At 69.6% G+C, this 100,184-nt stretch carries 83 protein-coding genes and 13 pseudogenes; 46 read left to right on the top strand and 50 right to left on the bottom strand.

Translation table 11 applies throughout. The features are described from left to right. Positions 1 to 161: 161 nt before the first annotated feature. Together AB0L21_RS13195 and AB0L21_RS13190 are read right to left on the bottom strand one after the other, a co-directional pair. Positions 162 to 896: a sigma factor gene (locus tag AB0L21_RS13195; protein WP_365783942.1), complete on the bottom strand. Its 735-nt coding sequence runs from the start codon at positions 894 to 896 to the stop codon at positions 162 to 164. Between the two features lie 144 nt (positions 897 to 1,040). After that, positions 1,041 to 3,848: an AAA family ATPase gene (locus AB0L21_RS13190; protein ID WP_365783940.1), complete on the bottom strand. Its 2,808-nt coding sequence runs from the start codon at positions 3,846 to 3,848 to the stop codon at positions 1,041 to 1,043. Between the two features lie 216 nt (positions 3,849 to 4,064). On the opposite strand from AB0L21_RS13190, the gene AB0L21_RS13185 reads away from it, so the two are divergent. Further along, the gene (locus AB0L21_RS13185) at positions 4,065 to 5,759 is read left to right on the top strand and encodes an FAD-binding protein (protein WP_365783938.1); all 1,695 of its coding nucleotides are present in this window, start codon (positions 4,065 to 4,067) and stop codon (positions 5,757 to 5,759) included. Between the two features lie 76 nt (positions 5,760 to 5,835). On the opposite strand, the gene AB0L21_RS13180 is transcribed toward AB0L21_RS13185, so the two are convergent. Together AB0L21_RS13180 and AB0L21_RS13175 are read right to left on the bottom strand one after the other, a co-directional pair. Beyond that, complete coding sequence (locus AB0L21_RS13180; RefSeq protein WP_365783936.1) at positions 5,836 to 6,696, bottom strand: helix-turn-helix transcriptional regulator; 861 nt, start codon at positions 6,694 to 6,696, stop codon at positions 5,836 to 5,838. A 303-nt stretch (positions 6,697 to 6,999) separates the two neighbouring features. Continuing rightward, positions 7,000 to 8,433, bottom strand: coding sequence for an aldehyde dehydrogenase family protein (locus AB0L21_RS13175; protein WP_365783934.1), 1,434 nt, complete (start codon positions 8,431 to 8,433; stop codon positions 7,000 to 7,002). A 397-nt stretch (positions 8,434 to 8,830) separates the two neighbouring features. Between AB0L21_RS13175 and AB0L21_RS13170 the strand changes: the two genes are divergently transcribed. Continuing rightward, complete coding sequence (locus AB0L21_RS13170) at positions 8,831 to 8,953, top strand: hypothetical protein (RefSeq protein ID WP_365709238.1); 123 nt, start codon at positions 8,831 to 8,833, stop codon at positions 8,951 to 8,953. 653 nt (positions 8,954 to 9,606) lie between these two features. Here AB0L21_RS13170 and AB0L21_RS13165 read toward each other — a convergent pair. Further along, positions 9,607 to 9,999 (bottom strand): hypothetical protein, encoded by a 393-nt coding sequence (locus AB0L21_RS13165; protein WP_365783932.1) that lies wholly within the window; start codon positions 9,997 to 9,999, stop codon positions 9,607 to 9,609. Positions 10,000 to 10,331: 332 nt separating this feature from the next. On the opposite strand from AB0L21_RS13165, the gene AB0L21_RS13160 reads away from it, so the two are divergent. Both AB0L21_RS13160 and AB0L21_RS13155 read left to right on the top strand, forming a co-directional pair. Next, a complete protein-coding gene (locus tag AB0L21_RS13160; RefSeq protein WP_365783930.1) occupies positions 10,332 to 10,928 on the top strand; it encodes a sigma factor-like helix-turn-helix DNA-binding protein in 597 nt (198 codons plus the stop codon). A gap of 203 nt (positions 10,929 to 11,131) precedes the next feature. Beyond that, positions 11,132 to 13,860 (top strand): annotated as a pseudogene (locus AB0L21_RS13155) (AAA family ATPase). A gap of 143 nt (positions 13,861 to 14,003) precedes the next feature. On the opposite strand, the gene AB0L21_RS13150 reads toward AB0L21_RS13155, so the two are convergent. Further along, complete coding sequence (locus AB0L21_RS13150) at positions 14,004 to 14,762, bottom strand: NAD(P)H-binding protein (RefSeq protein ID WP_365783928.1); 759 nt, start codon at positions 14,760 to 14,762, stop codon at positions 14,004 to 14,006. Between the two features lie 943 nt (positions 14,763 to 15,705). On the opposite strand from AB0L21_RS13150, the gene AB0L21_RS13145 reads away from it, so the two are divergent. After that, complete coding sequence (locus AB0L21_RS13145; protein ID WP_365783926.1) at positions 15,706 to 16,113, top strand: OsmC family protein; 408 nt, start codon at positions 15,706 to 15,708, stop codon at positions 16,111 to 16,113. Between the two features lie 37 nt (positions 16,114 to 16,150). Here the strand turns inward: AB0L21_RS13145 and AB0L21_RS13140 are convergent, their stop codons facing one another. From AB0L21_RS13140 to AB0L21_RS13120, 5 genes are all read right to left on the bottom strand, one after another. Then, positions 16,151 to 18,922, bottom strand: a complete 2,772-nt coding sequence (locus AB0L21_RS13140) for an AAA family ATPase (RefSeq protein WP_365783924.1) — start codon at positions 18,920 to 18,922, stop codon at positions 16,151 to 16,153. 88 nt (positions 18,923 to 19,010) lie between these two features. Further along, entirely contained in the window at positions 19,011 to 19,352 is a 342-nt protein-coding gene (locus AB0L21_RS13135) for a hypothetical protein (RefSeq protein WP_365709248.1), read from the bottom strand. Between the two features lie 53 nt (positions 19,353 to 19,405). Next, a complete protein-coding gene (locus tag AB0L21_RS13130) occupies positions 19,406 to 20,125 on the bottom strand; it encodes an alpha/beta hydrolase (RefSeq protein WP_365709250.1) in 720 nt (239 codons plus the stop codon). Between the two features lie 137 nt (positions 20,126 to 20,262). Next, positions 20,263 to 21,213, bottom strand: coding sequence for an alpha/beta hydrolase (locus AB0L21_RS13125; protein ID WP_365783922.1), 951 nt, complete (start codon positions 21,211 to 21,213; stop codon positions 20,263 to 20,265). Between the two features lie 165 nt (positions 21,214 to 21,378). Continuing rightward, positions 21,379 to 22,167: a DUF427 domain-containing protein gene (locus AB0L21_RS13120; protein WP_365783920.1), complete on the bottom strand. Its 789-nt coding sequence runs from the start codon at positions 22,165 to 22,167 to the stop codon at positions 21,379 to 21,381. A 242-nt stretch (positions 22,168 to 22,409) separates the two neighbouring features. Between AB0L21_RS13120 and AB0L21_RS13115 the strand changes: the two genes are divergently transcribed. The 4 genes from AB0L21_RS13115 to AB0L21_RS13100 all read left to right on the top strand — a co-directional run bounded on the left by AB0L21_RS13115 (position 22,410) and on the right by AB0L21_RS13100 (position 26,160). Beyond that, on the top strand, positions 22,410 to 22,880 hold the full coding sequence (locus AB0L21_RS13115) for a carboxymuconolactone decarboxylase family protein (RefSeq protein ID WP_365709256.1): 471 nt from the start codon (positions 22,410 to 22,412) through the stop codon (positions 22,878 to 22,880). Positions 22,881 to 23,039: 159 nt separating this feature from the next. Further along, the gene (locus AB0L21_RS13110) at positions 23,040 to 24,002 is read left to right on the top strand and encodes an alpha/beta hydrolase (protein WP_365783918.1); all 963 of its coding nucleotides are present in this window, start codon (positions 23,040 to 23,042) and stop codon (positions 24,000 to 24,002) included. Continuing rightward, positions 23,999 to 25,534, top strand: coding sequence for an MFS transporter (locus AB0L21_RS13105; protein WP_365783916.1), 1,536 nt, complete (start codon positions 23,999 to 24,001; stop codon positions 25,532 to 25,534). Before AB0L21_RS13110 ends, AB0L21_RS13105 begins: the two co-directional genes overlap by 4 nt. A 125-nt stretch (positions 25,535 to 25,659) precedes the next feature. Continuing rightward, positions 25,660 to 26,160, top strand: a complete 501-nt coding sequence (locus tag AB0L21_RS13100; RefSeq protein ID WP_365709262.1) for a cupin domain-containing protein — start codon at positions 25,660 to 25,662, stop codon at positions 26,158 to 26,160. A 195-nt stretch (positions 26,161 to 26,355) separates the two neighbouring features. Here the strand turns inward: AB0L21_RS13100 and AB0L21_RS13095 are convergent, their stop codons facing one another. Next, entirely contained in the window at positions 26,356 to 26,823 is a 468-nt protein-coding gene (locus AB0L21_RS13095) for a cupin domain-containing protein (RefSeq protein WP_365709264.1), read from the bottom strand. Between the two features lie 280 nt (positions 26,824 to 27,103). Here AB0L21_RS13095 and AB0L21_RS13090 point away from each other — a divergent pair, with 280 nt between their 5' ends. The 3 genes from AB0L21_RS13090 to AB0L21_RS13080 all read left to right on the top strand — a co-directional run bounded on the left by AB0L21_RS13090 (position 27,104) and on the right by AB0L21_RS13080 (position 31,949). Next, a complete protein-coding gene (locus tag AB0L21_RS13090) occupies positions 27,104 to 27,844 on the top strand; it encodes an NAD(P)H-binding protein (RefSeq protein WP_365709266.1) in 741 nt (246 codons plus the stop codon). A 112-nt stretch (positions 27,845 to 27,956) separates the two neighbouring features. Then, complete coding sequence (gene aceE / locus AB0L21_RS13085; protein ID WP_365783914.1) at positions 27,957 to 30,644, top strand: pyruvate dehydrogenase (acetyl-transferring), homodimeric type; 2,688 nt, start codon at positions 27,957 to 27,959, stop codon at positions 30,642 to 30,644. Between the two features lie 99 nt (positions 30,645 to 30,743). Beyond that, positions 30,744 to 31,949 (top strand): 2-oxo acid dehydrogenase subunit E2, encoded by a 1,206-nt coding sequence (locus AB0L21_RS13080; protein WP_365783912.1) that lies wholly within the window; start codon positions 30,744 to 30,746, stop codon positions 31,947 to 31,949. A 122-nt stretch (positions 31,950 to 32,071) separates the two neighbouring features. Here AB0L21_RS13080 and AB0L21_RS13075 read toward each other — a convergent pair whose 3' ends face one another. The 3 genes from AB0L21_RS13075 to AB0L21_RS13065 all read right to left on the bottom strand — a co-directional run bounded on the left by AB0L21_RS13075 (position 32,072) and on the right by AB0L21_RS13065 (position 35,520). Then, positions 32,072 to 32,590: a GNAT family N-acetyltransferase gene (locus AB0L21_RS13075; RefSeq protein ID WP_365709707.1), complete on the bottom strand. Its 519-nt coding sequence runs from the start codon at positions 32,588 to 32,590 to the stop codon at positions 32,072 to 32,074. Positions 32,591 to 32,745: 155 nt separating this feature from the next. After that, positions 32,746 to 33,588: an alpha/beta hydrolase gene (locus AB0L21_RS13070; protein WP_365783910.1), complete on the bottom strand. Its 843-nt coding sequence runs from the start codon at positions 33,586 to 33,588 to the stop codon at positions 32,746 to 32,748. 312 nt (positions 33,589 to 33,900) lie between these two features. Next, complete coding sequence (locus AB0L21_RS13065; RefSeq protein ID WP_365783908.1) at positions 33,901 to 35,520, bottom strand: ubiquinol-cytochrome c reductase cytochrome b subunit; 1,620 nt, start codon at positions 35,518 to 35,520, stop codon at positions 33,901 to 33,903. 393 nt (positions 35,521 to 35,913) lie between these two features. On the opposite strand from AB0L21_RS13065, the gene AB0L21_RS13060 reads away from it, so the two are divergent. The 5 genes from AB0L21_RS13060 to AB0L21_RS13040 all read left to right on the top strand — a co-directional run bounded on the left by AB0L21_RS13060 (position 35,914) and on the right by AB0L21_RS13040 (position 41,499). Further along, positions 35,914 to 36,678, top strand: coding sequence for a class I SAM-dependent methyltransferase (locus AB0L21_RS13060; protein ID WP_365709701.1), 765 nt, complete (start codon positions 35,914 to 35,916; stop codon positions 36,676 to 36,678). Positions 36,679 to 36,847: 169 nt separating this feature from the next. Next, complete coding sequence (locus AB0L21_RS13055; protein ID WP_365709699.1) at positions 36,848 to 38,086, top strand: FAD-dependent oxidoreductase; 1,239 nt, start codon at positions 36,848 to 36,850, stop codon at positions 38,084 to 38,086. A gap of 101 nt (positions 38,087 to 38,187) precedes the next feature. After that, on the top strand, positions 38,188 to 38,931 hold the full coding sequence (locus AB0L21_RS13050; RefSeq protein ID WP_365709697.1) for a PIG-L deacetylase family protein: 744 nt from the start codon (positions 38,188 to 38,190) through the stop codon (positions 38,929 to 38,931). Positions 38,932 to 39,007: 76 nt separating this feature from the next. Beyond that, the gene (locus AB0L21_RS13045; protein ID WP_365783906.1) at positions 39,008 to 40,108 is read left to right on the top strand and encodes a phenazine antibiotic biosynthesis protein; all 1,101 of its coding nucleotides are present in this window, start codon (positions 39,008 to 39,010) and stop codon (positions 40,106 to 40,108) included. Beyond that, positions 40,108 to 41,499: an aldehyde dehydrogenase family protein gene (locus AB0L21_RS13040; RefSeq protein ID WP_365783903.1), complete on the top strand. Its 1,392-nt coding sequence runs from the start codon at positions 40,108 to 40,110 to the stop codon at positions 41,497 to 41,499. The genes AB0L21_RS13045 and AB0L21_RS13040 overlap by 1 nt, the downstream gene beginning before the upstream one ends. Before the next feature lie 7 nt (positions 41,500 to 41,506). Here AB0L21_RS13040 and AB0L21_RS13035 read toward each other — a convergent pair whose 3' ends face one another. Further along, a complete protein-coding gene (locus AB0L21_RS13035; RefSeq protein ID WP_365709690.1) occupies positions 41,507 to 42,139 on the bottom strand; it encodes a DUF5134 domain-containing protein in 633 nt (210 codons plus the stop codon). A gap of 258 nt (positions 42,140 to 42,397) precedes the next feature. Between AB0L21_RS13035 and AB0L21_RS13030 the strand changes: the two genes are divergently transcribed. Both AB0L21_RS13030 and AB0L21_RS13025 read left to right on the top strand, forming a co-directional pair. Continuing rightward, positions 42,398 to 43,294 carry an RNA polymerase sigma-70 factor gene (locus tag AB0L21_RS13030; protein ID WP_365783901.1) on the top strand — a complete coding sequence of 299 codons (897 nt, stop codon included), beginning with the start codon at positions 42,398 to 42,400 and terminating at the stop codon, positions 43,292 to 43,294. Between the two features lie 260 nt (positions 43,295 to 43,554). Then, positions 43,555 to 44,052 (top strand): Ohr family peroxiredoxin, encoded by a 498-nt coding sequence (locus tag AB0L21_RS13025; RefSeq protein ID WP_365783898.1) that lies wholly within the window; start codon positions 43,555 to 43,557, stop codon positions 44,050 to 44,052. Positions 44,053 to 44,140: 88 nt separating this feature from the next. On the opposite strand, the gene fdxA is transcribed toward AB0L21_RS13025, so the two are convergent. Next, entirely contained in the window at positions 44,141 to 44,527 is a 387-nt protein-coding gene (fdxA, locus tag AB0L21_RS13020; RefSeq protein WP_365709684.1) for a ferredoxin, read from the bottom strand. Between the two features lie 233 nt (positions 44,528 to 44,760). Between fdxA and AB0L21_RS13015 the strand changes: the two genes are divergently transcribed. From AB0L21_RS13015 to AB0L21_RS13005, 3 genes are all read left to right on the top strand, one after another. After that, positions 44,761 to 46,461 (top strand): FAD-binding protein, encoded by a 1,701-nt coding sequence (locus AB0L21_RS13015; RefSeq protein WP_365709711.1) that lies wholly within the window; start codon positions 44,761 to 44,763, stop codon positions 46,459 to 46,461. A 114-nt stretch (positions 46,462 to 46,575) separates the two neighbouring features. Next, the gene (locus AB0L21_RS13010; protein WP_365709682.1) at positions 46,576 to 47,322 is read left to right on the top strand and encodes an SDR family oxidoreductase; all 747 of its coding nucleotides are present in this window, start codon (positions 46,576 to 46,578) and stop codon (positions 47,320 to 47,322) included. Positions 47,323 to 47,487: 165 nt separating this feature from the next. Then, positions 47,488 to 48,084: a YceI family protein gene (locus AB0L21_RS13005; RefSeq protein WP_365709709.1), complete on the top strand. Its 597-nt coding sequence runs from the start codon at positions 47,488 to 47,490 to the stop codon at positions 48,082 to 48,084. A 123-nt stretch (positions 48,085 to 48,207) separates the two neighbouring features. Here AB0L21_RS13005 and AB0L21_RS13000 read toward each other — a convergent pair whose 3' ends face one another. Beyond that, complete coding sequence (locus AB0L21_RS13000) at positions 48,208 to 48,474, bottom strand: WhiB family transcriptional regulator (RefSeq protein ID WP_365709680.1); 267 nt, start codon at positions 48,472 to 48,474, stop codon at positions 48,208 to 48,210. 367 nt (positions 48,475 to 48,841) lie between these two features. Beyond that, entirely contained in the window at positions 48,842 to 49,585 is a 744-nt protein-coding gene (locus AB0L21_RS12995) for an RNA polymerase subunit sigma (protein ID WP_365783896.1), read from the bottom strand. 383 nt (positions 49,586 to 49,968) lie between these two features. Between AB0L21_RS12995 and AB0L21_RS12990 the strand changes: the two genes are divergently transcribed. Next, positions 49,969 to 50,154 carry a hypothetical protein gene (locus tag AB0L21_RS12990; protein WP_365783894.1) on the top strand — a complete coding sequence of 62 codons (186 nt, stop codon included), beginning with the start codon at positions 49,969 to 49,971 and terminating at the stop codon, positions 50,152 to 50,154. A gap of 182 nt (positions 50,155 to 50,336) precedes the next feature. Then, positions 50,337 to 50,864, top strand: coding sequence for a hypothetical protein (locus tag AB0L21_RS12985; protein WP_365709674.1), 528 nt, complete (start codon positions 50,337 to 50,339; stop codon positions 50,862 to 50,864). Between the two features lie 103 nt (positions 50,865 to 50,967). On the opposite strand, the gene AB0L21_RS12980 is transcribed toward AB0L21_RS12985, so the two are convergent. Both AB0L21_RS12980 and AB0L21_RS12975 read right to left on the bottom strand, forming a co-directional pair. After that, positions 50,968 to 52,317, bottom strand: coding sequence for an NAD(P)/FAD-dependent oxidoreductase (locus AB0L21_RS12980; RefSeq protein WP_365783892.1), 1,350 nt, complete (start codon positions 52,315 to 52,317; stop codon positions 50,968 to 50,970). 375 nt (positions 52,318 to 52,692) lie between these two features. Further along, entirely contained in the window at positions 52,693 to 53,427 is a 735-nt protein-coding gene (locus tag AB0L21_RS12975; RefSeq protein WP_365783890.1) for an alpha/beta hydrolase, read from the bottom strand. Between the two features lie 325 nt (positions 53,428 to 53,752). Here AB0L21_RS12975 and AB0L21_RS12970 point away from each other — a divergent pair, with 325 nt between their 5' ends. The 4 genes and pseudogenes from AB0L21_RS12970 (at position 53,753) to AB0L21_RS12955 (ending at position 57,708) form a co-directional block, all read left to right on the top strand. Further along, positions 53,753 to 54,655 carry an RNA polymerase subunit sigma gene (locus AB0L21_RS12970; RefSeq protein ID WP_365783888.1) on the top strand — a complete coding sequence of 301 codons (903 nt, stop codon included), beginning with the start codon at positions 53,753 to 53,755 and terminating at the stop codon, positions 54,653 to 54,655. A gap of 269 nt (positions 54,656 to 54,924) precedes the next feature. Beyond that, a pseudogene (locus AB0L21_RS12965) lies at positions 54,925 to 55,521 on the top strand (sigma-70 family RNA polymerase sigma factor); the annotation flags it as partial. Positions 55,522 to 55,909: 388 nt separating this feature from the next. Next, positions 55,910 to 56,485, top strand: coding sequence for a hypothetical protein (locus tag AB0L21_RS12960; RefSeq protein WP_365783886.1), 576 nt, complete (start codon positions 55,910 to 55,912; stop codon positions 56,483 to 56,485). Positions 56,486 to 56,790: 305 nt separating this feature from the next. Then, entirely contained in the window at positions 56,791 to 57,708 is a 918-nt protein-coding gene (locus AB0L21_RS12955; protein WP_365709664.1) for an alpha/beta hydrolase, read from the top strand. 302 nt (positions 57,709 to 58,010) lie between these two features. Here the strand turns inward: AB0L21_RS12955 and AB0L21_RS12950 are convergent, their stop codons facing one another. The 3 genes from AB0L21_RS12950 to AB0L21_RS12940 are packed head-to-tail and all read right to left on the bottom strand — an operon-like array spanning position 58,011 to position 59,922. After that, positions 58,011 to 58,337, bottom strand: a complete 327-nt coding sequence (locus AB0L21_RS12950; protein WP_365783884.1) for an FtsX-like permease family protein — start codon at positions 58,335 to 58,337, stop codon at positions 58,011 to 58,013. Between the two features lie 11 nt (positions 58,338 to 58,348). Continuing rightward, entirely contained in the window at positions 58,349 to 58,708 is a 360-nt protein-coding gene (locus AB0L21_RS12945) for a hypothetical protein (RefSeq protein WP_365783882.1), read from the bottom strand. After that, the gene (locus tag AB0L21_RS12940; RefSeq protein WP_365783880.1) at positions 58,705 to 59,922 is read right to left on the bottom strand and encodes an FtsX-like permease family protein; all 1,218 of its coding nucleotides are present in this window, start codon (positions 59,920 to 59,922) and stop codon (positions 58,705 to 58,707) included. The genes AB0L21_RS12945 and AB0L21_RS12940 overlap by 4 nt, the downstream gene beginning before the upstream one ends. A gap of 149 nt (positions 59,923 to 60,071) precedes the next feature. On the opposite strand from AB0L21_RS12940, the gene AB0L21_RS12935 reads away from it, so the two are divergent. Both AB0L21_RS12935 and AB0L21_RS12930 read left to right on the top strand, forming a co-directional pair. Then, positions 60,072 to 60,353, top strand: a complete 282-nt coding sequence (locus AB0L21_RS12935; RefSeq protein ID WP_365783878.1) for a hypothetical protein — start codon at positions 60,072 to 60,074, stop codon at positions 60,351 to 60,353. 364 nt (positions 60,354 to 60,717) lie between these two features. Further along, a complete protein-coding gene (locus tag AB0L21_RS12930) occupies positions 60,718 to 61,212 on the top strand; it encodes a hypothetical protein (RefSeq protein WP_365783876.1) in 495 nt (164 codons plus the stop codon). 7 nt (positions 61,213 to 61,219) lie between these two features. Here the strand turns inward: AB0L21_RS12930 and AB0L21_RS12925 are convergent, their stop codons facing one another. From AB0L21_RS12925 to AB0L21_RS12915, 3 genes are all read right to left on the bottom strand, one after another. Beyond that, positions 61,220 to 61,936, bottom strand: coding sequence for a hypothetical protein (locus AB0L21_RS12925; RefSeq protein WP_365709662.1), 717 nt, complete (start codon positions 61,934 to 61,936; stop codon positions 61,220 to 61,222). Positions 61,937 to 62,799: 863 nt separating this feature from the next. Continuing rightward, positions 62,800 to 62,967, bottom strand: coding sequence for a hypothetical protein (locus tag AB0L21_RS12920; protein ID WP_171159365.1), 168 nt, complete (start codon positions 62,965 to 62,967; stop codon positions 62,800 to 62,802). 134 nt (positions 62,968 to 63,101) lie between these two features. Then, entirely contained in the window at positions 63,102 to 63,395 is a 294-nt protein-coding gene (locus AB0L21_RS12915) for a hypothetical protein (RefSeq protein WP_365709658.1), read from the bottom strand. A gap of 857 nt (positions 63,396 to 64,252) precedes the next feature. On the opposite strand from AB0L21_RS12915, the gene AB0L21_RS12910 reads away from it, so the two are divergent. Further along, on the top strand, positions 64,253 to 64,804 hold the full coding sequence (locus tag AB0L21_RS12910) for a DUF4142 domain-containing protein (protein ID WP_365783874.1): 552 nt from the start codon (positions 64,253 to 64,255) through the stop codon (positions 64,802 to 64,804). 392 nt (positions 64,805 to 65,196) lie between these two features. Here AB0L21_RS12910 and AB0L21_RS12905 read toward each other — a convergent pair whose 3' ends face one another. The 3 genes and pseudogenes from AB0L21_RS12905 to AB0L21_RS12895 all read right to left on the bottom strand — a co-directional run bounded on the left by AB0L21_RS12905 (position 65,197) and on the right by AB0L21_RS12895 (position 69,621). Beyond that, a complete protein-coding gene (locus tag AB0L21_RS12905; RefSeq protein ID WP_365783872.1) occupies positions 65,197 to 65,763 on the bottom strand; it encodes a hypothetical protein in 567 nt (188 codons plus the stop codon). 75 nt (positions 65,764 to 65,838) lie between these two features. Further along, positions 65,839 to 67,995 carry a hypothetical protein gene (locus AB0L21_RS12900; RefSeq protein ID WP_365783870.1) on the bottom strand — a complete coding sequence of 719 codons (2,157 nt, stop codon included), beginning with the start codon at positions 67,993 to 67,995 and terminating at the stop codon, positions 65,839 to 65,841. An 802-nt stretch (positions 67,996 to 68,797) separates the two neighbouring features. Continuing rightward, positions 68,798 to 69,621 (bottom strand): annotated as a pseudogene (locus AB0L21_RS12895) (IS5 family transposase). 451 nt (positions 69,622 to 70,072) lie between these two features. Here AB0L21_RS12895 and AB0L21_RS12890 point away from each other — a divergent pair. After that, positions 70,073 to 70,429, top strand: a pseudogene (locus AB0L21_RS12890) (transposase); the annotation flags it as partial. Between the two features lie 37 nt (positions 70,430 to 70,466). Further along, a pseudogene (locus AB0L21_RS12885) lies at positions 70,467 to 70,805 on the top strand (transposase); the annotation flags it as partial. A gap of 311 nt (positions 70,806 to 71,116) precedes the next feature. Here AB0L21_RS12885 and AB0L21_RS12880 read toward each other — a convergent pair. From AB0L21_RS12880 to AB0L21_RS12820, 13 genes and pseudogenes are all read right to left on the bottom strand, one after another. Continuing rightward, the gene (locus AB0L21_RS12880; protein WP_365709649.1) at positions 71,117 to 71,518 is read right to left on the bottom strand and encodes a tautomerase family protein; all 402 of its coding nucleotides are present in this window, start codon (positions 71,516 to 71,518) and stop codon (positions 71,117 to 71,119) included. A 141-nt stretch (positions 71,519 to 71,659) separates the two neighbouring features. Further along, positions 71,660 to 72,091 carry a nuclear transport factor 2 family protein gene (locus AB0L21_RS12875; protein WP_365783869.1) on the bottom strand — a complete coding sequence of 144 codons (432 nt, stop codon included), beginning with the start codon at positions 72,089 to 72,091 and terminating at the stop codon, positions 71,660 to 71,662. Positions 72,092 to 72,298: 207 nt separating this feature from the next. Further along, on the bottom strand, positions 72,299 to 73,087 hold the full coding sequence (locus AB0L21_RS12870) for an enoyl-CoA hydratase/isomerase family protein (RefSeq protein ID WP_365709645.1): 789 nt from the start codon (positions 73,085 to 73,087) through the stop codon (positions 72,299 to 72,301). 66 nt (positions 73,088 to 73,153) lie between these two features. Then, positions 73,154 to 74,047, bottom strand: coding sequence for an alpha/beta fold hydrolase (locus tag AB0L21_RS12865; RefSeq protein ID WP_365709643.1), 894 nt, complete (start codon positions 74,045 to 74,047; stop codon positions 73,154 to 73,156). Positions 74,048 to 74,075: 28 nt separating this feature from the next. Continuing rightward, entirely contained in the window at positions 74,076 to 75,284 is a 1,209-nt protein-coding gene (locus AB0L21_RS12860) for an alpha/beta hydrolase (protein WP_365783867.1), read from the bottom strand. A 2-nt stretch (positions 75,285 to 75,286) separates the two neighbouring features. Next, on the bottom strand, positions 75,287 to 76,009 hold the full coding sequence (locus tag AB0L21_RS12855; protein ID WP_365709639.1) for a flavin reductase family protein: 723 nt from the start codon (positions 76,007 to 76,009) through the stop codon (positions 75,287 to 75,289). Between the two features lie 358 nt (positions 76,010 to 76,367). Further along, entirely contained in the window at positions 76,368 to 76,562 is a 195-nt protein-coding gene (locus AB0L21_RS12850; protein WP_365783949.1) for a hypothetical protein, read from the bottom strand. Between the two features lie 92 nt (positions 76,563 to 76,654). Next, positions 76,655 to 76,878: pseudogene (locus AB0L21_RS12845) on the bottom strand (aminotransferase); the annotation flags it as partial. A gap of 27 nt (positions 76,879 to 76,905) precedes the next feature. Beyond that, the gene (locus AB0L21_RS12840) at positions 76,906 to 77,127 is read right to left on the bottom strand and encodes a transposase (protein WP_365783865.1); all 222 of its coding nucleotides are present in this window, start codon (positions 77,125 to 77,127) and stop codon (positions 76,906 to 76,908) included. Positions 77,128 to 77,672: 545 nt separating this feature from the next. Next, the gene (locus AB0L21_RS12835; RefSeq protein WP_365783863.1) at positions 77,673 to 80,300 is read right to left on the bottom strand and encodes an alpha-L-rhamnosidase C-terminal domain-containing protein; all 2,628 of its coding nucleotides are present in this window, start codon (positions 80,298 to 80,300) and stop codon (positions 77,673 to 77,675) included. 96 nt (positions 80,301 to 80,396) lie between these two features. Then, positions 80,397 to 80,612, bottom strand: a complete 216-nt coding sequence (locus AB0L21_RS12830; protein WP_365710010.1) for a hypothetical protein — start codon at positions 80,610 to 80,612, stop codon at positions 80,397 to 80,399. Between the two features lie 498 nt (positions 80,613 to 81,110). Next, a complete protein-coding gene (locus AB0L21_RS12825; RefSeq protein WP_365709968.1) occupies positions 81,111 to 81,653 on the bottom strand; it encodes a GNAT family N-acetyltransferase in 543 nt (180 codons plus the stop codon). A gap of 79 nt (positions 81,654 to 81,732) precedes the next feature. Further along, positions 81,733 to 82,197 (bottom strand): annotated as a pseudogene (locus AB0L21_RS12820) (IS5 family transposase); the annotation flags it as partial. 24 nt (positions 82,198 to 82,221) lie between these two features. On the opposite strand from AB0L21_RS12820, the pseudogene AB0L21_RS12815 reads away from it, so the two are divergent. The 4 genes and pseudogenes from AB0L21_RS12815 to AB0L21_RS12800 form a co-directional block, all read left to right on the top strand. Further along, a pseudogene (locus AB0L21_RS12815) lies at positions 82,222 to 82,498 on the top strand (oxidoreductase C-terminal domain-containing protein); the annotation flags it as partial. Between the two features lie 171 nt (positions 82,499 to 82,669). Then, complete coding sequence (locus AB0L21_RS12810; RefSeq protein WP_365709966.1) at positions 82,670 to 83,416, top strand: SDR family oxidoreductase; 747 nt, start codon at positions 82,670 to 82,672, stop codon at positions 83,414 to 83,416. Positions 83,417 to 83,491: 75 nt separating this feature from the next. After that, positions 83,492 to 84,082 carry a YceI family protein gene (locus tag AB0L21_RS12805; RefSeq protein WP_365783861.1) on the top strand — a complete coding sequence of 197 codons (591 nt, stop codon included), beginning with the start codon at positions 83,492 to 83,494 and terminating at the stop codon, positions 84,080 to 84,082. After that, positions 84,082 to 84,252 (top strand): hypothetical protein, encoded by a 171-nt coding sequence (locus tag AB0L21_RS12800; RefSeq protein WP_365710008.1) that lies wholly within the window; start codon positions 84,082 to 84,084, stop codon positions 84,250 to 84,252. The genes AB0L21_RS12805 and AB0L21_RS12800 overlap by 1 nt, the downstream gene beginning before the upstream one ends. 261 nt (positions 84,253 to 84,513) lie before the next feature. Here AB0L21_RS12800 and AB0L21_RS12795 read toward each other — a convergent pair. Further along, positions 84,514 to 84,647: pseudogene (locus AB0L21_RS12795) on the bottom strand (alpha/beta hydrolase fold domain-containing protein); the annotation flags it as partial. Positions 84,648 to 84,968: 321 nt separating this feature from the next. On the opposite strand from AB0L21_RS12795, the gene AB0L21_RS12790 reads away from it, so the two are divergent. The 5 genes from AB0L21_RS12790 (at position 84,969) to AB0L21_RS12770 (ending at position 91,328) form a co-directional block, all read left to right on the top strand. Continuing rightward, positions 84,969 to 85,877: a sigma factor gene (locus AB0L21_RS12790; protein ID WP_365783859.1), complete on the top strand. Its 909-nt coding sequence runs from the start codon at positions 84,969 to 84,971 to the stop codon at positions 85,875 to 85,877. A gap of 241 nt (positions 85,878 to 86,118) precedes the next feature. After that, positions 86,119 to 86,553 (top strand): cupin domain-containing protein, encoded by a 435-nt coding sequence (locus tag AB0L21_RS12785; protein ID WP_365783856.1) that lies wholly within the window; start codon positions 86,119 to 86,121, stop codon positions 86,551 to 86,553. Positions 86,554 to 86,986: 433 nt separating this feature from the next. After that, positions 86,987 to 87,244 carry a hypothetical protein gene (locus tag AB0L21_RS12780; protein WP_365709958.1) on the top strand — a complete coding sequence of 86 codons (258 nt, stop codon included), beginning with the start codon at positions 86,987 to 86,989 and terminating at the stop codon, positions 87,242 to 87,244. Positions 87,245 to 87,531: 287 nt separating this feature from the next. After that, positions 87,532 to 89,886 carry an FtsX-like permease family protein gene (locus AB0L21_RS12775; protein ID WP_365783854.1) on the top strand — a complete coding sequence of 785 codons (2,355 nt, stop codon included), beginning with the start codon at positions 87,532 to 87,534 and terminating at the stop codon, positions 89,884 to 89,886. Positions 89,887 to 90,938: 1,052 nt separating this feature from the next. After that, complete coding sequence (locus AB0L21_RS12770; RefSeq protein WP_365783852.1) at positions 90,939 to 91,328, top strand: hypothetical protein; 390 nt, start codon at positions 90,939 to 90,941, stop codon at positions 91,326 to 91,328. A 472-nt stretch (positions 91,329 to 91,800) separates the two neighbouring features. Here AB0L21_RS12770 and AB0L21_RS12765 read toward each other — a convergent pair whose 3' ends face one another. Further along, the gene (locus AB0L21_RS12765) at positions 91,801 to 93,183 is read right to left on the bottom strand and encodes a carboxypeptidase regulatory-like domain-containing protein (RefSeq protein WP_365783851.1); all 1,383 of its coding nucleotides are present in this window, start codon (positions 93,181 to 93,183) and stop codon (positions 91,801 to 91,803) included. A gap of 237 nt (positions 93,184 to 93,420) precedes the next feature. On the opposite strand from AB0L21_RS12765, the gene AB0L21_RS12760 reads away from it, so the two are divergent. Then, positions 93,421 to 93,990 carry a TetR/AcrR family transcriptional regulator gene (locus tag AB0L21_RS12760; RefSeq protein WP_365709949.1) on the top strand — a complete coding sequence of 190 codons (570 nt, stop codon included), beginning with the start codon at positions 93,421 to 93,423 and terminating at the stop codon, positions 93,988 to 93,990. 658 nt (positions 93,991 to 94,648) lie between these two features. On the opposite strand, the gene AB0L21_RS12755 is transcribed toward AB0L21_RS12760, so the two are convergent. Further along, on the bottom strand, positions 94,649 to 95,002 hold the full coding sequence (locus tag AB0L21_RS12755) for an SDR family oxidoreductase (RefSeq protein ID WP_365783849.1): 354 nt from the start codon (positions 95,000 to 95,002) through the stop codon (positions 94,649 to 94,651). Positions 95,003 to 95,772: 770 nt separating this feature from the next. Between AB0L21_RS12755 and AB0L21_RS12750 the strand changes: the two genes are divergently transcribed. Continuing rightward, the gene (locus AB0L21_RS12750; RefSeq protein WP_365783847.1) at positions 95,773 to 95,943 is read left to right on the top strand and encodes a hypothetical protein; all 171 of its coding nucleotides are present in this window, start codon (positions 95,773 to 95,775) and stop codon (positions 95,941 to 95,943) included. Here the strand turns inward: AB0L21_RS12750 and AB0L21_RS12745 are convergent, their stop codons facing one another. Further along, complete coding sequence (locus tag AB0L21_RS12745) at positions 95,944 to 97,224, bottom strand: Tat pathway signal protein (protein WP_365783845.1); 1,281 nt, start codon at positions 97,222 to 97,224, stop codon at positions 95,944 to 95,946. Between the two features lie 229 nt (positions 97,225 to 97,453). Between AB0L21_RS12745 and AB0L21_RS12740 the strand changes: the two are divergent. Continuing rightward, positions 97,454 to 97,815 (top strand): annotated as a pseudogene (locus AB0L21_RS12740) (transposase); the annotation flags it as partial. Between the two features lie 49 nt (positions 97,816 to 97,864). Beyond that, positions 97,865 to 97,972: pseudogene (locus AB0L21_RS12735) on the top strand (IS5/IS1182 family transposase); the annotation flags it as partial. A gap of 447 nt (positions 97,973 to 98,419) precedes the next feature. Here the strand turns inward: AB0L21_RS12735 and AB0L21_RS12730 are convergent. The 3 genes and pseudogenes from AB0L21_RS12730 to AB0L21_RS12720 all read right to left on the bottom strand — a co-directional run. Beyond that, positions 98,420 to 98,821, bottom strand: coding sequence for an SMI1/KNR4 family protein (locus AB0L21_RS12730; protein ID WP_365783843.1), 402 nt, complete (start codon positions 98,819 to 98,821; stop codon positions 98,420 to 98,422). 12 nt (positions 98,822 to 98,833) lie between these two features. After that, a pseudogene (locus tag AB0L21_RS12725) lies at positions 98,834 to 99,117 on the bottom strand (transposase). Between the two features lie 604 nt (positions 99,118 to 99,721). Beyond that, a pseudogene (locus tag AB0L21_RS12720) lies at positions 99,722 to 99,847 on the bottom strand (hypothetical protein); the annotation flags it as partial. Between the last annotated feature and the right edge of the window lie 337 nt (positions 99,848 to 100,184).

Below are 100,184 nucleotides of genomic sequence, written 5' to 3'. Positions count from 1 at the left end.
ACGAGGGCCCGGGCCCGGCACGCCGAGAGCACGCACCTGACGCCGCGCGGCCCGCCCTCCGGGCGGACGACGGGAGTTTGACGACAGGACCTAGCTGCCGTGCCGTGCATCTCAGTCCGCACGCTCACCGGGCCAACACGCCGTATACGCCGCGTCTCCTCTCACGCAGCGTGTCGGGTGATCGGTGGCCCGGGACGAGGCGCTACAGGGGCCGGCGACAGCAGACAGTGCGCTTGGCTGTCGGGGACGAGCAACCGGATGAGGCCTTCCAGGTCACCGGTGCCGGCCGCGGTCCGGAACGCGGACACGAGACGACGGTGCGACTCGGCGGGAACCGGCCGCCGGCGGTCGCACCCGAGGCGGGCCTGGGCTCGGTGGACCACCACTCGTGCGTTCTGGACGCTGATCCGGAGCAGCCCCGCCAGATCGGCATAGGCGTAGTCGAAGCCCTTCCGCAGGACGTAAGCAGCCAGCCGGTCCGGGGTCAGCCTCGCCATGAGCAAGGCCAGGGCCGCCTCCACCTCCGCGGTTCGCTCGGCACACAACACGGGATCCTGGGCCGCCCGGTCGCCGAGGTCGGCCAACTGCGGCTCGGCCGGAGTCTCGTGACGGTGCCGCGCAGACTGGACGATGTTGATCGCCAGACGGGTCGTGGCAGTGGTCAGGAACGCGGCCGGATTGTTGATGTCCGGGCGATGGGTGAGCTGCCAGCGCAGCCACACCTCCTGCATCACGTCTTCGGCTGCCGGGACGTCACGGAGGATCTGGTAGGCGATGCGGAACAGCCGTGTCCGCTGGGCGAGGAAGATGTCGAGGGCGATGTCCAGGTCCTCCTCCCCCTGCCGGGCGACCGGGTATGCGGTCGGCGTCGTCGTCTCCGGGCTGGGCGCGGACATTCGGTGACCTCTCTTTGCGGGCGGGCGCCCTTCGAGGGCGTTGTCTTCCACCCTCGGCCCGAGGCACCGCTCACCGCGCCCTTGGTACCCGTGGTCGAGTCCGTAGGGACCCCATGGGGTCACCCGGGGGCCCTGCCCAGGCCCTCAGTCGGGTGGCACCTCGTTCGTGGTGTCCACGGCCCGGGTGTTCGCGAGAGCACCCGGCAGTGCGCGACGCGATTTGATGCCGAGCTTCGTGTACACCTTCCGCAGGTGCCACTCCACGGTGTGCGGACTGATGAACAGTTCCGCGCCGATCCTCGCGTTCGTCATGCCGTCGGCGGCGAGCGTCGCGACCTGCGACTCCTGGGGGGTGAGGGCGCTCGTCGGGTTGCTCTCCCGCACCCTGACGTGCTCGCCGGTGGCGAGCAGTTCGCGGCGGGCCCGCTCGGCGAACGCGTGCGCCCGCATCCCGTCGAACATCTCGTGAGCCCTACGAAGGTGCTCCCGGGCCGGCGAACGACGGTTGCCGCGGCGCAGCCACTCGCCGTACAGCAGGTGGGTGCGTGCCACCTCCACCGCCACACTGCCGCGGCCGAACTCCTCGATCGCGACCCGGTACAGCCGGTCGGCCTCGTCACCGTCGGTGAGGAGAGCCTGGCTGCGGGCGCCGGCACCACGGGCCCATCCGGAATCCGCGGCACGGGTGAGTTCGAGCAGCCGCGCCAGTGAGGCGCGGGCCTCGTCGAGCCGGCCGGACCGGGTGGCGGCCTCGACGTGTTCGACCAGCGACAGGCCGGTGAAGTTGAAACCGTCGTGCTCGATGCCCGTGCGAGCGGCCTCCAGGGCCTCCTCGTAGCGTGCCAGACCGTTGAACAGCACGCCTTGGATGTACCCCATGGCGCCCAGCAGGCCCACCTCGCCGCGCTGTTCGGCCCTCTGCCGGGCTTCTTCGATGATGCCGGCGGCTACGTCCGCCTCGCCTCGCCACGCGGCCAGGACGAGTGTCGCGTACTTGTGCGGGGCGTGGCCGGTCGCGGCGGCGATCGCATCGGCTTCGTCGATCATCCGGGCTGCCTCGGCGAAATCACCGTAGTGAATGTGCACACCGCTGGCGTAGATGAGGGCCGGTGGCAGCACGCCGAGCGCTCCGGTGTCGCGGGCCAGACGCACCGCGCGACTCGACAGCGTATGCCATGCGTGCAGGTCCCAGGCATAGTGGATGAAGGATTCCAGCGCGACCGGGGCCAGCAGAAGCCAGCGAACGGTCGCCTCCCTGGTGCCGAGATCCTCGTGCTCGAGCAACTCCAGCGCGTCGTACAGTGCCGGGACACCGGTCTCACAACCGTCCGCAAGGAGCGCGGCCACACCGTCCAGGAGCAGGTCGGCGGCCTTGGAGCCCGAGGAGGGCGCGCCGGACGCGCGGGCCGCGATCGCGGCGGCGCGGGCACCCGTCGGACCGTGGACCCGGCCCGCGAAGATGGTCGCGCTGATCGCCTCCAGGTACGTCTCCCGCGCGAGTGGCGATCCGGCGGCGGTGAACTGCGCGGCGGCCTTCAGCAACAGAGGTGCCGCCTCGTCGCTGCGGCTGCGGGCGAACAGGATCCTGGCCCGCAGGCGCGCCAGGCGGGCACGGTCCAGAGCGCTCAGCGGACACAGTTCGGCCACCGTGGCGAGCTCCGTCGCCCGATCGGGTGCGGCGGCGGAGAAGTGGGCCTCGGCGGCCGCGATGGCTCGGCGCCCGCGCGGCCACGGGTCCGGCGTCACCTCGGCCGCGCGCTCCAGCAGGACCGCCTCGGCCGCGATGCCGCCACGCTGCCGCGCGCGGTCGGCGGCCTGCTCCAGGCCTGCCGCGACCTCTTCGTCCGGCCCGTTGGCGGCCTGGGCGGCATGCCAGGCGCGCCGGTCGGGGTCGAGAACCGGGTCCGTCGCCTCCGCCAAGGCCCGGTGCACCGCTCGGCGTTCTTCGGGTTCGGCTCCGTGATAGACCGCCGAACGGACCAGCGGGTGCCGGAACCGTACGGACTCACCGAACTCGATCAGGCCGGCCGCCTTGGCCGGTGCGGCATTGGGAGTGATGTTCAAAGAGGCGGCCGCACGGACCAGCAGGCGCGCGTCACCGACCGGTTCCGCCGCGGCGATCAGCAGCAGTGTCCGGGTCGCCGGCGGCAGCGAACCGAGCCGGCTGGCGAAATCCCGTTCGACTCGGCTCGCGACCGGCCCCTGGACGCTCCGGAGTGTCGACGAGTCCAGGCCGTACGCCAGCTCGGCGGCGCCGCGACCGCGGGAGAACTCGAGCAGCGCGAGAGGGTTGCCGTGCATCTCGGCCACGAACCGGTCCCGGACCCGTTTCTCCAGCCGCCCGCCGACGGCGGCCTCGAGGAGCTGTCCGGCCGCCACGGAGTCGAGACCGCCGAGTCGCAGTGCCGGCAGGCCCTTGAGGGTCTCCTGTCCCTCGGGGTCGCGTACCGCGAACGCCATCGCGACGGCCTCGGCGAGCAGTCGCCGGGCCACGAACTCCAGGGTCTGCAACGACACCCGGTCAAGCCACTGAGCGTCGTCGACCACGACGAGGACCGGTCGGCTCTCCGAGGCTCGGGTGAGCAGAGTGAGCACGGCGAGGCCGACCAGGAAGCGGTCGGGCGGGTCTCCGGCCGCCATCCCGAACGCCACGCGTAGGGCGTCGCGCTGCGGTTCCGGCAGCTCGTCGAGCTTGTCCAGGAACGGCGCACACAGTTGGTGCAGGCTGGCGTAGGGCAGCTCCATGTCGGCCTCGATGCCGTGCGCCCAGGTCACCTTCACCCGTGACGCCTGTGCGGCCACGTACTCCAGAAGTACCGACTTGCCGATTCCGGCCTCGCCACGGACTACCAGTACACGGGACCCGCCTTCACGCAGCCCGGCCAGCAGGTCGTCGAGCGCCGCGCACTCGCGATGCCGACCGACCAGGTCGGGAAGCGGGCTGGCGATCATGCGACGCGGCTCCTCGTGGGCATCCAGGGGTGTCATCGCCCCCACAACGGTTGTCGTAGCGCTCTTCACAACGATACCTAGGACAATCCCACACCTTGTGTCGAATTGTTGTGATGGACTCCACTCCGAAAGTTGCTCCGACACTGTCACACACGACGCCGCTGTCCGGTCGAGCACTGCCCATGTTCGCGCCAGCCCGCTGCCGCAGGAGGTCCCATGTCTTCGCTCGAACACCGGCTCGCCACGTCTGTTCTCGTGGTGGGAACCGGTGGGTCAGGCCTCAGAGCGGCCATCGAAATCGCCGAGGCCCGAGTCGCGGTCATCGCGGTGGCCACACGCACGTCCGGCGATGTCCGCACCGTCATGACATCGGGGTGCCCGACCGGAGAGCCCTCCCTCTGGCCCGAAGACACGTCGGAACAGCACGCGGTCGGCACACTGCGGGAAGGGTACTTGCCGGCCGACCCACGCACCGCGCAGATCGTGGCCCGCTGCGCCGCGCAGGCCGACCGGCAGGGCTGCGGTGGGACCGCCCGGCGCCGCTTCGGCGATTACAGGTACCGACGTACCGCGTTCGCCGACGAGCGCACCGGCCTGGAGGTGCTGCGAGCTCTCCGTGAACGCGCCGAGCAGCTCGCGGTTCCCGTCCTGCCGAACCTGTACGTCACCCGGCTGCTGGTCGACGACGGGGCGGTGTTCGGTGCCTACGGGTTCGACCTCGTCGACGGCTCGCGCTACGTCGTTCACGCCGACTCCGTGATCCTCGCGACCGGAGGACACACGCGCATCTGGCGGCGTACGTCGTCACGTCGAGGTGAGAACACCGGGGACGCCTTCCGCCTCGCCGTCGAGGCCGGCGCCCGGTTGCGTGACCCCGAGCTGGTGCAGTTCCACCCCTTCGGGCTCATCAGGCCGGAGAACGCGGCGGGCACGCTGGTCAGCGAGGCGGCAGGCGGTGCGGGCGGGGTCCTGCTCAACAACCTCGGTGAGCGGTTCATGACGCGCTACGACCCCGCGCGCATGGAGCTCTGCGGCCCGGACAGGATCGCGCTGGCGTCCTACACGGAGATCAAGGAGGGCCGCGGCACCCGGGCCGGCGGCGTGTGGCTCGACCTGTCCCACCTTCCGCCTGAAACACTCCTGACGCGGCTGCCGCAGGTGCACCAGACCCTGCTGAACCTGCAGACGCTCGACATCACCCATGACCCGATCGAGGTCACGCCGACCGCCCAGTACTCCCTGGGCGGTGTCTGGGTACGGCCCGAGGACCACAGCACCGATGTCGACGGGCTGTTCGTGACCGGGGAGGCAGCCAGTGGTCTGCACGGTGCGAACCGGCTGCAGGAGAGCCCGCTGATCGAAACACTCGTCTACGGCCGGATCGCCGGCCGGGCCGCAGCGGAGTACTCGGCCAGGCTCACCTCCCGGCATCGGTCGCCGGCGGCGGTTCGCGCCGCGGAGGCTGACGTGAACCGGCTCGGGGCCGCCGACGGCGACCAGAACGCCCGCACGCTGCAGCGGTCGGTGCGCCACCTGATGACGGAGCGCGCCGGTGTCGCCCGGGACGAGGCCGGGCTCGCCGCCGGGCTGGCCGAACTGGACACGATCGAGGCCCGCATGGCGTACGTGGGCGTGCACGTCGACATCGGCGGCTTCCAGGACCTCGCATACGCCTTCGACCTCAGGTCCGCCGTTCTCGCCGCTCGTGCGACCCTTCTGTGCGCGTTGGAGCGGCGGGAGACACGGGGCTGTCACAACCGGTCCGACCACCCCGATGTCGACCCCGACCTGCACGTCAATCTGGTGTGGTCCCCGGCGACCGGGGTGCGTCGAGAACCCGTCCCGCCCATCCCCGCTCACATCGCCGCGTTGACGCACGGCGTCCCGGCCGACGCGCAGTCGCTCGAGTAGGAGTCCCGGGAGCCGACGGGTCGGCGTCGCAGCCTTCTGCCGGCGCCCACAACGCCGGCAACGCCCGCCACGCGCCTCACGGTCCGCCCTGAACGTACGCCCCCCCCCCGGCGCTCGGCAGGAGGGCCAGCAGGCGCAGTTTGGTGTGGCTCTCGGTGCCCGGTGTCGCGGTGTAGACCACGAGCCGCTGGGACTGGTCGGGGTCGACCAGCGTCTGGCAGTGCAGTTCCAGCGTCCCGACCTGGGGGTGCAGGAAGCGTTTGGAGGCGCAGTAGGGCCCCAGTACGGGGCGCTCGCGCCAGATCCCGGCGAACTCGGGACTCTCCCTGTTCAGCGCGTCCACGAGTTCGGCGGCACGGGAGTCGCCGCCGTCGCGGATGTAGGCGCCGTGGAGGTCCGCGACCATCAGACGGCTGTGCTCGGTGTGGTCGTCCTCGGGGTGGACCAGGCGGGCGACCGGGTCGGTGAACCAGCGGTAGTGCGCACTGCGCGCCAGTCCGGTGTGGGCCGTCTCGTCACCGAGGAGCGCCACCGCCGGGCGCGTCTGTCTCAGTGTCTCGCCCAGGTGGTTCATCACCTGGGCAGGAGTGTCCTCCAGCCGGTCCAGGATGCGCATCATCCCCGGGTTGATGTGGTCGCCGCGCCGCACCCGGTGAGGCCGGGCGTGACCGGCGAGCTGGAAGAGAAGATCACGCTCCTCCAGTGACAGGTGCAGTCCACGGGCCATCGCGGCGAGCATCTGTTCCGAGGGGTGCGGACCCCGTGGCTGTTCGAGCCGGCTGTAGTAGTCCACCGACATGTCGCAGAGTGCCGCGACCTCCTCGCGGCGCAGCCCTCCGGTACGCCTGCGGCGCCCGCGGGACAGTCCGACGTCCTCCGGCTGGAGGGCCTCTCGGCGCGCCCGTAGGAAGGCGGCCAGTGCTGCCCGATCTGCCATGGCTTTCCTTTCTCAGGGGACGGTGTCGTCCTGGACGGGTGCGCCGGTCCGTGGTTGCCCTGACGGGGCTTGCGGGAGGGGCCGCCGCGTCGACCGCGCCCTGCACGGTGTGCTCCGGTCACCTGAGCAACGGGGCCAGGATCCCCGCAACAGTGTGCCGTCCCGCACCCTCGTGAGCGCGGAGACGGCATTCTCGACGGCGTCGGCGGCCGAGTGCGGGGGTGTCCCTCCACGGCCGCGCGGCCCCGGAAGGAGCGTCGGCGTCCCCGGATCGCCTTCCCGGGGTGCTGACGACGCGGTGTGTCAGCGGGTGATCGCCTTGGTCTCGAGGAACTCCTCGAGACCGGCACGGCCCATCTCCCGGCCGTTGCCGGACTGCTTGTACCCGCCGAACGGTGCCTGGAAGTTGTGCGGTCCACCGTTGACATCGACCTGGCCGACGCGCAGGCGCCGGGCGATCGCCATGGCGTGGTCCTCGTCACCGGTCACGGCACCGTTGAGGCCGTAGATCGTGCCGTTGGCGATCTCGACGGCGTGGTCGTCGTCGACGTAGGGGATGACGACGAGGACAGGGCCGAAGATCTCCTCCTGGGCGATGACGGACTCGGGGTCGACGTCGGAGAAGATCGTGGGCCTGACGTAGGCACCGGTCCCGAAGCCCTCCGGACGGCCGGGGCCGCCGACCACGAGCGTGGCACCGTCGGCGATGCCACGCCGGATGTACTCGTCGACGCGCCGGCGCTGGGTCTCCGAGGCGAGCGGGCCGATCCGTGCGCCCTCGTCGGCGGGGTCACCGACGACGTACTCCTCGGCCGCGTCCCGCAGCTTCTCGACCACGGTCTCCTGAAGGCCTTCGGGCACCAGCATGCGCGTGTAGGCGCCGCAGGCCTGACCGCCATTGGCCCAGGCGTAAGCCAGACCGCGATGGACCGCGAAGTCGAGGTCGGCCTCGGGAAGGACGATGTGGGCCGCCTTGCCGCCCAGTTCCAGTGCGACGCGTTTGACCGTGCCGGAGGCCGCGACGGAGACACTTCTGCCGGCACGCGTGGACCCGGTGAAGGAGATCATGTCGATCTGCGGGTGGCGGGAGAGTGCCTCGCCGACGACCGCACCGGTGCCCTGCACCACGTTGAACACCCCGTCCGGCAGACCCGCCTCGGTGGCGATCTCAGCGAACATACGAGCGCTCAGCGGACTGTTCTCCGAGGGCTTGAGGACGACGGTGTTGCCCGCCAGCATCGCGGGGACGACCTTGGTCACCAGTTGCTGCAGCGGGAAGTTCCACGGGGTGATGGCCCCCACCACGCCGATGGGTTCGCGGATGACGAGCGAGTTCTCGACCACCTCCGTCCACTCGAACCGCTCGGCCGTCGCGATCGCGGCCGAGGTCGACGCGATCGGGAACCCCACCTGCGCCTGCCGGGAGAACCCGATCGGAGCGCCCATCTCCAGGGTGATGGTGGCGGCCAGTTCCTCGGAATGCCGCTGAAGGCCCTCGGCCAGGCGCCGCATGAAGACCGCTCGGTGCTGCGGGGACGTCGACGCCCATCCCGGGAAGGCGGCGCGCGCGGCGCCCACCGCCCTGTCCACGTCTTCGGCGGTGCCCTCGGGCACCGCGGCGATCACCGACTCGTCGGCGGGATTCACCACGTCGATCAACGGTCCGGAGCCCCGGAGGGGGCGGCCGTCGATCCAGTGGGACGGTGCGGGGAAGGGAACTGCGGTGTTTTCGTTCATGCCGCCAAGAGAACACCGGCCTTCATGAGGCATCCATGCCTTCCCGTGCCCATGATCCGCGTCACTTGCACACCGTGCCGGGCCCGTTCCAGCCGGGAAGGCCGGGCACAGCGCCGTCCTGGTGCTGCGGGGCGAGGCCGGCATCGGCAAGTCCGCATTCTGGATGGTCTCGCGCGGCTTGCTCACGGCCACGGAAGCTCCATCTCGGACTCGACCCCCATCCCGCAGGCGACGCGGCAGGGCGAGGCCCTGGCCTCCGTCGATACAGGAGTCGGTCGGCGACCTCACGCCCTACGGCGCGCCGGCGCCGGCGGCCTGGCAGGGCGCCGAATCCCGTGCGGAGGAACTGATCCGGGCCGGCACGGACGACTCCGCGGCCCGTGGTGAAGGGATCGGAGTGACCATCGCACCATGGGCGAGAGCGGCGCTGTGCAACGGTGCGGGCGCGTACGGACCGGCGCGCGAGGCGGCCGGCCTGGCTGCCGCGCACGCGCAGGACCTGGCCGCCGCCAGCTGGTGACTGTCCGAGCTGGTCGAGGCCGCCGTGCGCGGTGACGAGCGAGGCACAACCGCCGTCGCACTGGACCGGCTGACCGAGACGACCGGTGCCGCCCGCACGGGCGCTGCTCGCCGAGGGCGACGCGGCGGAGTCGTTCTACCGCGAGGCGATCGAGCGACTCGGTCGCCTCCGCATCCGCATGGAGCCGGCCCGGACGCATCCGCGGAACGGGGAATGGCTGCGCCGCGAGAACCGTCGCGACGACGCGCGTACCCAACTGCGCGAGGCTCACGAGACATTCGCCCGGTTCGGCGCCGGTGCCTTCGCCCAGCGCACCGGCCGCGAACTGCGTCCATCGGTGAGACGGCAACCAGGCGCGTCATCACCGCTTCCGCTGAACTCACCGCTCAGGAAGCACAGATCGCGGGTCTGGCCCGGGACGGGCTCACCAATCCGGAGACGAGGCCCAGCTGTTCATCAGCCCTCGCACCGTCGAGTGCCACCTGCGCAAGGTCTTCGGCAAACTCGGTATCACCTCCCGCAGGCAGCTCCGCACCGCCCTCACCGACCGTCCCACGGCCACGCCGGCCCAGTCAGGCGGGGAGCGCCGTCGGCCACCCCACCTGGGTTCCTCGCCGGCCTGCGACCACATCGACCAGGAAGGCGCCACCAGATCAGCGGCAGCCGTCCAGGCTGATGCGCCCCAGGGCGTCCAGCAGGAGCCTCCGCACCTCGATGTGCTCGTACTCCACTCGCATACCGCCTCGCGCGCGCCGCTCCTGAGGGCTGTTGGCGCGTTCCATGGCGACGTGCACGGCGCCGGCGACGTCCAGATCCTCGTCGACCAGGTAGTACATCCGGATCACACGGGTCCCGCCGGGCCGGAACGGCACGCCGATCAGCCATTTCACAGGGTGCGTGAGCACAGAACTCAGGGATGTCCGAGGGGCGCGCGCGGACTGGTCGCCCTCGCGGAGAGCGGGGCCGGCGGCCAGGGCGCCGCTCCCTGCGGTGAGCCCCGCACAGTCGGCTTCCGCAATGCTGGGGTTGTCCCTCTCGAGCAGCATGTGACCTCCTCTCCGCGTCCGATGTCACGCCGGTCGATCCCCAGCCGGAACATCAGCGCGGATGCCCGAAGATGCAGTTCGTACCTGTTTGACCGAACAGGGCCAGCCCGTGTGACAAGCCGACCCGGACAGTGGGTAGCGGCCGGTCGAGGTCGCGATGCGCTCGTCCACGGAGCGTCCGAGCGTGATCCGTCACTGATCCATCACGGGTCCACCTCGGACCACTACGAACCCGCCTACGGCCTCCGCGGGGTGCGATCGGTCATACCCGGGTGTGACCTTGGGTCTGCCGTCCTTCGGGGCGCCATCCCGTCGAGCGAAGGAGCCGGTCCGTGAAGACGTATCCGACCAGAGCCAAGCCGGGCCGGGACATCCCGGGCATGGTGGCCCGCCCGGCCACGGACGAACTCGGTGAGGCCGTGTCGGTGTTCGTCCGGGCCCGGCCCGGGCTGCTCAGGATCGTCCACCGCATCACCAGCGACGCGGTCGAGGCCGAGGACGTCCTCCAGGAGGCATGGGTGCGGTGGCAGGGAACCGACCGCACGGTCGTGCTCGACCCGCCGGCGCTGCTCAGGACGACGACGATCCGGCTCGCCGTCAATGTCGTCCAGTCCGCCCGCAGACGCCGGGAAACCTGCGCCGGCGCCTGGCTGCCGGACTCGACGGACCACCAGGCCGGTCCGGACGCGGTGGCCGAGTTGCAGGACGCCGTCGAACGAGCCGTCCTGCTGCTGATGGAGACGCTGAGCCCAAGCCAACGCGCGGTGTACGTCCTTCGGGAGGGATTCGGCTACCCGTACTCCCGTATCTCCCAGATCCTGCACGTCAGCGTCACCAATGCCCGACAGCAGGTCTTCGTGCACAAGAGCGTCTCGCCGGCAGCCGGCGGCTCCGGCCGGTGGACCCGGACGCACACCGACGGCTCGTGAGGGCTTTCCGGGCGGCGGCCCGGTCGGGTGATCTCGTGCCCTTGGAGAGAGTGCTCGCCGCCGACGGCGCCTCCACTGCCGTGCGCGGCGAGCGAGTGGAGACGCGCCTTTGAGAAGCGGGGAAGACGGCCGGTTCCTCCCCCCGCCACGACCAGCTGAGCCGCTCATGGCGTTGTTATGCTCCCCCGCGTGCAGGGGTCAGGATGAGTGGGGACGATCCGGCGCGGCTGCGTGGTCGGCGCCGCGAGTGTGATGCGCTCGGACATCTGGTCTCGCAGGTGGAGGCGGGACACAGCGCGGTGCTGGTCCTGCGCGGTGACGCCGGAATCGGGAAGTCGGCTCTGCTGGATCACCTGGCGGCACGCGTCGTCGGACACCGCGTCGCCCGTGTGGCGGCCGCCGAGTCGGAGATGGAACTGCCGTTCGCGGGGCTGCACCAGTTGTGCGCCCCGTTCCTCGGCCGCATCGGCTCCCTTCCGCCCCCGCAGAGAGAAGCGCTGGCCACAGCGTTCGGACTCAGCACGGGGCCGCCTCCGGACCGGTTCCTGGTCGGTCTGGCCGTACTCGGACTGCTGACCGAGGTGGCCGCCGAGCAGCCGCTGTTCTGCCTCGTGGACAACGCCCAGTGGCTGGACCGGGTCTCCGCGCCCACGCTCGCGTTCGTAGCGCGGCGGATCTACGCCGAGCCGCTGGCACTGATCTTCGCCTCCCGTGAACAACGAGGACGCGACGAGTGGGCCGGCCTGCCCGAGCTGAGACTCGACGGCCTCGACGACACGGACGCCCGCGCGCTCCTGGACGCGTCGGCCGACGGCCCGATGGACGAACGGATCCGTGACCGCGTCCTCGCCGAAGCACGCGGCAATCCTCTCGCCCTGCTGGAACTCCCCCGCGGCCGCATCGAGACCGACGGACTCGACCTGCCCGATCCCGGACCGGTGACCAGCCGTATCGAGGGAAGCTACCTCACGCGGGTCCGCTCGTTGCCGGCCGCGACGCAGCGCCTGCTGCTTCTCGCCGCCGAGCCGGTCGGTGACGCGGCGCTGCTCAGGCGTGCCGCCGAGCGACTGGACATCGACTCCGACGCGGCCCGCCCGGCAGTGACGGCGGGGCTGCTCGACATCGGGGCTCTGGTGCGTTTCAGGCATCCGCTCCTGCGCTCCGCGATCTACCGGTCGGCCGGGCTGACGGAGCTGCGGGAGACCCACCGCGTCCTCGCGGAGGCGACCGATCCCGACCTCGACCCGAACCGCCGCGCGTGGCACCTGGCGCGGGCGACGGTGAGGCCGGACGAGGCGGTCGCCGCCGAGCTGGAGTCGTCGGCCGGGCGGGCGCTGACCCGAGGTGGCACCGCCGCCGCGGCGGCGTTCCTCGCACACGCGGCCGTACTGACGCCTGACCCGTGGCGCAAGGCGACGCGCGCCCTCGCCGCGGCTCAGGCGAAACTCCGCGCCGGCGCGCCCGTCGCGGCGCGGGATCTGCTGGCGCTGGCCGGGAGCGGCGTCCTGGACGCACTTGGCGCGCCCGCGTGGATCTCCTCCAGGCCCGGATCGCCTTCGCCTCCAGCCGGGACAAAGAGGCGCTCCCCCTCATGCTGGCCACCGCGCGGCGCCTCGTGCCACTCGATGCGGGCCTGGCTCGCGAAACCTTCCTGGACGCCCTGTCGGCCGCCATCTTCGCCGGACGCCTCGCCTCCGGCACGCACGTACGCGAGGTGGCGGCGACCGCGCGGAAGACGTTGCCGCCCGTCACGAGACCGCCGCGCACCGCCGATCTGCTTCTGGACGCCTTGGCCCTCCGCTTCACCGTCGGATACCGCGAGGCGGTCGCCGCCTCGCGCGAAGCGGTACGGGCGCTGCGCCGTGAGACCGACCCGGAGGAGATCCTGCGCTTGTCGTGGCCGGCTTCGGCACTGGCGGCCGAGATGTGGGACGACGAAAGCTGGACGGAGCTGGTGACACGTCAGGTCCGGACCGCACGGGCCGTCGGTGCGCTGGCCGAGCTGCCCCTCGCACTCAACTCGCGGGTCGTCCTCCACACGTGCGCCGGTGAACTGGACGCGGCGGGACTGCTCCTCGCGGAGATCGCCCGGGTGCAGGAGGCGACCGGCACCAGCTTCGCGCCGTACGGCACGATGACGCTCGCCGCCTGGCAGGGCCGCGAACGCGAGGCCGCTCCGCTGATCGAGGCGGGCACCGAGGAGGCCGTACACCGCGGTGAGGGCCTCGGCGTGGCCATCGGACTACGGGCGGCGGCCGTGCTCAACAACGGCCTGGGCAGATACGAGGAGGCCTTCGACGCGGCCCGTCTGGCGACCGCGCACCAGCAGGAGCTGATCGCGGCCAACTGGGGACTGGTCGAACTGGTGGAAGCCGCAGCGCGCAGCGGTCGCCGCGACGCGACCGAGGCGGCACTGGACCGGCTGACCCGGGCCACGGACGCAGCCGCCACGAACTGGGCGCTGGGTGTCCAGGCGCGCTCCCGGGCGCTGCTCGGTCGAGGCCATGCGGCCGAAGAGCTGTACCGCGAGGCGATCGAACGACTCGGACGCACCCGGACCGCGGTGGAGTTGGCCCGGGCCCATCTGCTCTACGGGGAGTGGCTGCGGCGGGAGAGCCGTCGCGTGGACGCCCGGAAACATCTGCGTGAGGCGCACGCCCTCTTCAGCCGCCTCGGTGCGGGCGCGTTCGCCGAACGCGCCGTCCGCGAGTTGCGGGCCACCGGTGAGACGGTGACCCGGCGCGACGGTGTCGCCGCGCAGACACTGACCGCCCAGGAGACCCAGATCGCACTGCTGGCCCGGGACGGTCTGACCAACTCGGAGATCGGCGCGCAGCTGTTCCTCAGTCCGCACACCGTGGAATGGCACCTGCGGAAGGTGTACGCCAAGCTCGGCATCCCCTCCCGGCGACACCTGCACACGGCGCTGTGACCCGGCGTCCCTACGCTGGAAGCGCCGGCGTGGCGGCCCCGCGGAACGACCGGTCGGAGGCCGGCTCGCCGACGGCGGACGACGGGTCCCGCGCCCACGCACGACGGCGGTCGCGAAGCCATGGGATCCACCCCCGTCGCCGGTCACCGACCGGTGGTCATGGCCTGCCCCAAGTTGGCGAGGTGTTCGTCGAACGTCCGGCGGCACTGGACGTACTCCCCACGCGGCAGCAGACCGCCTCCTGTCATGGCGTTGCCCACCTTGCCGGGAAGTGTCACCGGCACGACGAGGCGCCGCCGGCCCCGGGAGCGCAGAATACGACGCGTCATCTCGACCATGTCCAGCCGGGCGGGCCCCGCGATCTCCCGTGCCATACCGGAAGGGCCCTGCACCGCGTGCTCGACGAGCTTCTCGGCGACGTCCTGGGCGGCGACGGGCTGGGTGAGCATCCTGGGCATCATGACCACCGGTGACCGGTTGTCCAGCAGCGGCTCGGGGAACTCGAAGATCTGGGTGGCACGGAGCACCGTCCACGGCACGCCTCCGTCACGGACCAGTGCTTCCTGGACGCGCTTGCCGAAGTAGTACCCGAAATCCACCTCGTCGCTGCCGACGATCGACAAGGTGACCAGATGCCCGATCCCGTTCGACCGGGCGGCGGCAAGCAGGTTGCCGGTGGCCCGGGAGAAGAAGTCGACCGCGGTCTTCCTCCTCGTCGTGACGATGTTGGTCACATCGATCACCGCGTCACTGCCGGACAGCCCCTCTGCCAGGCCCACGCCGGTGGCCAGGTCCACACCGTGTGAACGGGCGAGAATCACAGGCCGGTGTCCCGCGGCCCGCAGCTCCGCGACGACGAACTTCCCCACCATGCCGGTTCCTCCGGCCACGGCCACCTGCATGTGATCGCCTCCTCGTAACGACGACGGTTCCCGGCTCCGCCCTACTGACAAGGCAGGTGCTCCCGCTGTGACACGTCGGGGTGGGGACGGCCGCTCTCACGCCGTCGGGGCGGGCGGCCACTCGGTGAGCACGGTGCGCAGTCGCCGGCGGAAGGTGATGCCGGCCGCAGAGCTGGTGGAGTCCGGTGAACGGCAGCTCCATCTCGACCACGAGCTGACACCGAACGACTGTCCCAACCGTTCGCGGGCCTGCCGAGCGGGGCGCTCACGGGTTAACCCGACGTGGCTTAGGAAAACCTTCTCGAGACGGGCCAGGTCACCCCAGCTGTGCGGCCGCTAGCAACGCCTGCACCAGCCGGCGTTGCGCTACGACATCCACGGGCTGCCGTCGCCACGGCGCGTCGAGACGCCGCTGTGCACGGGTGACCTGCCGCTCGCTCCACGGCGTCCTGCCGCTCGGCGACCACGTCGGGGGTGGCATCGGGGTCCGGCGGATCCGGAAGCCACGGGGTGGCGCACCACTCCCGCCGTCTGCGAACCGACTGGAGCACGTTGATCGCCACCCGGACGGTGATCGTCCGCAGCAGCGCCGGAGGGCTGTGCACGGTGGTGCGGTCGGTACGCTGCAGCCGCGGCCATACCTATGCTGTGTCCGTGTTCCTGCGGGCCCGGCCCTCATTGATCACCGTCGCCTATCGGATTGTCGGCAACGTGAGCGAGGCCGAAGACGTGATGCAGGACGCGCCATTGAGAACCCGTGGGAGGCTGCGTGGTGGTGCCCTGGTGATGTCGTGGTGGGGTCGCGGCCACGCACCGCGGCAGGGGACTCGTGACGGCACCGCGCCGTTCCCGGGCCGGCTTGTCACACGCGCGCGCGCCGCCCGGTCTCTGCGGAAGAGGGATGAGCTACCCGGTCCCCGCACCTCGGTCGAGAGGAAGACCCATGACCACGCGCATCGTGTCCATTGCCGAAGGCAGACGGCTCACCCGTTCCATCGCGGTCGGCCCCCACACCCTGACGGCCGACGAACCCGAGCCCATCAGCACCGACGCGGGGCCCACGCCGGGTGAGCTGCTCCTGGCAGCGCTGGGGTCCTGCACTTCCATGGCCGTGCGGGCGATGGCCGACCGGCACGGCTGGGCACTCGACCGCATCGACGTGGCCGTACGGTTCGGTGATCAAGGGCGCATCGTCAAGAACGTCGGGCTGACCGGCGACTTGGAGCCTGCGCAGCGCGAGCAGTTGCTGGCGGCCGCCGGGCGCTGTCCCATTCACCGCCTGTTGACCAGGGAGATCAAGATCGTCACCGTCCCCACGTTGCTGGCGGAACCGGACGTGTCCCCCGCCTAGCCCCCCGTGGCCGGGCCCCGCCCGGCAACCGGGCGGGTCAGGATGTCGCCGGCATCCCTTCGAGTTGCACGGAGCCGATCTCCTTACGGGAGGAGATGCCCAGCTTCGCGAAGATCTTCCGCAGATGCCATTCAACCGTGTGCGGGCTGAGGAACAGCCGGGCGCCGATCTCCGGGTTCGTGAAGCCGCCCCGGGCGAGTCGCGCGATCTCGACTTCTTTCGCTGTGAGGACCACCGGCGTCGCCGAGGCGCGTTTGCGCACTTTCACGCCCACGGCCTGCAACTCGCGTCGCGCACGCTCCGCGAATGCCTCGGCCCCGGCTTCGCCCAGCATCGTGTGCGCCTCGCTCAGCTGGGAACGGGCCTCGGCCCGTCGCTGTTCCAGGCGCAGCCACTCACCGTAGCGAAGTCGTGCCCGCGCGCCGTCCATCCGGGCCTGTGCCGTGTCGAGCCGTTCGATCGCCTCCCGGTGCAGGACGTCGGCATCGTGCCCCTCGCTCACCAGGGCACGGGTGGCGGCCGAGATGCCGAGCACCCAGTCGGTTCCGCTGACCTGGGCCATCTCCTCGATCGTCCGCACAGCCTCGGCCACCTGCGCGGTCCGTCCCAGTCGTGCGGCCGCTTCGACGAGTTCGACCCGGGACTGGAGGGACAGTCCGAGTTCCTGCGGGTTCCCGCATCCACGCTCGGCGGAGGCGAAGGCCTCCTCGTAGCGGCCCAGGCCGTTGTAGAGGACCGCCGCCGCCCACTGGGTCGCCGTCGTCACCTTGCCCTCGTCCTGCAGGAGACGGTCGTGCGTGAGTGTTTCGATCGCCTGCCGGGTCGTGGACTCCCGTCCCTTGAAGGGCTCCACGACGAGTGCTCCGTAGTGCGCGAAGAAGCTGCTGCCCGTGGCTTCACCGATCGCGTTCGCTTCCACCGCCAGGGAGTCGGCGTCGCGCAGGTCGCCGGCGAACACCCGGTTCGACAGGCGCAGGAGGAGGGCCGAGGGCAGGACGGCGAGTGCTCCGTTGCCGCGGGCGAAGTCGACCAGCCGTGCCGAGAGCTCGGACCAGGCGGCGAAGTCCCAGGTGCTGTGGGCCATGCGGCACACGAGCGGAAGCCATCCCAGGTCCTCCTCCTGGGAGAGTCCTCCCGTGCGGAACGCGTCGACGGCCTCCCGGAGGATCGGTGCGCCCGAGGAGTATCCCTCGGTGATCACCCGTGCGAGACCGGTCAGGAGAAGACCTTCACGGCTCTCGGTGTCGACGCGGCCCGGCGCACTCAGCACCGCCTCGGCGACGTCGCGGACGCCGCCCGTGGCCAGCCGGCCCGCGGTCAGGGCCGCGTAGATCGCGTCCCGGTATGTCTTACCGGCGAGTACGGCGTCGTACGGCTGGAGCCGTTTGGCCGCTTCGAGCAACAACGGCAGGCCGGCGCCGGCGCTCTCGGCCGCGGACATGATCTGTCCCCGGAGCAAGGTCGCCTGTGCGGCTCCGACCTCGTCGAGATGGCTCAGTTCCGCGGCGTCGACCAGTTCCCGTGCCACGTCGAAGGCGCCCGCCTGGTATTCGGCCTGCGCCGCGGCCAACGCCCTGGCTCCACGGCGTAGGGGATCCGGAGTCAGTTCGGTGGCCCGGTGCAGGAAGGCTGCCGCCGCCGCGACCCCGCCGCGCGCGTACGCCCGCCCGGCGGATCCCTCCAGTTCGGCGGCCACGGTCTCGTCCGGTCCCGTCGCCGCGCCGGCCAGGTGCCATACGCGGCGTTCGGGATAGACACTCGCGTCGATCGAGTCGGCCAGAGCCGCGTGCACGCGCCGGCGTTCCTCCAAGCCGACGGCACGGTACGCCGCGGAGCGGACCAGCGGGTGGCGGAAGCGCACCCATGTGCCGAGCGTCATCAGTCCCGACGCCTCGGCGTCGGCCACGGCGGTGTCCACGGAGATTCCCAGGCGCTCTGCGGCATCCCGCAGCAGGGCCACGTCACCGACCGGCTCGGTGGCGGCGATGAGCAGCAGTTGTTGCGCCTCCGGGGGAAGCGACTGGATCCTGCGGAGGAAGCCCGCCTCGATCTGGCTGGACAGGGGCCGGGCGCCGGGCCCTGCGAAACCTCCGGCCAGCTCGACGGCGGTCAGGCCTCGTGGCAGTTCCAGGAGGGCCAGCGGGTTGCCGCCCGTCTCGGCGATGATGCGGTCGCGCACACGCTGGTCGAGCGGCCCGGTGACGACGGAGTCGAGGAGTCTGCGGGACTCGCGCTCGTTCAGTCCACGCACAGCAAGTTCCGGCAGGTCGGCGAGGATCTCGCGGGAACCGGACTCGCGGACGGCCAGCACGAGCAGAACCGATTCAGCAAGCAGCCGGCGAGCGACGAATTCCAGAATCTGGGCCGACACACGGTCCAGCCACTGCGCGTCGTCGACCAGGCAGAGCAACGGCTCGTCACCGACGGCCCCGGCGAGCAGACTCAAGGTGGCCAGACCGACAAGGAACCGGTCGGGCGCGTCAGCGGCCCGCATCCCGAACGCGGTGCGCAGTGCGTTGCGTTGCGGCTCGGGAAGGTCGTCCAGACGGGACAGCAGCGGGGCGCAGAGCTGATGCAGCCCGGCGTAGGAAAGCTCCATCTCGGACTGCACTCCGGCCGCCCTGACGACGCGGCATCCGGTGGCTCGGTCGCGCAGATGGTTCAGCAGCTCGGTCTTCCCGATGCCCGCCTCACCGCGCAGCACCAGAACCCCGCTTCGCCCGGCCCTGGCCTGCACGAGGAGGTCATCGAGAACCTTGCACTCGTCCCGCCGTCCGAAGAGTCCGGTCCGTGCTCCGTCCCTCGCCATGACAGCCTCCCCGCTGCCACGATACCTTGGCGTTCAAGGACCTCGAGCCCGTCCCGGACATGCCGCTCCCCGTTCTCACGAGCGGGGATCAGCCCACCGATCCCACGACGACGGCCGTGCACACGAACGTCAGCATGGTGATCACGGCCATGGCGATCAGCGTTCCGCGCAGCCATCGCCCGAACCGGATGTTGTTCGCCGTCTCGGCCGCGCCGACGTGGTCGGCGACGTACTTCGTCACCATGCGGGCCACGTACTTCTGCTCCTCGAGATACCACAGCTCGATATCCCTCTTCTGTTCGTGGGTCAGCCCGTCCATCCTCGCGGTGAAGGCCGTCACACGCCGGCGAGCAGTACTGAGATGAGCCTCCCGGTACAGATAGGCCTCTATGTCGACCAGTCCACGAGCTGCCTGTTTGTTCATGTTCATGATCCGTTCCCAGAGTGGGTGGCCCGGCGCTCGGCACACGGGGAGCCGGCGGTTCAGCCGGTCGCCTGCGCCGCCTCGTTGATCAGGCGCGCGACGTCACCGGGACGCGAGACGCTGACCGCGTGGGAGGCGGTGACGCTCACCATGGTGGCCTTCGCGCGCTCGGCCATGAAGATCTGCGCCTGGGCCGGGATGTTCCGGTCCTCGGTGGCCACGAGAACCCACGACGGAATGTCCGTCCACGACGGCGCGGAGGCACCCTCCGACAGCGCGACGTCGGCCACGGGCCGCTGGGTCGCGGCCATGACCGCCGTGGTCTCCTCCGGAACGTCGGCGGCGAACTGCTGGTGGAACTTGCTCTTCTCGATGTACAGATCCATGACCTGACTGCCGTCCGGCAGGGTGACCGGTACCGGATGGAGCGCCTCTCCCAGGGTGCTGCCCGGGAACTTGCCGGAGAGGGTGACCGCACTCTCGCCCTCGTCCGGCAGGAAGGCCGCGACGAAGACGAGTGCCTTGACGTTGTCGAGGCTGCCGGCGGCGTTGCTGATCACCGAGCCGCCGTAGGAGTGGCCAGCAAGGACCACCGGGCCGTCGATGGAGGCCACGAGTTGTCTGACGTACTCGCTGTCTCCGGCCAGTCCACGTAGCGGATTGCTCGCGGCCACCACCGGGTAGCCGTGCGACTGGAGCTTTTCGACGACACCGTTCCAACTGGAAGAATCCGCGAATGCGCCGTGGACGAGGACGATGGTCGGCTTCTGTGCACTCATGAGAGTGACCTTTCGTTTTGCCAGTGAAGTACACCGGTGAATCGCCGATGAAATGCGCGCCCGTCTGGGCGTACGACCGTGCTGTTCCGCGGTACGTCCGGTGTCAGGAATTCGTCCGCGAAATACCGCGCGGCTGATCAGTCGGTGCCCAGGGCCTTGCGCAGGACGTGGACGGCCTGCTCGATCGCCGCGGTCGAGGCCTGAGTGCCGCGGACCGGGTTCAGCATCATGAAGTCGTGCAGGCTGGCGTTGTAGCGGATGCTGGCCGTCGGCACGCCGGCCTGGATCAGCTTGCGGGCGTACGCCTCGCCCTCGTCGCGCAGTACGTCGTTCTCGTCGACCACGACGAACGCCGGCGGCAGCCCCTGGAGGTCCTCCAGGGTCGCGCGCAGGGGGGAGGCCGTGATCTGGTTCCGCTCGGCCGGGTCGGTGGTGTAGGCGTTCCAGAACCACTCCATGGCCTTCGCCGTCAGGTGCGGACCGTGGGCGAAGAGCCGGTAGCTCTCGGTGTTCTGCCCGGCGTCGGTGACGGGGTAGTACAGCGACTGGTGCAGGAAGGTGACGTCGCCGCGCCGCTTGGCCAGGTGCGTCAGGGCGGCGCTCATGTTGCCGCCGACGGAGTCACCGGCGACGACCATGCGGGAGCCGTCCAGACCCTCTTCGGCGCCCTTGGCGGTGACCCACTGGGCGGTGGCGTACGCCTGCTCGACGGCGACGGGGTACTTCGCCTCCGGTGAGCGGTCGTACTCGACGAAGACCAGGGCCGCCTCCGCGCCCACGGCCAGTTCACGCACCAGGCGGTCGTGGGTGCCGGCGTTGCCGAGGATCCAGCCGCCGCCGTGCACGTAGAGGATCACGGGCAGGACGCCGGTGCTGCCGACGGGCTTGATGATGCGCACCCGCACGTCACCGACCTCGGCGGGGACAGTGATCCACTTCTCGTCCACGTCGAGCATTTCGACCGGCCCGGACTGGACGTCGTCGAGCAGCTTGCGGGCACCCTCGACACCGAGTTCGTACAGCAGCGGCGGCTTGGCGGCCGCGTCGGCGAATTCCTGGGCGGCGGGCTCGAGAATGATGTCGCTCACGACATACTCCCTGTGAGGTGGTGGGTTTCGAAGACTTTCCACCTCATGAGACCGGGCCGGGAGTCGATGTGTGACGCTTCGGCGAAGACAGCGCGTAAATCGCTCACCGGCCACGGCCTGTCTCAAGGGTTTCTGTGCGGGCCCGAGCCGACAGGTCCGGCTTCGTCAGTCAGAAGCCGGCCGTGTGGGGTCGGTGGGCTTCGGCAGCAGGAAGCCGTCGACGTACAGGTCGACGTGCTCGTTGTAGAACGCGGTCAGTCCGGCGATGCGGTTGGCGTGGATGGTCGGGAAGTCGTACATCCAGGCGATGTCCTCGTGGGAGGCGGTGTCGCTGTCGAACGACCAGTAGCTGCTCGTCGTTCCCTTGTAGGGGCATCGGGTCACCGTGTCGGAGCGCCGCAACCTGGTCCAGTCGATGGTCGCACGGTCGAGGTAGTAGCGGGTCGGCAGGCCGGTCTCGAACAACTTCACGCAGTTGGGGGCTTCCGCCAGCACCACGCCGTCCACCTCGACCCTGACGCTGCTGCCGGAGCGCAGGGCGTCCACGCGGGAGTACGGGCTCCGGGGATGCACGAAGACCGGCTCGTCCTCCTCGAACCAGGAGTCCAGCGCCTCCCACTCGAAACGCACGGTGTTGTGCAGGGGCCCCGGGGCGCCCTCGCCCCACACCCACGCCGCCCCCGGCCGGACCTCCGAGCCGACCCGCAGGGTGTGACGGTGTGCCGGGCCGGCACCGAGGTGCTCCATGTGCTTGTCGTCGTCGAGGACACCGTCCACCAGGTCCTCGACCGGGATGCTGAACTGGGGGTAGGCCTGCCACTCCCAGACGTAGAGCGCGCGGCGGGTGTCGAAGGCGACACGTCCGCCGATCATTCCCCGGATGCGGCGAGGTACGGGCTCGACATGCCCGACCGGGACGATGAGGCTCGGGTGCAGGACACTCTCGGTTGCCATGGTGATCACCTTGAATTCGCTGAATGGTGCGCTCGCCGTGCCCGGTGTCCGCGGTCCCAGGATGACCGCCCTCGGGCCGACCAGCTTCACCTACTTGTCGTCACACGGTGTTACGGATCGTGTTGCACCGATCCGGACCGGGTCCTGGTCCGCCGGGAGTGACTCGATGACCGACGATGTCACAGATCGATGGAGCTCCCGGTCAGTGAGCTGTAACTGTCCCACACCTGAGGAGATCCGTCATGGACGCGCGTATCAACTACTTCGGCAACGCCCTGGCCGGCAAGGTCATGAAGCACCTGAACTCGGCCGGCGCAGCGGTGCACTCGGCTCTCCCGGTCGCCACCCAGGAGCTGGTGAAGATTCGTGCCAGCCAGATCAACGGCTGCGGCTTCTGCACCGACATGCACACCAAGGACGCCGCCGCCGCGGGTGAGGAGCAGCAGCGTCTGAACCTGGTGGCCGTGTGGCGCGAGGCCACCGTCTTCACGGACGCCGAGCGCGCCGCGCTCGAGCTGGCCGAGCAGGGCACGCGCATCGCGGACGGCGCGGAAGGCGTGTCGGACGAGGCATGGGCGAACGCCACGAAGCACTACGACGAGGACCAGCTCGTCGCGCTGATGTCGCTGATCGCCGTCATCAACGCCTACAACCGCATCAACGTCATCAACCGGCAGCCCGCCGGCGACTACAAGCCCGGCATGTTCGGCTGAGTCGGCCGCTGCGGCCCTGCCGGCCGCAGGACCGTCCCTCGCCTGGTCGCCCCGGCCCTCGACCAGGCGACGGACGTCTCCCAGCCGGGTCGGTCGAAGACCGCCCGGCGGCACGGAGCCCGGAGCGACCGCCGCGAGCCCTGAACCCGAAGGACCCTCATGTCTGAACGCCACGCACTCGCCCCTCTCCGGCGAGTCCGTACCGACGTACTCGAAGTCGCCTACCACGAGACGGGTTCGGGGGACGACACCGTGCTGCTCCTGCACGGTTTTCCCTACGACATCCACAGCTACGAGGACGTCGCCCCGCTGCTCGCCGAGAACGGGTTCAGGGTCCTCGTCCCTTATCTGCGGGGCCATGGGCCCACCAGGTTCCTGTCCGAGTCGACTCCGCGCTCGGGTCAGCAGGCCGCTCTGGGGGCTGACGTCGTCGCCTTCCTGGACGCCCTGGGCGTGGAGCGGGCCTACCTCGCCGGATACGACTGGGGCGGGCGCGCCGCCAACGTCGCCGCGGCCCTGTGGCCCGAGCGCGTTCTGGGCCTTGTCTCGGTCAACAGCTACCTCATCCAGGACATCGGCGCGGCGATGGAACCCGTCGCACCCGAACGGGAGGCCGGTTTCTGGTACTTCTACTACTTCCTCACCGAGCGGGGCCGGGCCGGTCTGGCCGCCGACCCGCAGGGGGTCGCCCGGGTCATCTGGAAGCGGAACTCGCCCAAGTGGCCGTTCCGCGAGGAGGATCTGGAGCGGACGGCGAGAGCCTTCGCCAATCCCGACTACACCGACATCGTGATCCACTCGTACCGGCACCGGCTCGGTTTCGCGCCGGGTGCCGAGACGTACGCAAGCCTCGAGGCACGTCTCGCCGAGCTTCCCGCGATCTCGGTTCCCGCCGTCACCCTCGACGGCCTGGCCGACGGCAACTTCCCCGCGACGGACGGTTCCTCGACCGCTCGTCACTTCACCGGCCCCCGGCTCCACCGCAAGGTGGCGGACGCCGGCCACAATCTTCCGCAGGAGAGCCCCGAGGCGTTCGCTGCCGCCGTGCGCGACGTGCGCGCCCTGCGGCAGGAGTACGTCGGCCGTGACGGCTTCGCCGGACGGAACCAGGACACGACATGACGCACTCCCCCGCTCCGGACGCCTCCGCCCCGCTCCGCCTCGCCAGTGCCCAGGGACGGTGGACCCTGCTGGCCACCGTTCTGGGATCCGGCGTGGTATTGCTCGGCTCGACCGTCACCAACGTCGCTCTGCCGCGCATCGGTGACGACTTCGACGCCGACCTCGCCGTGCTCCAGTGGACGGTGAACGCCTACATGCTGACCCTGGCGGGTCTGATCCTGCTGGGCGGCTCCCTGGGCGACCGTTTCGGGCGGCGCCGCATCTTCGTCCTGGGCCTGGTGTGGTTCGCGGTGGCCTCCCTGCTGTGCGGGCTGGCTCCGGACACCACCACGCTGATCGCCGCCCGAGCCCTGCAGGGCGTCGGCGGTGCCTTGCTCACGCCCGGCTCGTTGGCGATCATCGAGGCCTCCTTCCACCCGGACGACCGGCCGCGCGCGATCGGTCTGTGGTCGGGCTTCGGTGGTGTCGGCGCGGCCCTCGGGCCGTTCGTGGGCGGGTGGCTCGTGGACGGTCCCGGCTGGCGCTGGACCTTCCTGCTCAGCATCGTCCCGGCGCTGCTGTGCGTGCCCGTCGCACTGCGCCACGTCCCGGAGTCCGTCGGCACGCCCCGCACGGCCGGAGTGCGCACGGCCGGCACGGGGAGCCGGCGGGGCGTCGGTTTCGACATCCCCGGCGCCGTCCTGGGCGCTCTGGCACTCGCCCTGATCACCTACGCGCTGACCGAGGCCCGGGACGGCGGACCGGTGGCTGTCGCCGCGTCCGTCGCCGGCGTCGCGGCGGGTGCCGCGTTCCTCCGCGTGGAGCGGCGCAGCAGCGACCCGATGATGCCGTTGTCCGTCTTCTCGTCCCAGCAGTTCACCGCCGTCAATCTGATCACCCTGTGCGTCTACGCGGGCACGGGCGGATTCTTCTTCGTGACCGCTCTGCAACTGCAGATCGTCGTCGGCTACTCGGCGCTGGCAGCGGGTGCGGCCATGCTTCCCCACACAGCGCTGATGCTGCTGTTCTCGTCCCGGTCCGGGATGCTCGCCCGGCGGCTGGGGCCGCGGATACCGCTCACCGTCGGCCCGCTGGTGTGCGCGGCGGGCATGTTGATGATGCTGCGGGTCGGTCCAGGCGCGTCCTATCTTCACGACGTCCTGCCCGCCCTGCTGGTGATGGGAGCCGGCATGGTCGTCATGGTCGCTCCGCTGACCCTGACCCTGCTGTCCTCGGTGGACTCCGCGAACGCCGGGCTGGCCAGTGGCATCAACAACGCCGCGGCCCGGGCGGCCGGGCTGGTGTCCGTGGCCGCGTTGCCCCTCCTGGTCGGGATGGGACCGGAGGCCTACCGTTCGGCCGCGGCCTTCGACACGTCGTTCAGCCGGGCGATGCCGCTGTGCGCGGGCCTGCTGGCCGTCGGCGCGTCGGTGGCCTTCGGCACGCTGCGGCAGACCGCCGCGGCTTCTCGCGCGGTGCACGGGCGGACACACAGCTGGCTGATGGAGCCGCCGCTGGTGTCCCGCTTCATCCACCACCAGGTCGCCGAATGACAGCGGCGGGACCCGCCGCTGTCACACCGGCGGACGCCCGCCGGTCTCGTTGTAGAGAGGACCGCTGGTCAGCGGTTCGCGCGTAGGCGCGTCCTCACATGCCCACCGCAGGAAAGGAACCAGTCATGTCGTACCCGTACCCGTACCCGGAGCAGAAGTACTGGGAAGAGGACGGTGAGGTCAGTGCCGTCTTCCGGCCGGCCACCACACCGCCTGCCATCGGTGAGAGCGGTACCGGGAAGGACGCCACCCACTATCTGGCGACCACTGGTACCACGCGGGGTGAGTTCGGGCTGTACCGGGTGGAGATGCGGCCCAGGGCGGGCGGTCCCAAGACGCATTTCCACAAGCGCATCTCGGAGTCCTTCTACATCCTGGACGGCACGGTGCGCGTGTTCGACGGTGTGCAGTGGGTCGATGCGCGCAAGGGAGACTTCCTGCACGTGCCCCAGGGCGGGCTGCACGCCTTCCGGAACGACTCCGACGCTCCGGCCGACATGTTGCTCCTGTTCACCCCGGGAGCCCCGCGCGAGGAGTACTTCGAGCAGGTGTCGCAGCTGGCGCACGCCTCGGAGGAGGAGCGTGCCGCGTTCTTCGACAAGCACGACTCGTACTTCGTGGAGTAGGAGACACACGACAGGCGGGGCCCCGCGCCCGTGTCACCCCGGCGTTAGCCGGTGTCACGGGCGTGGGGCCCCGCCTGTCGTACGGGCGGCTGGTACGTCGTGTCACGGAGCGCGGTGATCCGGCACCTGGCACACAGCGCGGATATGCCGCCGTCCGCCGCCGTCGGGCAGCGGACGGCGGCCGGACCTCCGGGGTCAGGCGGTGGGCCGCGGTGCGCGCAGGTGGGCGCGCTCCTTGAGCTCCTGCTCGTCGACCAGTTCCAGCATGGGCTTGCCGGGGGCGCACATCATGGTGACGACGAACTCGGTCCGCTCGTCGGTGAGGGCGTTGCCGTCCTGGTAGTGGATGGCGTCGCCACCCGGCTCCCAGAAGGTGCCGCCGGCCTCGATGACGCGCTCGGGCTCGCCCTCGAGTTCGAAGCGGACCGCGCCCTTGAGGACGTAGCCGAACGCCGGACCGGAGTGGCGGTGCGGCGGGGTACCGGGGTCACCGGGCTCCCACTGCACGTGAATGGTCATCGCCGAGGCACCCTCGGGGATGGTGATGGGCGAGGCGTCCTGAAGCATCTTCGCCGCTCGGGTCCAGCTCGGGCCGTCCTCGCCGCCAGTTCCGTGCCCGTGCCCGTCGTGGCCGTGGTGGGCGTGCTGTGAGTTCTCCGACACTGAGTCGCACCTTCCGTGGTTCCACCGTGTCCGGGCGGCACATCCTCCGCCGTGCACGTGGTCATGTCCGGTCGTGAAGACCGCTCCTCCTGCTGACCGGGTGCCCGGCGGATCTGTGACACGGGGCTGCGGCGGCAGCCGGTCCCGCACCGGGGCACGGTGTCACAACAGCCGGACCCGTCCTGTCTAGGTGTGGTGAGCACGGTGACGCGCCGACGTCCGCCACCGCCTTCGACGCATAACCAGCGGGGTCATCGGCCCCTGGACGGAAGAGACCCAGATGAGAGTCGTCGTTGCAGGCGCCACCGGTCTGATCGGTTCCAGAACCGTGGCGAGGCTTCGGGACCACGGAGTGGAGGCCGTGCCGGTGTCCCGCGCGGCAGGGGTCGACGTCAGCACCGGACAGGGCCTCGATCAGGCGCTGCGCGCCGCCGAGGTGGTGGTCGACGTCACCGACGCGCCCTCACGGAGGCAGGAAACCAGCACGGCGTTCTTCACCACCGCGACGGGCAACCTCCTCAAGGCCGCCGCCGCGGCGGGCGTCGAGCACTACGTGGCGCTGTCCGTGGTCGGCGCCGACCGGGTCGGCTCGGGCTACTTCCGGGCCAAGGCGGCGCAGGAGGACCTGGTGCGGCACACCACCGTTCCGTACTCCGTGGTGCGCGCCACGCCGTTCCACGAATCGGTGGCGGCCGCAGTGACCGCCGGTACCCGCCCCGACGGAGTGCACGTGCCCTCGTTGCTGCTGCGTCCGGTCTCGACGGACGATGTCGCCGCGGCGGTCGCCCATGTCGCGGTGGGTCTGCCGCGGTTCGGGGTGCTGGAGATCGCCGGCCCGGATGAACTCCGGTTCGAGGACGTCACCGCCGAGCTGCTCACCTCCCTGGGCCGGCCCGGCCCGGTGATCGCCGACGCACAGGCCCCGTTCTTCGGCGCGGTGCTCGAGGAGCGGGCACTCCTTCCCGGGCCGGCCGCCCATGCGGGCCACCAGACCTTCACCCAGTGGCTCAAGAACCGCTGAGTGCGCCGCGCGACGACGCGTCGTCGCCCGTGATACCCACCGAACGCCCTGCGGCGCCCACCGCGTCCGCGGCCGGCGTCGCCGGCACCCACGCAGTGACAGGAAGGCTGCCATGAGTGATCCGTCCCGGCCCACCACGACCTCTGTGATCAGTGAGCTCGACCAGCTACCCGACCGAGACCGCGAGGAGACCGCCGAATGGCAGGCCTCCCTCGAGGCCGTCGTGCGGAACGCCGGGCCGGAGCGGGCGGCCTACCTGATGCGGCGGGTGCACGAGTTCGCCGCGGCGTCGGGGACGCCCCTGCCCGGGCTGCTGTCCACGGACTACATCAACACCATTCCGGCCGCCGCACAGCCGGAGTTCGACGGCGACCTGGAGATGGAGAACAGGATCACCGCGCTCAACCGGTGGAACGCCGCGGCCATGGTCACCCGGGGTTCCCGGCTCGGACTCGGCGGCCACATCTCCACCTACGCGTCGGCGGCCTGGCTCTACGAGATCGGGTTCAACCACTTCTTCCGGGGCAAGGACGGTGACGGCTCGGGCGACCAGCTGTTCCTCCAGGGGCACGCCTCCCCTGGCATCTACGCCCGGCTGTTCCTCGAAGGGCGGCTGAGCAGGGAGCAACTGGACGCCTTCCGGCGGGAGGCGGGCGGTCACGGCCTGCCGTCGTACCCGCACCCGCGGCGGCTGCCGTGGCTGTGGGAGTTTCCGACGGTGTCCATGGGGCTGGGCCCGCTCGGCGCCATCTACCAGGCCCGCTTCAACCGCTATCTGCAGGCTCGCGGCATCAAGGACACGTCCGCCTCGCGGGTGTGGGCGTTCCTGGGGGACGGGGAGACGGACGAGCCGGAGTCGATGGCCGCCCTGACCCTGGCCTCCCGCGAGGGCCTGGACAACCTGACGTTCGTCATCAACTGCAACCTCCAGCGCCTGGACGGGCCGGTGCGGTCCAACTCGAAGATCGTCCAGGAGCTCGAGGCGCGGTTCCGCGGCGCGGGCTGGAACGTGGTCAAGACCCTGTGGGGCGAGGCCTGGGACCCGCTGCTGGGACAGGACACCACCGGCGAGCTCGTACGGCGCCTGGGCGAGGTGCCCGACGCGCAGCTGCAGACGCTGGCCGCACGGGACGCGGCGTACATACGCAAGAACTTCTTCAGCGGTGACGCCCTGTCCGCCGTCTCCGCCGCCCTGAGCGACGCACAGGTGGTCGACCTGTTCGAGAACTCCCGCGGCGGACACGAGCCGTTGAAGGTGTACGCCGCCTACCGGGCCGCGGTGGAGCACCGGGGCGCGCCGACGGTGGTCCTCGCCCAGACGGTGAAGGGTCACACCCTGGGTTCGGCGTTCGAGTCCCGCAACGCCAACCACCAGATGAAGAAGCTCACGATGGAGCAGTTCCGCGAGATGCGTGACCTGTTGGGGCTTCCCATTCCCGACAGCGCGCTCGCCGGTGACCAGGTCCCGTTCTGGCACCCGGGGGAGAACTCACCGGAGGTGCGGTACCTGCGCGAGCGCCGGGCCGCGCTGGGTGGTCCCGCCCCTCTGCGCCGGGTGATCGCCAAGCCGCTGCCGGAGCCGCCCGCCAAGCCCTTCGAGGCATTGGAGAAAGGTTTCGGCCACCAGGAGGTCGCCACCACGATGGCGCTGGTCCGGCTGGTCAAGGACCTGATGCGCGACGAGCGGAGCGGGGCGCGCTGGGTGCCGATCATCCCCGACGAGGCCCGTACGTTCGGCATGGAGTCGATGTTCCCCACGGCCGGCATCTACTCGCCGCTGGGCCAGAACTACGATCCGGTCGACGCCGACCAGTTGCTCCACTACAAGGAGAGCACGACAGGCCAACTGCTCATCGAGGGCATCACGGAGGCCGGTTCCGTGGCCGAGTTCGCCGCCGCGGCGACCTCCTACGCCACGCACGGCGAGCCGATGATCCCGTTCTACATCTTCTACGCCATGTTCGGCTTCCAGCGCACCGGCGACCAGTTCTGGGCGCTCGGCGACCAGATGGGCCGCGGCTTCGTCGTCGGCGGCACCGCGGGGCGCACGACCATGACCGGCGAGGGACTGCAGCACGGGGACGGGCACTCGCACCTGCTGGCCGCCACCAATCCGGCGGCGATCGGTTACGACCCTGCTTTCGCCTACGAGATCGCGGTGATCGTCCGGGACGGTCTGCGCCGGATGTACGGCGAGCGGCCGGAAGACGTCTTCTACTACCTGACCGTGTACAACGAGCCGAAGCACCAGCCGGCCATGCCCGCGCTGCCGGGTATCGAGGAGGGCATCGTCCGGGGCATCTACCGGTACCGGCCCGCCGAACCCGCCGCGGCGGGACCCCGGCTCCAGTTGCTGTCTTCCGGTACGGCCGTCCACTGGGCGCTGCGAGCGCAGGAACTCCTCGCCTCCGACTGGAACGTACACGCCGACGTGTGGTCGGTGACGTCGTGGACGCAACTGCGCCGCGACGCGATGCGCGCCGACGACGCCCGGATGCGCGGTGAGGATCGCACTCCGTTCGTCACCCGGGCACTGGCCGGTGCGCCGGGGCCGGTGCTGGCCGTCAGCGACTGGATGCGGCAGGTGCCCGACCAGATCAGCCAGTGGATCGAGCAGGACTACTACTCCCTGGGCACCGACGGTTTCGGTCTGTCCGACACCCGCGAGGACGTGCGCCGCTACTTCCGCGTGGACGCCGAGTCGATCGTGGTCACCGCGCTGGACAGGCTGGCCCGGGCCGGGCAGATCCCCCTGGCGACCGTCGCGCAGGCCCGCGCCCGCTACGGCTGGGACCGGTGACCGGCGCGGAAGCGCGACCGACCCCCATGACGCAGGTCATTGACGACAGGACCGGAAGGCCGTTGCGCCCGGCCGGTCCGTGAGGAGCTGAACGACATCATGACGGTTACCGTGACCCTGCCGGCCCTCGGCGAGTCCGTCACCGAGGGCACCGTGACCCGCTGGCTGAAACAGATCGGCGAACACGTCGAGGCCGACGAACCCTTGCTGGAGGTCTCCACCGACAAGGTCGACACCGAGATCCCCTCCCCCGTGGCCGGCGTTCTGCTGAGCATTGCCGTCGCCGAGGACGAGACCGCCGAGGTCGGCGCCGAACTCGCCGTCATCGGTTCTGCGGACGCTGTCCCGGCAGCCCCGCCCGCGCCCCCGGCCGAGGCCCCTCAAGCCGCTCCGGCGCCGTCTGCCACCCCTGCGCCTGCGCCGGCGACGGTCACGCCGCCTCCTGCCGTACCCGTCGCCCCGTCGCCGGCCCCCGCATCCGAACCCACGGCGGCACCGCCGGTGCCGGCGCCGGTCGCGCCGGTGTCACCCGCGCCCGCTGTGCCGGCCACCCCGGCGGCGCAGGAGTCGGTGCTGCGCGGCCGGACGGTCCCGATGACCCGCATACGCCGAGCCATCGGGGACAACCTGAAAAAGGCCCTGCTGGAGCAGGCGCAACTGACCAGCACGGTCGAGGCCGACGTCACGCGGCTCATGCGGCTGCGAAACCGGGCGAAGGACGGTTTCCTCGCCCGCGAGGGCCTCAAGCTGTCCCCGATGCCGTTCTTCGTCAAGGCCGCGGCCCAGGCGTTGAAGGCGCATCCGGTCGTCAACGCCAGGATCAACGAGGGCGAGGGGACGATCACCTACTTCGACACCGAGAACGTCGGCATCGCGGTCGACACCGAGAACGGGCTGATGACCCCGGTGATCAAGGCCGCCGGCGACCTGACCGTCGCCGGGATCGCCCGGGCCGTCCACGACCTGGCCGACCGGGCCCGCCGTGGCCACCTCACCCCCGACGACGTGTCGGGCGCGACCTTCACGATCTCCAACACCGGTTCGCGCGGCTCCCTGTTCGACACCGTCATCGTGCCGCCGCGCCAGGCCGCGATCCTGGGCGTGGGCGCGACGGTCAGGAGGCCCGGGGTCGTGCGCAGCGCCGGCGAGGAGGTCATCGGCATCCGGGACCTGGTACACCTGTCCTTGTCGTACGACCACAGGCTGGTGGACGGGGCGGATGCGGCGCGCTACCTGACCACGGTCAGGGAGATTCTGGAGTCCGCGGCGTTCGGGGACGACCTGTACCCCGACGCCGGGACGTGAGGCGTGCCGGCGCCCTTGTGAAGCTGCTGATGAAAAGGCCGATGCGGAACATGATGTTCCGCATCGGCCTTTTCATCAGCAGCCCGGAACCCGGTCCGGGTGACCCGGAAGACGGCCGGTGATCACCGGCGCCCGGCGCGGTGGAAGCGACTCCGCCGGTGGCCGGGCAGACCGGCCGCCAGGTCACGTGCCTGGACCCAAGCGGTGACGGTGCCGCCCTCCTCGCTGCGGTGCACAGCGACGGGCACGTGGTACAGGAGGGCGTCCATCCGTTCGTCGCCGGCCAGGGCGAGGCCGTAGAGCGTCGCCCAACCGCCGCTGAGCGCGTGGTGGCCCAGGTGGTGCAGCAGGCGGGTACCCAGCCCCTGTCCCTGCCAGGAGTCCTCGACAAGAAGAGCGGCCTCGACGGCCGAGTGGTCCGGCATCAGATGGCCCACGGCGACGATGCGGCCGGTGGTGTCCCGTGCGGCCAGGTGGACCGAGCCGGGGCGGGCCAGCAGAGCGGGCAGATAGGTCTGAGGGTCGGCCATGGCCCGGTGGTAGCGGCTCCACAGGGTGTGCGAGGAGCAGCGACGGTGCATCGCCACGATGGGAGCGAGGTCGCCGGGGCCTATGGGAGTGATCCGCGGTTCGCGGGGCATGGGCTTGTCCTTGCGCGGCCGGCCCGGTGCGGGATGCGCACGGGCGGACCGGCGGTCGGGGGAACGGAGTTCGCGCATGTGGAAGCGTGGAACGCCCACGGGACCGACGTGGACCGAACGGTCCGGGTCAGTCCCGTGGGCCTTGCGCGGAAGGGTCAGCGCGCCGAGCGCGCGGCGTCCTCGATGACGTCGGTGACCTTGCCGGGCTGCGACACGCTCACCGCGTGGGAGGCTCGGACCTCCGTGGTGTGGGCACCGGCCCGCTCGGCCATGAACTCCTGAGCCTTCGGCGGGATGTTGAGGTCCTGCGTGGCGACCAGGTCCCAGGACGGGATGGTCTTCCAGGCGGGCTCCGCCGCACCCTCGGCCAGGGCGGCGTTGGTGACCGGTCGCTGGGTGACGGCCATCAGGTCGGTCTCGTCACGGGGCACGTCCGCCGCGAACTGGTGCCGGAACTTGTCGTTCTGAATGTAGAGGTCGGTGCCTTGAGAACCGTCGACGTTCGTGAACGGCACCGGGCGCAGCGTGTCGCCGAGGGTGCTGCCGGGGAACTTCCCCGACAGGTCGACCGCGCTCTCGCCCTTCTCCGGGAGGAAGGCGGCGAGGTAGACCAGCGCCTTGACGTTCTTGTTGCCGGTGGCGGCATTGCTGATGACCGAGCCGCCGTAGGAGTGACCGGCCAGGACGATGGGACCGTCGATGCCGGCCAGGACGTCCTTGAGGTAGGCGGAGTCCCCGCTCAGGGAACGCAGCGGGTTGGCGACCGCGACCACGGGATAACCGTCGTGCCGCAGTCTCTTGACGACGCCGTTCCAGCTCGTGGAGTCGGCGAAGGCGCCGTGGACCAGGACGACGGTGGGCTTGGGCTTCCGCGAGGGGGCGCCCTTGTCGGCGGAGGCCGGAGCGATCGTGGTGGCGAGCAGGCCCGCGGCGATGGTGGCGCCGGCCAGAACGGTGAGCGAGGTACGGGCCCGGCGTGTGCGGGAGGTACGGGTCATGTCGGATGCCTTTCGGACAGGTTGGGGGCAGCGGCTTGCGGAGGAGGAGCGGGCTGGTGCTGAGGTCGATGCCCCTGCGCGGCCCGCTGCCGCAGTGCGGGTGTGGATCCGCTGTGGCTGCGAGGACAGCTCCGAGGCTTCCGCTCGGAGGTCGGCGGTCGGGCCGGCGAGGCGGAGGCGCCGCGGCGAACAGCCCTGTGCGGCGGGCCGATTGGCCCGGCACTTCCTTGCGCCGCCTTTCACTCATATGACCGGAAACACGGCGGATGTGTGACACGTCGTGACGACAGGGCCTGGAGTGTGGGTCGGCGATCAGGAGTGGCGGTGGCCGCTGATCTCCCTGTACTCGGCCGCCGTGGGCTTGGGAACCTGCGTACCCGAGCCGTAGAGGGCATGGCTGAGCCTGACGCGCAGACGCTGGGCACGGTCGGGTGCGGTGCCGTCCGCGTCCCTCACGGGTGCGACCTCAAGGGGCCGGTACTGCGTGTGGGCGGTCAGGACGTGCAGTTGCTCCTGGGTGAGCGGCTCGTGCACCTCGACGTACTCGCCGTGCGGAAGCCGTTTGATGATGCCGCTCTCACGGCCGTGCAGCACCTTGTCGCGGTCCTGCCGTTGGAGACCCAGTGCCACACGTTTGGTGACGAAGAAGGCCAGGACCGGGACGACGAACAGGCCGATGCGCACGGTCCAGGTGACTGATTCGACGGAAACACGCAGATGAGTCGCTATCAGGTCGTTGGCGGCACCGACGAGAGCCACCGAGTAGACGCTGAGCCAGGCCACGCCCAGAGCGGTCCGCACCGGGCGGTTGCGGGGGCGGTCCAGCAGGTGCTGTTCGCGGTCGTCGTCCGTGACCCAGGACTCGATGAAGGGATAGGCGCCCATGGCGAGGAAGAGCAGCACGCCGATCAGCAGGGGCAGGAGGTTGTCCAGGGCCAGGGTGTGGCCCCAGAACGAGATCTCCCAGCCGGGCATGACGCGCAGGAAGCCGTCGGCGACGCCCATGTACCAGTCGGGCTGGGAACCGGCGGAGACCTGGTCGGGGCGGAAGGGCCCGTAGTTCCACACCGGATTGATCTGCGCGACGGCGGCCATGAAGAAGATCACGCCGGACACGAGGAAGAAGTAGCCGCCGGCCTTGACGGCGTACACCCGGAACGGGATGCCGACGACGTTGGTGTGGGTGCGGCCGGGCCCGGGGTACTGAGCGTGCCGTTGGCGTACGGCCAAGGCCAGGTGGCCGACGAGCAGGGCGACCATCAGTCCGGGGATGACCAGGACGTGGAGGGTGTTGAAACGGGCGATCAGATCCTCGCCGGGGAACTCGCCGCCGAAGAGGAAGAACGACACGTACGTCCCGACGACCGGGATCGAGAGGACCGTGCCGTTCACGACCTGCAGGCCGGTTCCGGACAGCAGGTCGTCGGGCAGGTCGTAGCCCGTCAGGCCCCCGAACATGGCCAGGATGAGCAGCAGGAATCCGAATACCCAGTTCAGCTCGCGTGGCTTGCGGAACGCGCCGGTGAAGAAGACTCGCAGCATGTGCACGAACACGGCGGCGACGAAGACCAGCGCCGCCCAGTGGTGGGCCTGTCGGACCAGGAGACCGCCGCGGACGTCGAAGGATATGTGCAGGGTCGAGTCGAACGCCTCCGACACCAGCCGGCCCCGCAGGGGGGCGTAGCTGCCCTGGTAGACCACGGGGCCGGAGGAGGGGTGGAAGTAGAAGCTCAGGTAGGCGCCGGTGAGCAGCAGGATGACGAAACTGTAGAGTGCGATCTCGCCGAGCATGAACGACCAGTGGTCGGGGAAGACCAGGCGCCGGGCGGAGTGGGCCGGACGGCGGTAGCCGAGCCGGCCCTCCGCCCACTGGGCGAGCCTCTCCCCCGTGCGCTCCTGCCCCGGCTCGGCCGGCCGGCTTTCGTTGCCCATCTCTTCACCATTCATTTCTGCATCACCCGAAGCTCGCTGCGTCTGATGGCGCCGCCGTCCCGGGCACTGCCGTGGGTCCGCGGCATTGGCGTGGCGCGCGTGCTCCCCGTCGCCGTGCGGCCGTGGCTGTCCGTGCCGTGTGGGTTCCCCGGCCCGTACACGGACCGGGGAACCCACACGCGGCGCCTCGGAGCCGACTCGTCCATGGCTGTGCTGTTCGGGCATGGTTCGTGAACTGCTGTCCCAGTCATGACCGGTGAGAGAGCCCGGATGTGACACGAGGAGCCGGGTGCCGCCGCGCTCCTCGATGTCCGTGGCCGAGCCCGCACGGGCCGGCACCCCGCCCGCCGCCATCGCTGTCACAGCCACTGCCCCGGTGCTGTCTTGCTGGATATGCACCCTGTCATAGCGAGAGCACCGACCTTCCGGCCGCAAACGGATTCCTACGCCGTCACCGCGGAGTTCTACGACATCCTCCAGGCCGAAGCGGACGAGAGACGGGTCCGTGACCTCTACAGTCGCGAAGTCGCGAAGGCCCGTGTCGGCGTCCTGGACATCGGTGCCGGTACCGGCCGGGTCACGCTGATGAGCCTGGCCGAGTCCCGAGCCGACGTGTATGCGGTCGAGCCCGCGCGGGCCATGCGCACGTCTCTGATGACCCGCCTCGCCGCCCTGCCCGCACGGGAGAGGGCGCGGGTGACAGTACATCCGCACGCCCTGGACGAGGCGGCTCTGTACGCGGTGGCGGACGTGGCCGTATGCCACAACACGGTCGCGTGCCTCTCGCCGAGCGCGCGGCACGCGCTCTGGCATGCCATCGCTGAGGCCCTCGTCCCCGGCGGTTCGCTGTTCTTGCAGCTCCCGCCTGCCCAGCTTCCGGCCCGGGCCATCCTGCGCGTCCTGCCCGAACAGCGGGTCGGCGAGCACACGTACGGCGGACGCATGGCGATGTCGACCGCCGGGAACCGCATCCACACACGCGCCGACTACTGGGTCCGCAGTACGGAAGGTGTGCTCCGGGAGCACACCGAGACGTTCTGGATGTGGCCCGCCTCGCGCGCCCAGGTGATCGACGACCTGGAACAGCACGGATTCGTCCCGCTGCCGGGACACGATGATCCGGCCGTCCTGGCGGTGACGCTCCGCTCTCCCTGGTGAGACGACGGATCACCCATCCGGTGCGCGCGAGGACGGCCGGGACCGCCGACGGCGGCCGCCGCGGCACGCTGACGCGGCGGTGTCACAACCCGTGTCGTCGCCCGGTCTCATGAATGACCGCACCACACGACGCGCTGTGTGCGCCGCACAACCTGAGACGGAAGTCATCATGTCGCCTGGTAACACCTTCGTGATCGTCGGAGGCGGCCTGGCCGCCGGCAAGGCCGCGGAAGAGCTGCGTGCGCACGGTCACGACGGCCCGCTCCTCCTCATCGGGGACGAGCGGGAGCGGCCGTACATTCGACCGCCGCTGTCCAAGGGCTATCTGCTGGGCAAGGAGGACCGCGAGTCGATCCACGTGCACCCCGAGGGCTGGTACCGGGAACACGGGGTCGATCTGCTTCTGGGCACGAGCGTGACGTCGGTCGACGGGCAGGCCAAGGAGGTGACGCTGGACGACGGTCGTCGCGTGCCCTACACCAAGCTGCTCCTGGCGACCGGTTCCTCACCACGCCGACTGTCGGTGCCGGGGGCGGACCTGGACAACGTGCTGTATCTGCGGCGCGTGGGCGACAGCGAGCGCCTCAGGTCCGCCTTCACCGAGGGTGCGCGGATCGTGGTGGTCGGCGGCGGTTGGATCGGTCTGGAGACGGCGGCCGCGGCCCGGACGGCCGGGGCGGAGGTGACCGTGCTCGAGCACGCCGAGCTGCCCCTGCTCAAGGTCCTGGGGCGGGAGGCGGCCGAGGTCTTCGCCGGCCTGCACCGGGACCACGGCGTCGACCTGCGTCCCCACGCCGGGATAGAACGCGTTACCGGAACCGGCGGCCGCGTGAACGGGGTCGTGCTCGCCGACGGCAGTCACCTGCCCGCGGACGCCGTGGTGGTGGGAGTGGGCATCACACCCAACGTCCGCCTCGCCGAGGACGCGGGCCTGGACGTGCGCAACGGCATCGTCACGGACGAGCACCTGCGGACCTCGGCGGCCGGCATCTACGCCGCCGGCGACGTCGCCAACGCCTACCACCCACGGCTCGGCCGGCACCTGCGCGTGGAGCACTGGGCCAACGCGCTGCACCAGCCGCGCACCGCCGCGCTGAGCATGCTGGGCAAGGACGCGGTCTACGACCGGCTGCCGTACTTCTACACCGACCAGTACGACCTCGGGATGGAGTACACCGGTTATGCCGAGCCGGGCGGCTACGACCGTGTCGTCTTCCGCGGGGCACCGGACGAGCGGCGGTTCATCGCCTTCTGGATGTCCGGGGGCCGGATCGTGGCGGGAATGAGCGTCAACGTGTGGGACGTCATCGACACGGTCCGTTCCCTGATCGAATCCGGCGTGGAGACGGACGACGCCGTCCTCGCCGATCCCGACGTCCCCCTGGAGAGCCTCCTTCCGCGCGTCTGAACCACTTCGGCGACACGGTCGGCTCCGAGGTGCCCGCGCGCATCGACTCGGGGCCCGCGCCGGCCGCCGCCCCACCACGCGACATCGACGAGAGCAGACACATGACCGACAGCCCCCCTCCGCCACTTCGCCCGATGCCTGACGACTGGCGCCGGGCACTCGCCGTGGTCGCCCATCCCGACGATCTCGAGTACGGATGCTCGGCCGCCGTGGCCTCCTGGGTGGCCGACGGCCGGCAGGTCACCTATCTTCTCGCCACCCGTGGTGAGGCCGGTATCGACGGCCTGGCCCCCGACCGCGCCCGGTCGCTGCGCGAGGCGGAGCAGCGTGCCGCCGCCGAGGCCGTGGGTGTTTCCACGGTGGAATTCCTCGACCACCAGGACGGTGTGATCGAGTACGGCGTGCCCCTGCGGCGCGCTATCGCCGCGGCCGTCCGCCGCCACCGGCCCGAGCTGGTGATCACGCTGAACCACCGGGACACCTGGGCCCATGGTGCCTGGAACACACCGGACCACGTGGCAGTGGGGCGCGCGGTGCTGGACGCGTCGGCGGACGCGGGCAACCGCTGGATCTTCCCGGAGCTCACCGCACAAGGCCTGCAACCCTGGAACGGCGTCCGGTGGGTGGCCGTCGCCAACTCGCCCGCACCGACTCACGCGGTGTCCGCCGAGCCGGGCTTCGAGCAGGGGGTGCTGTCCTTGCTGCGGCACCGCACCTACATCGAGGCATTGACCGAGGAGGACCCCGAGACGTATGCGCGCCGCTTCCTGGCCGACAGCACCAGCGCCCACGGCTCGCGGTTCGACGGCCGACGCGCCGTCGCCTTCGAGCTGTTCAGCCGGTGACCGAACGCGCCCAGATCTCACACGCCCCGCGGAACCTCGCTCACACGCACGAGACCGCGCCGAGGAAGGACCATCCATGACGTACGAGTCCCCCACCGTTCTGGACGCCGGACCGTCCGACGACGTCGACCCGGACGAGTTCGTCCGAGCGGCCATGCGCTGGCACTTCGACCCGGCGACAGGCTCCCGCTACTGGCTCGACCGGGCCGATCGGCTCGCCTTCGACCCGCGGGTGGACGTCGAGGGCGTGGACGACCTGATGCTCTTCCCCGACATGACCGACGAACTGCGGGACGTCCCGGTGGCCGACCTGATCCCCCGGGGCTACGGAAACGACGCCCGGCTGCTCAACGTCTTCGACAGCGGCGGAACGACCGGTGCGCCCAAGCGAGTCGTCCAGCTCGACGACTGGATGCGGCACAGCACGGAGCAGGTCGACAAGCGCCTCCGGGACCACGGCGTGCCCGTCGGAGCCCACTGGCTGACGGTGGCGCCGACGGGTCCTCATCTGGTGGGTGACGTGCTGCAGCGGGCCGCACGGTCCCTCGGCGGCCCGGGACTGAGCATCGACATGGACCCCCGCTGGGTGAAGAAGCTGGTCGCCGCCGGCCGGAGCGACGAGGTCGAGTCCTACACCGACCATCTCGTCGAGCAGTGCCGGCGGATCCTGCTGACCCAGGACATCGGGGTGCTCGCCGCCACCACCCCGCTGCTGGAGCGCTTCGCCCGCGAGGACGACCTTCTGGAGCGGATCAACGGCTCCGCCCAGGCGATCATCTGGGGTGGCACGCACATGGACCCCGACACCCGCCACCTGCTGGGCACGGAGGTGTTTCCCGACGTACCCCTCATCGGCATGTACGGCAACACCATGATGCTCACCGCGCTGCTCGAACGGACAGGTCTCAGGGCTTCGGAGCCCTGTGTGTTCGACCCTGTGTCGCCGTACGTGTTCCTGTCGGTCGTGGACCCCGACACCGGGGATGCGGTCGATGTCGGTGAACGGGGGCAGGTGATCGTCAGCCACGTCAGCAAGTCCATGCTCATCCCCAACAACGCGGAGCGGGACACGGCCGTGCGCATGCGGCCGGCCGACGGCCTGGCGGGTGACGCCGTCGCGGACGTCGCGCCGGTGCCCACCGTGAAGGGCGAGGCCGTGATCGAGGGCGTGTACTGATGACGGACACCGTGGTCAGCGGGCCGGTGTACCTGGACGCGCTGGGTCCCCGCGGTCCGTACCGGACGCGGGTGCCGAGCGCGGTGACGGATGTGTCCGGTACCGAGGTGGCACGGCTGAGCCTGGTGCCGCCGGTGTTCGTCGGCCGGGCGCTGGCCACGCTGCGCAAGGCCGAGGCGGTGCCGGCGGCCGGCCTCGACGCACTGCTGGAGGCGGCCGGTGAGGAGTTCGCCACCGGCACCGTCGGCGGACTGGACGTACGCGAGTACGAACACCTCGTCAGCCGTACCTCCGGTACTCCTCTGACGGTGGTGCGCGCCGCCACACGGGGCACGGCCCGATACGTCAGCCGGGCCCGTTCCTCCGCCGAACAGGGAAGACCACGCGGGGCGGTGTCCGACCGCCGCGACCCGTCCCTGGCGGCCGGCCACGCCGTCTGGGCCCGCCGGGGACACGTGTTCGCCGTCAACGCCTCCGGCAACCATCCCGGTGTCCACCGGCCGTGGCTCGAGGCACTGGCCCTGGGCTACCGCGTCGCCGTGCGTCCGTCGCGACGGGAACCTTTCACCCCGCACCGGCTGGTCGGAGCGCTGCACCGGGCAGGTGTCCGGCAGGACCAGCTGGTGTTGCTGCCCACGGACCACCGGACCGCCGACGCGCTGATCCGCGGGGCCGACCGCGCGGTCGTGTACGGCGGCGACGAGGTGGTCGCCCGGTACGCCCACGATCCGCGCGTGCTGCCCCAGGGGCCGGGCAGGACCAAGATCCTCATCACCGCGGACACCGACTGGCGGGAGCACCTCGACACGATCGCCGGCTCCGTCGCCGACGAGGGGGGCACCGCGTGCGTCAACGCCACCGCCGTCTTCGTCGAGGGTGACCCCGCGCCGCTCGCCGAGGCCGTCGCGGCCCGTCTGTCCCGGCTGCCCGTTCTGCCGCCGCAGGACGTGCGGGCAGTACTCCCGGTGTGTCCGCTGGACCGGGCAAGGGCCCTCGACTCCCACCTGCGGTCGGTGGCGGCGGGAACCCGTGCCTGGCTCGGTGGTGAGGGCATCGTCGGCGACCTCGGTGACGGAAGCGCCGTCCTGCGTCCCGCCGTCCACCAGGTCGCCGGCTGCAGCGCCGCGCAGCTGCGGACCGAACTCTCCTTCCCCTGCGTATGGGTGGCGCCCTGGAACCGCGCGGACGGAATCGCTCCGCTGCGGGACACACTCGTGCTCTCGGCGCTCACCCGTGACGACGCGTTGCTCGACACTCTGCTGGCCGAACCCACCATCGCCAATGTGTACGTCGGTGACCACCCGACCTACTGGATGGCTCCCGGCGTGCCCCACGACAGTTATCTGTCGGACTTCCTGATGCGCAGCAAGGCCCTGGTCGGCACCCCCTGACAGACGGTCAGTGGGGCATGAGCAGCATCAGGGCCGTCCCCAGCGCCATCGCCCCGTCGCGGACGTGACCGTACGGGTCCGTCGCGGCGGCGCGGTGCGCGGCGTCCGGGGCGGACCGAAGCGAGGGCATGGGGCGGGTCAACGACCACACGGTGCAGGCCAGGAGATACACCGTCAGCAACCCGGTGACCCAGGCAGCCTGCCCTGGTGCGCCGGTGGCATGGCCGTGAGCCGCGGTGTCGTGCGCGGCCGGGACGCCTCCGGCCAGGATCTCGTGGGACGGTACCGCCCGGCCGTGGTGTGTGCGCAGCATCCAGGCCATCGCGGCCATGCCGGCCGCGGACGGCAGCCGGCCGGCGATCTTCCTCACTCTGTTCGCCGTGTGGCCGCGGAGGGCGGTCAGCGGGAACCACAGTGCGGCGAGCGTGAAGAGAACCGTCGTGGCCCGGCCGGACAGCGATCGGCCGAGACTCCAGGGCATGGCCGCCATGGCCACGGACATGGCGGCGTGCAGGAGGTGGTCCACCCGGTCACGGCGTCCCGCCCCCGGCGACCGGACACCGTGCCACAGTGCGTGCACGGCCGCGAAGGCGAACAGCACCGTCAGCATGAAGCGCACGACGTCGGAGGGAGTGTCCATGGGACGCGTGCACCTTTCCTGGTCCATGACCTTTCACCGTCTTGACCGGGCGTGCAGTTGTTATGTGACAGTGCTCGCTCGCCACCGGAAGCGGGCAGGTCGCGGACCAGTGTCGGGCCCTGCATGTGATGCCTTGTACTCACCCAGTGCCACGGTGTGCACGCCGGACGGCGCCCGGGACGGTCGTGTCAATGCCCCCGACGCGACCCTCCACAGCCGCTTGTAACATGGTGCGCACGAAGCCAGAAGGGAAGATCCATGCACGCTGGCGCCCACCCCGACACCCTCGATCAAGCGACGAAGGACTTCCTTTCGGCGCGCCCGCGACTCTTCGGCATCGCCTACCGCGTCCTGGGCAGTACGGCGGAGGCCGAAGACGTCGTGCAGGAAACCTGGCTGCGGTGGCAGAACACGGACCGTACGAAGGTCCTCGAACCGGCCGCCTTCCTCACCACGGTGGCCACCCGGCTGGCGATCAATCTAGCCCAGTCCGCACGGGTGCGCCGGGAGTCCTATGTCGGCCCCTGGCTTCCCGAGCCCGTCGACACCACGGAGGATCCGCAGCTGGGCGCGGAGCGGGCCGAGGCCCTGGAGATGGCGGTTCTGCTGCTCCTGGAGAAGCTGAATCCCGTGGAGCGCACCGCCTACGTGCTGCGGGAGGCGTTCGACTACCCCTACGGGCGGGTCTCCGAGATCCTGGAGACGAGCGAGGCCAACGCCCGTCAGCTGGTGAGCAGGGCACGCAGGCACCTGGCCGCCGAGCGCAGGGAGCGCGTCACGCCGGCGGCCCATCGGCGGCTGCTGGAGGTGTTCCTCTCCGCGGCGCGGACGGGCGATCTGTCGGTACTGGAGGACGTGCTCACCGCCGACGTCGTCAGCTACTCGGACGGTGGCGGGATCCGCGGCGCGTCCAAGATCCCGGTGATCGGACGACCCCATGTCTCGCGGTACCTCGTGGCGTTCGCCCCGCGCTTCTGGCCGCAGGCGGACATCCGGTGGGTCGAGGCGAACGGCCTGCCGGCCGTGCTGGTCTCGTCCGGTGGCGAGGCTGTCGCCCTGCTGTCCGTCGACATCTCGACGGAGGGCATCGACCGGCTCATGTGGGTGATGAACCCGGCCAAGCTGGGGCCCTACGTGGCCTCCCTGCGCGACTGACCCGCCGACAGCCGTCTGCGGGCAGGCGTCACAGGAACGGTTACTTGTCGGTCAACCAGTGGTCCGGACCCCGGACGCCCCGACCCCAGGACGGACGACGTGACGTGTGGTGTGTGCGGTGCGGTGTCGCCCGCGAGAGCGGGTGCCCCGGCCTGCCCGGCGCACCCGCACGTCACCGCCTTCCGTGCCTCCGGGCCCCTGAGTACGCGCTCCCGGACGTCCGCCGGAACGCCGTACCACGACCACATCGGAGTCATGCCGTGACCGAGCGTATCCAGCCGCCCAGCCTGTCGACCGAGAAGGACTACGGCGGGAACGAGTTCTCGCCCATCTACACGACCACCGTGACCGTCCACGGGGGCGTGGCCGCGCACGGGCGGGCCTCCGGCCGGGCACGCTCGTCCGACGGCGCCCTGGACCTCGACCTGCGCATGCCCGCCGAGCTGGGCGGCGACGGCCGGGGCACCAACCCCGAGCAGCTCTTCGCGGCCGGCTTCGGGGCGTGCTTCCACGGCGCGCTGAGCCTCCTGGCACGGCAGGAGGGGCTCGACCCCGCGGCCATCTCGGTCGTGGCGACCGTCGCCTTCGGACGGGATCCGGAGGACGGTGGCTATCTGCTGCGCGTCGATCTGGTGGTGCAGTGGCCCGGTGTCGCTCGCGAGACGGCAACGGATCTGATGGGGAAGGCCGACGCGCTGTGTCCCTACGCGCGCATGGCCTGGAGGGGTACGCCGACCACCATCACGCTCGCCTCCTGACCGGCACGTCCGGCATGCGTCGGCCGTCGCCCCGGGCGGCGGCCGCTCGCCGCCGGCACACCAGGGTCTTTCGACGAGAGGCCCTGGGTCAGGACGGGAACCACAGGTCCGCGTCGGCGGCTTCCTCCTTGCGGACGGCGAAGACGGAGATCTCCTTCTTGTGCAGGCCCTGCCGGGGCAGGGCCGCGACCAGCGGGTGGTCTCCGTCCGCGCCGCCGCGATGATCCTGCATAGGGGTCGCGGCTACGAAGAACTCCGCGTTGACGGACCGGTAGTGCGCCCAGTGCCGTGGCAGGTCGTCCTCGTAGAAGATGGCCTCCACGGGGCAGACGGGTTCACAGGCGTGGCAGTCGACGCACTCCGCGGGGTTGATGTAGAGCGTGCGTGAACCCTCGTAGATGCAGTCCACGGGGCATTCCGTGACACACGCCCGGTCCTTGATGTCGACGCAGGGCTGCGCGATGACGTACGTCATCCCTCTCCTCCTCCTCGCCGTCGAACACGCCACAGGGCCGGCTCGGGCGGCCGTCGGACTCATCGATACGACCGGGGGCACCGTCTCGCTGTGACACGCGCGCTCTCCCCGGTGTCACTCGTCCCGGAGCCGGAGGCGCCCGTGTCACAAAGCTCCGCCTGGCCTGGTCGTAGTCAGTGACACCCACAGCGACGGGAGCAATCGTGGCCATCACCGAACAACGACTGTCGACCATGGTCCTCGTGATCGGTACCGGCGGAGCCGGCCTGCGGGCGGCGATCGAGCTGGCCGAGGCCGGCGTCGATGTCGTCGCCGTCGGCAAACGCCCCAAGGAGGACACCCACACCTCCCTGGCCGCCGGCGGGATCAACGCGGCCCTGGCCACGATGGACCCCGAGGACAGCTGGCAGCAGCATGCCGCGGACACCCTCAAGGAAAGTTACCTGCTCGGCGACCCCCGCACTGCGGAGATCGTCACCCAGGGCGCGGCGCTGGGCATCGACGACCTGGAGCGCTACGGCATGGCCTTCGCCCGCGAAGGGGACGGCCGCATCTCGCAGCGCTTCTTCGGCGCGCACAAGTACCGCCGCACCGCCTTCGCCGGCGACTACACCGGCCTGGAGATCCAGCGCACGCTGATCCGGCGCGCGAGCCAGCTGGACATAGCCATGCTCGACACCGTCTACATCACCCGTCTCCTGGTCCACGACGGTGCCGTCTTCGGGGCCTACGGCTTCGACCTCAACAACGGCACCCGTTACCTCATCCACGCGGACGCCGTCATCCTCGCGGCCGGCGGGCACACCCGCATCTGGCGGCGCACCTCCTCGCGACGGGACGAGAACACCGGCGACTCCTTCCGCCTGGCGGTCGAGGCCGGGGCCCGCCTGCGCGACCCCGAACTGGTCCAGTTCCACCCCTCCGGCATCATCGAACCGGAGAACGCCGCCGGCACCCTCGTCAGTGAGGCGGCCCGCGGTGAGGGCGGCATTCTGCGCAACGCCCTCGGCGAGCGGTACATGAGCCGCTACGACCCGCAGCGGATGGAACTGTCCACCCGTGACCGGGTGGCCCTCGCCTCCTACACCGAGATCAAGGAAGGCCGCGGCACCCCCAACGGCGGGGTCTGGCTCGACGTCTCCCACCTCCCCCGCCAGACGATCATGAACCGGCTGCCCAGGGTCTACCAGACGCTCCTCGATCTGCAGATGCTCGACATCACCCGCGAACCCATCGAGGTCGCCCCCACAGCGCACTACTCGATGGGCGGCGTGTGGGTCCGCCCGGAGGATCACAGCACCGACGTCGGCGGCCTGTACGCCATCGGCGAGGCCTCCAGCGGCCTCCACGGCGCCAACCGTCTCGGCGGCAACAGTCTCATAGAACTGCTCGTCTACGGCCGCATCACCGGCCAGGCCGCAGCCGCCTACTCGGAGTCACTCACCGCGCAGCCCCGCTCCGCGGCCGCGGTGGCCCAGGCCCGCGCCGAAGTCGACGAACTCCTCGCCGCCGACGGACCTGAGAACGTCCGCGCCCTCCAGCGTGCCATCCGCAACACCATGACCGAGCACGCCGGCGTCGTCCGTGACGAAGAGGGTCTGCGCACGGGCCTGGCGGAGCTGGACACGATCGAGAAGCGCATGGAGAACATCGGGGTCCACCCCGACATCGCCGGCTTCCAGGACCTCGCCCACGCCTTCGACCTCAAGTCGGCCGCCCTGGCGGCCCGCGCCACGCTCGAAGCGGCGCTGGAACGCCGGGAGACCCGCGGTTGTCACAATCGCAGCGACTTCCCTGACATGGATCCCGCCTTCCGCGTCAATCTCGTCTGGTCCCCGACGACCGGAATCACCCGTGAGAGCATTCCGCCCATTCCCGGCGAGATCGCATCCCTCATGGAGGACGTCTCCACCGACGGAAAGCTCGTCGAATAGCTGTCCGTCATCCCCGCATCCCTGCTTCCCGTTCTTCGTCTTGTCACAGAAATCGTGCGCAGCCGGTCTTTTCTGATGAAGACCGACGTCACACATCACTGAAAGGATTCCACTATGAAGGTCGTAGTGATCGGCGGTACCGGACTGATCGGCTCGAAGCTGGTCGCCAAGCTCGAGGAGCACGGTCACGAGGCCGTACCGGCGGCCCCCAACACCGGCGTCAACACGCTCACGGGTGAGGGCCTGGCCGAGGTCCTCGACGGTGCCTCGGTCGTGGTGGACGTCTCCAACTCGCCGTCCTTCGCGGACGACGCCGTCATGGAGTTCTTCCGTACCTCGACCACCAACCTTCTCAAGGCGGAGGCGGACGCCGGGGTGACCCACCACGTGGCCCTCTCCGTGGTCGGTACGGAACGGCTCCAGGAAAGCGGCTACTTCCGTGCCAAGCAGGCGCAGGAGGCGCTGATCAAGGACTCGGGTATTCCGTACTCCATCGTGCACGCCACGCAGTTCTTCGAGTTCATGAAGGGCATCGCCGACTCGGCGACCGACGGCGACACGGTCCGCCTGGCCCCGATCAAGATCCGGCCCGTCTACTCCGACGACGTGGCCGCCGCCGTCGGCCGCACCGCCGTCGGTACTCCGGTCAACGGGGTGGTGGAGGTCGCCGGCCCCGAGGTGTTCCAGCTGGACGAGCTGATCCGGAAGGGCCTGGCCGCCAAGAACGACCCGCGCACGGTCGTGACCGACGCGCACGCTCCTTACTTCGGTGCGGAGCTGCAGGAGACCACCCTGCTCCCCGGTCCGGACGCGCACATCGCGGACACCCGTTTCGCCGACTGGCTCGCGCAGCAGCGGTGAGCCGCGGGTGGCGGGCCCTGGGGCAGGGCCCGCCACCCGCGAGGGGGCCTGTCGTCCGCACCGCGGCACGGCAGGCCCCTTCTTCCTGTCCGGCGCGGCGACGGCCGGGACGCCGACACACCTTGCAACCGACGGACAACACCGCAGAGAAAGCCACCCACCATGCTGATGCGACGCGATCAGGCCGTTCCTCCCAGCTCGAGTTCGTACCTGGGGGTGACCGGTACCTATACCATCGACCCGGTCCACAGTTCGATCGGCTTCTCCGTCCGGCACGCCATGATCTCCAACGTGCGCGGGAGATTCGACCGTTTCGAGGGCCTCCTCAAACTCGACGGCTCGGACCCGTCGCGTTCCGAGGCGTACGTGAGTGTCCAGACCGACAGTCTGGACACGGGCATCCCGGAGCGCGATGCCCACCTCGGGGGGCCCGACTTCTTCGACTCCGCGACGTTTCCCCTGATGGCTTTCCGTTCCACCGGTATCGTCCCGCTCGGCGACGACGAGTTCCGTCTCACAGGCGGTCTGCGCATCAAGGACATCGAGCTGCCCCTGGACATCGACGTCGTCTTCGGCGGAGCCGGCGAGGACGCCTACGGGCAGCACCGGGCCGGCTTCGAGGGCACGGCCACGCTGCGGCGTTCGGACTGGGGGCTGGCCTGGAACACACCGTTGGCTACGGGGGGAGTCCTCGTCAGCGACAAGGTGACCCTGACACTGGACGTCTCCGCGATACGGCTCGACCGGGAGACGGCGGCCTGACCGGAAGCCGGTCTGGGCGGGGTGGCACCCGTTCGGGAACCACCCCCCACCCTTCGCCTGCCCGTGTGTGCGCCTCAGCTCCTTCTACCGCGGCCACAGTCGGGTCTGTCCCTCGGCCTGCGCTCACGCGGCGGTTTCCGTCGCCCCCGGCGTACGTGCCGTGCGCCGGCGCATGGCGCGGCGCTCCCCTTCCGTCGTACCGCCCCAGATACCCTCCACCGGATCCGCGTCGACGGCCCACGCCAGACACTGCTCCCTCACGGGGCAGCGACGGCAGACGGCCTTCGCCTCATCCGTCTGTATCGCCACGGGGCCACTGTTGATGTTGCCTATCGGGAAGAAGAGGTCGGGGTCCTCGCCTCGGCAAAGCGCCCGTTCGCGCCAGTCCATGGAACGCCTCCTGGGTGAGGGACGGATACGGTCTCGGGGGGCGGCTCGTCATCAGGGAGTGCGAAGACGCGGGTGGCAGTACACCACCGCTCGTCACTTGAAAGGACCGAGCGGCCGACGTGTGTGTGACACCGAGACGGCGCCGGGCTCGCGTCTCCGAAGGCCTGCGAGTGATCCACCGATGCATGCGAAGGCGCCCCCGCCGAACGCGACCTGAGCTCGGCCGTTGCCCTTGTCGTTGAACTCCGGCATCCGCGACCGATTCACCAGGTGGGTCTTGAGCCCGCGTCGGAGCCCCGCCCTCCTCGACGCCGCTCCCGCCGCACGGCCGTCCCCCGCGTCCGGGACCGGGTCCGTGGGCGACTCGTCATGAACGAGGGCGGTTCCAGGAACGCAGTTTGTCGGGATTGAGGACGACCCAGACGTGGACGACACGCGAGCCGGTGATGTCGAGGCTGATTGCCGCGGCGACCTGGTCGTCGTAGCGGGCGACGAGACCAGTGCGTCCGTTGGCGGAGCGCGTGTGCAGGGTGGTGCGAGGGTGCCGGGCGAACAGGGCCACCAGACTCCGGGCGACACCTCCGCTGCCGGTGACGGACCGCGTAAGCGCGCGGACCTTGCCTCCGCCGTCGAAGAATGCGATGGCGTCCGGGTTCAGCAGGGACGCCAGGCGGTCGGCGTCCCCGTCGGCGCACGCGTGTCGTACGGCGTGGGCGATCTCGTCCTGCCGACGTGGCGGCGTCGGCTGCGCGCGCCGGGCCCGAACGCTCCGGCGGGCCCGGTCTGCCGGCTCGGTGCGTTCCGCCTCGGACCGTCCCACGATGTGCGCGATCGTGCCCGGTGCCATTCCGAACACGTCATTGATCACGAACGCTACCCGCTCGACCGGCGAGAGCGCGTCCGGCGTTCGCAGCAACACCGCGCTGACCTCGGTCTCCGGACGCGAACCGTGCTGCTCCCTCCTCGGCACGGGACCCGGGGCGTCTTCCCCGCGGCCGGGCAGGGCCAGCCGAGCCAGGCGACTGCCCAGCATCCAGTGAGCGACCTCCAGCAGATGTCTTCGCTCGTCGATCAACTCCATGATCGGCAGGATGTCACCGCCGGGCTCCATACGCGTTCTCCCGCCGAAGCCGTGTACGTCTCGTGACCACCTCATTGTTCGCCGAAACACACTGTCATGGGACCCGGCTGTCGATGTCATTTCCCACGGCAATACAGTGAGTCCTGTCGAACAGGCCGCTCCTGAGGTGCACTTACCCGGGCGAGCCCCTGAATACCCACCTTCCGAAGGGGATCAGCACGCGCAAGGTGTTGCGTAGTATGTCCTGCCGCACGGCGCCCCCTTCGCCGAGGACGCCCCTGATCCAGGCTGCGAGCCGAAGTAACGGGGCGCGCGGCTCCACGGCTGTCACAGCTCCCGCCACTGCCTGGTCAATGCGGTGTCGACGGCTTGCAGCGGCAATCGCTCGAGCCGTGCGGCGAAGAAGGAAGAGCATGGCAGGGACACGCCGGCTGCACCTGCTCCGAGAGGCGATAGACACGGTGGACGCCCGCATCGACGCGGTCTCCGAGGCCCTCCGGCAACTGCAGCATTCGGTGGCCCGGCCCGCCGACGGCCGGAAGCACCCGGGCGAGACGGACGGCACCAGGCTCGATCACTCCAGGACCGACCACCCGTGACAGATCGAGCGGGCGGACCCGGTGAAGCGCCTCGCCAGTCGATGCGTGCTCTCCGGTGTCAGCCCGCTCCGTTCCCGACCGGCTGGGGCCGTTGCATATGATGTGCGGGTAGCATCCAACGGTGTTGGGCCCGGTTGACATCGGCGGCCCTGCGGAACAAGGGTTGAGGACGAGAGGAACACATGGGCTCCGTGACCTCCAAGGCTCGTAACATCGAGATCACCGCCGAGAGCCTCCGGGAGGACCTGGCCCGGCTGAAGGTTCAGAAGCAGGCGCTGGAGCGGGAACTGTCCGCGGTCACCGCTCACCTCGACTCCGTGCAACGAGCCCTCAGCGCGCTTCAGGCCTTGATGCCCATGGCCGCTCCGTCGTCTGCGGCACCCGGGTCCGTGGATGTCGGGCCGACGGCGCAGCCCGCGCCCGCGGACACCATCGAGGACTCGGACGCGAGCCGGGCGAGGACCGACCACGCCGACGTCGAGGCCGAGGGCGACAGCGCACCGAAGTACGGCAAGCTGACCGAACAGATCCTGACGTACTTCGCCGAAGTCGCGGACACCGACGTCCGTGCCCGAGATGTCGCCGCCGCTCTGGGCCGGGACACAGACAGTGGCAGCATCAACGCCGTGCGGAGCACGCTCGACCGTCTGGTCGGCACCTCCCGCATTCGCCGTGTCGGCCGCGGCCTTTACCGCGCCGCCAAGCCCTGACCGGGGACCGTACTTCGCCGCGTCAGGTCATGGGTGGCGCTGTCACCTCCGGGCGACGGGTGCTCCCAGCGAGACACCCGTCACCCGGTACGTCACCGCCGGCTCATCCGGCGACGACGTCCGTGGGCTCCTCGCTGCGCCGTGGGGCGCCACTGGAGACGAAGGCGTCTCTCGGGTGCTGGACCGAGACGAGGGACACGATGTCGCGGCCGTAGAAGGCGGCGGTGGCCCACACCGCGAAGACACGGACCTTGCGTTCCCAGCTGGGTACGGCCAGGACGTGGTAGCCCCGGTGCATCAGCCAGGCCGGGAAGCCCTTGATGACCAGGCGCCGGTACTGGAATATGCCGCGGCCCAGCCCCAGCGTGGCCACCACGCCCAGACTGTGGTGCACGTAGTCCTTGGCCGGCCGGCCCCGAAGTGACGCCAGGATGTTCTTCGCCAGAAGCTTGCCCTGGCGGACGGCGTGCTGCGCGTTGGGCACCGTGCGGGCCCCCGGCCGTCCCGCGGCGAGGTCGGGCACGGAGGCGTCGTCGCCGGCCGCCCAGACATCCGCCACCGCCTCGGTGTCCGTGCCGACCCGGAGATCCGCACGCACCGTCAGCAGGCCCCGTTCGTCGACCGGGAGGTCGGTGTGGTTGTGCACGATCGGGTTGGACGCGTTGCCCGCCGTCCACACGATCAGGCCCGAGTCGTACTCCTCCCCGTCGGACAGCACGACGTGCCCGTCCTTCGCGGAGACGAGCTGGGTGTTCAGATGCACCCGGCCACCCCGCTTCTCCAGCGAGCGCACCACCCATTCACCGGACCGGTCGGTCACCTCGGGAAGGATCCGGCCCCGCGCCTCGACCAGGTGGAAACCCAGTTCTCCCGCATCGATCTCCGGGTAGTGCTTCAGCAGGGCGGTCGCCAGAGCCAGCAGTTCCCCGAAGCCCTCCACCCCGGAGAATCCGCCTCCGACGACGGTGACGGTGAGCAGCTTGCGGCGCTCGGGCCCGCGCGGAAGGGTCGCCGCGCGGTCGAACGAGGTGAGCAGCCGGTCGCGGATCGCCACGGCCTCCTCGACGTGCTTCAGTCCGTACGCCTGGTCGCTCAGTCCCGGAATCGGGAACGTGCGCGTGACGGCCCCCGCCGTCACCACCAGCACGTCGTAGTGGAGGTCGAAGTCCGGCCCGGTCTCCGGCCGGACCGTGACCGTGCGAGCACTGTTGCGGATCTCCGTCACCGCGCCCGCGATCACACGGGTCCGGCGCAGGTGCCGCCGCAGCGAGACCGCGGCATGCCGGGCCTCCACCGACCCGGCGACCACCTCGGGGAGGAACGGCTGGTACGTCATGTACGGGCGGGGGTCGACCACGGTGACGCGTGCCTCACCCCGACGCAGCTTCTTCTCCAGGCCCCACGCGGTGTAGAAACCCGCGTAACCACCACCCACGATCAAGATCTCACGCACGGTGTCCTCTGTTCCTCTCGGTTTCACCTATCAAGACCGACCAGGACCTCGTGGTGTGACGTGACCGGGAGCAGAACCGGGAATCCCGTACGTGCCAACCGGCGGCGCCGTTTCTGGTCCGCCCCTCGGACTGGATACCGTCCCTCGTCGCAGAGACACAGGGCGTTTGCAGTGCCGACCGCCGGATTGCCACACGCACGCTGCGTACATACCGCCGGCCGTCATGCGGCCCGCCGGTACCGGGCTGTGTCCGTGCGGAGGGCAGGGCCCCCCTGCTGCCGCCGAACCAGATCGCGGTCCAGTCGCCCTTGTTCCCCGAGCTGCCGCCCGGCGTGCGCCGTGCCGCCCCGGCCGTCGGTGCGGCCGGCGCGTTCGTCACGCGTTCGCGTGCCGGCTCCAGTGCGCCTCCAGGATGTCGGCCACCTCTGCGGGCCGCTGGAGCAGGGGCCAGTGATTGCAGTCCATCTCGATCACCGCGGACACGTGCAGGGAGGCGCCGAGCTTGCGCCCGAACTCGATCTGGCAGGCAGGGTCGAGCGCTCCCCAGAAGACCAGGCACGGTGCCGACACCGCGGACAGCCCCGGCTCCCATTCCGCCCCCGTCGTCACAGCCGACCGGTACAGTCTGAGGATGGCATCCTTCATCGGACCGTCCACGTGGCTCACCGTCTCCCGGGCCAGGTCGATGGGCACGTCGAAGCCGGTCGCCAGGTCGTCGGCGAACTGTTCCGGTTGCAGTTCCTCCATGAAGCGGTCGCCTTCGACCTGGTCCTGCCAGATCTTGGCCAACGGGTGCCATTCGTATTCGGAGTTGATCGGCCCGTTGCCCCCGGCCCAGGTACGGACCAGATCCGGGCGCAGATAGGCGACACGGGCGGTGAATATGCATCCCCAGTCATGACCGACCAGGTCGACCGGCTCACCGACCCGCTCCAGCCGTTCGATGAGCCAGTCCACGTACTCCTCCTTCGTGGATCCGAAGCCGGCCGGGCGTGCCGCGCCGAAGCCGGGTAGGTCCCAGGCTTCCACGTCGGTGCGGGTCAGGTGCCGCCGCACGCCGTCCCATACCCGGTGGGTATCGGGGACGCCGTGGATCAGGATGGCAGGCATGGACAGGTCCCTTCGTCAGCGGGCGTCGCCTCGCGATCGGTGTCGGGAGAGCATCCTGTCACACTGTTATGTACGTGGATTTGCCGGGCTTCGCTCATCGTCACACGGCGGCGTGACAGAGTGGAAGTCCCTCGGATCTGGTACGGGGTCATCCTGGTGTCACATGATCCGTGCCTGCCCGGTCTGCACTCCTGAGGGCACCGAAGACGAGCCCGTCGGCCGAGGGCGTCCGGGACCGGGTGCTCCTTCCGCCGACCGTCACGGGCGTCGATCCAGCCGATCTCGGCGGTGGTGACGCGGTGCCGTGTGAGAAGGAGGATGCCGTATGGACCAGGCCGGTGACGCGGTGCCGCTCGCGGATCTGCTCGACGAACGACGGCATCTGCTCAACGTCGCCTACTGGATGCTGGGCACAGGCCCCGAGGCGGAGGACGCCGTCACCGAGACCTACCGGCAGTGGTACGACCTGCCAGATCTCCAGAAGGCACGCATCACCGACCCGGGTGCCTGGCTGACCGAAAGCACGGGCTCCATCTGCCTGGCACGCCTCATCCTGCCCGAGCGACGACCCGCAGGCCCGGGCGGGAAGGACGGCGGCACGGTGGCGGGACTCCACCGTGCCCTGGAGGAGGAGATCAGCGGCGCCCTGCTCAACGCCCTGGACGCTCTGTCCCCTACTGAACGAGCGGCGTTCGTCCTCAACGATGTCTTCGCCATTCCACCGCGAGCGGTCGCCGACATCGTGGGACGGACGCCACACGAATGCGCCGAACTCGCCGACCGCGCCCGCCGTAGTCTGCGTAGCACCCGCTCGCACCCCACCACACCACAGCAGCACGACAGGATCGTCCGCGCGGTCCGGCGAGCCTGCACCACGGCCGACGCCACTCATCTGGCATCCCTGCTGGCATCCGACGCCGCCGCGTTCTTCGACGGTGGCGGCAAGGTGCGTGCCCTCGCCAGGCCGGTGCACGGCAATCAGCACGTCGCTCGCACTCTCCTCACCCTCCTGACCCCGCGACCGCACACGACTCTGCACCTCAGCCCGGCCAACGGCCGTACCGCAATCGTCGTACGCCACAACGACCAGGTAGCCGCCGTCATCAGTTTCGACATCGCCGACCACTACGTCTTCCAGGTCTGGGCTGTCCTCAACCCCGACAAACTGCGCACGTGGAACCGCCCCCACACCCCTGGCGCCCCCACCGCCAGAGCCCTCGGAGACTGAGGCGCATCCACACCGTGCGCCCGGGCAGGCCAAGCCCACAACACTTTTGTCGCTGCTCACAACAACTCGTCACGATCGACCTGTAACGGATCCGGGATGGCCCTGGTCTATGAAGCAGACACAGTTGAAATCAATGTGACTTGTTGTGGCGTGGCCTGGAGTCGGCTGATGAGCGGTCCGTCACGCGGCAGCCGTACGAGCGTGCCCGCCGGCAGCACCGATCCGCGGGGAACGGAGACAGAAGGATCATGCATCGTGAGACGCCCTCCATGGGGAGCAGCCTGGAGGAGGCCGTATCTGTCTTCGTGGAGCTCCGCCCACGTCTGTTCGGCATCGCATACCGCGTTCTGGGCAGTGCGATGGAGGCCGAGGACGTGGTCCAGGACGTATGGGTGCGCTGGCAGAGAACGGACCGCTCGGTGGTGGTGAACCCCGTTGCGTTCCTGTCGAGTGCGACGACACGGCTGGCCATCAACGTGGCCCAGTCGGCCCGGGTGCGCCGCGAAACCTACATCGGCCCCTGGTTGCCCGAGCCCGTCGACACGAGCAGCGACCCGGAGATCGGCGCGCAGCGGGCCGAGGCACTGGAGCTGGCCCTGCTCCTCCTCCTGGAGAAGCTGAACCCGAGCGAGCGGGCCGCCTACGTACTGCGGGAGGCGTTCGACTACGGCTACACCGAGATCGCCGGGATACTCGGTGTGACCCCTGTCAATGCGCGCAAGATCGTGAGCCGGGCCCGCAGGCACCTGTCGGCCGAGCATCGGCAGTCCGTGGACACGGCCCAGCACCGACGGCTCCTCGATGCCTTCGTCTCGGCGGCGCGGACCGGAGACGTCGCCTCGCTGGAGGCCGTCCTGGCCCCGGACGACGCCCGTCAGCTCGGTGGCAGGTCCTCCCGTCCCACTCGCTGTCGACAGGACAAGACGCTGGGCGCCGCGCTGCCTGTCCCGGTGTTCGGGGCGTTGCTCGAGCTCCGTTGACCTGCGGTGAGGACTGCGCTCGGGCGTTCCCGGGGCGGACTGACGAGCAAGGCCCACGTTGCCGTCGAGGCGGAGGGCACGGCAGGCCGCGCCAGCACTGTCACAACGTGCTTCAGACCTGCCACCGTCGCGGCGGCTGCTCGGCCACGGTGGGAACCTGTGGGTTGGCATGATCCCCCCGCTACGTAGGCGTGCGTCGTTGCGTTTCCAGCGGGCCGGTGTCGACAATCGGTGAACGGGCCGGGCGCGGCAAAGACGAGGACGAGGGGAAGACATGGCCCCGGCAACTGGCGCGGCGCGCAACATCGAGGTCACCGCTGAGGAGCTGCGGCAGGATCTGGCCCGTCTGCGGCTCCACAAGCATGCGCTGGAGAGGGAACTGGCCGCCGTCATGGCCCATCTGGACACCCTCCAGCAGGCCTTGGGCGCACTCCAGGTCCTGATGGCGGATCCAACGGGTGGCACGCCGGATCCCGTGGACACCATCGGTGCGGCCCGAAGTCGTGCCCCGGGGCCCGGACGGGCGCACACTCCACCGGCCGGACGTCCCGCAGCCGCGGAAGTCACCCGGACCTCGGGACCGCCCGGGAACCGGCAGGGACCGGGCATGCGGGCTCCCCGCCCCGAGGCCGAGGGGAAACGGACGTACGGAAAGCTCACCGAGCAGATCCTGGAGTACCTCTCGCAGGCCGGCTACGTCGACGTACGCGCCCGGGACGTAGCGGCGGCACTCGGCCGCGACACCGACAATGGAAGCATCAACGCGGTGCGCAGCGCACTCGACCGTCTCGTCGGTACGTCCCGGGTCCGACGGACCGGCCGGGGTCTCTACCGGGCCCGGCGTTCCTGACCAGATCCACGGTGGCGACTGTGAACGGCCCCGGACGCCGTCTGCGGGGGATCGGTGACGTCCGGGGCACTGCACCCGCTCGGCTCCGTGCAGCGGGTGTGAAAGCGCTCCTGACGCTTGTCCGGGGTTACCACCCAGCGTCAGGAACACTGTGATCAGTGTATCGCACTCACACGGTGCTGAGAGTCAACAGTGCACCACGTCGGCCGCTCCGGCGATGTTCGACCGAGCGGCCCGATAACAGTGGGATGACATGTTGCTTTTCCTGTTGGAGGGCGCCACCCCGCAGTGGATCATCGGAAGGTGTGAAGCACTCTTCAGCGCCGCTGTCCCCCGGCACCCACACGATCACCGTCCCTCACGACGCCGCCCACGTCGAACAGCGATACCACGTCGCCGGTTCGGGCCCGGTATGCATCGCTCACTCGGGCGGACCCGGCATCGGTTGGGAATACTTGCGTATGCCCGCGCTCGAACGCAGCCTCACCATGGTGTACATCGAGCCGGTCGGCACGGGCGCTTCCGGACGGCTCCCCGATCCGGGGGACTATTCCGTGACCACATACGCGCGTCTTCTGCACCATGTGGTCGAACACCTGGAACTGCCCGAGGTCACCCTGCTCGGCCACTCCCACGGTGGTTTCGTCGCCCAGCAGTACGCCCTCGACCACCCGGCGCGGCTCGCCGCCCTGGTCCTGTACGACACGTCGCCGGTGGCAGACGACCAGTTCTGGGCGGCGGCGGTGGCCGCCATGCAACGCTTCGTGGACCGTCACGTCGACGACCATCCGGAGGTGGCCGGTTACGTCGCTGCGCTCACGGCCCGCCTGGACCTGCTCGATGACGACGGCACCACCGCCGTCCTGCGCAAGATCATGCCCGCCTATCTCTTCGACTACTGGGGCAGGGAGCGGGAGTTCGCTCCGGCCCGCCAGTCGCTCCGGATGTATGCGGCCCCCACCCGCGGCCAGGGCATCCCGTTCGATGTCCGGGACGCCCTGCCCCGTATCACCACACCGGCACTCGTCCTGGCCGGCAGGCAGGACTTCATCTGCGGACCCCGATGGGCCCGCCTCCTGCACGAGGCCATGCCCGAAACGGAGTTGTCGATCCTCGAGGACACGGGACACCTCGCGCACATCGAACGGCCCGCACAGTTCAGCGATGCGGTTCTCGCTTTCCTCCGTGGTCAGGGTGTGCTGGGGGGCCGGCCGACCCTGTAGCTTCGCGCCGGACAGCAGTGTGCAAACGGCCCCAGGCCGGCTACGGCGCCGGGAGCTGAGCGGACCCGTGACGCGGGCGACGACGGTGCCGTCCGTCGGCCGCGCGACCGAGCCGACCAGCTTCCGGCGCAGTCCCGTCGGAAGGGCTCCCGCACACCTGCGGGCCGGTCCTGGGGCATGTGCCGGCTCCTTCACAGGGAGCCGCAGTCCTCGCTGGACTGCCCAGGGTCTCGCACCGTGACCTGTCATCTGGTCGCGTGGCCGAGCACGTCCACGGAACCGTCGGTCACCGGGTGCGGACATCACTCGTGGCGAATGGCCTCCACTCGGGTGACCTGCCCCAAGGTCGGCAGCGTCAGCAGGGTCACCAACAGGACCGATACCGCGCCGATACCGGTCATCGCCAGCATGCTGACCCAGTCGAACACCATCGTACGGCCGACGAGGTGGAGGAGGGTGCCGCCGAGCGCCGTTCCGACCAGGCCCGCCACCAGCATTCCGATCGCCACGGGCAGCGCTGTCTGCCACAACACCGAGCCGCTGAGGGTTCGCCGCCGAGTGCCGACGGCGATGAGCATGGCCATGACGCGTTTCTGGTCCCTCAGTTGTTCGACGGCACCGATCAGCATGCTGGTGGCGATCAGGAGCAGGACGACGGCCCGCCTGCGAGCAAGGCGCGCCTGATGCTGCTCAGGGCCGTGTCCTCCTTGCGGTCCCCCGGGAAGTCGACCTGGAACCGGGGGTTCAACCGGACCGCGGCGGTGCGGATGCGGTCCCGGACGTCTTCTCGGGAAGTCCGGTACGCGAGGCTCACGGCATGGGTTGCGTGTGCGGTCGCGGTCGTGCCGGCGGCGCCGGGAGCGGCGAGCAGCATCGTCTCGGGAAAGGCGCCTTGAGGGTTTCCTGGCCTGGCCCGGACCGTGGCGGTGATCCGGGGCACCCGCCAGACCGGGCCACTCTCGCCCATGCGCATCCTCGTGCCGGTCTCCCACTCGGTCATGTCGTCCGTGCTCCCGTTGGGGACGTGACCAGGAAGGCGTCGCCGTCCGAACAGGTGGGCACGGCGGCCAGGAGACGAAGTTCCGCGCAGCCGGCGATGCGTACGGTCTGCCGGATGCCGTAGGGGACCTCACTCACCTGCATCTCGCTGAAGGCGACGGCCCGTGTCACTCCGGGAGTCCGGGCGAGGAGGGGAGCGTACGGCTTCTCACGCTGGGCTCCGACCAGACGGACCACGCCGACCCGCGTGTCCGGCGCCGGCCGCCCCCGTGTCGTGGACGGGTGGTTACCCGTATGGCTGTGGGCGATACCGGTGAAAAGGGTCTGCAACGCTATGGCCCCGGCGACGGCAACCACGATCCCGTTGACCGATCGGGTGGACGCCTCGCTGTGCCATCTCAGCCTGCGCATCGCGAGCTGCCAGGAAAGGGAGCCCGACCCGCCGACCCGTTCGGTGAACCGCTCGAGGAGCCACGGGATGACAGCGGTCACGCCCACGAGAAGCGCAAGCATACCGGCGACCACCGTGACGACACCTGCCGTGCTCTGAACCTGCGATGCGTCCCGGACGGACGTCCGCAGGAGCAACAGGCCGAACAGGGGCAGGGCGACGCGCCACCACAGTCGCCGCTTTGCGCCGACGGACCTGCGCACCACTCCCAGCAGTTCGGCGACCACCTTGTTCATCGCCAGATGAGCGCTGATCAGGGACAGACAAGGCACGGTCACGACCACCGCGGCCGCCAGGGACGGCTCGGGGGTGAGGTCCTGCGGGAAGACACTGAGTCCCCGGACATCGACAAGTTCGACGAAACGGCGTCCCACCGCGAACAGCGCCGCGCCCGCAACGACGCCGATGAGGGAGCTGACCAGCGCCTCACCGGCGGCGATCCGGGCCGTCATGCCGCGGTCCGCACCGATCAGCCGCAGAGCCGCCAGCCGCCGGTCGCGGTGTTCACCGCCGAACCTGGTGACTGCGGCGATGAACACGGCGACCGGGGCGAGCAGTACCACCATGCCGACGACGGTGAGCAGGACGAGACCGGGGGCCAGGGGTTTGTCCGCATAGACCTTGCCGAAGTGGTCGAGCCGCCGTGCGCCCGCCACGCCGCTCTCCATGTGCTCGCCGCCCAGGAAGAAAACGTATTCGCCGGGACCGAGCAGACCCGAGTCGTCCACCTCTCCCGCGACCGGGTGGTCGAGGCGTGCTCGCAACAGTCCGTTCCCAGGCTCCGCGAGCAGTCGTCCGAGGGCCGGTGACACGACCATTTCGCCTGGCTGCGGATACCTGTCGAGTCCGGGCGGCAAGGGGGCATCGGGCCCCTCCGGTTCCACGAGCCGGCCGCGGATCACAACACCGCGGAATGCTGGTTCCAAGCGCATCCCTGCGGGCCATTCAGACGCCGCAAGGTAGGTTCATCCACGTCGACGGGGCGGGCTTCTCGGAAAACGGAGATGTCAAAGTCGCATACGACATCTTCACCAACGGCGGCCCGACGACCCATCAGACGGGAGAACACGCCGACAGGACCAATTCCAGCGGAACGTTTGACGACGACATCAAGGTCAATCTGTCGTCTGTGAGCGGGGCACGGGTCAACGTCGTTGACGTGAACACCCAGATGCACGCAGAAGCCTCCATCTGACAAGTCCCCGTGCCGCGCGTCCCGCCGGGCGTCGTAGCGAATGCCCTCTCCTTCGCCCGGCGGCACACCACACGTCGGCCGATACGGGCATGGTCCCCGAGATCGGCGGCGCTCAGCGACCGCAGGGCAGGCACCTCTCCTGATGACGGGAGGAGCGTCGGCAGCGCTCACAAATTTCTTTCCCCGAGCGATCGCCTTTGGCCTGGGCCTGCTGTCTGGGGCTGTGGGAGCGGCGGGCACTTACGCATGGGAACTCCGGGCGCTTGAGAAGGCCAGGTTGCACGCCTGGCGGGAAGCTACAGGTCCCGGACCGGTGGGTGAGCCCGGATGGGAATCTTCCCCTGCCGGGGACAGCGTGCTTGCCATGCTGAATCCCGAGAAGCGGGCGGTCGCCTTCAACCGCCTGCGGGCACCGGAACGGAGGATCCCTCAGACCTTCTGCGAAAGTCGTGATGGAGCGGACGAGACACGGCGGGGCCGGACCCTCGGGGACCGGGTGCGGGTCGTCCGCGGTGCGGCGGGCTCAGGCAAAGCACGGCTTCTCGTCGAAGCGACATCGGAACCGTCGTATGAATCCGCCGCGCCGTATTGCGGCTGGGTCGCTCGGGGGAAGGAGAGCCAGGCACTGGCGGCAGCCGTTGGGTGGGACCGGCCGGTCGAGGGGCGGCGCGAACGCGCCCCGGTCTGGGGGGCGCTTTGCGGTGCGGGCAGGCGCATCACCTCGGGCCAGGTCCTGGTGTATGCGGTCGGCATCACCGCACACCAGGGGAGGGACGTCTCCTCGCTCGGCGACGAGGCGGCTGTGTCGTCCAGGAACGGCTCGGGCGTTTCAGTGGTCGCCGCGCTCGTCTCGCCGTGAACGCTGGTCAGTGCAGGATGCTCACGGCTCGTGCGATCACCAAGAGGGAAGTCAAGAGGGCGGAGACGCTCTGAACGCTCATCATGGCTTTGGCGCGGGTCGACAGCGGCATGGTGTCGGTCGGGCTGAAGGCCGTGGAGTTGGTGACCGACACATACAGGTAGTCCACCAAGGTGGGAACCCAGTCCGAGGCGCCGCTGGCGCCGTCGGCGACTTCTTGGACGGCGTCGTCGTTCTCGTCCTGTGAGAAGCGGAAGTCCGCCAGGGGCAAAGCGGAGCGGGGCGCCTGGGTGCGGCTGACCGGGCCGCCCCGGTCCAGCTCCCAGTAGGCCAGACCGAAGACGATGATGTTGGTGAGCCAGACCTGCAGCGCAGCCACCAGCAGTGAACGGCCATCCTTCACGCCGGCGTACACCAGCTCATGGATCAGGATGGTCAGCGCCACGAGATTGCTGATGGCGATGACGGCTACGAGCGTCAGCGAGAGCACCCGGAAGGCCTTCGTCTGCCGGGTCAGACGTTTGGGGTTGATCGCGATGAGCGGAATGAGCAGCAGACATTCCAGGGCGGGGAGCACGTAACGAGGAGCGATCAGCAACCGCTGCGGCAGGAACAGGTACAGGGCGATCGCGGCAAGCGTCGCCACCACTGCCGGCAGCCGTGCCTCGCCCCTGCGCTCATGTCGAGGATGCCTGGTCCTCGCATCCGCACGCGTACGCGCCATACAGCCTGCCCCTTCCGGTTGCTGCCACGGACAACGTCACGGCATCCACGTATCCGTCAACAACGGAGGCCGCCGCACATCTTCAGCATCTACCCCAATCCATGGCGTTGGATCAACGCGGACGGCACCCAAGGGGGCCTGTGGCGGTCGGCCCGCAATCGGCCGTATGGGGCAATGGATGACCGGGCCGTGCTGTCACAACGGGCGCCCCGGGTGTCCCGCTCATCTGCCACTGCCGCTCGCACAGTACACGCGGCGGCACAGCGCCCTGGATCGCGAGCAGAGGGAGACAGTTCGCGGCTATGGGCAGGCTCCCGCGGAGTTATGACAGCCTTGACATGCCACACCGGGGGTGGGCCAGGTGCGGCGACAGAGCGATATGTTCGCGACTCGCGACTCGTTTTCCACTTTGCACGTGAGTGCATTTGCGGGCGCCGGGAGACGAGTTCGGCGTCGGCGCAGTGGCATCGGGGGAATCTCCCAGGCTGGCGTTGGAAAGCGACAGGACCCCGGCCGGACGCCGTGCTCCACCGCGTCGAGGGGCGCGGCCCCCTGTGGGAGCAGCACACCATGGGGTGCCTCGCCTTCCCTGCCGGCGGTGCTCACCGGAACGGCGGAAAGGGATCACTGGCGAGCCGCGGCGGCTACTCGACTGTCCGACGGTGCCGCGCCCCGCGAAGACCAGTCCGTACGGGGGCGGTTCACTACACCGGGCCTGGATGGCCAGGGCCGTACTCCGCATGTGCGCCGCCGCCGGTACCCGCCCTGCTGAACAGTCGCGGGCACGCTGACGCGAGCCAGGCCGGCAGCAAGAAGACGGGGCCCGGTGACAACTGTCACCAGGCCCCGGGGTGAGGGTGGGGTCAGCGTCTGCGGGTCCAGCCGGAACCGATACCGGCCACGTGCAGAGCCAGAGCGGTCAGCCCCAGCAGCATCACATTCGTCGAAGAGAACACGTCGTTGGTGCTGAGATCCGCCGCGTTGATCAAAAACGACACGAAGAACAGCACCGCCGCGACTATGCCGAGCATGAGACGAACTCCTTTCGAAGGGGTGAAGCCCGTATGCCCGGTTACCGTCTCCGCAGACGTGAAGCCACCTCCGACCATCGCTGGTTCGCCGGGCGCGGCCCGGGCCGCGTCGGCGGGCCGGCGGTAGTGACGGGTCAGGCGTGAGCGTGACGAGGGCTTGCCGCCTTATGTGGTGCCGCGTGATGCGCGGGCCGACCCGTCTCGGGGACGTCGAGGCGCCGCAGGGACAGGCCGGCGGTGACGAGGAGGCAGGTGAAGACGGCGAGAAGGAGGACGCATGCCCACATCTGCCGACTCCCCGGCGCCTGCCAGCCGGTCCAGGCGGCGCACACGGCCCACAACAGGACACCCCCGGCGTAGAAGGAGCGGACGCGGTGCAACTGCCGCACGGCCCGCAGGAACATGAGGCGTTCGGTCATCGGTGCCATGCGCAGCCGTATACCCCGACGCGCCACGACCACTGCATCACGATCAACCGGGCCATCGACAGCCGTCCCGAACAGCGGCCCGCTCGCCGTCACCTGCGCAGTCACTCCGCGGTCGGACCGAGGTGCGTCTCCAGGACGCCAGCGTGTCGCCACCTGCCGGCGCCGGGGACCACAGTGACCTCATCCCATAGCCGACGCCGCAGCTGGTGGCAATTCCTACGTCGAGCAAAGGTAGAACCACTGCGCACTGTCGGAGTCCCCGCCATCGCAACACTGCTGCCGGTCGGTGATGTCCGCCACGGCGAACCTTGAGATCCTCCCGAGCACTGAGGCCATCTGGGAATCCCTGAAACGCGGCGGCGGCACGACATCGTATGACCGTGCGGCTATGACACCCGGTCGGATCGTCTTCCTCAATCGGCATGTCCAGTAAGGGCAGGTCGAGCGTCGCACGGGAGCTCCTGGACATGCCGGACGAGGGCTGGCAGTCGACGCCTTCGACGCGATGTGCAGCAAGCGGGAGCTCGGCTCAGATGTGCTCGACGCCGCGCTGCGGCGTACCCGGATGGATCGTGGTCGATCATGTGCCGAGCGGGCCCTGGCGGCTGCGCCAGAAAGATCATCACGCCCGGGTCGCGGTGACGGCGGTGCGGTTTCTCGGCCGAGCCAAAGCATCCAGCTTACATCCGTGTACCCCGCCAGACTGTCCGTGTGGTCCACTCGGGTGAATTGCGGGCCGATGCGGTACGGACGGGCGGCGTCCCGGTACAGATCCATGGGGGCGCTCCATCGCGCGCCCTGTTCCGATCGCCGGAGCGGCGCACATGTGCCGAGCCGACGCGAAGGGAGCAAGACCAATGCGCAAACGATCGGTGGCCGCTGCGGTCGCGGCGGTAGCGCTGTGCGGTACGGCCGCACCCCACGCATTCGCCCAACAGCTCGCCGGCCAGGACAGAAAGTTCCTGGTCCAGGTGCACCAGGGAAACCTCGCCGAGATCGCGGCGGGCCAAGACGCCGGCAGGCACGCCCGCAGCGAGTGCGTCAAGCAGGTCGGTGCCGTACTGGTACGCGACCACACCAAGCTGGACGCGGATGTGAAGACACTGGCTGGCAAGCTGAACGTGCGGCTGCCCGCCTCCCCGTCCGCGCAAAAGAAGAGGCAACTGGCCGCTGTGCAGGCCAAAGCCGGAACGCCGGCCTACGACACGGCATGGCTCCGAGTTCAGGAAGCCGGACACCGCCAGACACTCGCGCTGATCGACCAGGAGATCAAAACGGGGAAGAACAGCCAGGTCGTGGCTGCGGCACGCAACGCCCGTCCGGTCGTGGCGATGCACCTGAACATGGTCCGCCAAGGCACCTGCCACATGCCCGCTCACACCGGCATGACCGGGGCCAACCGACAGTGATCCGGCCACAGTCGAAACCCGCGCCACAGCGGTAGGCACCGCGGGCCCGGCCGGTAGCGGGCTGTCCGCCGCCGGCCGGGCCAGTGCTCGCGAACCGCTGGGAGTGCCGCCGGCAACCCTGGGACAGTTAACGACGCCTACGCCGCTGCCACCGGCACCACGCCTGCGGCTCAGGCACTCGCCCAGCACGCCTTGATTGGCTGCATACCAGCAGCCAGGGGCCGGGTGCGGTGACCGGCAGGTGGGGCGCCTCGGCCTCCTCGGTATGGAGCTGAGAATTCTCGCTCCGGTTTCACCGTGCCGCGCAGGCCGCCGCTGCGAGGCCGGTCCGGAACCGGCGCCGACGGACCGCTGCCCGGTGGACCGGGTGCCGGTCGGTCAGGCACGTTCTCTCACTCCTCGCATCCCCTGATGTCGTCCTTGCAGCCCTCCACGTCGACGGGGGCGACCGTGTTGAGGCGCCACTGGATGAGTCCCTGGACGTGCCGGCCGGCGGCGGGGATCCGGGCGGTGAAGCGGCTGCCGGCGGGGATGTTGAACTGGTCGGCCTCGCGGTCGCCGCACGTCACCTCCCACTCGCTTTCCGCGTCACCTCGCGAGAGGGTCAGCGTCAGCGTGCGGTGGGTGGGTGCCTGGCAGGCGATGTCGAAGGTGTGGGGCCGGTTCTCCTTCGGAGTGAAGCTCTTGTCCAGTCCCCGGGCGAGGTTCTCCATCCCCTCGTCGACCCGTGAGGCGCCGTCGGGTTCCACGGCGTTCAGGGCACGGGTGGCGCGTCGCATGGCGTCTTCCTGGGGTGCCTTGCCTTCCCAGGAGGGGGCCGGAGTGGTGGTGGCCGGGTTTGAGGAGGCCGTGGTGCCGGGTTCGGTCGTCGTCTCCCGGTTCTTCTGTTCCGCGCAGCCGGCCGTCAGGGCGGTGGTGGCGACGATGAGGGCGAGGCCGAGACTCTGGTGTGCACGCATGGGACTCCAGTCGGTGGAGTGGGTGCCGCCGCGTCCCGGCTCGGGCGCGGGCCGCGGCAGCACGTCGTACAGGGTTTACCGGCGGATGGAGCGGCGGTACAGCTCGGGGCCGCAGACCCGGGCACAGGGATCGTCCGAGCGCCGGATGCCCGCAGCGGCGCGTGCGGTGGGCGGCGGGACGAGCATGTACTCGCGGCCGAGCGCGTCGGCCTGGGTGTTGCCGTAGATCGTCACCTCGCCGTCCGACCAGCGTACGAACAAGTCATCCTCCCACTCGTTCGCGCCGAACTCGCCTGCCGCGACGACACGGGCATGCTCCCAGGTGCCGTTCTTCGCCTGCAGCTGGGACTCGCCGCCCAGGCCCCGGGTGGCGACGTCCTGGTAGACGGTGAGTTCACCGTCGGACCACTTCACGAACAGGTCGTGGTTGGCGTCGCCGGTCGAGCCGTCGAAGTCGCCGCCGGTGATGAGGTCGGCGTGGTCGGCCCAGAGCTTGTTCTTGGCGAGCAGTTGGGTCTCCGCGTGGAAGCCTCCGCCGTCGACGTTGACGTACTTGGTGACCTCACCGTCGACCCAGCGGACCACGAGGTCGTCGGGCCACTTGTTGCCGCCGTACTTGCCCGTCGCGATGCCCTTGGCGTGTTTCCAGATCGATCCGGCCTGGGCGATCTGTATCTCGTTGGCCGGGTGCTGGCTCGTCGACGTGGGCAGCTTGGTGTTCTGGTCGATGTCCTTGTAGATGGTCACTTCGCCGTCGACCCATTTCACCAGCAGGTCGTAGGCGTTGGAGCCGGTGTAGTCTCCGGCGGTGATCACGTCGGCGTACTTGCTCCACATGTCGTTGGGCTTCGCCAGTTGCACCTCACACGGCTGACCGGCCTTGCACCCGGTGTAGAAACCCTGGTTCTGGTCGCCCGGATAGAGGGTCACCTCGCCGTCGGTCCACGTGACGATCAGGTCGGAGTCGCCGAACTTCTGCGACTCGGTGTGGAACGTCCCGGAGGCGGCTCCGACGGCGTGCCGCCACAGTTCGGCGTCTCCCATGCCGTCTATGCCCTTGGGGGTGTCGGGTGCGTAGTCGTTGACCGCCTGGTTGTACAGGCGCACGACGTCGGCGTCGAACTGGGAGGAGTAGGAGACGTCGTCTTTGGTGCCGCCGGTTTTGTAACCGCCGATGACACCGATGATGTCGCCGCGTTTTCCGTCGAAGTCGCGCAGGAAGGGGCCGCCGGACACGCCGGGGGCGAAGCCGTCGCAGGCGATTTCGAGGAAGCGGCCGTCGAACGCCTTGGTGTTGGTCGAAGGGCACACCAAGGGCGCCTTCGCGTTGCCCGGGAACCCTATGAGGGTGACGTTGTGCTGGGCGAGCTGCGCGGAGTGCAGGGTGGTGAGCTCGTTGCCCATGCCCGTGGCGTTCTCCAGGAACTGGCCTTTGGAGTTCGGTCCGCTGCGCAGGATCGCGAAGTCCAGGTCGTCGGCCTTGGCGGGACCCTGGGCCAGGTAGCGGCCGTCGATCCAGATCTTGCCCTTCTTGATGGGGAAGATGCCGTAGGGGGCGATGCCGCGGTTCGGGTGGGCGGGATCCGGCTTCCAGCCGGGGGCGAAGGCGAGGGACCTGAACCGGTCGTTGTCGTTCAGGCAGTGGGCCGCCGTGATGACGAGCGACTTGGTCGGCGAGGTCACGGAGGACGCGGAGCAGAACTGGTCGCGGTTGCCCGGATCGGACTCCGGGTCGTCGTCGCTGTTGATGAGGAAGACTCCCGCGGTCGCCACGCCTCGTGTGTCGGGGTGGGACGCCATGCGCGTCATCCCGCTCCCTGTCGGCGGATGTTCGGGATCGCCGCCGTCGGCGCCCGCCCCGTCCTTGCCGATGTCGACCGGCACAGCGTTGGCGATGCGCTCAGGCGTCCAGTACGCCTCCGCGGCCTTGGCCTCGGCTATCTCCTCCGGTGTCGCCTTCAGCGGCTCCTCCGGCGGCTTGGGCGTGTCCGTCGGCTCGGTCGCCGGGGCCGAGGGCGACGGTGCTCGCGTGCCGGGCTGCTTCGGAGAGGCCGGTGGCGTGCCGGCCTCGGTACGCGCCGGCGACGGTGTGGAGCCCCCCTCCCCCTGGGTCCGCGCCGGCGTGGGGGTGTCGGCGCCGGTGCGCGCCGGGGACGGCGACGGAGAGGCCGTGGGCGCGGCCGACACAGCGGGTGCGGTCAGCAGGACCACGGCCGTGGCCAGGCCCAGCACGCTTGATCTCCATCTTGGGCGTCTTACATGGGAACGCAATGTATTCGTACCTCTCACGGTTGGTCAGGCCGTCAGGTGGTGTCACATGCCGCAGCGAATGCCGGGAAATGACGCTTCTTCAGCGACCGCACGAATTCGTTCATGCGTGCGGATCGTCTGTGCTGAAACCATAAGCGAGGCCCCGAGTCCGAAACGATCTACGACCCTCTCCCCTGCCGCGCGGCGAAGAGATCCCGCCATGCCGGAATCGCGAATTCGCCTTCCGGATCGGTGGATTGCTGCCCGTCCCGTCGGCCGGCGCAAGTCCCCGCCCGCCTCTCGACCTACCGCTACACGCAAGGGGACGCAGCGTGAACCAGACGTGAACTCACGCTCGCTGCCACGCCATCGGCGTGGTTGCCGCCATCCGTCCGCATGTGCGCATGACGCGATCACGAATTGGCGACTATTCGCCCCTTTCGACGCCATGGTCACCGGACATCCGGCAGAGGCGCAGGTCAGAAGCCGCTGTGAAACGAGTCGTCGTCCTCGGCGTCACCACCCACCTGACCGGCCATGGACCCTGGACGCCATGGCCCGTGCCGAGGGCGCCGACCTGGTGACGGCGCCGCTGGCAGGTGACGACCGCCGCCGGGACCGGTCGCCATCCGGTCGGGATCGACATCGGCGTCATCGTCTACCTCCTCGCACGAACAGAGCTCCCTGGACGCCCCTCCACAAGGTCGAACTCGGCAACTGCGCTCGCCCTGCGACGCCCTGCCGCCACGGGCAGGCATCCGGTGCCCGATGGCCCGGGTCATGCCTAAGGGGTGGCTTCGCCGGTGAGGCGGCGGGCCATCAGGTCGGCCATCGCGAGGTGGATCATGGCTTCGGAGCGGGCGGGCAGGGTCTCGTAGTCGCGGGCCAGGCGGCGGTGGAACATGAGCCACCCGTAGGTCCGCTCCACGGTCCAACGCTTCGGCAGGGGTGTGAATCCCCTGGTCCCGTGGGTACGTTGGACAATTTCCATGTCGATGCCGAGGGTGGCCACATGCTCGACGAGGTGCTGGCGGTAGCCGCCGTCCACCCAGACTTTGCGGATGGTGGGGTGGGCGGCGGCAACCTGGTCGATCAGGTGGGTGCCGGCGACGGAGTCCTGCACGCTCGCGGCCGTGACCAGTACCGCCAGCAGCAGCCCGAGGGTGCCGGTGACGATGCTCCGCTTGCGGCCCACGATCTTCTTCGCCGCATCCGTGCCCTGCCCGGCGGCCGGGACGCTGGTGGAGGTCTTGATGCTCTGCGCGTCGATGACGCACGCGGACGGTTCTATGCGCTTGCCCTCCTGCTGCCGTAACAGCCTGCGCAGCATGCCGGTGAGCTGGGCGAACACGCCGTCCTTCTGCCACTTGGCGAGTATCCGTACACGGTCTCCCGGGGCGGAAAGTCGTGCGGCAGGTAGCGCCACTGAACGCCGGTGCGGTCCACGTAGAGGATCGCGCTCATGATCTCGCGTAGATCGTGCTCGGGCGGGCGTCCGATGTTCAGCGCATGCCGGCGCCGATCGGCCCGCCAGGCGCTCAGCACCGGCTCCACCAACTCCCAGCGGGCATCGGACAGATCACTCGGATACGGACGACGTTCGGCCATGACTTGGGCGTACCGCCGGTCAGGGGCGTGCGCCCAGGCGCGCAGTGCGACCAGCAGAAGCACGCTCTACCGACGTCTTGGGATGAGACAGGCGCAAGCTGCATTCCGCCTCAACTGTCACCCCATGGAGCACGCCCGCCACCTCAACCCCGCCAGTCGCAGCGAGACGACGATCTCGCCCCTAGGAACACAGGTGAAAGCACCCATCACGGGAGAAAACAACCTCTTAGAGGGCGTTTATGCAGGTAAAGCCCTATATGCGGCTCTGCCACTGCCCTGCTTTGAGGGCCTTCATCCCATAGACGACGAATGGCGCTCCCCAGAGCGGATGCTCGGCCATCCATCTCGTTCGCTTCTATACCTGGAAGTCCGTCTGGTTTGAAGTTGCCGCGGAATCGCCCAATGAACAGCGGAACCGAGCCCTCCGCCTCACCCGTGATCACGCTACGCGGTGAGCGAGCGCAAGCCGTACCCCAGCGACCTGTCCGACGCCCGATGGGCCCTGATCGAGCCGACGTTGACGGCCTGGAGGAAGGCCCGACTCGACCGCAGACCAACCGGACAGCCGGCCAAGGTGGATTTACGGGACGTCTTCAACGCAATCCTCTACGTGAACCGCACCGGCATCCCCTGGAAATATCTCCCGCACGACTTCCCGAACCACGGCACCGTCTACGCCTACTACGCTGCCTGGCGCGACGAGGGAATCTTCGCCCAGCTCAACTATGCCCTGACCGGACTGGCGCGCGTGAAAGAGGGGCGCAAGCCCGAGCCGACCGCATCCGTGATCGACACCCAGAGCGTGAAGTGTGGCTGGTTGCAGTCAGGAACGCGCCGGGGGACGCAACCGCTGGGACGGTGTGCTGCCGTTGCGGACCCTTCTGGTCGAACAGCCCGAAGAAGCCGACGAGCCGACCGGCTACTGGATGACCAACCTGCCTGCCACCACCCCGATCGCCGACCTGGTGCGGTGGGCGAAGATGCGCTGGCGGATCGAGCACGACTACCGCGAGCTCAAACACGGCCTGGGTATGGATCACTTCGAAGGCCGCACCTGGCGCGGCTGGCACCACCACGTCACCCTCGTCACCGCCGCCCAGGCCTTCCTCACCCTGCGGGGACTCGACCCAAAAGCCCCAATGCCGGCAACACCCTCTACCAAGACGAGCTCCAGGCCCTGCTGAGGTGCTGGACCGGCACCTGCACCACATGCGGCCGACCCCTCATCACCAGCAGAACCAGACCCAGAACCTAACGCTAGTGCGCGTTCCACGGCGTCCGGCAGGCGTGCGGGGTACTGGATTCTGGTATCGAGGAGAGCTAGGACGGCCGCGACCAGCACCGCAGTGCCTTCCTCTGAGCGGCCCTGGGTGCCGTCCGGTAGAGGACGAGGCAGCAGCGCCATGACGATCGGCACCGCCATCGCTTTGTGATAGTCCCCCGGCGCGCGGGCCGAACCATCCGTACCGACCGGCTGGAAGACGGGGCCCGCCGTTCACCAGCGAGGGCCTCCTTCGGCGAGCTGGAGTTCGCCCCTGCCGAAAGAGAAGTTCTCGTTCGGCGCCGGGATCAACGCGATGAATATGTCGTCGGGCGAGACGTCCAGTGCCTCGACCACGAGCTCGTTGATGGCCGCGGTCACTGCCCGCTTGTCTTCCAGGGGGCGATGAGCCCCGAAGAGAACGGTGATGATCATGGCGTCGCTGCTGCGTTGCATACCCATGAAGGTCGGGTCCAGGAACAGTTCGTCCTCGCCGTGTTCGCTGATCATGATGAAGCGGTCGCCCTCGGGGATTCCGAGCCCTTGTACGAGTGACTGGTTGAGCGCATCGGCTAGTGCGCGCTTCTGGTCCGGCGAGAAGCGGTTGGCGGGGATGTGGGCGTTGAAAACGGGCATGAGATCCTTCTTTCGCGGAGTACGGTGGGGTACGGGGTGCGCTCCGGCCGGCGTTGCGGTCCCGAGCCTTGGTAAAACCGGAGGGGGACCAGTCGGCGTCACCCACTGGCCGCCATTCCTCGCTTGTCGTTGCTCGAGCGCTCAGGAGGCGGAAGCGGCCGAGGGGAAAACCTGCAGGCCCTCGATCACGTCGCGCCCTTTGGCGGTGTCCGCGTACAGCCGCGCTTCCGTGATCAGTCCGTCGGTCACGGTGAACAACAGGCAGTGCTCGTTCTCCATGGTGCGGCCGTTCTTCGCCTTCGCCCTGGCCCTGACGGGAACCACCACGTGCGAACCGGCATCAAGGACCGCGTGCGCGTCGTAATTGAAGTACTCGTAGTAATGGTCGAACAGGTCCTGGTAAAAGGCGCGAAAGCCTTCCCGGCCGTGGAATGTCCCTCCGTACGGCAGGGAGGTGGGGAAGCGGAAAACAACGTCAGGCGACATAAGCGCCACCAGGTCGGACGAATCGTTCTCCTCGAATCCGGTATAGGCTCGACGGCATGCATCGATAACCGCCTGGTTGCGCGACATGTTTTCTCCTTGCTCGGGGATGAATGCGCTAGTTGGCCGGAACCCCGTTTCGGCCTGTACCACTGGGCACATGTGGTTCCCGCGGGACTTGCCGGGACTGTCGGCCTTCGCGCGCCGCCGCATGCTTCTGGTGCGTCCACGCTGTCGACCGGGTCACGAGCGAGACGGAGGCTGGGCCGGGTGCGGCAGTTGACGAACCTGTGCCAGTCAGCGGCCCTGGAAGTCGACGGCGGGTCGGGGCAGCCCCGCCTTGAGCGCGTTGACTGCCGAGGCCAGGCCGGCCTTGACGTCGTCGGTTGCGAAGAGCGGCATGGCGATGTCGAACATCGCCTCGTCGGCCGCCGCGACCCCGCCGACGGCCCAGGCACGCAGCAGGGCCTTGTGTGCGGCGTAGGCGCGGGTGGGACCGTTGGCCGCCTTGCGGGCGAAGGCAGTGGCCTCGGCCAGCAGGGCGTCGTCGGGGACGACCCGGTTGACCACGCCCGCGTCGGCCATGACAGTGGCCGGTACCTGCTCGGAGGTGAGGGCCCACTCCGAGGCGCGTGCCCGGCCCGCCCTTTCGGCGACCCGGTAGATGCCGCCGAGCAGCGTGACGATGCCCAGGGTCTGCTCGGGGTGGCCGAAGCGGGCGGATTCGCCGGCGAAGATGACATCGGCGCGGAGCGCGAGTTCGAGACCGCCTCCGAAGCACAGGCCCCGGACGGCGGCGATCACAGGGAGCGGCAGCCGTTCGAGCTGGTTGAAGACCTGCATGTAGCGCTCGAAGAGTGTGCGCAGTTCCCGTACGTCCGCATCCGGCCAGTCGGCGATGTCACCGCCGTAGCTGAAGTCCGGGCCTTCGGCTCGCACCAGGACGGCGCGGGCGCTGCTGCGGCCGATCGCCTCGAGTGCGTCGGCGAGTTCGGTGGCCATCTGCGGATCGATGCGGTTCTGCGGCGGGTTGTTCAGGACCAGCGTCGCCAGGCCGTCGTCGATCGAGTGGGTCAGGTGGGGCATGTCTCTTCCTTCAGCTCGTACTCGGCCAGTTCGTACTCGGCTCGGCCCGTGAGGGCCGGGCGCCCTTCAGGCGAGGTGCTCGCGGAACCAGACGATGGCTGCGGTGCTCGCCTTGTGGAACTGGACGGTGTAGGGGTCGAAGTGGCCCCCCGGAATCAGCTGCAGCCGCTTGGGCTCCAGCGCGCGCTCGTAGGCCGCGAGCGCCAGGTCGGTCACCGTGACCGTGTCGCCGAGGGCGACCACCATGAGGAGCGGCGTGGGTGAGACCCGCGCGATCCAGGTCCCGGGCTCGTACATGCGTGCCGCACGGGTGGAACGGACCGTGACTGCGTTCTCCCAGACGCCGTCGGGCTTGGGCTGCAGGTAGAAGTCGATGGCCTCCTGCGACCGGTAGGACGCCGGCACTGACGGGTCACTGTTGACGATGGCCAGGGTGCGCGGAGCCTCGCCACGCAGCTGTGCCCGCTCGTCCTCGTCGAAGGCCTCCTCCAGGGCCGCCACGGAGTCCGGAGCGATGCGGCGCAGCCCCTGCTCGTAGCCGCTGATGGTGGGCACCTGGGAGACCACGGCCCGTAGCCGCCGATCGGTCGCGCCCAGCACGATCGCGTGGCCGCCGGCGTAGCTGGTGCCCCACAGGCCTATCCGGTCGGCGTCGACCTCGGGCCGGCTCTCCAGGTAGGAGATGGCCCGTCGCCAGTCGGCGATCTGCTGCCACGGGTCGACGTCCTGTCGCGGGTGGCCGTCGCTGGCTCCGAAGGTGCGATGGTCATGGACCAGGACGACGAACCCGTTCTCGGCGAAGGCCTGCGCGAACGGCTCGAGCCCGTGTTCCTTCACTCCGGCGTAGCCATGGGCCATCGTGATCGCCGGGTGCGGGCCCGGGCCATCCGGCAGGTAGAGCCATCCGCGCAGCATGACTGCGCCCTCGGCTTCGAACTGGACATCTTTGCGCTGAACCATGGGGGCTACTTTCTGAGGAACGGGGGCTTCAGTCCTGGTGGAAATGTTCGGCACCGATCACGCCGTGCAGTCGTGTCCGCAGCTCGGCGGAGAAGCGGTGCACGGCACCCAGCGGCCGGTGATGGACAGCGGCTCGGACGACGTGCCCGTGTGCGTCCTTGGTCAAGATCGTCACGCCTTCGAGCGGCAGGCCGTCGAATGCAGTGGCCTCCCACTCCAGGTAGGTCCGCGGGCCGTTGGTGGTTTCCCGGATGAACCGAAGCGACTCGTAGATCTCGCTTGCAGCCCCCATCACGCTCTTGACCTGGTCTCGGCCTTCCACCGGACGGGCGAGGACGCTCGCTTCCAGGACCACCTGTGCGGCGAACGCCTCGCCGAACGCGGAGGCTGACTTCTGCTCGAAGGCGCTCGTCCAGCCCTGGGGGCGAGGGGCCCCCGAGTCGTGGACGTCACCGGAACTGGACACCCTGGCCAGGAAGCGGTCGAGGTGGGCGGCGACCTCGGTCGGCTGTTCGATGTGGGGCCAGTGCCCGGCCTCGGCCACCTGCACGGCTCTCACTTCGGTGAACTGGGGGGCTACGGCAGCGTTGATCAGGTCTTCGGTGACGAAACCGTCCTCCTCACCGCGGATGATCAGGACCGGTCCGGCGAAACGGCTCGGCTGTCCGCCAGCAGGGTGTCCGGTGTTCCAGCAGTCGGCGAAGTCGCGGACGACCTCCGGGTTGAGGCTCTGCCCGGTGGCCACCAATCGATCGAACTCTGCCTGCGGCAGTGCGGCGGACAGCCGGCCTCGAACGGCACGTTGTCCGTCGCCGTCACCACCCAGGGACCGGAACTGCTCGATCACGTCGTCGGGCAGGCGTGTGCCCGCCAGCGGAACCGGCGTCAACAGCGTCAGTCCCCGAGCCCGGTCGGGACGGTCGGCGGCGACCAGCTCGGCCACAGCTGCGCCCATGCTCTGACCGACAATCACAAAAGGCTTGCCGACGACGTCGACCACGGCTCCCACCTCGTCGGCGAACCGGTCGTAGTCGTACGGCCCATCCGCCGCGCTACGGTCCCCGCAGCCGGGCAGGTTGAGCGTGACGCATTCGATGCCTGGCGTGGTCAGCCGCGATATCAGGGTGTCCCAGACGTACTGATCGTCGAGGAAGCCGTGGACGAACACCACGGCCAGGTCGCCGGCGCCGCTTCGCCGGTATCGGACATCGGTTTCCTTGACGCGTTCCGTGTTCATGTTCACTCTCCGGGTGCGGACGTTGCCCCGGAGGGGGACCAGTCCCGGCTGTCGATCGGGGAGAAGTCGGCAGGCCGTGCGTCCAGGCGCTGCATCCGACGGCCGTCGCGTGCCGCGAGCAGTTCTTCGTCCAAGGGGGTGGTGAAGACGTTGTCGACCAGCGTGTACTCGGCGGCGAGCCGACCGATGGCCGGCACGGCGGCGGTGTCGATGCGTCCCCGGTCCAGGTACAGCTCGTCCGCGACGTGGAACCGTACAACCTCGCCCCACACGACGTGATCGCCAACCTCGTTGACCGGGATGATCCTGTTGACGACGCACTCGAAGGAGATCGGCGCTCCCTTGACTCGGGGTGCGCTCACCACCTCGGACGGCTCCTTCTCCAGCTGGAGCGCATGGAACTCATCCACAGCGGAGTCGAACTCGAATGCCGAGCTGTGCATGGCGTGTGCCTGCGGCAGCGTGGACAGGTTGGTGACGAATTCCCCGGTCTCGCGGATGTTGATCAGCGTGTCCTTCAGCGTGACCCCGTCGGAGCGTGGCTGCAGGGTGAGCGAGACAAGTGGGGGCTTGCGCCCGACCGCGGTGAAGAACGAGATAGGCGCGAGGTTGGCGACGCCGTCGGGTGAAACCGTACTCACCCACGCCACGGCGCGCGGAACGATGCTCCCAATCAGCAGTTTGTATGCCGCATTGGCATCGAGGTCGGCAGCGTCAACGATCACGGTGTTCCTCCATGTGTTCAGGCGCGGCATGCGGACGGCGTCGCACCGCGCGATGCGGCCATCGCCGCCAAGGCGAGGGGTGCTGGGCCGTTACCCCGTGGGGGCACTCCGCAGCGGCACCTAGATGACAGAACCGTAAGCCTTTAGCCCATGTCGCCCGCGCTCGGCGGTGTCGTCGCGGATGCCGAACGCGGCGGCGGTGAGGCTCGCCTCGGGACGCGACGGCGCCGACTTCCGGGGGACGTCCCGGCCTCCGCGCCGAACGCGGGGGGGCCGAGGCGTGTGATCGAACTGATGCCGGCCGGCCTTCACGTGCTCCACACAGGTGCACACACGTGTGTTTCGGTGGCCATGGTGTTCACAGACCCATGTCCAGGGCGAGGCACGAGAAGTGGTTCCAGGCGCCCTCGGGGTTGTACGAGGCGATCGCCGAACCGTTCGGCTCGGCCTCCTTCTCCTCGACCATCTCGTGGAAGTGGACACGCTCGGGCAGCTTGCCGAAGCGGGCGTGACGTGCCGCCGCTGCGGCGTTCATCGCAGACTCGGTTCCCACGGTGACTTCCTTTCTCGTCACGGGCCGGCTCACCGGTCCGATGACCGCAAGACTGCACCTCCGTGCGTAACCTGTCAAGACGGTGACGCCCTTCACGGCATGCGCAGCGCCGTTCGCAAGGCGAGCGGGGTCGCCGCGGCCCAGGCCTGCGGGAGCAGGAGTGGGGGTAGGGCACCGGCCGGCCCGTGGCGGTGCGGGCGTAGCCGGCCAGCACCTCGGGCAGGCGGTACCCGTAGGAGGAGGCCGCCGCCACCAGGCCGTCCACGACCGTGCGGACCTGGTCGGCCAGTCCGTACCGGGCCAGGCCGAGCACGATGACCCCCATCCATCGGACCAGCGCGTCTCAGCCCGGCTGCCAGCCCCAGGGACTGCCGTTGATGAACTGCTGCAGTGAGTACCGGACGGTCGGCGAGTCGGACACGGACCCGGCCAGTCGGCGCACAGACTTCTTGCCGTCGGTGAGCAGCAGTCCCTTCAGACAGGTGCCGGCCCATCGGCGTTGATCGGCGCGCGGCAGGTACCCGAAGATCTGCTGGGCGAAGGTTTCGACGGATCGCGCGCCCATGTCCGCTGGGGTCTGATGTGCGGATAACGAGATAACGAGAACACGGCCGTTGCTCCCTCTTCACAGGGCGAGAACAAGTCGGTTGCGCATCAAACCATCCGGGTTCGGCACGGGTCGTGACGTATACCTCACGACCAGACAACAGAAGATTGAAATATGCGTAGTCGATCGCGAAAGCGGGCGGGGTGCGGTCGCCGTTGGTCGAGCCGAGGTACTGCACGACGAACTCGTAGGCACGATCAGGACGGCTTCGCTCTCGCGGACTCGCCGTGCGTCGATGGCCAGAGGCGGCTCGTCATCGCGCCGGCTGTCCGCGAGAAAGGCCACCGCGAGGTGGAGCACGCGAGGAGACGTTGTGCGATCTCAGCTCCGCGGACGCGGGGTGATCCGGCGGTTCACACAAGGCGTGGTCGGTTGTGCCGCGGACCGGTCGGGGATACCCGGGCCGCGGCGCCGCCGAGCAGCCGCTACCGGCCGGCAGTGGACGTGTCAGGTCGGTCGAGGCAGCGACGCGCCAGATCCCGGTACCCGCCAGGAGGACGGCGTCAGTCCGAGCGCTCGGCGACGAAGCTGTGCGTACCATCTCCCAGTCCGGAGACGGTCACCCTTCCCCCGTCGACGCGCACACCGGGCTGTGTCGCCCGGCGCCCGTCCCACAGCACGCGTCGGCCGGTGCGCACCACGACCCCGCTGCCGTCCGAGGGCAGGGCCACCCGGCCGCGGGTGCCCTCGGGCGCGTGGACGGTGAGGGTGAAGACTTGTTCGGTGTTCTCCCACTCGACCGTCAGCGGACCGTACGGCGTGGGGAGCTTGCCCGCGGCCCAGGCGATCCCGCCGGGGTGGGGGCGTACCTCCCACGCGCTGTAGCCTGGTGAAACCGGCCCGGCTCCCAGGAGTTGGTGGGTGAGCGCCGGCAGAACGCCAGTGGACCAACCGTGCGCCATGCTGGTGTACGCGTCCTCGTACGGCTCCCCCTGCGGGCCGATGCCCTCCCAGTGGGTGATGCCGGGGTCGTGCCGGTCCATCCAGCCGTAGGTGCGCCGTATCTGGTCCAGCGCGGACTCGGCCCGCCCGCTCTCGAACCGGGCCACGATCTCCGGGTACGAAGTGAAGGCGTAGACGCGCTGCGCCGCCCCGGCGAAGAGGGTGTCGTTGTCCATGAACGCGTTGCCGTACGGCCGTCTGGTGGTGGCGTCCAGATGGGCGAGGGCCGACTTCGCGCGTCCGGCGTCGGCGATCCCCGCAAGGACGGCCAGCGCGTTGCCGTCCTGCGCGTGCCGCACGGGACCCGTCGCGGAGTCGAGGTACGCGCCGGCGGTACTGTCCCACAGGAGGGTGTTGACGGCCGCCGCCACCTTCTGCGCGCGCCGCACCCAGCGGTCCGCGTCCGCGTCGCGTCCCAGGAACCGGGCCAGCCGGGCGGCGTCGTCCAGTGCCTGGACGTAAAGGGCGTTGTAGTAGGTGACGCGGCCGGTACGGCCCAGGAAGGCGTAATCGCCGTAGCTGCCCGTCCCGTTGAGGCCCTTGCTGAGCAGGCCGGCGTCGTCGGTGACGGCCGGGTACCAGCCGTCGAGCACCTTCACGAGGTGTGGCAGGTAACGGGAGGCGTAGGCCCGGTCGCCGGTGTAGAGGACGTAGTCCCAGCTGCAGACGACCCACCACAGGGGATAGTCGAACAGGGGCAGGGTGTACCCGGCGATGGAGGCCGGGGGGATCCAGCCGTCCGCGCGCTGGTGGTCGGCCAGGTCGGCCAGTACGTTGCGCACCGCCTCGACGGCGTCGTCGTGCGTGAGGTAGAGGGTGCGCGCGGACACCGCCAGGTCGCCGACGTACGGGTCACGGTCGCGTTTGGCACCGTCGTGCAGGACGAGTTTGCCTTCCAGCGTGGCGCTCCAGGCACCGCGCGGGTCGACGTCGTCCTGCCGGAAGGTGTCGGTGACGAGTTCGTTGGTGTACGACGCCCCGTACCAGTAGCGGTTCAGGTCGTCGTCGGAACACAGGAACCAGCCGCGGTAGGTGCTGGGCGTGCCCCTGTAGGCGCTGAACTCCAGGCTGACGGAGTCGATCTCGACTTCTCCCCACGGCTGGGCGGCCGGGGCGTCGGAGGGCAGTGCGTCCAGGGTGATCCGCAGGTAGCGGAATCCGTGCAGGCCGTCCGCGTAGACCTTGTCCCCGGCCTGGTAGCCCTTGCGGTCGAGCCAGTCGGCGCCGGCGGCGGGAACGGCGAACTGGTCGGTGCCCTGGCCGGCCCCGCCGGCCTGATCGGAGCGGGTGAAGTCGGAGCGGTCCGTGAGGAATCGGCGCGTCTCGGAGAACGCCAGCCGCACACCCGGCGAGTCGGGCGAGGCCCGGGTGAACCTGATCCGCGGGTGTCCGACGACGACTTTGCCGAAGTCGAGCGTGACCCCGGGGACGTCGACCGGGGCCACCGGCGCGGGCCAGACCTCGTTGACGCGGGTGAACGCCCCGCGGGGGGTGTCCTGGACAGCGGTCACCGTGATGCGCACCCGATCGGTGGTGACCGGGGTGGCGAACGGCACGGGACACTGGATGACATCGTTGTCCTGAACCGTTGCGGCGGTCTGCCACGCGCCGTCACGCCACACGTCGACCGTGAACTCGGTGGGTACGCCGTCGCTGTTGGAGAGCACCGTGATCCCCGGCAGCTCGGCAGGGTCGGGCAGGGTGATGGTGAGCGTGTCCGGGAAGGCGCCGAGCGTGTCGTCGTTCCAGAAGGTGTCCGGGTCTGCGTCGACCGTGTGGGCGGCGTCGTAGGTGCGAGGCGTGCCGTCGTTGCCGTTGTTGCCGGCGTGGGTGGAGGAGGCCTCGGCGGTGGTTCCCTCCGGCCAGCGCGGGGCCGGGACGGGACGCGGGCGGCGCAGCACCGCGCTTGCGCCCCCGGGCTTCAGCAGGGCCTGCGCGTCGGTCACGTCTCCGTTCACGGCGACCACGCTTACGGGACGTACGGTGCCCGTCGTGGGCGCCTGGACGTAGCGGTGCCAGTCCGTGGAGGCGCGTGTGGGTACCGTGCGGGCCTCGGCCGCCTCCGCCGGGCCTGTCGCGGCGGACGCCGGCCGGCCACTCGTGGCGCCGGTCACGCCGAGTCCGAGAACCCCGGCCGCCACCACGGAGCGTCTGCGCGGGCCGTCGTGTGGAGCGGACGTGGATGCCATGAAAGCCTCCCTGAAACACCGAAGGGATTGAAACGTTTCAGTCGGTTGCCGATGCCCGACCGTAACCCCGAAGTGGATGAGGCGTACAGAGGGACGTCAGAGGAAATTCCGCGCCCTGGGGCCGGAGACGTCCGGGAACGGCTTCATCTGACGGCTGTTCAGCAGATCAGAGCCCTTTACTGGCAGCCCGAACTTCTCGTCGTCGAAGAGCCCACCTCCCAGATGGACCCGCGTGGCAATCACCAGATCTTCGAACAGGTCGAGGCCGTCGCCGCCGACCGCGTCACGGGCCTTGCCGGGGCTTCGATTCATTTCGGCCGAGGACGGTCACCACGGGCACGCCGGCTGGGCGGCCGGCGAGCAACGACGCGATGTGGTCCGCGCGTCGGACGGCCGCCGTGGCCATGGCCTGCTTGGGTCATCCCGGCAACGTCTTCCCTTACCTACCGGCGCAGCCTCTGGCCTCTGCGGCAACCGTCTGTTGCGCGCCAGCGAGTTCATGACCGGTCGGCGAAGGCCGGTGCGCAGCCTGGGCCAGCTCCCTGTTGGCGGCCCGAGCGGCTTCAGGTTCCTCCGTCCTTTCCTCCATCTCGCCGCGCTTCTCGGCGCGGGCACCGAGCCCCGACTCGCTCCACGCCTGCTCGCCGAGCCGTACGGAAAGCCGCTTCTCCAACTGGCGTACCCGCGTGGCGAGACGAATGTTCCGCTCCAGCGCGTTGGCAGGGTCGGCCTGTACGAGACGTCGAGCCGTAGCCGCCAGGTACGACAAACTCGCGGTCCGCTACGGGGCTACCGTCCTCGTTGCCGCCGTCAACGAGTGGTTGTGACGTACTGGTCCGACGCCAACTCGAACACCCGTACCCGCCGACCGCAGGTGGGATTGACGGTCTCACGAACCGGACGCATCCCCAGTTTGGTCATGATCCGTTCGGAGGCGTCGTTGCCCACTTGAGCGATGCTGACGATCCGCTCCAGCCCTCGTTCTTCGAACCCGAACCGTACAGCGGCCGCAGCGGCCTCGGTGGCCAGGCCCTGCCCCCAGTGGGAACGTCCCAGCCGCCAGCCGACCTCAACCGCCGGCAGTACCTCCGGCAAGAAGTCGGGCACTGAAAGGCCGGTGAACCCGGCCAACTCGCCAGTGGACCGGATCTCCACGGCGAACAGGCCGAAGCCCCGTGACTCCCACTCTCTTTCCCACGCCTGGATCCCGTCGCGAGTCTGCTGTTCGTCGCGGACGCTGCCGTCACGGATCCACCGCATGACCTCGGGGTCGGCATGGATGGCCGCCATGGGGGCGACGTCTTCCTCGCGCCAGCGACGGAGGATCAGACGGGGAGTCTCAAGCGTGACCATCCCATCATTCTGGATCACGAATGGGCTCGCCGCCATCCTCACCAGGCTCGATGCACGCCCTAGGAGTTGTCTTCGATTGTCACGCCCACATCGGGAGCGAGGCGAGGGTGACGGCTGCTTGGCAGGACTCGGCGGTCTTGTCGTAGCGGGTGGCGATCCCTCGCCTCTGTTTCAAGCGGTTGAAGCAGCGTTCGACCACGTTGCGCCGCTTGTAGAGGTGCTTGTCGAAGGCCGGCGGGCGCCCGCCGCGATGGCCGCGCCGGAGCCCGTTGCGGATCTGGTCGGATCGTTCCGGGATGGTGTGGCCGACGCCCCGCCACCTGAGCCAGGTCCGGATCGCTTTGGAGGTGTAGCCCTTGTCGCCGATGACGTGGTCGGGCCGGAGGCGCGGCCGTCCCGGTCCGAGGCGGGGCACCCGTATCGCGTCCATCACGGCGGTGAACTGGGTGCAGTCGTTGGTGTTCCCGCCCGTGACGGTGAAGGCGAGCGGACGCCCCAGGGAGTCGCACGCCAGGTGAGTCTTGCTGGTCAGGTTACCTCGGCTGCTCCGCCGCCACCTCCGGGCGGACACTGGGCCGATGCCCTCCATCAGCCGGACGTGGCGGCCCTCGCTCGGAAAGGACGCTGTCTACGACAGGCTGCCGTACCTCTACACGGATCAGTACGACCTCGGCATGGAGTACACGGGTTACGTGGAACCCGGCGGCTACGGCCGCGTCGTCTTCCGCGGTGAGCCGGCCGAACGACGCTTCATCGCGTTCTGGATGGCGGGCAGCCCCGTGCCGGCAGGGATGAGTGTCAACCTGTGGGACGTCATGGATCCCATCCGGTCCCTCATCGTCTCCCCGGTAGCGATGAGTGACCAAGCGACGCTGGAGCGTCGCGACAGGTCTCACCGGCAGGGAAACTCGCCGAATAGGCAGGCTCCGCGAACCACGTGTCACAAGGAGGGCCGCTGCCTGGTCTCTTCTCGTGCAGACCCAAGTTTCCCAGGAAATCCCTGAGAGGAATCCGTTATGAAGGTCGTAGTGATCGGTGGCACCGGGCTCATCGGCTCGAAGCTGGTCGGCAAGCTCAACGAGCACGGACACGAGGCGGTCGCGGCCTCGCCCAACACCGGCGTCAACACACTGACGGGCGAGGGGCTGGCCGATGTTCTGGAGGACGCATCGGTCGTGGTCGACGTGTCGAACTCCCCCTCCTTCGAGGACCAGGCCGTCATGGACTTCTTCCGCACCTCCACGGCCAACCTCCTCAAGGCGGAGGCCGAGGCCGGCGTCAAGCACCATGTGGCGCTGTCCGTGGTCGGCACCGAGCGCCTCCAGGGGAGCGGGTACTTCCGCGCCAAGCAGGCCCAGGAAGAACTGATCAAGGCGTCCGGGATCCCGTACTCCATCGTCCACGCCACCCAGTTCTTCGAGTTCGCGAAGGGGCTCGCCGACGGGGTCACCGACGGTGACACCGTGCGTCTGCCCGCCGGGAAGATCCAGCCCATCGTGTCCGACGACGTGGCCGCGGCCGTCGGCCGCACCGCGGTCGGTTCCCCGGTCAACGGTGTGGTGGAGGTCGCGGGCCCTGAGGCCTTCGAGCTCGAGGACTTCATCCGCATGGGACTCGCCGCCAAGAACGACCCCCGCAAGATCGTCACTGACCCGAAGGCCACGTACTGGGGTGCCGAGCTGCAGGAGACCACGCTCCTGCCTGGTCCGGACGCGCACATCGCCGAGACCAAGTTCGCCGACTGGCTCGCACAACAGCAGTAGTTCCACCGCGGGTGGCCCCTGCCTCCGTCGACGGGGGCCACCGCTTGTCTTCCTTGTCCTGATTTAAGGTTCGCGATGGTTCGTACCACCGAAATCACGATTCCCGACACCACCCCCTATGAGGAACTGACCGGCATCTACACCATCGACCCCGCCCACAGCGCGATAGGGTTCTCCGTCCGGCACGCCATGATCACCAACGTGCGCGCTCAATTCACCGCCTTCGAGGGACTCCTCAAGCTCGACGGGAACCACCCCACCCGGTCCGAGGCCTACCTCAGTGTCCAGACCAGCAGTCTGGAGACGGGTGTTCCGAAGTGGGACGCCCATGTCACCGGCCCGGACTTCCTCGACTCGGCGACCTTCCCCCTCATGAGCTTCCGTTCCTCCGGAGTCCTCGATTCCGGTGACGACCGGTTCCGCTTGGCGGGGTACCTCCGGATCAAGGACGTCGAACTGCCCGTCCACATCGATCTCGAGTTCGGCGGAGCGGGTCGGGACGCCCAAGGACGCAGCCGTGTCGGTTTCGAGGGCACGGCCACCCTGCGGCGTTCCGACTGGGGCCTCGACCGGAACACGGCCCTCGCCTCGGGCGGCACCCTCATCAGCGACAAGGTGAACCTGATCCTCGACATCGCCGCCGTACAGGTGGAGAGGGACACGTGATGACCCAAGCGACCGAGAACCGCGTCGACCTCATGGCCACAGTGGTCTCACTGGCCGCGGAGGCCCACGCGCTGCAGACCCGGGTCGACAAGCTCCAGAAGGAACTCGTGAGCCTCGACGAACGGATCAGGGCCACCTCCGCCGCCCTGCACGAGCTGACCTCCGGTTGAGGCGTGCCTGCCACGCCGTCTGAGCATGGAACGTCGGCCGGCAGGTCGGCTGAGGATCGGCGTCCGTGAAGAGGACCCTCTGCAGGTGCGCGACGTCGCCGGTCTGGGCTGCCGCGAAGAACGCCTGCACGAGCCGCCGACAAGCGGCGGAGTCCACAGGTTGCGGCACCGGTTCTCGGCGAGACGCTCCAGGGCGCGCGACCTGCTGCCTCACGTTGACGACGCTGAGGCACAGGATGTCGGCGGTCAAGTTGCGGGCGTAGCCTCGCCCTCGTCGCGCAGCACGTCGTCGTCGTCCACGAGCACGAGCGCGCGGGCGGCAGCCCACGCAGGTCCTCCAGCCTGGCCCGTAGCGGCGACACGGTGATCTCCGCGCGCTGCGCCGGGTCGGCGGTGTCTAGCGGCGTTTGTGTGACACCGAGGGAAGGGGCGAGCCACGGGCCGCCCGTCCCCGCCGCCGCAGAAGGCCGGCGTCGGCGACGGGGACGCCCGGGCGTGGGCGCCGGCGCCGTCGTGTCACAAGAACTGTTCCTGTCCGGTCTGGTCTGTCGAGCGGACGAAGAGGCATGACGTCGTGCGCGGTGACCGTGTCGCCGCCGCACGCATCGGCTTCATTGCACGCGAAGGGAACAGTCCGTCCCACACGCATGCCACCGGGATGCCGGGTCCGCCTGGCGGCGTGGCGTCAGGGCGTTGCCGGAGAGGGAGGTTGACGCATGGACTTCGCCGATGAGGCGCTGCCGATCGGGGAACTGCTGGATGAGCGACGGCATCTGCTGGATGTGGCGTTCTGGATGCTGGGCAGTGCCGTCGAGGCCGAGGATGTGGTCGCCGAGGCGTACCGACGGTGGTACGAGCTGCCGGAGACGGAGCGGGCACTGATCGAGGAGCCGCGGGCGTGGTTGTCCGGGGTCACGGGCGGCATCTGTCTGGAGCGGCTGGCGCGGCCGGGGCGTCGGCGTCCCGGCCCGGCGGAGCCGGAGTCCGGTGCGGCGGGGCCGAAGTCTGGTCTTGCGGCCGAGGAACGGCGGCGGATGCTGGAGCGCCAGGTCAGCGCGGTCTTGCTGCAGGCGCTGGACGACTTGTCTCCGGCCGAGCGGGCCGCGTTCGTCCTCAATGACATCTTCGGGATGGCACCGGGCACGGTCGCCGACATCGTGGGGCAGCCCGAGCCGACGTGCACCGAACTGGCGGACCGGGCACGGCAGAGTCTGCGGAACCGGCGCGGGCGGCCCACCACTCCGCGGCAGCACGATGCCCTGGTGTACGCGGTGCGGGAGGCATGCGCGACGCAGGACACCGGTCGGCTCACCACGCTGCTGGCGCCGGACGCGACGGCGTTCTTCGACGGAGGCGGCAAGGTGCGGGCGCAGGTACGACCCGTGCACGGCCGGGAGCAGGTGGCCCGGAGTCTCTTGACGTTGCTGGCTCCCCGGGCACGGACGACGGTGGACACACATTCCGTCAACGGCCGGACCGGGCTCGTCGTGCGGTACGACCAGCGGGTCGCGGCGGTCACCAGCCTCGACATCGCCGGCCGTCAGGTCGTCCAGGTCTGGGTCGTCATCAATCCCGACAAACTGCTGCCATGGAACCAGGCCCCTGTCCGGCCCGGTCCGCCGTAGGGATCCGCCCGACCCGAACACCGGCCCGTCACAGCGGCTGCACAGCACCACCACGTATCCGCGGTTCCGTGGCGAGGTGGAATGCGGCCCGTCCAGGCCGACGGGCGCAGTTGGATGCCGCTCTACCGGGACGGCGGAACGCAAGCCCACGAGGCTACCGACGTCCCGTCGTGGAATCCGTTCGCTGTCGCGCAAGCCATGAATCAGTGTTCATCAACCTTTGTCCCCTGAAAGGACTCTCATGCGCAACCTGTCACGTCTGGGAGCGGTCGGTGCCGTGCTGGCCGCTCTCTCGCTCCCTGCCGGCCTGGCTCACGCGACGCCGGGCGGCCCGGGGATCACCGCGAAAGTCATCGCCCGCGCCACCGTCGGCGACCGGGACTACATCCTGCGCGAGATCACCATCCCTCCGGGCCAAGGCACGGGGTGGCACTATCACGACGGCACTCTGTACGGCTACGTCAAGCGGGGAACGCTGAGTCACTTCGACGCCACCTGCGCTCCGGACGGTGTGTACCCGGCGGGCAGCCCGATCCAGGAACCGGCGGGCGCCGATCACGTGCACATCGGCAAGAACCTCGGCAGCACGGACGTCGTTCTCGAAGTCCTCTACGTGCTGCCGCACGGCGCCCCCTTCTCCGAGGACGCCCCCAACCCGGGCTGCGCCTTCGAGTAGCCGGCGAGGGGGGGCGGCCCATTCGCTCCTCGGCACACACATGTGCCCGCTCATGATGTCCCGTGGTACTGGCAGCAGAGCCGGACTACATGCCGTAGTACAGGACACGAACGAGACCACAGGGTTCAGGGGCGAGAGGAACACATGGTGTCTGCAACCCACGCTGGGCATGAGATCGAGGTCACCGCCGAGACCCGGCGGACGGACCTGACCCGGCTGGAGGTCCGAAGCAGGACCTGGAACGGGAGTCGGCCACCGTCAAGGCCCATCTCGGCTCCGTCCAGCGGGCTCTCGGCGCGCTGCGGACCGTCATGTCCCCGGCCGGGTCGGCACCGTCCGGAGCAGTCGGCGCCACGATCACGCACGAGACCGGGAATGCCGCACGCGCGGAGCCGCGACCGGAGATTCCACACGGAGCCCGGCCTCCACGGCCGTGCCGGGCGGAGGCGTCCGGGCCGCGCGGTCCTCCGACGAGGCGGGATGGCCGCAGAAGTACGGCAGACTCACCGAGCGGATCCTGGACCACTTCGCCAGGGTCGGTGACATCGACGTCCGCGCACGCGATGTCGCCGAGACGCTGGGTCGCGCCGCGGACAGCGGCAGCATCAACGCTGTGCGCAGCACTCTCGACCGCTCGGTCGGCACGTCCCGGATCCGCCGCGCGGGCCGAGGTCTGTACCGCGCCGCGTGAGTCTCATCGGGCCCGGTCGGTCGGATCGGGATCCATGTGACCGGGACGTTGCTGGTACAGAGCAGATGTTGTCACACTGTGCGCACCGACCATGGTGACGCAATCAAGCGTGGCTATACTCTCGGTGTATAGTCCGGGCATGCCGACAGGCGGACTCCACGCCATGCTTCGGCACCGTCTGTACGGCCGCCACCAGCGGCGCTTCACACCCTGGGCCGCCGGACACGCCCCGCGTCCCGTACGAGAGGAAGACAGTGAGCCCACCTCGACAAGATGCGCGCCGTGCCGTGTCCGCGAGCGTCCGAGGCGGTGGACGGCGTTTCGGGGGACTTCGCGCGCTGGGCTTCGGTGCACGACTCGCCCTGACCGGTGGCCGGGACGGCGCGGTCCGCACCGCCTTGATGGCCGTCGGGGTCGGGCTGGGAGTCGCCGTGCTGCTGCTCGCCGCGTCGGTCCCCACCGCCAGGCACCACCGGGACGAGCGCATTCACCACCGCATCGACACCAACCTCGACGACCGCGTCATCAAACCTTCGGCCGGCACTGTGCTGGTCAGTGATATCGACACCGTGTTCCGGGACAAGGAGATCCGGGGGCGCATGGTGCAGCCGGAGGGGTCCGTCGCACCGCTTCCGCCCGGAGTCCAGCGCTATCCGCGCCCCGGAGAGATGGTCGTGTCACCCGCACTGCGCAAGCTGCTGGCCGCGCCGGGCAGCGAACTGCTGCGCGAGCGCCTCGCCCACCCCATCGCGGGCGAGGTCGGCGACCGAGGCCTGCTCGGCCCGGGGGAGTACGTCTTCTACCTCGGCGGAGATCACATGGTGGACGGCGTCGCGGGAACCCGGCGACTGGACCACTTCGGCAAGGTCTACCCGAAGAAGCCCCTCTCCCCCGACCTCGCCCTGCTCGGCATCGCGGGGATCGTCGTACTGCTCGTCCCGGTCGGTGTCTTCATCGCCGCGGCCGTCCGGTTCGGCGGTGAGCACCGGGACCGGCGGCTGGCCGCCCTGCGGCTGGTCGGCGCGGACCGCCGGATGACCGCCGGCATCGCCGCCGGTGAGGCAGTGCTCAGCACCGCCATCGGCATCGTCCTGGGTGCGATCCTGTTCATGGCGGGCCGTCAATTCATCGGCCTGGCGGACGTCCAGGGGCTGAGCGTCTTCCCTGAGGACCTCACCCCCCAGCCTCTTCTGGCAGTTCTCACGGTCGTCGCCGTCCTCACGCTGTCCCTCGTCGTCACGCGGCTGGCGATGAACAAGGTGGCCGTGGAGCCCCTCGGGGTCGTCCGCAGGTCCGGCGGGGCCACACGACGCCTGTGGTGGCGCATCGCGGTGCCCCTCCTCGGACTGGTCCTGCTGCGGACGTCCGTGCGGAACGCTTCCGACCTGCACGACACCGCCGGCGTCGTCCTGGTGGTCGCCGGCATGCTCGCGCTGCTCGTCGGGGTCACCACCGTGCTGCCCTGGGCTGTGGAACGCCTCACCGGGCTGTGCGGCGGCTTCGGTCCGTTGTCCTGGCAACTGGCGGTACGCAGACTGCAGTTGAGCGGTGAAGCCGCCACCCGCACGGTCAACGGGATCGCGGTCGCCGTGGCGGGTGCCGTGGCGCTGCAGACCCTCTTCACCGGGATCGCCCAGACACCGGCGGACAGCACCCCGCGGGCCGCGCACAGTGCCTCCGCGCCCCGTACGCACGTCGGTGTCGCCCGCCTCGACGACCGCAAGGGGGACGTGGAGCGCTACGTCCCGGTGTTCGCCGCGACTTCCGGTGTGCAACAGGCTGTCGGTTTCGGTGAGTTGTCGGTGAGCACGCCCGACGGCGGGTTCCCTCAGACGGTTCGCATCGCCGACTGCGCCCAGTTGCGCCTGCTGGCCTCGTTGCCCGGCTGCTCCGCCGGGGACGCCTTCCTCGTCGCTCCCCCGGGCACGGGCGGGGCGCACGACATGACCACGTGGAAGGCAGGCACGACGCTCCGCATCGGCGCGGACGGCCCCCGGTGGACGACCCCGCCCATCACCGCCACCGCCCGCGCCACGAGCGCCGATCCGCAAGGCGTCTTCCCCGAGCGAATGCTGCTCGCCACCCCCGAGGCAGCGGGACCGACAGCGATCGCACACGCTGTCAGCACGGTCGGCGTCACCTACACGGACACCGACAGGGACGTACAGGACCGCATCCGCACCACGGCCGCCCGGCTGGACCCGTCCTTCACCGTCGGCTTCCCCGGACAGCCCCAGGGTGACCCGGCCCTCGGGGGGATCAAGCGGGCCCTGCTGGCCGGGGTGACGGTCGTCCTGCTGCTGATCGCCGCGAGCATGCTGCTCGGCGCGCTGGAACAACTCCGCGACCGCGCGCGTGTGCTGGCCGTGCTCGTCGCCTTCGGCACCCGGCGGCGTACCCTCGGCGGTTCCGTCCTCTGGCAGACCGTACTGCCCGTCGCACTGGGGCTGCTCGTCGCGGGGCTGGTCGGGACGGCCCTCGGCGGCACGCTGCTCGGTCTCGTCGGCAAACCCGCGGCCTACGACTGGAGCACCCTGCTGGCCATAGCCGGCCTCGGCGCGGCCACTGCCGTCGTCGTGACCCTGCTGACCCTGCCCACACTGTGGCGGTCGACGCGGCCGGAGGGCCTCCGTCACGAGTGAGCGGTCGTCCCTCAGCGGCGATGCGCCCACTGCGCGTGGACCAGCCATCGATCACAGCCCGGTGGGCAGGGGGTGAAACCCCCTGCCCACCGGGCTTGTTCGGTGGTCGGGTCATGTCGGGAGACGGGCCGGGACGGGCCTTGCCGAGCCTGTCGCCGAACTCGGTCTGGCAGGCCGGGCCGTGCACCCCCAGAACACAAGGGCCGGCGCGGTCATGTCCGCCGGCGCCGGCTCCCACTCCGCGCCCATGCGCACTCGGCTGTGCCCTTCCCGGACGCTCGTCACCAGCTGATCGAGTGATGCGCGCTGGCTGCGGCGGCCCACAGACCGGCCACGTGATCATTCCTCCACACCACCACCGCCGCCGCCGCCGGACAGGACCGCCATCTATCGAGCCGGCCGCCTGGCGTTACGGCCGATCTGTGACGCCGGCGGTCGTCCATGACGACGGCGACGCCTACGCCACCTGGCTCGTCCCACCGGCGCCGCCGGCACCGACCTTTCGGGCAAGGCGTACGGCTGCACGGGACTGACGGTCACCGCCTCGCATGAGGGCAATAGCGCCAGCCAGACCCAGATCCGGGCCTCCGGGCCTCCGGGCCTCCGGGATCAAACAGCCGAAGAGCCCTCGCGCGTCACCGGCGCTGTGGTGCTGGCGCCCACAGCCAGAAGATGGGCAGGCCCGTGCTCGTCACAGATCCACTCGGTGCATGGTCGAGATGAGAGAAGGCTTTCCAGCCGGTACGCGACCAACGTTGGCCGACGGTGTGCAGCCTCGGCCCGGGAGAGCCCGCGGACATACGTTCCAGCGCCGCTCACATCCCCGGGGCCTCAGCGGCGGCCACCCGGACCGGTAGGACGGCGGGTCGCGAACCATCACCGTCAACCGCTGACCTGTGCCCCGTGCCGCGCTGCGCGCCCGGGTACCCACTCATGTCGAGGACTCCAGTGAACGCCATACGTCACTCCAGGCTGTGCGGACCGCTCGCATACGCCCCAGCCGCATATCGGCCGCAGCCTGGGCGGGCTGTGCCGTCCTGACCCTGGTCGCCGTGGGCACCTCACTCTCGCACGACGCCGACGACACGGGCGACGACCGCGTCAGCGCCGGGCGCACCTGCCGTTCCGCGCTCCACGCCGACCAGGAGCTGTCCTGCGGCACTCACGGTTTCGGTGACCTGCGTTACCTGTGCCCGACGCACGACGCGCTGCGACGCTGTTCAACGACCACACAGGTGGGGGTACGCAACACAGGGCCGTCCACCGTGTACGTCACCGTCATCCACGGGCCTCGTCAGGGCGAGCGCCAGCAGGGCCCGGAACGGGAGATCGCCCCTGGTCACACGGCCGACCTGCGCCCTGGACAGGGAGACCTGCTGTTCGACCTCACCCTGCGTGGCGCCGGACCCGTCAAGTCTCTGACGGTCGTCTCCGTGCGCTGAGCCCCGTCGTGCGGGCACCGGTCCAGGCTCGCCTCGGCCGTCGCCGCCGAGACAGGGGGGCGACTCCTGGACAGGGATCACGGCACGCCATGTGCGTACCGCGTGCGCCACCGGAGCGCCGAGCAAGCTGCCACTCACCCTGGACTCGCAGGGCGTCGTGGAGCCGCGCCACTGAACTGGACGCGATGCCTTGTTCATCGTTGAGACCCGGCGGTGCGGGGGGGCGGGCCAACCAGTCGGTCGCACACCCCCGCACCGCCGGCATGGAGTCGGCACCCGCATCACCGGGGTGATCTCCAGCGCTCGCCGTGCGCATGTTCTGACGTGGCAGCTGCACGAAGCTGTTGCCCGGTGCGTGGTTGCTGCTCTTGTGGCGCCAGTGACGGGCGCCGCGCCGGGCACGGCGGTGGTGATCGCGAGGCAGCGGGGCGAGTGGCTGGAGTGCCAGGCGTGGGACCAGGGGCTGCTCGTGTCAGCGCTGCGACAGCGGCTGGAAGGACGTCCAGCGGGTGCGGCCGTGCAGGGTGAAGTCGGCCCGGACGGCCACGCCGGACTGCATGAGCTTCTGGTGCACCACCGGGTGGCGGCCGGGGTGGGAGACGACGATGGCGATGTGTCCCTCGGGCAGGCCGGTTACGGCGTACTCGCCCTGCGCGTTCGTCATGGTCCGCACCAACTGCCGACCGCGGGTGTCCATGACGGTCACTGCGGCATGCCGGATGGGTTGCTGCTCGTCATCGCGGACGGTGCCCTCCAGCATGGGCAGCGGCTCTCCGAAGTGGTGGTGATGGTGAACCGGAAGCGCGGTCGGTGCGGGAGCCTCCACGGACGGATCCTCGACCGGAGGCTCCGGAATCTCCTCCTGAGCCTCCTCCGTATTCTCCCCGGCGGCCTCGCGCTGGTGCCGCCAGGCGTCGAGCCCGAGCAGGGCGACACCCGCGACGATCCACGCACAGAGCACGAGTACCGGCCTGAGCACGCCTGCTTCGCCGAAGTACAGCAGCCCCCTGAGGGCGTCCACCGCGTTGCCCAACGGCATCACGGCGTGCAGGTCCTGGAAGAACGTCGGCAGCAGCGGGACGGGAGCCACGCCACTGGTGGGGACGCTCAGCACGATGAACAGACCCATGCCCACGAGGGGGAAGAACTGCCGTGTGAACGGCGCAATGCCGGCGGAGAACGTGGCAACCGCCATCGTGAGCAGGAAGCCGATCGCCAGCGCCGAGGGCTCGTCGGGGAGGTAGTTCAGCCATGTGCCGACGAGATAGCCCACCACGCTGAAGAAGGCGGCGACGCCCGCGATCGTGATCAGTTTCTTGCGGCGGTTGAAGGTCACCGCCCGCAGCAGGGTGGTCGCGAGTATGTAGCCGGGAACGCTCCAGGCGACTCCGAAGTAGACCAGGGTGGTGCCGTTCCGGTCCTTGCTCACGGTGGGTGCCACGTCCCTGATCGTGAGCTTTTGATGGTCGTGCGCCGCCAGCTCGGTGAAGCCCTGGGCCAACGTCTGTTCCAGCGACATCCCGTTGGCCTGAGCCACGTACAGCACAGGGTGTCCGCCCTCGGCGGCGTATCCCGCCACGGCGTCCCGCTGGAGCACTGCCCGTCGGGCCTGCCCCGCGTCTGCCACGGCGCTGACGTCGAACCCACCGGGATGCGTCCTCTGCAGGGCGGTGTCGATCTTGCGTTCCGTTTCCAGGTGGGCGACCGCGATCTTCAGGTGATGCGGCTGGGGAGCGTGGAAGGCCGAGGTGAAGCAGAACAGAAGGCCGAGGAAAAGTACCGTCGGGAACATCAGGGTCTCGGCCAGAGTCCTGATGCGGGGTACGCCTTCGGTGCCCTCCTTGCGATGCCTCACAGGACCGCCCCCCGCAGGCCCCGAACCGGCGCGCGGCCGAGCCTCGGCAGGTGGACGACCGGGTCACGCCTTCCGGCTCCACGCCTCGTGACCGCTTCCGGTGGTGCAGCCCACTCCATGAGATCCCTTCACGCCCTTCGCACGCGGCCGTCGCTGATGCAAACTCCTGATTAATGTACCGATCGGCACACCAACGCCCCTCGAACCTTATGCGTACCGACCGGTACAGTCAAAGTCATGCCTCGCCCAGTCAATGTCGAAAAACGCGCCGAGTTGCTCCAGCAGGTGGTGGCGCACCTCCAAGAGCATGGGCTCGCCCAGATGTCCCTGAGCCCGCTCGCCGAATCCATCGGCACCACCAAACGGATGCTTCTGTACTACTTCGGCAGTCGCGAGAACCTGCTCGCGCAGGCACTGAGCGCCAACCGGCCCGATGCCCATGCGATGTTCGACGACGTCCACGACACGGCCGGCATGCGGCGGGCCGCCCGCACACTGTGGGAGGCGATGACCGTCGGGGAACAGTCCGGACCGATCCGCATGCTGTTGCAGTTGCTGAGCCTGGCCGTCACCGACCAGCAGCAGTACGGCGAGTTGGCCGCCGACACCGTCGAGGTCATGATCGGCCCGATCGCCGCCGCCTACGCCCGGCTGGGTCACCCGCCGGAGCAGGCACGGGCCGCGGCCACGCTGCTCGTTTCCGGCCTGCGCGGCTTGTGCCAGGACCGCCTGGTGACCCATGACGTCGCCCGTACCGACGCGGCAGCCGATCGTCTCATCGATGGAGCCACCGCGGCGCCGGGCTGACCCTGCGCGTCGACCACCTCGCCGCTCCCCCGGCACTCGTCTCCCCGGTGCTCAGCCGACGGCGCCCACCGCGGTCGACGGCCGGCCGGGGACCGGTTCGACGTCCCTCACCGTCGTCCCTCACCGTCGGAAGGGGTGCGGGCAGACTTCGACACGCCGACATGGATGTCAGTCCTCCCGTTTCGGCCGGCACCGCCGAGGGCGCGTGTTCCTGCTGATCGACGACCTCAACGACTCGGACAGCACCTTCTGGAGTACGGCCTGGCGCGCCTCGCGGTAGCGGAGGTGGACGACTCCAGAGCTGAAGGGCGGGTCTCGACGAGTTCGAGGTCTGCCCGGCGCTCGCGCTGGGGGAAGAACGGAATGCAGCGGCCGGACCAGCACCGGGTAGCTCCTGGCCCGGTACTCGTCGATCAGACCCGTGGACGCCGATCTCTCGGATCTCGTCGGTGACGAAGCGAAACACCTCCTCGTCAGGGCGCCGTCCAGTCGAAGTCGCTGTCCAGCGCGACGATGCGGGATTCCCTCAGATCTCTCCGGCCTCGCCGAGATCAATGACGAATACCGGCGCGCCCTGGTCAAACCCCCTCGGCCCGCCGTCAGAGGGCGGGCAGAAGGCGGCGGAGTCAGATGAGTTCCAGCCCGCCGTCCACGGTGATCACCTGACCGGTCGCATGGCGCCCAGCCGGGTCGGCCATCCGAAGGATCCAGGGGCCATCTCGTCGGCGCTCGCGATGTGGTCCGTGGGGATACGGTCGCTCTCGTAGGCGTACATGTCATTGGCGGCCTCCGGCGTAAGGCCGGCGCGCAGCATGACGTCGGTCCGGGTGGGACCGGGAGCGACGGAGTTGACACGAACACCTTCGCCGGCAAGCTCGAGGGCCCAGCTCCGCGTCATCTGCCCGACGGCCGCCTTGGTGGCCGAGTAGTGCGCGCCGCCCGTCACGGGGCGGTGACCGTAGGTGCTGGAGAGGTTGATGATCGCTCCGGAGGACTGCCGCAGGTAGGGCAAGGCCTCGTGGACGCCGACGGCGCACCCGCCAAGGTCGTCAGTGCCGCCGTGGAACAGTGGGGACGCCTCGACTACTTGATCAACAACGCCGGTGCGACGCGGTCATGTCGCTGGCGGAGACCGACAAGCAGACGATCGTCTATCTGTTCGCGCTCAATGTCGTCGCTCCGAGCAGACGGTCCACGAACCGCTGCATGGCGGCGACCGCCGCAGACCAGAACTGCTCGTCCGCCACGGTGACGTGTCGTACAGGACCAGGGCAGCGAGCCGCTCGGAAGGGGCCGCCTCCTGCACGAGGCCATGCCCGCCGCCGAGTTGTCGATTCTCGAGGAAACGGGGCACCTCGCGCATCTCGAACGGCCCGCAGAGTTCAGCGCTGCGGTCCTCGCCTTCCTCCGCGCTCACGGTGTGCTCGGAAACCAGCAGAACTCGTAGCCGTCTCGTCGGACACCAGTGCGGAAACGGGCACGGAGTGGCCGCGGTGCGCCGCCCGCACCGCGCGCGTCGGACGGCGCTGCCGATGACGCCGACATCGACGGTGCAGACGGAGGTGATGACCTTGCGGGTGTGGGGTCGCGGGCACCATGACGGTGCCGAGCTCGATGCCGTCGGTCGGCCCCGTGGCCGATCATCGATGCGGCTTCGCTGTCGGATGGCAGGGCTGCCAGGAGGACGGCCATAGCGATCTGTGCGAGCAGTCCGGAGACACGTGCCACTCGAGCCGTGGACAGGGCGGAAGGCGCGGGCCCGAAGGGGTCGATGGCGTGCGGGTGCGTGTTGAGAAAGCGCAGATGCAGGGCGGTGTCGCCGTTGTTCGCCTTGCACACAGCGTCGAGGTGGACGCCGTCCAGCCCGGCCAGCTCGCCGGGCTGGTCACTCCTGTCCCGCACTGTGTCCTGTACCGCGCGGCCCGCGCTGTCCGCGCCGCCGAGGCGCCGTGATCACTTCACGAACAGCATGTCCGGGTATTTCGCCGACGGTCCGTCCAGCAGCTGTCCGCTGCGGTTACGCAGCCAGTGGTCGAAGTAGGCGGATACATAGGCCTCGATGGTGCGGACGGCGACGCCCGGGTCGATGGTGCCGATGTCGCTGACTCGGTCGCGGTGCGGCAGCCGCAGCTGTGGTATGAGCGCCTCCGCGTCGGTGAATGATCCATGCTCGGCGCCGCGCAGCGTCAGCTGACGGTTCCATCCGGGGGTGTGGGCGCGGAACGCCTGCCAGCCGGGCCCGGTGTCGGTTTCGCCGTCCTTGCCCATGAGTAGGAAGGGCCGGTCGAGGCCATGGCGGGCGACCGGCATCAGCGAGCCGTCGTAGTTGGTCAGATTGCCGTCCATGTCGATGCCGCTGGTGATCCGGTGGTCGGCGTCCATCGCCAGCGCGGCGGTGGTACCGCCCATCGAGTGACCGAACATGCCCACCTCGGTGAGATCCAGTGCACCCGTCAGGCCGTCGGGCAGCGGCTGTCCGTCGGCGTCGGGGTTCCCGCCGCTGTTCAGTTCCTGGAGCCGGTCCAGCACGAAGCTGGTGTCGGCGACTCGGACGGCCAGCGCCTTGTGCAGATAGGCGTCGATGTCGTCCGTGGGCGGCGACAGGGTGGTGAGGGAGCCGTCCGGGAACTGGACCTCGGGCGACTCGTAGGTGTTGTCGATGGTGACGACCGCGTAGCCACGGCTGGCCAGGTCGGCCGCCAACGTCGTGCCCCAGGTGCGTGGTTCGCCCAGACCCGGGGAGTAGAGCACCACGGGGAGCCGTCCGCCGTGTCCGGTGGCCACGGGGGCGCTTCGGGTCGCGCGGGTGACGGTGCCCGCCCAGTCCGCACGGCCGGCGGGCACTCGCAGCTGGAGGTACTCGTTCGCAGTGACTTGGTCGAAGTGGTCGGCGGCCGCGGGCAGCATGTACGGGGCCGCGGGGCGGCCGGCCGTGTGCGTTGCGGGATAGTACACGCTGACCATCAGCTCCCGCCGGACCGGCGCGGACTGCCACGGGTCCGTCCGTGAGTGGTCCACCAGATGCAGGTCCACCTTCCCGACCCGGTACCGACCCGTAGGTGCGGGAAGGAAAAGCGGCCGAGCGGACGACGGGGCCGGTCGGTCGGGGGTGGCCCGGGAGGCGGCAGCGGCGGGCACAGCGGCGCTCAGCGTGCAGAGCGCGGCGACAATGCAGGCGGCAAGCGCACGGCGCCGGGTGACCCTGCTGCGGTCAAGTCGGTGTGATTTCGTCATGGTGCAAGGTTGACGTTTCGTCGACTCCCGGCTCATCAGGGACAGTCCCTGATAAGCCCCCGATCTCGGCGTCGGGGTATCCGTAGGGGCTGCCCGGTGCCGGCACCGGAGGAGTGACGGCGGCTGCGGCAAGCCGGTCGCGCGTCGCCGCCCAATAACGATCGACGCCCCTCGCCAGTGCGTCGGTGTCCGCGGCAGTGCCGATTGTCACGATGTGTGTCCGGCCCCTATCTCGGCGTACTGGCGTACCAACCTCACCGGGCGTGAACTCGCCCCGCTGTCGGGGTGTCGGAGTTTCGGCCGCAGACCGCATCATCGACCGCCTCGGGCCGTCGCTCGCGCTCCAGCAGCGCAAGAGGTTCCGGAAGGACGCCGTGCTGATCGTGGACGGAAACCCTGGTACCCACTCGCGATCACGGCACCGCCAAGCAGTCGAAGAATTACCGGTACTCGACCAACCACCAGGTCGTCATCGACGCCGACACCCGGCTTGTCGTCGCCGCCGGCCGGCCGGTCGCGGGCAACGGCAACGGCAACGGCAACGCCTGCATGGCGTGGGAGATCTCCGGCGCCAAGGACGCCGTAGCAAGGAGGACCGTGACCGCGGAGGGACTGCCAAAGGGCGCTCGACGAGCATCGACTCGGACGTTCCCGCAGCGGGCTGACCAGCAGGATCCACCTGGCTTGTGACGCGCGGGGCCGGCCGTTGTCCTGCATGGTCACGGCCGGGACCCGCAACGACTGCACGCAGGCCGAGCCCCGGGGCCACGGCCAGGAACCAGTCGAAGGTGCCATCGGCGGCCCAGCGGTCGGTGACCTGGCCGAAGCGGTTGACCCGCGGAGTGAACCATCGGCCGGTCTCGAAGACCTCCCTGGGCTGTGGCCGCAGCGATGGCTGTTCCTGGGCGAAGGTCTCGCCGATGGTCCGGGTCTTCGTCCGCAGGCGGCAGCCGTCGTCGCCCAGGCCCCACTGATCGGCCATGGCGTTCAGCTCGGTCAGCGATGCGACCTCGGAGACGGGGTGAAGTGATTGCGCCGGTAGTAGCCGATCTGCCCCTCGACGCCCGCCCTTCTCCTGGGCGCCCTCGATGCCGGGACGGCACTAGAAGGTCGATGCTCCAGTGCAAGCGGAAGCAGTCCAGTTGCCTGCATAGGTTTCAGGCGGGTTCTGGCGCACATTCCGTGAGGGCAGCGGTCAGGAGGGCGAGGGATCGGTGTCGTCCCATTTCCACCCGGTTTGAGGGAAGTGCTTCAACAGGGCGGAGAGGGACGGTGCCTGGTGGATGGCTGATGACCAGTCTTCCGCGGACACGTCGAGTGTGACCAGAGGCGGGGTGTCCTGGCGAAAGTCGTAGGCAAGCAGCTCGCGGCTTCCGTCTCCTCCGATGACGACGGCACCGGGGAAGCGTTTCTGGAATTCACCGGCCTCGTTGATGCCGATGAGCTCGTCCAGCGCCTCGATCACCAGGAAGTCGTCAGCTGGAGGAACGAACTGACTCAGACTCCCTGTCGTGCGCAGGAAGTCCCGGTAGTCCTGGGGAAACCGGACTCCGAAGTGGTGCTCAACCTGCACGATCCGGTCGTCAATCGAACTCATGAAGCAGTTCTATCAAGGGCAGAGCGGGTGACGGGGGCCGCCTTGTGCCGCAGTGAGGAGGACACGTTTGCGGAGTAGGGAAGCATGGCTCGCCCGAACATCTGGCGTTTGATCATCTTGATGTGGTTGACACGGCCCTCGACGCGGCCGGAGTTCCAACTGGTGGTCAGGCCCTGGACGACGGCGTCCCAGTCTCTCTCCAGACCGGCGGCGAACGTGTGCTGCCGGGGCAGGTCCGCGGCTCGGGTGGCGGTGACCCAGTCCTTGAGGTGCTGGCCGGAACGACTTTGAAGGATCTCCGCGAAACCGCGGACGTACGCGTGAAGCCTTCAGCTCAGGACAGAGGGCGAGGACAGCGGCGAACTTCTCACGTTCCTCGTCGCCCAGGCGCTCGGGGTGTCGCATCATCCAGCCGGTGACCCGGCGGATTCCCGGTGGTGCGGGTGGGACGACACGGATGCGTCGCCGGCGCCTCGGTCTCAGGTAGTCACTGATGATCTGGTAGCTCCCGCGATAGCAGAGGGTTTGGAGTTCGGCATGCAACTGGATGGCGTTGGTGTGTCCTTCGGTCCAGCGTTTGTCCAGGTGGGGCTTGTAGGAGTCGAGCTGGCTTGTCCGGGGCTGGTGCCGACCGGTCAACAACTGTTCGGGGACTACCGCGCGCGCATTGCGGCGGACGGTGTTACCGCCGATGTGCAGTTCTCTGGCGATCTCGCGGATGCCGTGTCCCTGGGCCAGCAGGGCGTGGATGGTCGCGTGCCGCTCTCGGATGCGGGCTTCGATCGGCGACATGCCTTCGTCGCATCCATGCTGTCGCCATCGTTCGTCGGGCCGTCGGGGCTGGCGACGGCCGTCTTGAGGCATTTGCTGTGGAGTCGAATGCCGGATTCGACGGCGGTGCCGAGGTTCTGCCAGGTGGAACCGGTCGGCCACCTGGACCGCCTTCGGGGCACCGGTGCGGGCGCCATCGGCGTAAGAACCGGCCCGGTCACGGCAGATGATCTCGGCGCCGGGATGCTCGCGCAGACAGGCCGCCAGGGTGGCGGCGTCCCGGCCGGTCAGCAGGTCGAGAGGCTGGCCAGTCTCGCGTCAATGAGGACGGTCCCGTAGTGATGCCCGCGGCGGGTAGCGAAGTCGTCGACCCCCAGCACTTTCGGGACGGCCCAGGCGGGATCGGGTAGGGCCATGATCGCCCGCAAGAGCGTTGTCCGGCTCACGCTTATATGAAGGGCGGCTGCCGGACGGGCACCGGCGCGGCCGGCGAGCGCGACGGCAACCGCCTCCAGGAGGCGTCGGGAAGAGGGTGTTCGACGTCCATAGCGAATGGTCAGCCCGTCGACCTGTTCAGCGAACGTACGAAGCG

The sequence above is a fragment of the Streptomyces sp. NPDC052721 genome, assembly GCF_040678315.1.
Classification (GTDB): domain Bacteria; phylum Actinomycetota; class Actinomycetes; order Streptomycetales; family Streptomycetaceae; genus Streptomyces.
This window is presented reverse-complemented; position numbering and strand designations above follow the sequence as displayed.

Coding starts and splice junctions, on each gene's coding strand:
- AB0L21_RS12985 (WP_365709674.1), top strand. CDS start 50,337: ATGGGCTCCGTGACCTCCAAGGCTCGTAACATCGAGATCACCGCCGAG.
- AB0L21_RS12835 (WP_365783863.1), bottom strand. CDS start 80,300: ATGGCATCCACGTCCGCTCCACACGACGGCCCGCGCAGACGCTCCGTG.
- AB0L21_RS13080 (WP_365783912.1), top strand. CDS start 30,744: ATGACGGTTACCGTGACCCTGCCGGCCCTCGGCGAGTCCGTCACCGAG.
- AB0L21_RS12935 (WP_365783878.1), top strand. CDS start 60,072: ATGCTGGTTCCAAGCGCATCCCTGCGGGCCATTCAGACGCCGCAAGGT.
- AB0L21_RS12785 (WP_365783856.1), top strand. CDS start 86,119: ATGCGCAACCTGTCACGTCTGGGAGCGGTCGGTGCCGTGCTGGCCGCT.
- AB0L21_RS12865 (WP_365709643.1), bottom strand. CDS start 74,047: ATGGTTCAGCGCAAAGATGTCCAGTTCGAAGCCGAGGGCGCAGTCATG.
- AB0L21_RS13180 (WP_365783936.1), bottom strand. CDS start 6,696: ATGGCAGATCGGGCAGCACTGGCCGCCTTCCTACGGGCGCGCCGAGAG.
- AB0L21_RS12930 (WP_365783876.1), top strand. CDS start 60,718: ATGCTGAATCCCGAGAAGCGGGCGGTCGCCTTCAACCGCCTGCGGGCA.
- AB0L21_RS13045 (WP_365783906.1), top strand. CDS start 39,008: ATGACGTACGAGTCCCCCACCGTTCTGGACGCCGGACCGTCCGACGAC.
- AB0L21_RS13040 (WP_365783903.1), top strand. CDS start 40,108: ATGACGGACACCGTGGTCAGCGGGCCGGTGTACCTGGACGCGCTGGGT.
- AB0L21_RS12915 (WP_365709658.1), bottom strand. CDS start 63,395: ATGGCACCGATGACCGAACGCCTCATGTTCCTGCGGGCCGTGCGGCAG.
- AB0L21_RS12960 (WP_365783886.1), top strand. CDS start 55,910: ATGGCCCCGGCAACTGGCGCGGCGCGCAACATCGAGGTCACCGCTGAG.
- AB0L21_RS12745 (WP_365783845.1), bottom strand. CDS start 97,224: ATGACGAAATCACACCGACTTGACCGCAGCAGGGTCACCCGGCGCCGT.
- AB0L21_RS12995 (WP_365783896.1), bottom strand. CDS start 49,585: ATGGAGCCCGGCGGTGACATCCTGCCGATCATGGAGTTGATCGACGAG.
- AB0L21_RS13055 (WP_365709699.1), top strand. CDS start 36,848: ATGTCGCCTGGTAACACCTTCGTGATCGTCGGAGGCGGCCTGGCCGCC.
- AB0L21_RS12925 (WP_365709662.1), bottom strand. CDS start 61,936: ATGGCGCGTACGCGTGCGGATGCGAGGACCAGGCATCCTCGACATGAG.
- AB0L21_RS12805 (WP_365783861.1), top strand. CDS start 83,492: ATGGTTCGTACCACCGAAATCACGATTCCCGACACCACCCCCTATGAG.
- AB0L21_RS12860 (WP_365783867.1), bottom strand. CDS start 75,284: ATGAACACGGAACGCGTCAAGGAAACCGATGTCCGATACCGGCGAAGC.
- AB0L21_RS13150 (WP_365783928.1), bottom strand. CDS start 14,762: ATGCAGGTGGCCGTGGCCGGAGGAACCGGCATGGTGGGGAAGTTCGTC.
- AB0L21_RS13105 (WP_365783916.1), top strand. CDS start 23,999: ATGACGCACTCCCCCGCTCCGGACGCCTCCGCCCCGCTCCGCCTCGCC.
- AB0L21_RS13060 (WP_365709701.1), top strand. CDS start 35,914: ATGCACCCTGTCATAGCGAGAGCACCGACCTTCCGGCCGCAAACGGAT.
- aceE (WP_365783914.1), top strand. CDS start 27,957: ATGAGTGATCCGTCCCGGCCCACCACGACCTCTGTGATCAGTGAGCTC.
- AB0L21_RS13195 (WP_365783942.1), bottom strand. CDS start 896: ATGTCCGCGCCCAGCCCGGAGACGACGACGCCGACCGCATACCCGGTC.
- AB0L21_RS13120 (WP_365783920.1), bottom strand. CDS start 22,167: ATGGCAACCGAGAGTGTCCTGCACCCGAGCCTCATCGTCCCGGTCGGG.
- AB0L21_RS12875 (WP_365783869.1), bottom strand. CDS start 72,091: ATGTCGCGCAACCAGGCGGTTATCGATGCATGCCGTCGAGCCTATACC.
- AB0L21_RS12990 (WP_365783894.1), top strand. CDS start 49,969: ATGGCAGGGACACGCCGGCTGCACCTGCTCCGAGAGGCGATAGACACG.
- AB0L21_RS12870 (WP_365709645.1), bottom strand. CDS start 73,087: ATGCCCCACCTGACCCACTCGATCGACGACGGCCTGGCGACGCTGGTC.
- AB0L21_RS13140 (WP_365783924.1), bottom strand. CDS start 18,922: ATGGCGAGGGACGGAGCACGGACCGGACTCTTCGGACGGCGGGACGAG.
- AB0L21_RS12790 (WP_365783859.1), top strand. CDS start 84,969: ATGGACTTCGCCGATGAGGCGCTGCCGATCGGGGAACTGCTGGATGAG.
- AB0L21_RS13070 (WP_365783910.1), bottom strand. CDS start 33,588: ATGACCCGTACCTCCCGCACACGCCGGGCCCGTACCTCGCTCACCGTT.
- AB0L21_RS12830 (WP_365710010.1), bottom strand. CDS start 80,612: ATGAATCGAAGCCCCGGCAAGGCCCGTGACGCGGTCGGCGGCGACGGC.
- AB0L21_RS13175 (WP_365783934.1), bottom strand. CDS start 8,433: ATGAACGAAAACACCGCAGTTCCCTTCCCCGCACCGTCCCACTGGATC.
- AB0L21_RS13110 (WP_365783918.1), top strand. CDS start 23,040: ATGTCTGAACGCCACGCACTCGCCCCTCTCCGGCGAGTCCGTACCGAC.
- AB0L21_RS13115 (WP_365709256.1), top strand. CDS start 22,410: ATGGACGCGCGTATCAACTACTTCGGCAACGCCCTGGCCGGCAAGGTC.
- AB0L21_RS13145 (WP_365783926.1), top strand. CDS start 15,706: ATGACCACGCGCATCGTGTCCATTGCCGAAGGCAGACGGCTCACCCGT.
- fdxA (WP_365709684.1), bottom strand. CDS start 44,527: ATGACGTACGTCATCGCGCAGCCCTGCGTCGACATCAAGGACCGGGCG.
- AB0L21_RS12910 (WP_365783874.1), top strand. CDS start 64,253: ATGCGCAAACGATCGGTGGCCGCTGCGGTCGCGGCGGTAGCGCTGTGC.
- AB0L21_RS13185 (WP_365783938.1), top strand. CDS start 4,065: ATGTCTTCGCTCGAACACCGGCTCGCCACGTCTGTTCTCGTGGTGGGA.
- AB0L21_RS12905 (WP_365783872.1), bottom strand. CDS start 65,763: ATGCGTGCACACCAGAGTCTCGGCCTCGCCCTCATCGTCGCCACCACC.
- AB0L21_RS12950 (WP_365783884.1), bottom strand. CDS start 58,337: ATGCTGATCGGTGCCGTCGAACAACTGAGGGACCAGAAACGCGTCATG.
- AB0L21_RS13075 (WP_365709707.1), bottom strand. CDS start 32,590: ATGCCCCGCGAACCGCGGATCACTCCCATAGGCCCCGGCGACCTCGCT.
- AB0L21_RS13035 (WP_365709690.1), bottom strand. CDS start 42,139: ATGGACACTCCCTCCGACGTCGTGCGCTTCATGCTGACGGTGCTGTTC.
- AB0L21_RS12730 (WP_365783843.1), bottom strand. CDS start 98,821: ATGAGTTCGATTGACGACCGGATCGTGCAGGTTGAGCACCACTTCGGA.
- AB0L21_RS13010 (WP_365709682.1), top strand. CDS start 46,576: ATGAAGGTCGTAGTGATCGGCGGTACCGGACTGATCGGCTCGAAGCTG.
- AB0L21_RS13135 (WP_365709248.1), bottom strand. CDS start 19,352: ATGAACATGAACAAACAGGCAGCTCGTGGACTGGTCGACATAGAGGCC.
- AB0L21_RS13000 (WP_365709680.1), bottom strand. CDS start 48,474: ATGGACTGGCGCGAACGGGCGCTTTGCCGAGGCGAGGACCCCGACCTC.
- AB0L21_RS13090 (WP_365709266.1), top strand. CDS start 27,104: ATGAGAGTCGTCGTTGCAGGCGCCACCGGTCTGATCGGTTCCAGAACC.
- AB0L21_RS13100 (WP_365709262.1), top strand. CDS start 25,660: ATGTCGTACCCGTACCCGTACCCGGAGCAGAAGTACTGGGAAGAGGAC.
- AB0L21_RS13130 (WP_365709250.1), bottom strand. CDS start 20,125: ATGAGTGCACAGAAGCCGACCATCGTCCTCGTCCACGGCGCATTCGCG.
- AB0L21_RS12810 (WP_365709966.1), top strand. CDS start 82,670: ATGAAGGTCGTAGTGATCGGTGGCACCGGGCTCATCGGCTCGAAGCTG.
- AB0L21_RS12800 (WP_365710008.1), top strand. CDS start 84,082: ATGACCCAAGCGACCGAGAACCGCGTCGACCTCATGGCCACAGTGGTC.
- AB0L21_RS12975 (WP_365783890.1), bottom strand. CDS start 53,427: ATGCCTGCCATCCTGATCCACGGCGTCCCCGATACCCACCGGGTATGG.
- AB0L21_RS13065 (WP_365783908.1), bottom strand. CDS start 35,520: ATGGGCAACGAAAGCCGGCCGGCCGAGCCGGGGCAGGAGCGCACGGGG.
- AB0L21_RS12840 (WP_365783865.1), bottom strand. CDS start 77,127: ATGGGCGCGCGATCCGTCGAAACCTTCGCCCAGCAGATCTTCGGGTAC.
- AB0L21_RS12825 (WP_365709968.1), bottom strand. CDS start 81,653: ATGGTCACGCTTGAGACTCCCCGTCTGATCCTCCGTCGCTGGCGCGAG.
- AB0L21_RS12880 (WP_365709649.1), bottom strand. CDS start 71,518: ATGCCCGTTTTCAACGCCCACATCCCCGCCAACCGCTTCTCGCCGGAC.
- AB0L21_RS13015 (WP_365709711.1), top strand. CDS start 44,761: ATGGTCCTCGTGATCGGTACCGGCGGAGCCGGCCTGCGGGCGGCGATC.
- AB0L21_RS12945 (WP_365783882.1), bottom strand. CDS start 58,708: ATGACCGAGTGGGAGACCGGCACGAGGATGCGCATGGGCGAGAGTGGC.
- AB0L21_RS13165 (WP_365783932.1), bottom strand. CDS start 9,999: ATGCTGCTCGAGAGGGACAACCCCAGCATTGCGGAAGCCGACTGTGCG.
- AB0L21_RS12760 (WP_365709949.1), top strand. CDS start 93,421: ATGCCTCGCCCAGTCAATGTCGAAAAACGCGCCGAGTTGCTCCAGCAG.
- AB0L21_RS12920 (WP_171159365.1), bottom strand. CDS start 62,967: ATGCTCGGCATAGTCGCGGCGGTGCTGTTCTTCGTGTCGTTTTTGATC.
- AB0L21_RS13050 (WP_365709697.1), top strand. CDS start 38,188: ATGACCGACAGCCCCCCTCCGCCACTTCGCCCGATGCCTGACGACTGG.
- AB0L21_RS13190 (WP_365783940.1), bottom strand. CDS start 3,848: ATGATCGCCAGCCCGCTTCCCGACCTGGTCGGTCGGCATCGCGAGTGC.
- AB0L21_RS12970 (WP_365783888.1), top strand. CDS start 53,753: ATGGACCAGGCCGGTGACGCGGTGCCGCTCGCGGATCTGCTCGACGAA.
- AB0L21_RS13030 (WP_365783901.1), top strand. CDS start 42,398: ATGCACGCTGGCGCCCACCCCGACACCCTCGATCAAGCGACGAAGGAC.